Genomic DNA, 94,228 nt, shown 5'->3' with positions numbered 1-94,228 from the left:
GTTTCTTATGGTATGGAACCTGAACAAGAAGCCTTATCTATTGTTTCCTTCAAGGACTGAGAGGCCGCTTCCCCGTTAATAAATTAAATTCCCAATTCAATTCCTTGCAGTTCCTTCTGCATCTCCCGAAAGAATTCCGACGTATGCCACCCATCCATCGCCGCATGGGCAATCGTAAGCGTCAGCGGAAGTGTCAGTTTCCCGTTATCTTCTGTATATTTACCGAATGTAATGATCGGAAACAGCGGCACATGATCAGATGCTGTCGATGCCGCATATCCGATGTAATCCATCCATGGCACGCAGGAAATACAGTAAAAGTTCGCCGGCTGTCCGGCTTTTGCCTTGACGCCTCTGACCTTCTTTGCGGCTTCTATGTCCGCTTCTATTCTCTTATAGAAAGTCGCAAAGTCATCATCGTATTCGCTCCAGCAGTCAGAAAATGTGTGATCTTCTTTGTGGAAGATCGTATAATTCGGGTGTACAACATCCCACACTCCCGGATTGCCTTCTTCGTCCGTCATCATCTTCATAAATGGCAAGCGGTTCACAACATTTGACGTACACCAGATAAAGGCTGCATAGAAATGCACCCCCAAGCGGTCACATTCTGCTCTTAATCTTGTTACATCCAGGCGTGCTGTCATACTGTAGTTTACTTTTAATTTTTCGGTATAATACTTGTAGTGATCCTGGCGCGGCCAGGTTGACTGATCGATTTTTCTATATGGTGGAAGACTCATAATGTCACCTCTTATTTCTTATTTCACCCCAGAAAGATTCCCCATCTCCCCGGTAGGTACTTCCAAGAGCTTCCGCGATCGTCGCCGCCATATCTGCAAACCCTTTTCTGGTATGCAGGTTTATTCCCGCTTTGATCTCTTTTCCATATATGAGGCAAGGCACATATTCCCTCGTATGATCTGTTCCGATATATCCGGGATCACAGCCATGGTCTGCCGTGATCATCAGCATATCATCATCCCGCATATTCGCAAGGAACTCTCCCAGCTGTTCATCAAATTGCGTCAATGCTCCTGCATATCCTGCAATATCACGCCGGTGTCCATAGATCATATCCCCATCTACTAAGTTCACATAGCAAAGTCCATCGAACTCTTTCTTCTGTATCTCGATCGTCTTTTCCATATTCTTTTCATTTCCCTGATTCGGGTAGGTCTCCGTCACTCCCTGCCCTTCAAAGATATCATAGATCTTTCCGACACCGATCACATCTTTTCCTTCTGCTTTTAATGCATCCAACACCGTCTGTCTCGGCGGTGCAAGTGAAAAGTCATGCCGTCTGATTGTCCGTTCGTAATTTGGCCATGTTCCGATAAATGGTCTTGCGATCACCCTTCCGACTCCGAGATCTCCAGTCAGCATCTCTCTGGCAATCTTACAGTATTCATATAACTGCTCTACCGGAATTATCTCCTCGTGCGCTGCAATCTGGCATACACTGTCCGCAGATGTATACACAATCAATGCTCCTGTCTCTTCCTGCTCCCGGCCATAATCATGAATGACCTGTGTCCCCGAATACGGCAGATTACACAAAATCTTTCTTCCCGTCCTTTTTGAAAATTCCTCTATGAATACTTTCGGAAATCCGTCCGGGAATTTCGGAAGCGGATCCGGTGTTACGATACCCGCCATTTCCCAGTGTCCGGTCGTCGTATCCTTTCCACAGGATAATTCCTGCATTCTTGCAAAACTTCCGGTCGGCTTCTCTGTACTTTTTGCATATTCCATACCATCGATCTGGTAGATTCCGATCTTTTCCATATTCGGAATATGAAGTTTCCCGCTGTCATAGCAACTCTTCCATGTATTACTTCCGATATCACCAAATTTATCCGCATCCGGTGCTTCACCGATGCCTGCACTGTCCAATACGATCCAGAAAATACGTTTCATAGAATCAGTCCTTTCGGTCTTTTTCTTTTATTATAAGTCTATATAAGAAGACTGTGCAAGATACATGAATCCATAATTTGTTATTCTCACTAATAAAATCGCGCCTTTAAATTATCCATTAGTAAGTAAATATATATTGTATTTTTCGTTGTTAATTGTTATAATCATATCACGGGTGCTACCAAAACGGTAGGCGGTTAGTCCTTCTGCAGAGGGACTGTGCCCCTCTGATTACATAGAAACCTGAAAAGGAATTCACTGGAAAGGAGGGCTAAGCCAATGAGTATTATGGATTTTTTAGCTATCATCAGTTTCGGCTTATCATGCTTCAGCATCGGATACACTATTGGTAAGGATAATCATAAGACACAAAAATAGCCGCCCACAGTCTGGTAAACTAAGCGACTATTTTTACTAAATTATTATCGGGCTAACCGTCTATCGGTAGCACTCTTTTTCTATAACTATACTAACATCATCTTATGAATATGTCAAAAGATTTTTCAACAATAAATCTACTCTACTACTGATTTTCTTACATTCACCTTCGTACGCTCTTCCCGGTCGAAGAATTTCTTAGTTTCGCTGATAACCACTTTTCGAAGTCCAAGTAATGCGATCAGATTCGGAATGATCATCAGCGCATTGGTAATATCCGCCATCAGCCAGATTGGTTCCAGTGTCAGGAACGGCGCTGTTGCAATTGCCAGAATATAAACGATCTTAAAAATCTTGATACTTCCTGTCTTTCCGGTGAGATACAGCACACATCTTTCTCCATAATAGTTCCATCCGAGGATCGTAGTAAATGAGAAGAAGATAATTCCTACTGCTACCAGATACATACCAATATTAAACGGAAGTCCGGCATTATATGCCTTTGTAACCAGAACACTTCCGCTTAAATCAGTTTTATCAAGCAGGCCGCTTGAGATTACAACCAGTCCTGTCATAGAACATGTCAGAATTGTGGTGAAAAATACACTTGTCATTGAAATCAACCCCTGCTTTACACAGGAATCTGTCTTTGCTGCTGCCGCCACGATTGGTGAACTTCCAAGCCCAGCCTCATTCGTGTATACACCTCTTGCCACACCGGTTCTCATAGCTGTCATGAAAGAGACCACAGCCGTTCCTGCTGCTCCTCCAAGTGCAGATTCCTTAGAAAATGCGCAGGAAAATATCTCTGCAAATGCTCCCGGAATTGCGGAATGGTTCACGATCAGAATCACCATTGAACCACCAATGAAAGAAATTGCCATAAATGGAACAACAAACTGTGCAACTTTCGAGATTGCCTGAATTCCGCCAAGTGTTACAACTGCTGTTAATACAGTAACAATAATTCCAATAACAATGACCGGAATATGGAATGAATCATGCACCGACTCTGTAATCGCATTTACCTGTGGAAAGGTACCACATCCAAGAAGTGCTGTTACAACTCCGAAAAATGCAAAGATTTTTGCCAGCCATTTGAATTTATCTCCCATTCCATTCTCGATATAATACATCGGTCCTCCGGCGATTTCACCTTTTTCATCTTTTACACGGAATTTTACAGCCAGAAGTGCCTCAGCATATTTTGTTGTCATTCCAAGAAGCGCAGATACCCACATCCAGAACATCGCTCCAGGTCCACCGATACGAAGAGCTGTTGCCACACCTACGATACTTCCGGTTCCGATATCGGCAGCCAGTGTTGTGCAAAGTGTTGCAAACGGAGATACATCGCCTGCCCCTTCTTCTTTTTCAAAAATACTTTTCAGTGCCCTTGGAAATTTACATATCTGTATTCCTCGTAATTTATATGTAAAATACAGACCAGTTCCCATCAGAAGCACCAATGTCGGCGGTCCCCAGACAAATGTCTGAATTGTTTCCAGTAACTTCATAAATGTTTCCATTTTTTTCCTCCCAGTTGTTAAATTCCTGTCAATAAATAGTCATTTTTTTGGCAACGGATGAATACATCCGTTGCCGTTATGAAAAGTTTATCAGTTACATTTTTAGCTGTTATATTTTTCTTTATCCAGCTCTTTTTCTTTCGCATTTACGATTACGTTTACTGTGGCATCACCGATAACGTTCAGTGGCAGGAGTGCCATTTCTACCGGACGGTTGATTGCAACAACCAATGCGTAAGCGATCATACATGCATCAGATGTCCATCCAAGTCCTGAAAGGATCGTTACGATCAGTGTAGTACCTGCGATTGGAATAGCAGGACATCCCATAGCTGCACAGATTGATAAGAATGCGATCGTTGCGAGGTTGGCAGGTGTTACATCAATTCCTGCACTTGTTGCAATAAATGTTGCTGCGAACATATGCATAACAGTTGTTCCGTTCATGTTGATCGTCATTCCTGTCGGTAATACGAAACTTGTAATCTCTTCACTGCATCCAAGTTCATCAATACATGTCCTTGTATTGAGCGGCAGACATGCTGCTGATGAGTTTGTTGAAAATCCGAACACACCGACCTTCGCAATTTTCTTGATAAACTGAATTGGATTCATCTTTGTTGTTACCCAGATACCGATAGGATAAATTGTAACAACCAATACGAATAAGGTTACCATTGCAGCTACGATATAAGCAGCAGCCGGTGCAAGGTACTCTGTTCCGTAAATTGCAAATGTTCTTGAGATCAGGCAGAAAATTGCAACTGGACCAACTTTGTTGATTAAGAATGTAAGGTATAACTGAATGATTTCGTTGACACTTTCCAGCACTTTCTTCAGTGGGTCAGCTTTTTCTCCCAGTGCATTCATGCAAAGTCCAATGATAATTGCTACTACTACAACTGCCAGAATACTGTTGTTGCTGCTAAATGCGGCAGCAATATTGGACGGTACTGCATTTACAATTGTTGCCAGTGGGTTAAATGCATCCAGTGTTGCTGCATCTGTAACTGCCTCACTTGGAAGTGTTACGTTGAAAAATCCTGCTGATTTTACCGCATATGCAACGATACCGGCTAAAAATGCACCACATACATAGAACAGAAAGAATCCGATCAGTGTACGTCCTGCAATTCTTCCAAGCTTTGTGGAACTTGAAATACTGCACATCGCAAGGCTGAGGGATACTAATACAAGTGGTACGATCGCAAGCTGTAATCCTCTCATAAATAACTGGCCTATAATGTAGAAAAGACCAATTGCACTAACACCATCTTCTGCCGTAATGTCCTGGAACAGGATCTTGTTGAGTATCGTCCATGCACCCTCATTACCAGAAGAGATCAACTGCTCTCTTAATAAAAGAAAAGCAATTCCCACCACCAGGCCGCCGACAAGAGCGATCATCATTTTCTTTACAACCGACATTGGCTGTTTTTTCGTTGTGTTACTCATTGTTGTTCTACTCCTTTTCCTTTTTGTTTGTTTTCATTAGAATTTACTAATTTTTTCTATAAACCGCGCGTTTATTTATGAACTACATACAATGTAACATGGATGCGGTCGTAAGTAAAATTAATTATTTGTCTATAAAATATCAATATCTTTTATATTATCTATATTATCAAATATTAATATCGTTAATATTATACAGCAACATTATTCATTTCTCTTTTCACAACAACATTGATATAATAAAGACAACCAATAGATTCAAGCCAATAAGGAGGAAAAATTATGGCTACTAAATATGGGGAATTATTTTCAGATGAATATCAGAAAAGCTTAAAAGAACAGTTTTGTTATGCCGATACAGATCCGGATTATGGAGACCGGCTCTTCTTTGAGAACTCCGGCGGATCTCTCAGACTCAGAGCTGCTGTAGAAGCCAAAGCCGGACTGGAAGAATATCCAGACTGTCCGGAACGTGTACGTGGAAAAGGATATGATCTTTCTTATTATGTGAGTGAAGGAACAAAAGAAATCCTTGAAGTTGTGTTTGGTGCAAAGAGTGGTGCTCTTATCACTGAACTTTCTGCTTCCCAGACAATGTTCCATGCTGTCGGAACAATCATGGAAAATGTTAAATGGGGAAAAAATGCAGTTACATCTGCACTGGAACATCCGTCTGCTCATGATGCGGTAGAATACTACTGTAAGCAGACAGGAAGAGAATTCCGTGAAGTTCCTGCAAATCAGACAACCGGTGGTCTTGATCCTGATACGATTATGCAGTACGTAGACAAAGACACCGTTTTATTAAGCATCATGGCTGCTTCCAACATTTCCGGAAATATCATGGATATCAAGGAAATTGCAAGACGTGCCAAAGAGATCAATCCTGACATCTACATTGTAAGTGACGCAGTACAGCACGCACCACATGCCGTTATAGATGTTGAAGACTGGGGTGTAGATGTATCCAACTTCGCACCTTACAAATTCTTTGGTGTACGTGGATGTGGATACTGTTATGTATCTGACCGTGTTGCGAGCATGACGCACAGAAAACTCACATGTAAAGCTCCTGATGTATGGGCTCTCGGAACTCCTACACCTGGTAACTTCGCATCTATGATGGCAGTCATCGATTATGTATGCGATATTGCAAAACATTTCCTTGGAGACAAAGCTGAAGGAATGAGCAAACGTGAGCTCTATGTAGAAGGTATGAACAGAATCCATCTGCAGGAAAGAGGACTTCTCTACCGTATGCTGGAAGGAACAGAAGATGTTCCTGGTCTTCGTCATATTCCTGATGTTGAAGTATATGTAGACATGGAAGACCTTACATACAAAGATCTGATCATTGCTATGGGTATCAAGGGTATTGAATATGCAGACTGTGCTCAGAAATATATGGAACACGGCGTGACGATCTTCGAACGTGTGAAGAGCAGTCCTTATTCAAAACGTATCGTAGAAACACTCGGACTTGACGGAGCACTCCGTGTATCTCCTCTTCACTGCCATGGCAGAGATGACGTAGACAAGTTCTTAAAGATCACAAAGGACATTGCAGAAGGGAAATAAACTCCATTCCTCATCTTTTGAATAGCGAGAAGCTGTTATCTGACAGCTTCTCTTTTTTTGTATATAAATATCCGGGAAGTATACCAAAGAAAGCCTTTCACAGAGTTTTGATAACTTTGTGAAAGGCTTTCCTTTATCATATTTATTCTATTTGTTTACCTGGTTTACTGTATTTCCCTCAAGGAAGGCTTTAATATTATCTACTGTGATATCCATGATTCTCTGTCTTGATGCCTGAGCTGCCCATGAAATATGTGGAGTGATGATACAGTTCTTAGCTGTTAACAGTGGATTATCACCTTTGATCGGCTCTGTAGACACAACATCAAGTCCTGCTGCGTATACCTTACCGCTGTTCAGTGCATCTGCCAGATCCTGCTCTACAACAAGCTGTCCACGGCTGTTATTGATGAGGATTACACCGTCTTTCATCTTGGCGATGTTCTCTTTGTTGATTATTCCTTCTGTAGCCGGGAATAACGGGCAGTGAAGGAAGATCACATCAGAACGGGCAAATAACTCATCTAATGACACATATTCAGCCAGTTTCTTTCCTGCTTCGCTTTCATGTGCATCATATGCGATTACTTCCATGTCTAATGCATTCAGAAGTTTTGCTGTAGCCTGTCCGATTCTTCCAAGTCCGATGATTCCGGCTGTCTTTCCATAGAGCTCGATCATTGGATAATCCCAGAAACACCAGTCAGGATTGTTCTCCCATTTTCCTTCTTTTACACATTCGTCGTGATGTCCGTAATGTGAACAGATTTCAAGGAGAAGTCCGAGTGCATACTGTCCTACGATCTGTGTTCCGTATGTAGGTACATTTACCACCGGAATGCCTTTTTCTTTTGCGTACGCATAATCAACAACATTGTATCCTGTTGCAAGAACAGCAATCAGTTTGATATTTTCACATTTATCCATTGTTTCTTTGGAAATAGGAGTTTTGTTGATCACTACAATCTCTGCATCTCCGATACGCTCTGCGATTAATGGCGACTCTTCATAAGAAGTTCTGTCATAGACTTCTACTTCTCCTAATTCTTTTAATGCGTCCCAGCTTAAATCTCCAGGATTCTCTGTGTAACCGTCTAATACTACAATTTTCATAACATTTCTCACCTTTCTCTTTTATTAGCATTTTGTTTTATTTCATTTCCATGTGCAATCCTGCATGACCATCACTTGAATGGCACTTACGCATTCAGTTTTTCATCCAGTGCCTTCATCGACTCCAGTTCTCTGATATAAAGATCCTGGGCCAGATCCAGACTTACATTGACAAAACGTACTTTCTGTCCCGGCTGTGCCTGTGCAATCTTTGCAAGATCCACGGAAATTACTGTTCCTATCTTGGCATATCCTCCGGTGCTCTGTCTGTCCGATAACATAATGATCGGCTTTCCATTCGTTGGCACCTGGATGGATCCGACGGAAATACCATCTGTATTGATATTACCATCTCCGACATGTTCGATCGGCTCCCGTTCGATACGACAGCCCATACGGTCAAATTCATTGGTGATCACACCACTGTTCCAAAATAAGCTCTTTACTCCTGCTTCTGTAAATTCATCATCCTGTGGTCCCAGTACCACACGAAGAACGATCTCTTTCTTTGGATATACACTTGCCGGTACTTTTCTTGCTTCCATATTCGGAAGTATTGTCTTCGCTGAGACAAATCCAATCTCATCACTTTTTTCAAGTTTTCGTCCCTTTACTCCTCCAAGATGATTACGAAGCAGTGTTGATTTACTTCCCATCACGATCGGAATATCCAGACCGCCTGCAAATGCAATATATCCGCGGCATCCATTTCTTGCTCCTGCGAAGGAAAGCGTCTGTCCTTCTTTCACCAGAACCGCCCGATACATCGGAAATTCATTGCCGTCAAGCATCGGAGTCAGATCTCCGCCCGTCACTGCAATGATATTATCACTGGTAAACTTTAATGTCGGACCGATAAATGTCATCTCCAGTGCGCCTTCTCCCATATCGTTTCCTACCAGTATATTGGCGATGTGAAACGAATGATTATCCATGGCTCCTGATGTAGATACTCCGAATGCCTGATATCCGAATCTTCCTTCATCCTGTACAGTCGTCAGGATTCCACCATTTTCAACTATTATTCCCATATCATGACCTCCGATTCTATGCGTTACCTTCCGGTGTATATGTCTTCACCTTATATGTACCTTTTTCCACATCTCTGCGGATCTTGTCGTATTCCGACTTCGTTACCGGCACATGTTTTACCCAGTCACCGGCATGTACCAGGAATGGATCTTCGTTATCAAAGTTACAGATATCCAGCGGCGTGCTTCCGATAATATTCCATCCACATGGCTGTTCAAACGGAATAAAATCAGACAGATTCTGCTGTACAACAATGGATCTTGCCGGAATCTTTACTCTCGGTGATTCTCTTCTCTTGAACCCGAACGGCTCATCAAATCTTGCCATATATGGGTGTCCCGGTGCAAATCCCAACATATATACATAGTATTCATGTTCGGAATGCTTTCTTATGATTTCTTCTACGGTTGTATGCTCCAGCTCTGCACAATATTCCAGATCCGGTCCGGTCTCACCGCCATAGTATACCGGCACTTCTTTTACTACTTTTTTCTTACTACTGTTGTCGACTGCATGCATATTATCAAGTCTTTTCTCCAGTTCTTTCACCAGTTTCCCATACCGGATCACCTCCGGACGGTAGTGAATGATCAGTGCACAGTATGTAGGAACTGTCTCGATCATGCCTTCGATCGGATCTTCTTTCAACTTCTCATCCAGCATACGTACTTTTGCATTCGTCTCAAGGCAGATTGTTTTCCCAAACTCTACGGAAACCGCCCGGTCTCCCGCTGTAAGAAATCTTACCTCCATTTTCATACCTCCATTTTGTATGGAGAAAGGCCTGTCCCATGTTCTGACAGACCTTTCTGCATATCATTTCTTATCGTTCGTCACTTTAGATTCATTATAACATATACTAATATTTCTAATATACAGTTATCTGCTAGTCCACAAATTCGAATCCAACTTTTTCCAGGGAATCCTGTACCCATGGGCGAGGCCATTCACCACGATTTATAATTCCGTCCAGCTGATTTTCTTCCCCTTCATGATAAGCTTTTGCAATTTTAGCAAGCTCTTCCGCATTCTTTGGATCTATTGCGATCAGTCCATCGGAATCACCAACAAGGATATCTCCCGGATTGATAATAATTCCTCCAAAGGAAACTGGGAAATTCATCTCTCCAGGACCGTTCTTATACGGTCCGTTTGGTGTAATCCCCTTTGCATACACAGGAAAGTCCATCTGGCTGAGTGTATAGCTGTCACGCACACATCCGTCAATGATGATACCTGCAAGTCCGCGCTTCTTTGCGTAATTGCTCATAATCTCACCACATAGTGCACGGCTCATACTTCCTTTGTTTGCAAGTACAATAACGTCTCCAGGCTGTGCCATATCAAGTGCTGCATGGAACAGAAGGTTATCTCCTGCCGGTGCGTTTACTGTGAATGCCGTTCCAAGAAGACGTGCCTTAGGATTTAACGGGAAAATACTTGCATCTACCGCTGCGATTCTTCCGCAATTATCGTCAATATTAGCAACCGGAATTCCACGGAATGCCTCAACCAACTCCTTTGCCGGTCTTTCAAAATTCCTTCTGATTCTACATCCTGCTGACATATAAAAACCTCTTTTCTTTTATTCTGATTTCATCATAGCACACAAGTTACTGATTGAAAAACGAATAATTTCTCTGTATAATATAAACAACTTTTATATTCAGAATAACTGCAAACTATGAAATATAAATAACAAATGAACGAGGAGGAATAGCATGAATCTCGCTGAAATTGAAACATTTTTAACGATTGTCAACACCAAAAGTATTACAAAAACCGCAGATCTCTTATTTCTTTCCCAGCCTACGGTAAGCCACCGGTTAACTTCTTTGGAAAACGAGCTCGGATTTTCTCTGGTCATCCGCAACAAAGGTCACAAGCAGGTCGAGCTCACCCCAAAGGGAATGGATTTTATCATCCTCGCCGAACGCTGGATGTCTCTTTGGAAAGAAACACTTGAACTACAGCATAATCAGGAACAGTTGCTGCTGAATATCGGCTGCACCGATAGTCTGAACATTGCCGTATTTATCCCACTGTATGACAAGATCCTTATAGATTATCCACATCTGGATCTGAGCATTCAGTCACATCATTCTTCCGAATTATACGGTATGCTTAGTGAACATAATATAGATATTGGCTTTGTATATCACCAGCTTCATTACAAAAACATTATTTCAGAAAAATTATTTGAAGAAAAACTTTATCTGGTACAGTCCGAACATCCGACTGTTGAGAAACCGATCGTACATACAGATGAACTGGATCCAACAAAAGAATTGTTCTTAAGTTGGGATGACAATTTTCAAATCTGGCACGACCGCTGGCTTTCTTCCGTATCCAGACCACATATTTCTGCGGATACGATCACATTGCTCGACCGTCTCTGGAAAAATGCAGATACCTGGATGATTGCACCGGAATCTGTCATCCATGAACTTTCCCGGTACCGCAAAGTATATGTGAGTGAGCTGAAGAATCCGGCTCCAAACCGCATCTGCTATAAGATCAAACACAAATATCCAAAAACTACCAGCAAACGCGCTGTTGAGCTTTTTGAAGAGATTCTGGAACAGCTTCTTCATCTTGAACGCAAGGAGATCCCGATTGGTGAAATATGGGGCGGACAGTAACTGTATCCATATTTTCCTGTTTCATCGAAAAAGCAGTATCTGACAGACAGATACTGCTTCTTCCTTTTGGATACGTTATACAATATTAATTGGTAGTGTCAAATTAATTTTTCTATTTTTATCTGGCTTTCAGTTCTGCAACTGCTTCTCTGATTCTCTTAGCTGCTTCCTGAAGGTCTTCATAACTGCATGCATAAGAAATTCTCAGATATCCTTCCCCTTCAGATCCAAATGCCGATCCCGGAACCAGTGCTACTTTGGCATGTTCAAGTAGATATTCTGCAACTTCCATTGATGTCATTCCCAGACTCTTTACATTTACAAAAATGTAGAATGCTCCCTGTGGGTTATTGCAGCTGATACCATCAATATCATTCAATGCTTTTACCATGAAATCTTTTCTTCTCTGATACTCCTGCCTCATTGCTTCTACATCATCTGCACATTCATTCAGTGCGACAATTGCTGCATCCTGTACAAATGAAGAAGCACATGTGATCGTATACTGATGTACTCTGACACATGCAGAGATAATACCTTCTGGAGCACACATATATCCCAGGCGCCATCCGGTCATAGAATATGCTTTTGAAAATCCTCCAAGTGTGATTGTTCTCTCTTTCATCCCCGGGATGGAAGCAATGCTGACATGCTCTGCACCATCGTACACCAGCTGACTGTAAATCTCATCCGATACGACCAGAAGATCATTACGGATTGCGATCTCACTTAATTTTTCCAGTGTCTTTCTTGAGAAGATACCGCCGGTCGGGTTACTTGGATTAACCACTACGATCATCTTGGTTTTCTCAGTAATTTTAGATTCCAGTTCTTCAAAATCTATCTGATAATCATTTTCTTCTTTCAGGCTGTAAGTAACCGGAGTTGCTCCCAGTGAGGACGGTACATGAATGTAGTTCAGCCATACCGGATTCGGAACCAGCACTTCATCGCCTTCTTCCAGAAATGCTGCCATAGACGCATAAGTCGCCTCACCGACACCAACTGTTACAAGAACTTCCGATGTTTCATAATTCACATTGTGATGTTCGTTTTCCCATTTTGCGATTTCTTTCCGGAGTGCAGGAGTTCCATAATTGGATGTATAAAATACATGTCCCGCATTCAGGCTCTCATACGCTGCATCCTTGATCTTTTTCGGTGTATCAAAGTCCGGACGTCCAATCTCCAGATGAATGACTTTCTCTCCTGCCTGCTGCATCTTTGTTGCCTTTTCCATAACTGCCCTGATTCCGGAGAATGGAAGGTATTCCATTCTTTTTGCTGTCTTGTATTCCATGTCTGTTCCTCCTGCTGAAAATGATTATCTGTTTGTCCCTATACTATATTTTATAAGTGTCTGATCTCGATGCCTTCTTCCGTGAATTTCTCACGTATCTTCTGAACGAACGCCAGCGCTTTCGGTCCGTCACCGTGAACACAAAGAGTATCTCCTTTGATATCCAGTTCTTTTCCAGTGATAGAAGTAACCTTTCCTTCTTTGATCATCTTCACACATCTCTGGATTGCAATGTCTTCATCTGTGATCATAGACCCTTCCATCTTTCTCGGAACGAGTGAAAGATCATCCATATATGCTCTGTCTGCGAAGATCTCTGAAGCTGTACGAAGTCCCTTGCTCTCGGCGATATCTCCAAGAACTGCTCCCGCACAGTAGTAAACAATCAGGTCTTTGTCATATTCGCAGATTGCTTCTACGATTGCGCTTGCGATATCTTCATCATACTGGCATGCATTTCCCATTGCCCCGTGAGGTGCCACATGCTGTAATTTCATTCCATAACTCTTCGTAAATGCTGCAAGCGCTCCGATCTGATATCTTACATAATTTTTAATCTCATCATGAGACAGAACCATCTTTCTGCGTCCGAATCCCATCATATCCGGATATCCCGGATGTGCACCTACCATAACACCTCTCTCTTTAGCCATGCGGACAACCTTGTCCATAACCATCGGATCTCCTGCATGCCATCCACAGGCAACATTGGCAGTGGTCACATATTTGATGATTTCTTCGTCTCCTCCGATCTTATACGCTCCAAAGCTTTCTCCCATATCACTGTTCAAATCAATACTATACATGAGTCTTTCTCCTTTCGGTTATTTCCGTTTCTTTTTTCCTTGTTGCTTCAAGTATAACACCGCAAGAATAAATAATAAAATAAATAATTTCACTTTAATATATTAACTTTTTTTATTATCAAATATATTTTTTCATGTTTTAATATGAACGGATTCTCTGCTATAATCTCAGATATGAACTTTTTTGAATATGATCTTTTAGGCGAATCATACAAGCAGGAGGGATACCAATGATCACACAGATTGGAAAACAGCTCGCTACACAGATTGTAGATACCGTCCATGACGTTTGTGGACACGATATTAATTTCATCAATAAGAATGGTATTATCTACGCCAGTACCAATACTTCCCGCATCGGCTCTTTTCATGAAATCGGTAAAAAAGCTGCCGATACGAAAACTGTCATTGAAGTACAGGATAATGACCACTACGAAGGAACCAGCAGCGGAGTTAATATTCCTGTTACACACAACGGATATCTCATTGCTGTTATCGGAATAAGCGGTTCACCGGATGAGGTCCGCAAATTTGCTTATCTGGCAGAAAAAATCACCCGGCTTCTTATCCGCGAACAGGAATTGAATGCCGCTTCCCGCACTTTATCAGAAAAGCGCACTTATCTGGTTTCTTATCTGCTGTCCGGAACCGGAACTTCCAACGGAACCTGCGAATTTGAGTCTTTCCCAGATAAAATAGCAGATTTGAACTATATCCATGATCTTCTTGATGAATTTGAGATCAATATCGAGAAGAAAAAACGTGTACTGATCATCCGCATGTTATCAGACCATTCTACGATCACGATCTCGTCTGCGGAAGAAAAAATTTTACGGATGTTCACAGAACATTCCATACACTTATATAAGTTTCAGTATCCACATGAATATGCTGCAATCATCGACAGCTCCTTCCCTCTGGAAGAATTGGAATCATTCTGTCTGTCCCTGTCTGATTCCATCCAGATGGGTATCGGACGCCCAGCGGAACTTTTTAAGCTTTCCACCTCCTACGATACTGCCCGGATCGCATTAAATTCACTTACGGATTCTGCTGATCATTATGCACTCTTCGATGATCTGACACTTGAAATCCTCCTTGGATCCTTAAACGAAGTCACCACGGCTGAATTTATTGCAAAGACGCTTTCCTGTCTGGATGAAACAGACTGTTCTCTTTTACGCAGTTATTTTGACCATGAGCAATCGCTTTCCAGAACAAGTGAATATCTCTATCTTCATAAGAATACCTTGCAATACAAGTTAGACCGTATTCATAAGATCTGCGGTCTGAACCCGCGTAGTTTCAGAGACGGAGTTATTCTTTATCTTGCTCTTCGTCTGAAAGAAATGTAGATAGAACTGCAGCTTTTTACGCAATATATGTCACTTGAAACATATATTGCGTTTATTTTTCCCCTTTTTCATTCTTCGTACTATATATTTTTCTTTTTCTCCTATGTTATACTGCATATTAAGAAATCAATTCTGAATTTTTATTTCTATGTACCTAAAAAATGTATTTCAGGAGGTTTATTCACATGAAAGTTGTAATAGCAATCGATTCATTAAAAGGAAGCTTAAGTTCCATGGAAGCCGGAATGGCAATCAAAGACGGGATCCTTGCAGCAAAACCAGACGCGGAAGTTATCGTAAAACCGCTCGCAGATGGAGGAGAAGGAACAACCGACGCACTGATCGAAGGAATGAACGGGGAACGCATTGACCTTACCGTTACAGGTCCGATGCACACACCGGTAGATGCTTATTACGGATATCTGAAAGATACCAACACTGCTGTTATGGAGATGGCATCCGCAGCAGGTATTACTCTGGTTCCTGATTCAGAAAAGAACCCGCTTCTTGCAACCAGTTATGGTGTTGGTGAAATGATAAACGATGCTATCCAAAGAGGCTGTCGTAACTTTATCATCGGTATCGGCGGAAGTGTCACCAACGACGGAGGTATCGGAATGTTAAAAGCTCTCGGCGTACGTTTTCTGGATGAAAATGACGAAGATGCCGGAGAAGGCGGACAGGCCCTGGCTAAAGTTGCCCGTATCGATGTATCCGGTATGAATCCGCTTTTAAAAGAATGCCACATTCAGGTCGCATGCGATGTAAATAATCCACTCTGTGGTGAAAATGGTTCCACATACGTTTATGGACCGCAAAAAGGTGTGACCGAAGATATGAAAAAAACATTGGATGAAGCGATGGCACATTTTGCCAGAGTTACTTCTGAAACTCTTGAAAATGATTATCTGAATACACCAGGTGCCGGTGCTGCCGGTGGACTTGGCTATGCATTCCTTGCATATACCGGCGCAGCACTGACACCTGGTATTGAACTGATCTTAGATGCTGTCGGACTGGAAGAAGAGCTTTCCAGCGCAGATGTGGTCGTTACCGGTGAAGGCCGCCTTGATTTTCAGACCGCAATGGGAAAAGCTCCTGTCGGAGTTGCCAGACTTGCGAAAAAATATAACGCAAAGGTTATCGCATTTGCAGGAAGTGTCACAAAAGAAGCGACTGCCTGCAACAAAGAAGGGATCGATGCATTTTTCCCTATCTTACGCGGCGTCTGCACACTTGCAGAAGCTATGGATCCTGTCGCTGCGCGCAATAATATGACCGCAACTGTAGAACAGGTTTTCCGTTTACTTTAATGTGTATCAGTAATGATTAATTTCCCCTTAATTACTGGCTCTATCGTCTGTTCCATCAGGCGATGGAGCAGATCAATACCTCCGTTCTCCCTGATACGGGAATAGATCGGATGCTTAGTAACTTCTGTCGTGATGGATTCCATTCCTTCCATGATCAAAGCCTTACCGGGCGATTCGTACCATTTTATTTCTATATGTTCCGGCGGTATTAAGTCCCGGTTATTCCCTGTATTCCTGACAAATGTCACGTATAACTTCCGTCTCATCGCTTCTTCCAGATACGCAATTTCCACTTTCAAAACCGGGTTATCATCTACATCTGAAGAAAGTTCTCCCTTCACTGCAACCAGATATGTCTCTCCATGAACAGTCAGTTTATTTTCGATATATTTTGACCATCCCATTTCAAGTTCTATTAATTCTTCACCTTCCTGAAAGCATAGTATCATCCCTTTGCGGAAACCGATTTTCGATATCCCATCTGTCATATTATTGTGCATCACCTGCATAACCAGCGGAAACAGACCGACACTTGACTGGTCCAATTCATAGTGTACACCATCCAGCAGATCCTCCAGTAAATGGATCTGTTGTTTCCGTGCTTTTTGTGTTTCTATATACTTCCCGCGTGCCCTATATTTTTCTGAGTTCTTCTTCCATCCACCTTTACAGACCGTGAGTGGATGATTATAGCATTGCTGCTTCTTTAAACAGATTTCGGTCAGTTCCTGCAGCTTTGCATACGCAATTGGATTCTCCGGAAGTGTCTCTTTTGGCGCCCAGTCCACCGGAAAATATTTTCTTATAATATTCAGCATGACATTATCCTGGAATAATTCTTCATTTCCCGCATTCGTTACGATCACCATATCAACGTCCGGATAGATCAGCACATTCTGTCCAAGCATTCCGTTATATTCAAAGCTTCCCGGACGTTCTTCCATCCAGACCTGATACCCGTATCCATAAGTACCTTCTATACTATCTACTTTTTTCGTAACAGACGCCTCTGCCCAGCTTTCCGGAATGATCTGTTTTCCATTCCATTTCCCCTTATTCAGATATAGCTGTCCAAGCTTCGCCATATCCTCTGTATGCATGAAAAGTCCCCAGCCGCCTTTCGTAATTCCTCTCGGACATTTCTCCCACAGATAATCTGTAATCCCCAATGGCTCGAACAGTCTCGGCTTCAGATATTCATCCATCGGCATTCCGGTCCGTTCGGTTATGATTGCGGAAAGCACATAGGAATTCAGACTGTTGTACTGGAATTTTGTGCCTGGTTTTTCTGATACCGGTGCATTCAGATAACTTTCCAGCCAGTCATTTCCGGATACGATTCCTGATTCATTAAGTGTTACGCCGCTTGTCATCGTCATCAGGTTCTCTACCGTGACCTCCGGCCGGAATATTTTCGCCCAGGTACTTCCTTTATCGTGAAAAATTTTATAAATGTTTTCTGAAAGATCCAGTTTTCCCTCATCTATCAGAAGTCCTGCTGCCATTCCGGTGATGCTCTTACACATGGAATGTGTGATATGCCAGATGCCTTTTCTGTAAGGTGCAAAATCCGTCTCACAGATGACATTTCCATGACGCAATACCATAAAGTGGTGCATATCGGTGTCTGGTGAGTATGCCAGTTCCTCCACCAGATTTCTCAAATGCTCCGAATGAATCCCCTGGCTTTCCGGAGTGTTTCTTGGGAAGGTCTGCCCCGGATTCTCATACACAATACTCTGTGGTTCCGGGCACCGTATTTTCTGAGGTACAAAATCCACTTTACTGATTCCACCAGTCTTACCCAGGATCATATTCGTTACCATCTCTATTACCGCAAGCTGCTCTTTTGCCATAAGATCACCTCATTTTACCATTCTTACTTTTGTTCATCTCTATACAAATCAGAACAGATCATAGTTTCTATATATGATGTAGTATAACAGAAAAACCCGGACATCTATACTTCGATATCCGGGTTTTTCCATATTTTTATATACTTTATCTTTTGTTTAGATTATTCCCTTCTGTAATACAATTTTCTGTATTACACAAGAATTATTCTGCGGTCTCTGCGGCTGCCTCATCTTCATCATCATCCGGTACATTGTTGTGTACATACTGTAATGTAACAACTGTAGTCTCAGGATCAGTCATGACATCTACATCTTTGTCACTTGAAAGTGTAAGATCTTTTACCTTAATAGAATCTCCGACTTTCATGTTACTTACATCAACTTCTACCTTGTCAACCAATGCTGACGGATATGCCTTGAACTGTACTTCTTCCAGTAACTGCTCCAGTACACCGCCTGCATCTTTCTCATGTCCGACCAGAACGATCTCTGCTACAGAATGTACTTTTTCATTACTTACAAGTGCCTGGAAGTCTATCTCATCTACCTGACCTTTTAATGGATTGAACTCAACATCTTTGACCAGAACATTCATCTTCTCACCTTCGATGTCCAGCATGACCTGACTGCCTTTGTGACAGGTCTTCAGTAAACGGTCAACAATTGCTTTTTCTATCTTAACCGGAACAGATTCTTTCATCTCTCTTCCGAAGACATTACCAGTAACGTAACCTTCTCTTCTTAATTTCTTTGCTTTGACGTCCATGCTTCTTTTTTCAGCTTTTAAAGTATTCATTTATCTTTTCCTCCAAAAATCTGATACTTAGCAGCCTTCGCTTTGTGGTTTCAACGCTACAAAGAGGTTTTGTTAAGTAGGTTTCCTTTGTTACAGTCGTATTATAACACCTAAAGCAGATGAAGATTCACCAAAAAGTTGATTATTTTGTCTGGATTTTTATGCACAATTCTACCACTTCATATGTTCAATTGCACTCTTTTCAATTTCAAGTCCGGCTTTATAATGATCCATAAATGCATCAAATCCATCAATCTCTTCTTTTGCAGGTTCAATCGTCTCTCCTGATAATTCTTTAAAGATTCTGTTATCCAGGAAATCTTCCAACTTTTCTCCGTCTTTTTTATCTGCCAGATATGCAGCCAGAAGTGCAATTCCCCATGCACCACCTTCGCTTGCAGTATCCATAACCGTAACCGGTGCTCCTACTGCCGCTGCCAGATATCTCTGTCCGACACCTTTTGTCTTGAAGAAACCGCCATGTCCCATAATCTTTTCAACCTTTACTTTTTCATCATCCATCAAAATATCCAGTCCCATCTTAACCGCACCAAGTGATGTATACAGATTTACTTTCATAAAATTTGCAAGGTTGAATTTGCTCTCTGCTGTTCTAAGGAAAGCCAGGCGGCCTTCATTTAACATTGTGATATTTTCACCTGAATAGTATCCATATGCCAGAAGTCCTCCGCAATCCAGATCCCCTTCCAAAGATTTTGTATACAATTTTTGGAACAAATCACCTGAACTTGCTTCCATTCCCATCAGTTTTGCAAATTCGCCAAAGATTCCGATCCATGCATTTAAGTCAGATGTTCCGTTATTCGCATGAGACATTGCACATGGGAAACCTGTTGGTGTAGTAACCATATCGATCTCACGGTACACTTTGCTAAGCTGTTTTTCCAGAACGATCATTGCAAATGTACTGGTTCCTGCTGATACATTACCTGTTCTTGGAGCCACCGAATTTGTAGCTGTCATTCCGGTTCCTGCATCTCCTTCCGGTGGGCACATCATAATTCCGGATTCCAGATTACCGGTCTCATCTAAAAATGCTGCTCCTTCTTCTGTCAGATATCCTGCATTCTCACCTGCTGCAAGTACCTTCGGGAAAATGTCTTCCAGTTTCCAGCTATATCCATATGGCCTGATCAAATCATCAAATTTTTCTTTCATGCCGGCATCATAATCAATAGTATCCGAATCAATCGGGAACATACCGGCAGCATCACCGACACCAATAACTCTTTCCCCTGTCAGTTTCCAGTGAATATATCCACTCAGTGTTGATACATAATCCAGCTTCTCTACATGTTTTTCTCCGTCCAAAATTCTCTGATACAGATGTGCAACTGTCCAGCGGAGCGGAATATTAAAGTCAAATAACTCTGTCAGTTCATCTGCTGCCTGCTGTGTATTGGTATTTCTCCATGTCTGGAATGGAGCAATCTGTCTGCCTTCTTTGTCCAGTGCCATATATCCATGCATCATTGCACTGACTCCGATCGAACCAATCTTCTTGAGTGTAACCCCATATGTCTCTTCTACAATTTTTCTCAGAGAGTTATAGCAGTCACGCACTCCTGCATGAATTTCCGCAAGGCTATATGTCCAGATATTATCTATAAAAGAGTTCTCCCAGTCATGTATTCCGACAGCAAGTACATTGCCCTGATAATCAATCAGCACTCCTTTGATTCTTGTTGATCCAAGCTCGATTCCAAGTGCCGTTTTCCCTTCAATAATTAATTCTTTTGCACCCATAAATAAATTCCTTTCCAACGTAATCATCTGATTTTTTCGTTTATTATAAATATAAGGAAGCCTGCCAAAAGACAAACTTCCCTATGCATTTTCCATATATTCAGACAGACATTCTATAGCTTAGAAGCAGGTAAATGCTCCATCAACCACAATATCAGATCCTGTTGTAAATGAGCTTGCGTCTCCTGCAAGATATACACAGATAGCTTCCAGTTCTTCTGGTTTACCCATTCTTCCCATTGGTGCCATCTCATTCCATTTCTCAATAAGTGGAATCAGTGTTGGAGAATTCAGTGTTAATTCTGTTCCGATGTATCCAGGACTGATACTGTTAACACGTACGCCACGTTTTGCCCATTCGATAGCAAGTGATTTTGTAAGCTGGATCACTCCTGCTTTTGATGCATTGTATGCACACTGTGGCTGTGGTACGTTTACAATATGTGCTGACATAGAAGCGGTGTTAATGATGGATCCGCCGCCATTCTCTAACATATATTTTCCTGCTGCGATATCTGTTAAGAAGATTCCGTTCAGGTTGATATTCATAACTTTTAACCACTGCTCATATGTCATCTCTTCAGCCGGAGCATTGATACAAATTCCTGCATTATTGTGGCAGAAGTCCAGTCCGCCAAATTCTTCAACAACCTGTTTTACCATTGCATCAACCTGCTCTTTGTCTGTACAGTCTGTCTGGATTGCGATAACCTTTCTTCCTGTCTTCTCAGCAAGTTCTTTCGCTGTCTTCTTTGCTTCTTCGATGTCAAGGTCTACAATTGCCACATCAGCTCCTGCCTCTGCAAATGCTGTAGCTGTACATTTACCGATTCCTCTTGCTGCACCGGTTACGAAACCTTTTTTTCCATCCAGTCTCATTTTTTCAATGATTCCCATTTTTGTTTCCTCTCTTTCTTTTTGATTCTTTTTATATAATTATATGTTTCAATTTTATAAAATCGTTTTATTTAATGTGTTTATATAATATATCTTTTTCGAGATGAATGCAAGACATAAAACCAAACAAGATTATACTTTCTTTTTTGTGCAGTTTTCATAGGAGAAATATCCTTTTCAATGAATCGAATAAATTGTATAATAAATTTATAAAATGATTTATAATAATTAGGAGATCGATCATGGAACAATTTTCATTAACTGATATTAAGAAAAAAAATCTGTCAGACGTATATCATTATATATATATGAATCCATCCTGCTCCAAACAGGATATCGCAACTGCATTATCAGTCAGTCTGCCTACCGTTTCACAACATCTGACAACACTTGAATCAGAACAGTTAATTGAAAAATGCGGCCGTTTGTCCTCTTCCGTTGGACGCCGGGCTAATGCATATCAGATTATTTCAGATGCAAAAATCGCAATAGGACTGGAAATTCTGCCACATACTACACACATTCTTTCTATCAACTTATATGGTAAGATGATTGCAAAAGAAACGCTCCCGGTCTCATTCGAAGCTTCTGCTGCATATTTTTCCAAATTAAAAAAAGCAGTCAAAAACTTCTGCCAGATCAACCATCATAAAGCTGAAAGTATTCTTGGAATTGGCCTTGGTGTCCAGGGACTTATCTCTCCGGACGGTTCGGAATTAACTTATGGAAAAATCTTAGACTGCACTGGAATGTCTATAGACCTCTTCTCTGATGCCTTTCATGTTCCCTGCAAATTTGTACACGATGCCGAATGTGCATGTACCAGTGAATTATGGGAAAATCCGGATATTACCAATGCGACCTATATATCTCTCGGTTATCATCTTGGCGGTGCCATCATTGTCGACGGTCAGCTGCTTACCGGAGCAACCGGAAAAAGTGGTACTTTTGAACATATGACTCTTGTTCCGAATGGTCTGGACTGCTACTGCGGACGCAAAGGATGTGCCGAATGTTACTGTTCCGGTAATTCGCTACTTTCCGATTGTGATAATCTGGATGAATTTTTTTCCCGTAAAGCCACAGGCGATCCGTCCTGCCTTGCCAAATGGGATGAATATCTCCGGCATTTATCCATCCTCATCAATAACCTCCATATGGTATTGGAACACACGGTAATCCTTGGCGGACATGTAACACCATATTTCACAGAAGAAGATATGGAACATATCCGTTCCTGTGTAGCAGAACGTTCAACATTTGATGACGATACTTCTTATATCATTCCGGGAAAATGCCGCACAGACACTGTAGCCACAGGAGCCGCCCTGCCATTTATTAAAGACTTTATCGAAGGAATCTATCTTATATAATTTTATAGCATTATTTATTTAGGCACTCCGTATTTTCTGAATATTCTGTCTTTTTATTATTTTTTATATTTTTTTCAGATTACCTATTGACATTTTCTCTTTCGTGCGATATTATAATATCAACAAAAGAAAAGGAGGACGAACCACCAATCAGTTAAATCTTTATTTAAAATTTAAAGAAAGAGGTACAGTCCAATGCAGAGGACAATTTAAACTGAAAAGATTCTAATAAAGAATAAGGAGGATAAACCACCAGGAACGTAAATTTAACATCATTTAAAAATGATAAAAAACAAATCGAAGAAAGAAAGAGGTATAGTCCATTGGATGAGATATCATAAAAATCCATCGTATTTAAAATATTATTAAGTACGGTGGATTTTTCATGTTTCTTTTTTGTTTTTATTCTTACTCCTTGTATTCAAACTTACGGATCTCACAATTCCTGATACCGAATCTTGCAAATTCATCATTTGTCATATCACCAAAATAAGACTGTATCGCTCTTGAGATCCCGTTATGTGCAACCAGAAGATACGTTTTCTGATCTGATTCTTTTTTAATATCATCGAGCAGATCATAGATCCGGTGACAAAGCTTCAGCATCGATTCGCCGCCTTCATAAGAATTAATAAAATTAGCCTTGGCCTTCTGGAACTCTTCTCCATTTCTCGGCGTACCTTCGTACTTTCCAAAGTTCTGTTCTTTCAGGCGCATTTCTTCACGCATCGGAATACCGGTTACCTCTGATACGTGTCTTGCGGTCTCTTTTGCCCTGATCAATGGTGAATACAGTATCTCATCGATCTGAATTCCCTGCTCCAGAATTGCCTGTCCCAGTTCTTCTGCCTGCTGATGGCCGAGTTCTGTCAATTCAATATCCGTTGCTCCGCAGATCTTATTCTCTACATTCCAGACTGTCTGTCCGTGTCTTGCAAAATATAAATGTCCCATTTCTGTTTCCTTTCTGCTCTTACCGCCTATATAAGTTCTGCAAGAACCGGCAGTTTCTTTTTATAAATTCTTCCCGAAAATGCAATATGCGGCAACTCATAAAATGCCACATTCTCCGGGCAGACCGAGCGATACAATGGATCCGCCACAACGCCTTTTACATTCTTTAAACTCTGAAGTGCCTGCTCCAGTTCTTCTTCTCCACAAACTGCAATATCTCCATCCGCAAGTAATCCTTTCTTTTCCCTTAGCGGACAGATTACTCTTACAGATATCTGATATTCCGTCTCGATCACCGCTGCCAGAGATTCCATGATCACCGGTTCGCCGATTAATATGATCTGATTTTCTGAACTTTTTTCCAACTCGTTTCCTGTCAGGCCGATATGTCTTCCTTTTTCGAGATATGCTACCTGCTTTTTTTCTTCTATTGCATTCAACAGAGTTTCCATAAATCCCCGAATCGGTGTACCGGTCACATAAGGCGTCCCGAATCTTTCCTGCAATATTTCCGCCGCCCGGAGTCCCGTCGAAGAGACCACCAGATTCACCTCTGCCTCCGGTGCACGCCCAAGATCTTCTAGTGTATCTCCCATCGCCCAGGTCGACAACACCTTCCATCCCGCCTGTTCCACATTCTGTATCAATGCATCCACATGCTCCTGTGGTCCGAAATCGAGCGGTGTCACACCAAGAAGATTCACGCTCTTTGGCGTCACTTCTCTCTTTCCTTCGATACGTTTCGCAATCTCTGCAAGTGCTCTTCCAACACCATATACATAATCATGCATGCCGTTTGTAGGAACGGAAAATGCCGGAATCCCGAGATCTTGTTCCAGTATCTTGGCGATTGCTTCAAAATCTGTTCCATTCATATAGGGAATCGGGGAGCCCGCAAGTGCTATAAACTTCGGCTTTAATTCCTCTGCCGCAATCTCGATATCACGGATCAGTTTCTCATCATTTCCCATAACAGCATCGATCTCCGTAAGTCCCGAGATATAGATCATGCTGTCCTGGTCATACCAGCGAATCTCATCGTGCGTATTATATGTAGAATTACAGCCGGACGGATCATGCATCACTGTCATCCCGCCAAGTTCATAGAGTGCCGAGCAGACACCGGATACATCCGCTGTATAAATTGGTATGATCTTATAACTTCGTTTCATATGCAGCTTTCGCACCCCCAACCTTTCCGGATGATCAGATCTTCCGGATCTTTTTCTTTCTGCCAGGCTTCTATCATCAATCCTGCCACTTTCCGGATTCCGTCAAATCCATACAGACCGGCACCTTCCACCAGATTGACAAAATGCTTCGTTCCGGTAAACCACGCCGCTTTCTGTCCGATTGCCAGTATATTTTCTTCTTTCCTCGGACGTACCCGCATCTCTGGGTGGATCGTCGGCTCATATGAAAGGCCAGGATATTGTTGTTTCAGCCACTCAAATGTTGCTTTTTCTTCCGGATTTACCGCATCCAGATAGATTCTTGTCACAGAAAAGCCATGTGTCAGTAACAGCTTTGCAAGCTCCAGCGGTCTTGGATGAAATGTGTGATCGATCATGATCTGTGCATCTCCGATTATTTGTCTTGTTTTTTTCAAAACAGCTTCACACAATGCAATCTCTCTTTCTATGGTCTCATCTATCTCAGCATCTCTTACACTTTCCGTAACCGTCTGCTCCAGCATTCTCCATTGTCTGATGATTTCTTCATACTCAAAGCTTCCCGGAAGATATAACGCTTTCTTCCCAAGCCTCTCTGCCTGACTTTCCAGTCCATATTTTCCAGGCGGATAGCATGCTATGAATATTCTACTGTCTGCAAGGTTCTCATAAGCTTTCCATGAGTCACAGGTCGGAAGTTCTCTCACTTCTATATTCTCTGCCTTCAACAAACGTTTGATATCACTCGTCTCATCCAGCGCAAAATCACTGCCTAAAATTGTCACTGATCTTTCTGAATCAGACTTCCCTGCATTTCTTTCCGGAAGTGCGTCGTAGATCGACTTCCGAAGCTTCTGATCCGGCGTCAGTCCGTGCTTCTGCATGATCGGATCCATATAACAGCGGATGAAAAAGATCTCCGGAAATCTCGCTTCCAATTCTTCATATACCCGTTCCAGATCACATCCCAGAAAATGATGCAGGCATACTGCAAATAATAATACCGCCTTCGGATGATCGCCTCGTTTCTTTAATACATCTGTCACTCCCTCGATCGTCACATCTTCCAGATTACCATTCAGAAGGTCCTCCTCTTCTACGATCACAAAAGAGAATCTGTCTGCGGCATTCATCTCGGCTGCTGTCAGAACAACTCCCCGCATACAGTTATCCGCACAGACATAGATCTGGATTGCTTCCGGAAGAAGCATTCCCGTATGAACAATATTCCAGTTCCCATGCGCCGGGGAATTGAATTCCAGACCGCTTGATTCTCCGGCTTTCTTTAACATTTCCATCCCTCCCCGGATTCTTTTGACAACTCATAGATTACTTCCGCAAGCTTTCTATATTCTTCCGCCATCTCACTGCCTGGGAAACACTCCATAACCGTCTTTCCTTCTTCTTCCGCTTCTGCCACAAGTTCACTGTGAGATAATGTTCCTATCACCTGTGTCTTGAAATCATCTGCCAGCTCTTTTACCTTCTCTTCTTCTCTTGCCACATTTCTGCGATTTAAGATAATCCCTCCAAGAGACGCATATCCACGGGTCTTGAAATTCTCCACTGCCATCGCAATATTTGCCCCAGCATGGATTGCCATATTTTCTCCCGAAGTGATGATAAAGACTTTATCCGCATATCCTTTCCTCATCGGCATAGAAAATCCACCGCATACAACATCCCCGAGTACATCATAAAGTACAACATCCGGCTGATATACTTCATATGCTCCTGTCTCTTTTAACTTTTCCAGTGCCGTGATAATTCCTCTTCCTGCACATCCAAGTCCCGGTGTCGGACCACCTGCCTCTACACAGATCACACCCTGATAGCCGGTCCGCACCATATCTTCTAATCTCAGATCCTGCTTCTTTTCCCGGAAGAGGTCCAGTACAGTCGGCACCGCTTCCCCGTGTCTTAATGCAATCGTCGAATCCGCTTTCGGATCACATCCGATCTGCATCACTTTCAGTCCTTTTTCCGCCAGTGCCACAGCTACATTAGACACGGTTGTTGATTTTCCGATCCCGCCTTTTCCATATACTGCAATCTTAATCATACTATTTTTATTCTCCTGCTTTCGTAATAATATTCGAATACGCCGTCTTCGTGGATATCCCGCTCAGACGACCGATCTTGCCGGATAACGTACTGATCACATCCTGCGATGCATCAATAGCAATACTGATAATATTAATACCTTTTTCCCGATATGGAATTCCCATTCTTCCGATAATATACTGTCCTGCCTCATGAAGCAGATGATTCAATGTCTCGATCGCTTCCGGATTTTCCACAATGATAGAAATAACTGCCACTCTTGTATCCATTGATACCCTCCTAACAGATGCGCGGCAGTAATTCCCCGCCCGGCTGCGGAAGTAATGCCTGCGTTCCGATCTCCGTCAACATCACTACTTTTCCCGGCTGCTCTTCGGTCACTTCACCGATAATTGCCGCATCCTGTGAATATGGACATACTTTCAATGCATTCACGATCGTCTGTGCCTGTTCTTTCGGCGCCATGATCACAAGCCGTCCTTCACATGCAAGATAGAGCGGCTCCAGTCCAAGCATTCCACATACACCTCGTACCTCCGGTGCAACCGGAATCTTCGAAGCATCCAGACGAATGCCTACCTGGCTCTGTCCGGCAATCTCATACAGCACAGTTCCGACTCCTCCTCTGGTCGCATCACGGATCACATGCAGTTCATGCGTTGCATCCATCACTGCTTTTACATTCCCCCAGAGTGGTGCACAGTCACTCGTCACATCCGCATCGATTCCAAAATCTTCTCTCGCAAGAAGGATCGTGCATCCGTGTCTTCCTATATCTCCTGTCACAATGATCGCATCGCCCGGTTTTGCAAGATTTCCTGCAACTTCGACTCCATCCGTGATCTCACCGATACCTGTTGTCGTGATAAAGACTCCGTCCACCTGCCCTTTTCCGGCAACCTTGGTATCTCCCGATACGATCCGGACTCCGGCTTCTTTCGCCGTCTTCTCCATTGCTTCTGCAATCTCTTCCAGTTTTTCCATCGGAAATCCCTCTTCGATCACAAATGCACAGGTCAGGTATAATGGTTTTGCTCCCATACAGGAAAGATCATTGACCGTACCGCAGATGGAAAGCTTTCCGATATTTCCTCCCGGATAGAATGCCGGTGATACGATAAATCCATCGGTAGACACTGCCATCTTTCCAATCGGCGGCGTCAGGACTGCCGCATCATCCGCAGTCAGATCCGGATTATCAAAATGTGCTTTAAAGATCATATCGATCAACTCTGACGTCTGGCGTCCTCCTGCACCATGTGCCATCGTCACAGTTTTCCCCACTAATCTTGCTTTTCTTGCTTCATTATCCACATACTCATTCATCTTGTCCACTTCCTTGTTATTTTCCGTCTATTTTCTTATTCTCTTCCATACATATAATATGCTGAACAGGCTCCCTCTCCGGATACCATACATGCACCTACCGGATGCTGCGGTGTACAGACCTTTCCAAATACTTTGCAGTCGGATGGTTTACATTTTCCCTGTAATACATCCCCGCATCTGCAGGCCGGATTCGCCCTTCCTTCCATCTTCGGAACCTGATATTTCTTTCTGGCATCATACATGTCCCATTCATCACGTAACCTAAGTCCGGATCCCGGTATGATTCCGAGTCCTCTCCATTCACTGTCACATGCTTCCATCAGCGTATCCACCAGTCTCTGCGCTTCCTTACTGCCTTCTTCTGTCACTACACGCGGATAACAATTTACAAAGAAAGGTTTCCCTTTCTGAAAATGTGTCAGCGCAACTGCCAGTGCAGTCAGAAGTTCTTTTGCCGTAAAGCCTGCCACCACACCGCTTACACCTTCCTGCACCAGTTCTTCACAAAGCTTTGTTCCTGTGATCGCATTGACATGTCCCGGATATAAGAAAATGTCTGCGCTTCCTTTTAATGCTTCGTATGCCTGCGGCATCGTTTTATTTGCGATCAGCATGGAATAGTTCGTGATTCCTTCTTCTTTTGCTTTTTTGACAGACAGACATCCCGCCGGAGTCGTCGTCTCGAATCCTACAGATAAGAATACAACCTCTTCTTCCGGATGTTCTTTTGCATATTTTTCCGCATCGGCAGGTGAATAGACGATATGGATCTTCCCGCCTTCGCTTCTTGCATCTGCCAGACTCTTCTTACTTCCCGGCACACGCACCAGATCTCCGAATGTACAGATTGTCACACTCTTTTCCAGGGCCAGATAAACTGCCTCATCGATATAACTTACCGGTGTGACACAGACCGGACACCCGGGACCAGAGATCAATTCTACCTGCTTTGGAAGAAGTTTGCGGATACCCAGACGGAAGATTTCATGTGTATGTGTCCCGCATACTTCCATGATCCGGACTGCAGGGCCGTCATATCCTTCTATGATCTCTCTTGCCGTTTTCTTTCCTTCACTCATTACAGAAGTTCCTCCATCAACTGATCTGTCTCACTGTCATCTTCATCGGTAATTTTTGCAATGGCGATTCCTGCATGCACCATTACATAATCTCCCGGTTCCAGATCTTCCAATAATTCTGAAGAGACCGATCTTTTTGCACCCCCCGCGTCTACAACTGCCGTACCATCACTGATACGGACTACTTTTGCTGATAATCCTACACACATGTTATTTTCCCTCCTGAATATACTGCATGGCATATGCTGCCTGCCCCAGTGCGATCCCGCCGTCATTTGCCGGGATCAGGTGATGTCTGAGTACGGTAAAATGTTCTTTTTCCAGACCTTCTTCCACCATTCTCAACAACAGCCGATTTTGGAATACACCGCCGCTTAATGCCACACAATTACATTTTGTTTTCTTTCTGATCTTCCTGCAGCCGTCAGTTATGAGGCCTGCCAACTTTTGATGAAAGATATAAGCTAATTTTTCTGCCTGAATGCCTTCTGTTTTCTTCTCTGTCAGATATTTTATAAGGCTTCCTATCTTCATAATCAGCCTGTCTTCCGGCTCTTTCTTTTCTTCATCCGGATCGCTTTCGCCATCTGCCGGCTCATCAATTTCCCAGATCTCTTTCTCATAAGCTTCTGCGGCAAATTCAAGTGCCATCGAAGCCTCCCCTTCGAACGTAGACTTCGTCCGGATTCCGAGAATTGCACTGACTGCATCGAACAGACGTCCCGCACTGGTTGATAGCACAACATTCATTTTCCGGTCCGCCATGGCAAGAAGTACTTTACATTCCGATTCACTGCACAGGTTAAGCTTCTTTACAATCTCCATTGTCTGCTCTTTATCCTGTGTCTGCTGATAGATCAGTGAAACTGCAATTCGCCATCCTTCTTTAGCAGAAATATCGCCTCCGATCTGAAGAAATGGTTCGATACTTCCCATCCGTTCAAATCCGTGATAATCTGCAAGCAGAAGTTCGCCTCCCCAGATGGTTCCATCTGTACCATATCCGGTTCCGTCGAATGCAACGCCGATCACCTGCTCTTTCCGGTCATTTTCTGCCATACAGGATAAAATATGTGCATAATGATGCTGGATCTTTACGACGGGAAGTCCCAGTTCTTCTGCAACGACTGTCGAGTTATATTTTGGATGCAGATCACATGCTGCAACTTCCGGTTCTACCTCCAGAAGTGTCTCGAATCTGTGGATCGTCTCTTGCAACGCTTTTACAGTACGGAGATCTTCCAGATCCCCTACATACGGGGACAGATAGAAACGTCCATCCACTCCGATACAGAATGTATTCTTAAGTTCTCCGCCTGCTGCCAGCACCTGTCCTTTCCACGGCATTGTCACCATCGTCGGAAGCGGTGCATAGCCTCTGGAGCGCCGGATCATATAAGGCTCTCCCTTATAAAAATCCATCACCGAATCGTCCGCCCGGATCCGGATCTTCCGGTCATGCGAAAAGATCAGGTCACACAGATGCGACAGTTCCTCCACTGCCTCTTTGTCATCCCTGCAGATCGGTGCACCGGATACATTGCCACTCGTCATCACCAGATAATCCGGCATCTGGATCCCGTCGTCATATCGGAATAACAACATCTGTACCGGAGCGTATGGGAGCATGATACCGACTTTCGGATTCCCCGGAGCGACAGACTTGCAAAGACCTGTACTGTCTGCAGATTTTTTCCGTTTTTCAAGTAACAGGATCGGCTTCTGGTGTCCATCCAGAATCTCCTCCTGTACTTCATTTACCAGACATTCCTGCTTTACCGCTTCCACATCCCGCGCCATCACGGCAAACGGTTTCGCCGGACGGTTCTTTAATGTCCGCAGTCTCTGTACTGCTTCCTCGTTCGTCGCATCACAGCAGAGATGGAATCCGCCGATTCCCTTGATTGCCACGATCCCGCCATCATGGATCATTTTTCTTGTGGCAATGATCGCAGCTCTTCCCCGTTCTTCCCTGCCGGTCAGATACACTTCCGGACCACAATCGTTGCAGCATACCGGCTGTGCATCATAACGCCTGGTCGCCGGATCCTCATACTCCGAAGCACAGTCCGGACACATCGGGAATTCCTTCATGCTGGTCCGTTCCCGGTCATATGGAAGCGCATCCAGGATCGTAAGTCTGGGACCGCAGCAGGTGCAGTTGATAAATGGGTGCAGATAACGCCGGTCTTTCGGATCGTACATTTCTTTCTTGCATTCTTCGCAGATTGCAATATCCGGCGAGACGAAGATCTCCCCTTTTGTCTTCTCACTTTCTATGATCTGAAAATCATTGAATTTTCCGTATTCTCCCTCTTTTACATCTTCTGTATTGATCTTCAATATGGCAGCTCTCTTCGGCGGCTGCTTTTCCAGTCTCTCCAGAAAATCTTTTACACATTTTTCCTCTCCCTGTGCAAAGATTTCCACATAGGGACCTTTGTTACACACACTTCCGGTGATTCCGGCAGCCGCTGCATGACGGCTCACAGTCGGTCTGAAGCCGACACCCTGCACAATTCCGTAGACACGGATTTTCTTTGTTATCATCCGTTTCTTCCTCCTGTCTAAAACATATAGGTTTCCCATATATCCTGCTTACACGTTAAGCTTTCCTGACACTGCAAAATGCGTCAGCGGAATAAATACCCCTTCAAATCCCGGAATCATCCGCTCCATACACGGATCTGCAAAGATCACATCATATCCTTCTTTTTCCACCAGCGAAATGAAATCATCCTCTTCTTTCAGACTAATATCATCTGCGGCATCAACATTCAGATCCGTTAAAATCTCCTCTTTCCGCATGAACCATGTCGCTGTTGTGATTGCTTCTTTTTCCCCGGTTCGTTTTTTGATCTCCTTACGCACTGCATTTGCAATCACCTGCTGCTGTACGATCAGGATCTTCTTTCCTTGATAATTCACTTCCGGCACAAGTTCTGATGCCAGTGGATAGGCAATCTCATATGGTGTTCCGAACTTCTTTTGCAGATACTGCGCTACTTTTAATGCTGCCGGAGATACGACCACATTCTTCGCTGCCAGAGAAGCATTTCTCACTTCATCCAGTCCGTCTCCCATGCCATAGCAGATGGCACGCATTCCCTGGTCTGCATATACTTTCCGGATCTTATCTGCTGCCTTAAGGTCACTGACATCCTGCGGAGTCATGCCGATAATCCCGATACGTGGTCCGTCTTTATCATTCATATCCTCAGACTCTTCGTTCTTGTCACTGAATTTCTCGAACAATGCAAGATATGCCTTTTCTTCTCCCTTGTCATACAATTCCATTCCATCCGTATTCACCGTCAGGACCGGAAGTTCTGTCTTCTTCGCCAGCATCCGCTCCAGCGCCCGGTAATCCGTCCCGATCACTGCGGGAACCGGCGTCCCGATCACTGCTGCAAATGTCACATCCAGCTTTTCTGCCGCATCTGCAAGTTTTGCAACCAGTCTGTCATCTCTTCCAAGGATCGCATCCATATCACGAAGTCCCGCACTGAATACCGCACTTCTGGTTTCAAACCATCTTGGCTCATCGAAGCCGCACACATTTCCCGTACATCCACCTGCATCACAGATGACCAGCATTCCGCCAAGTTCATATAACACCGACACTGCTCCCGACTGATCCGGTGCAAATGGTGTCAGATATTTTCTTAATCCTTTCATCGCCTACACCTCCAACAGTCTTTCGCACAAATGTCTCACACCCGCATATCCGTACGGCTGCACTTCTTCGTTCCACATCACGTTTTTCACATCCGGATGATAGTAGCAGGCATCTTTGCCAATTGTAATTGTAACCCCGCTCTCTTCCGGATCATAATACAGCATGGTTGGTTCCATATTGGAAAATACTTTTGTCTGCGGACTCAATTCAGATAAATTTTTCAAGTATACAAAATTCTCGGCGGTCAGCGTTCCATAGATCTCAGCCACCCGGAAGCCATACTTTACAAGCGCCAGTGCCAGTTCGAACGGATCCCCGTTCATGCATTCCCCGATGGCGAAAACTGCATCCGGCTTCGCAGATTTCAAGCATTTTACGGAATCAAGTGCAGCAACCTCCGCTTCATGATCTTCGAATGGAATCCCCAGAACATTTCCCAGTGCCTGATACTGCTTCGTTATCTTATCAATCTGGTACAATCTCCGAAGTTCGATAAACGGAATCTGCAATTTCTCATGAAAATCTTCCGCTGCGAATCTCGTTTCCGGATGTAATACCAGATTGAAATTCGCCTCCGCCATCGTCTGGTACTCTTCGTAATCTTTGCATCTGGATATCTCGTGTATCGTCTTTACGCCTGCTTTTTCCAGCATTCCATATAACTCACAGTCATCCATAAGTGGTGAGAAAAATCCCAGCAGATTCACGACATTTCCTTTTTTCTTCTTTGGTTCCAATAAAGAATATAAGGACTGGCGCACATGCACCATCGGCGGCTTCCGTCCTTCTCTTGTCAGCGCATACATATAACACGGTCTGACCGGAAGTCCTGTCTTTTCTTCGGATTTTCTGCAGATCCGTTCCATATCTGTTCCAAGAAGCGCATCCACGCAGGTAATGCAGATCATCACAACCGACGGCTTCTTCTCCAGACTGTCACAGATCTCCTGTACAGCCTTTGGCACTTTTTTCAGATGTCTTCCCGTTACGATATCGGTCTCATCCATCGTAAGATAAAAGAACCGATCCTCATACTGCGGCATGGAACTGATCATGGACGTATTCCGTCCGCAGCATCCCGGTGCCACGATCAGCATAATCGAATCCGGGATCGCAAGCCCCGCTCTCTTTACGCCGAATCCTTCCGCTCCCGGCGAGTTAAATGCAAGCGTCGCCGGAGAACTGTAGATCAGATGTGTATTCGACCGGAACTGCTCCGGAATATCATCTCTTCCCCGCTCCTGTAATTCTTCTACCGTACAATAATAGGCAGTCCCTCTCATACCTGTTCCTCATCTTTCCATAATATTTCCGCCAGATCATAGAAGCATTTACTGATGTCCGACTCCGGATTTCCCTCGATCACCGTCTTCCCCTGGTCTTCACAACGGTTAATTTCATCACTTCTTGGAATCTCTCCCACGATGTCAAATCCATGCTCTTTTGCAAATGTCTCTACTTTTTCGGTCTCATTTTCCACATTTCTGTGATTCAGTACGATTCCGAACACTCTTGCATAACTTCTGTCTTCAAAGTTCTTTACTGCTTTGGAAATGTTATCTGCCGCATAGAGTGCCATCTTCTCTCCCGATGTCACGATCAGAACTTTTTCCGCATAGTCTTCCCGGATCGGTGCTGCGAATCCACCGCAGACCACGTCCCCGAGTACGTCATACAGAACAACATCAGGCTTATAGGTCTCGAATAATTTCAGATCTTCTAATAACTGGAATGTCGCAATGATTCCTCTTCCCGCACATCCAAGTCCCGGTGTCGGTCCGCCTGTCTCGATACATAAGACATTTCCGAATCCTTCTTTTGCAATATCTTCCAGTTTCTCCGGTTCTTCGTCTTCTTCTCTCATATAATTCATGACCGGCCTTAGCGGTTCCCCGCCGAGCAGATTCATCGTCGAATCTGCCTTCGGGTCACAGCCGATCTGGATGACTTTCTTCCCCATCGTGGCAAATGCTGCTGCCAGATTGGATGTGACGGTGGATTTCCCGATTCCACCTTTTCCGTAGATTGCTACTTTTAACATGTGTGTTCCTCCTGCATGTTCTGCTTACATATTTGTTCAAATGAAAAAGAACATTTTGTATACATAAGCCGGCTCTCTTTTCGTTATCTGAAGCCGCCTTATTCTGTATACAAAATGCTCTTTTTTGTTTTTTCCAATGCATAATGCGAATACATGGTATAGAAATACCATGTGTCAGAAATAAGGAAGTTCTTAACTATTCCTGCTCGGGATGCTGCCTTGCAGTCAGAGTCGTCCTTGTATATTCTATTCTATTTTCTTTTCTGCTTTCCTGTTTCTTACTATTTTATCATACAATATTATACTTGTGCATCAAAAAAACTTTTGCTTCGTGATTTTTTATCTCTGCTATCCCTTCACACCTTTCCGATACACCATATATGAGATCGCCGCCGTAACAGCCTCCGTGATCCAGAACGCATGCCATACTCCGACCGCTCCCATAAAACGGCTCACAATAAATGCTGCCGGAATGATCACAACCACATATCTGCATAACGAAATGATCAGTGAATGCACACCTTTTCCAAGACCTTCCAGTGCACCGCTGCAGATAACCGATACGGATGAAGCAATGAAGCCAAGACTGATGACTCTGAGTGCCACACTTCCCGCCTGCATCGTTACCGGATTCGCCGTAAATAGCCCCATCAGCTGTCCCGGAACTGCCAGGCAGATTACCGTTCCGACCGTCATCATCACGAGTACCAGGATCAGGCCGTCCCGAAAGATCTTATGTACACGCTTATGCTCTCCCGCTCCGTAATTATATCCGAGAAGCGGACGCATTCCCTGCACGATTCCATTTGCCGGAAGGTACAGGAAGGTCTGCAGCTTATAATAGACTCCGAGAACGAATACATAGACTTCCCCATAGCCTGTAAGTATTACATTCAATACAGAGATCAACAGTGACGGAAGTGCCAGGTTCAGACTTGCCGGAATTCCGATCACGTATAACTTCTTCCATAATCTAAGGTCCACCTTCAGATATTTCTTTCTGTATTTCACTGGAAGCGGATTCGCGATATAAAGGATCAGATACAGCAGTGCCGCTGCTGCCTGTCCGATTCCTGTTGCAAGTGCGGCTCCTTCGATTCCCATCTTCGGGAATGGTCCGAGTCCGAAGATCATGACCGGATCCAGGATAATGTTGATGACCGCACCTGACATCATACAGGTCATCGACTCTACCATACGGCCGACTGCCTGAAATGTCTTCTCAAATACCAGTTGCCAAGATAATGCTGTGGCAAATAAAAATGCAATTCTTGAATAACGCACACCATAGTCCACGATCTGTGCATTTCCCGTAAACATCTGTAAAAACGGTCTCATTACGGCAATTCCCAAAATCATAAAACCGATTCCGTGAATGGTTCCGAGCAGCATTCCCTGTGTTGCTGCCCTGTCTGCCATCTCTTTATCCTGAGCTCCCAGGTAAAATGAGATGACCGCATTGATTCCGATTCCAAATCCGATCATCACAGCATTGACTAGATTCTGCACTGGATACACCAGTGATAATGCCGTCATGGCATCTTCGCTGATCCTGGCGATGAAGAAGCTGTCCACAATATTGTAAAGTGAACTCACCATCATAGAAAGCACCATCGGCAGTGCCATTGACAATATCAGTTTTAACACCGGCTGTTCTTTCATATATGTCTGATCCATATAATTTCCCCTTTCTTTTTCCACATACATAACATATCAATTTTATTATGGATTTTATGATTTCTATGCACTAAAAAAGCCACATGACCGAACGCATCAGTCATGTGGCGAAAAATAGATTGCTCCAGAAAAATCCACACATGTTTTAGAGGGACATTATAGCATTATCTTTTGATGAATGTCAACCACTGATCCCGTGAGTTTTTAACAAATCTTATTCCTCTAAAATGAAATGCTTTCCAAAACGGACGGATGTGACTTTATCCTTCTCCCGTTCTTGGAAAGCATTTCCTGTTAGATTATGTATTTGGATTATATATTATTCTCCGAGGAAATATTTACCGTATGCATCTGCTGCTTTGATTGCTGCACATACAGTCTCCGGTGTTACCTCGAATGGCATATTGTGAAGCGTGTCGTTCTCTGCACAGGCTGCCGTTGCAACTGCCATCAGCTTCTCATCTGTTACTTCTGTGATTCCCAGTTCTTTTAATGTCACAGGCAGTCCCAGTTCGATACACCAATCGATGATATCTTCCAGTTCTTCTGCCGGAATGTTCTCCAGTACCAGCTGTGTAATCGTTCCAAATGCGACTTTCTCGCCATGATACATGTGATGGCACTCATCCAGTACGGTAAATCCATTATGAATTGCGTGCGCTCCTGCAAGTCCGCCACTCTCAAATCCGATACCACTCAGCAATGTATTGGCTTCGATGACTTTTTCTACAGCCGGTGTACATGCTCCTGCTTCCAAAGCAAGTTTTGCCTTTACTCCTTCTGCCATCAGCGTATCAAAACAGAGTTTTGCAAGTGCGATTGCTGCCTGTGTGACCTGTCCACCCGCACATGTCGTTGCTCCGCTTACCTGACAGGCTCTTGCTTCAAAATATGTTGCCAGCGCATCACCCATTCCGGAAACGGTAAGTCTTACCGGTGATTTTGCAATGATCTCAGTATCCATCAGAACCATGTCCGGGTTGGCCGGAAGGAATAAGTACTCTTCGAATACACCAGCATCTGTATAAATAACAGACAGTGCGCTGCAAGGTGCATCTGTTGAGGCGATCGTCGGACAGATCAGAACCGGTGCTTCTTTATAATAAGCAACTGCCTTGGCCGTGTCCAGGATCTTACCACCGCCGATACCGATCACGACATCACAGCCCTTCTCATTCATGATGTCTACCAGTCGGTTGATCTCATTCTTACTGCATTCTCTGTTGAAATACTCGTACACAGGTGTGATCTCGTATCCTTCAAATCCGGTATTTACAACGTCCCCGATACGTTTATATCCTGATTCTGTGATCAGTACAAGTGCTTTTTTGCCATACTTCTGAGCATATTCACCCAGCTTCTTCAGCTCACCTGCACCCTGTACATATTTACTTGGACTACATAAAATCTTTGCCATGCTATTACCCTCCTGTAATCTTCACGTTTTATATGTTATTTTATTAACAATCTGGTTTTATTGTATGCTATCGATACAGTTGTGTCAATAAAACAGGAGGAAAACATTTACTTTTCTTAGTGTCATATCACTATACCCTGACAGTGATCTATCTCATGCTGAATAATCTGTGCCGTCCATCCGGTATATTTCTGTCTCTGCTTTTTGAAATTCATGTCCTGATATTCTACTTCAATCTCCTGATATCGAGTGCATTTTCTCACACCGGTAAGGGAAAGGCAGCCTTCTTCCGTCTCATATTTTCCGAAACGTTTTACAATCTTCGGATTGAACATTGCCATATTCATGAATCCCATATTAACGGCTATGATACATTTCTTCACTCCGATCATATTCGCTGCCATGCCGACACAGCCTTCCTCGTGCGCTTTCAATGTATCTAACAAATCCACTGCAACCTGCTTGTCCGCCTCTGTTGCCGGCTCGGATCTCTGGTTCAGGAAAAATATGTCTTTCATAATCGGTCTTATCATGCTTTGTTACTCTCTTTCGTATGCGTTTTCATATAATTATAAAATTCTTGGTGCAGCCGCTGGAATTCTTCCGGTGCATGCATCGCATGTCGGTAAAGAAATCTGTTGCCAAATTCACTCTGATATACTCTGCTTAGAACCCCTGCCAGCATTCCTGTCGGCATATCTTTGATCATATAGAGCTTTGCAGGGCACAACATTCCCTTCTGGGCGATCCACTTCAGGTTCTTTTTCATCCGATAAGCTGTCAGCGTCATCAATTTTTCATTTGCACAGATTTTTTCCGGATGCCTGCTCTGGTAATAAGCATCTGCCAGCGGAATGATCACGCCAAGATGTGAGATCTGCCAGTGATGCATTTCCGGAACGATCTGATATGGAATGTGGCTTTTTCTAAATATGTATGCCAGTGCTTCTTCCCTGCTGCTCTTTCTTCCTCCGATCTCACCGAATGTTGTCGGCTGGATTGCTCTTGGCAGAAGCTGTGCATCCAGAATCCCACCTTCGATACAGCCGCCCGCTCCCGGAAATGCCGGAAGGATCCTGCCTTTTCCGCAGATTTTCTCCCATCTGCCATATGGTTTGATCGTATTAATCATCGTGACAATATTCGGACTTTTATTCTTACTGATATCTTCCAGTGCTTCTTCTACTTGATTCTCACGTACGGTCAGGAAAATAAACTGGTAGCGGTCATCCGGTTTTAACTCACTGATCGTCTTAACCTCAACTTTATGCGTTCTTGTCTTGCCTCTGTACCATAGACCGTGTCCCTGTAATTCTTTTAACCGCTGCCCTCTTGCTAAGACTGTTACATCCAGTCCCGCTTTGGCGAATCTGGATGCGTAGAAGCTTCCGATGACTCCAGCGCCGTAGATTAGGATCCGCATGGTGTATTCCTCCTTGGTGTATATTCGTATGTTCTGTATGGTTTCTTGTATTCTTTGATATATATATCTTCTGTTATAGCATCTGTTGTAATTCTAACACCCGGACTTTTGGATTTCAACATTGTTCCCGTTTATGGTACCACTGATTGTATTCTATTTTCTGTTTTTCATTTGTTAACAATTTCTTCCTAATTCCATCACACTTTCATCACATATTCCTTCTATACTAAGAATTGTTCGAAAGAACAAACACTTTAAATCTTTTTCATAACTTTTTCCTCAGGACTGCACTCCTCCCAAACAATGCAGTCCTATTTTTTTACAAAATTACCGGAGGGGACACAAAAAGCCACAAACTCCGTCCACACTGGCCCATTAGAAATTGTTGTCAGAACATTTCAAAAATTAATCCTTTAAATTCACTAAAATTCTAGTCATTTTAACCAATTCATGTTATTATCTTAAATAGGATTTTTAACAAAACGCACAGGAAGGAGCATTTTAACAATGGACGAAAGAATTAGCCGCGTATTGGAAAAAATGAAAGAGAAAGGAATTGATCAGTTACTGGTATCTGATCCACTGAGCATCCGCTTTTTAACAGGAATCATGGTAAATCCTGGGGAAAGATTATATGCCCTGTTACTTAGAACAAGTGGAAAACATACATTATTCCTGAACTATCTGTATTATGTATCAAATACAGGATTCGAAGAAGTATGGTTCAGTGACATGGATGACCAGATCGGTGTTCTGATGGAGCACATCGATACAAAGAGCACTCTTGGTATTGACAAGACATGGCCTGCACGTTTCCTCATTCCACTTCAGGAGCGCTGCCCTGAGATGAAGACTGTATGGGGATCTGACTGCGTAGACGGTGTTCGTGCTGTTAAAAACGCTGAGGAGATCGAGATCATGAAACATGCATCTGTAATCAATGATACGGTTATGGAAAGAGTTGCTAATTTCATCAAAGAAGGTATGACAGAGAAAGAAGTTGCGGACTTCATCGATGCTGAGTACCTGAAAGAAGGAGCAAGCGGAGTAAGCTTTGATACCATCGTATGTTTCGGAGCTAACGCTGCTGACCAGCACCATACACCAAGTGAGACAAGAACTCTGAAAGCCGGAGAATGTGTCCTGATCGATATGGGATGTATCTGGAATGGTTACTGCTCAGATATGACAAGAACATTCTACTGCAAGAGCGTAGACGATGAGCAGGCTGCTATCCATGATCTGGTTCGTACAGCCGTTGAGAAAGCTGAAGCCGTTATCAAACCTGGTGTACGTTTCTGTGATATCGACGCTCAGGCAAGAGATCTGATCGACGAAGCCGGATACAGCGAATATTGGAGAATCCGTCTTGGACACTTCATCGGACAGGAAGATCACGAGTATGGTGATGTAAGCCCGATCAACAAGAATGTAGCTGAGCCTGGTATGATCTTCTCTATCGAGCCTGGTATCTACCTCGAAGGAAAATACGGTGTTCGTGTTGAGGACCTTGTTCTCGTAACAGAAGACGGACATGAACTTCTGAATGCTGTAGATAAGAAATACCGCATTGTTGGTTAATTTTAAATCTTACATATTATTTTTTAAAGGCAGGACTTCATTTCCTGCCTTTTTATGTGCCAAAGTTTTCTGTATCTACAGAACCTGCCACCGGCAGCTTCTTCCGAACGCATGGCGATTAAAATAAGCCGGAAGACATTACATCTTCCGGCTTATTCCTAATTACCATTCAAGTTCACATTTTCTATTCTATATTTTCTGACTCGGCTTTCTCTTGCTCAGCTTTTTCTTACTCAGCCTTTTCTCTACGCTCATCCAGTTCTTTTCTGACTGTCGGATAGATCTTATCAATTCCCATGAATAAGTACCAGATGATAAGAACGATCACTGTAATCACCAGTGGCAGATACAGGAACAGTCCTTTGATTGCGAAGATTGCACTTGCTGACTGAACGGCTGCTGTTCCGTCATAATGTCCGGCTGCCAGGATCCATCCAAGTGCTGCTGTTCCAAGTCCGGTTCCGATCTTCTGTCCGAAGCTTGTCACACTATAAGTAATTCCTTCTTCACGGATTCCGTCTTTCCATTCACTGTAATCTACGACATCTCCGACAATTGCGAACAGGCATGAATACAATGCCGCATGTCCGATTCCCTGTAACACCAGACCTGTGTAAATCATTGGAAGATTAACAGGTCCTGCGATTTCAAGCACCAGTCCTGCTGCGTAGAATAAGAATCCTACAAACAGTGCTTTGATCTTTCCGAATCTTTTTGTAAATACCGGGATCAACATAATCGTAAGGATGGTCGGGATATAGTTGAACATGGTCATTGTACTGTTCAGCATCTCATCCCCTAATACGTATTTTGCATAGTAGATTCTGGATCCTCCGGTTAATCCAAGCGATGTATAGATCACTGCAAATGCAAGTGTGATCAGGATAAAGTATTTATTTCTGCAAAGGATCTTAATTGTTTTCAGCGGATGTGTCTTCTTCTTCGCTGTTGTTTCTTTTTTGATTGGTTTGTATCTTTCTTTTGTTCCGGCAAATGTTGTGATGAACATTCCAAGTGCTACGATTGCATACACGATACTCATGCATGTCCAGCCACGCTGTCCGTTTCCAAGGAAATGTACCAGTGGAATCGTGATCACGTTAATCACAAGCTGTGCAATCATGGTAAATTCAAAACGGATCGTGTTCATGACATTTCTGTCGTGCTGCTCTGTGGTTACCAGTGAAAGCATTGTATTATAAGAAAGGTTAGATGCTGTAAAGCATACCGCTGCAAGGAATATGTATACAAGTAACAGGTAAATTGCTTTTCCATTTGCACCAAGGTCCGGTACTGTAAAGATCATGATCAGGCTGATGACCAGCGGTGGCGCACTCCAGAGTACCCACGGACGGGCTTTTCCCCATCTGGTGTTCGTCTTATCTATAATGATTCCCATAAAAAGATCCGATACGCCATCGAATAATCTGGCGATCAGCATCAGTGTTCCTACTACTCCTGCAGCAATACCTGCCACATCAGTACAATATATCGTCAGGAAAGAGGCTACCGTTGTCCATACCAGATTTGCTCCGATATCACCTACTCCATAACAGATTTTCTCTCCCAGAGATACTTTCATTCCATCCGCATTCTCTGTGATGGCTTCCTGTGTATTCTGTCCGGCTTTTTCTTTACTCACTCCGACGGATATTTTATCAACCGCTTCCATCTTAATTCCTCCTCTTTTTTGTTCTGAACCCACTATATCAGAATCCAAATTTTAAAAAGGAGCAATTTTTTCGGAAAGGAGTAATTTTATAAACTGTTATGCATTAATCCGCCTGTATTCATTTGGAAGCATCCCTTCTTCCTGTTTAAATACTTTACTCATATACTTTGGATTGGAAAATCCAGTCATTGCAGCTATCTGATTTAATTTCAGATCTGTATCCAGAAGTAATTCTTTCACATGCATGATTTTAAATTTTCGTACCGTCTCCGTAAAGGAAGTCCCCGTTTCTTTCTTTAATTGTGTTCCCAGATATTGCTCTGTAACATGAAGTCTTCTGGCTGTTTCTTCCAAAGTAATCCCGTCACTATAACATTCTTTCATAATTATCAGTGCTTTTTGTACCAGATATTCAGAAGATGTCTGGTTGATCTGACTTATCTCGATGCTGGAGAATAATTCCATCATGACTGCTTCTATCTCCTCCCAAGAAACTGCACCTAAGATTGTCTTTAACACTCTCTGAACCATCAATTCCTCATCCCGCAATGTGCCACACTCCTTGGCTGTATTGATTATCGCATATGCGAAACGGATACACACTTCTCTGAGTTCCTGTGGACTGTGTACTTCTATGCGTCCATATTTCATGAATTTCTGAAAACAACCGGTAAATTCTTCTGCATTCATATGTATTACTGCACTTCTGGCCCTGTTTTCAAGCTCTGCCGGATAAATGAACTGATACGTTCTCATCTGTAGAATTTTCTCGCATTCAATCAATACCCTGTCTCCGAGTATCAGATGCCAGCCACATGCCTTTTCTAATTCCAGCTCTGTCTCAGTCAGTCTGTTAAGTCCCTTACATTCCTTCCATGTAAATACGCCACGGTCATGCAGTCTTACGGAACATGCCGGTACTACCGAATGTTTTACGTATTTCAATAATTTACTGACATCTTCCTCACCATAAAAGCAGACCAATGCGGCCTGTTGTTTTTCACGAGGCAGCCAGCACAGTTTCCATTCCGGATTGTGTTCTTTCAATTCCTCCAGAAATAATCCGACTTCTTTCTTCTCACTTTCATAACATTTTCCAAGGAAAATGTACATACAATACAGGCTGTGTCCCTGAATGATTCCATAATTATCTGCCAGCACAGCGTCCAGCCTTTCATTCTTCTCATATTCACCATCCAGGATATCCTTCAGAATCTTTTCCAATGAAAGAGAATTCTTTCCCCTCTGTTCTACAAATAACTCTTCTTTAATTTTTTCCAGCGTTTTCTTTAGTTCTGTCAGATTCACCGGTTTTAGCAGATAATTTTCAATTCCCAGTTCGATTGCTTTTTTCGCATAGCTGAAATCCGAGTAGGCTGTAAGAATAATCACTTTTGTATAGATTCCTCTTGCCCGTGCTTCTTTCAGCATCTGCAGTCCATCCATATCCGGCATCTGGATATCCAGCATGATCAGATCCGGCATTTCCTCTTCCAGAAGTATCAGTCCTTCTGCTCCATTCTCCGCACTGCCTACGACCTGATATTCCGGACTTATCTTATTTAAAATATGTACAAGTCCTTCTCTGATCGGTTTTTCATCTTCAATAACTGCTATCTTCATCTTTTTGTTCCTCCTGCAATGGCACAAACAAATGTACTTTCACTCCACTTGGAGATACATTTTCAAAATAAATCACTGCATCTTCTCCGTAATAAAGTTTCAGACGTTTTCTTACATTCGAGATTCCAAAATGATTCTTGATCTCTTTTCCCATATTCAGGTCTTTCAACTGATCTTCTTCTATATGCCGGCCGTTGTTTGCGATAATAATATGCATCTGTTCTTCCGCTTTGGATACCTCGATCGTCAGACGATGTGCTCCTTCATAACCACGGAAACTATATTTGATCGCATTTTCCACAAATGGCTGCAGCAGCATCTTGTGAATCTTGCATTTCCCGTACGAATCTTGAATTTTAAATTCCAGTTCAATCTCTTCTCCCAGTTTTTCCTGCTGGAGAAGGATGTATTTTTCCAGCCATCCTTTTTCCGCATCAATTGTGGTAAATTCACCGGCATCATTGATCGCATAGCGCAGGATGTCCGCAAGTGCCACCAACATCTCGCTGATCTCATATTGTTCATTCTCAATTGCTTTCCAGTTGATCGTATCCAGAATATTATAAAGGAAATGTGGATCGATCTGAGCCTCTAATGCAGAGATTTCTGCATTCTTCTGCTCCATTGCCGATTCTTTTACCTGTCCGATCAAATTGTGGATACGTTCCGACATTTCATTAAATCCTTCAGATATTTCCTGAATCTCTGTACTGTCTTTTTCTTTGACTTCAAGCTTTTCCCGGAAATTATCTTTTTCGAGATTTTTCATTGCATCCACAATGTCATTTACCGATATCATGACCGGTTTGGTAACACGATAGATCAGAAGGACAAAGATCAGCAGAACAGCAAGCGCTACCATGATCCAGAATATCACCTGTTCTTCAATTGCTTTCTGATATTCACGAATCGACTGACATAAGAGGATTGACCAGCCGCTTCTGGCATTTTTGATTGCCTTCTGATTAACCTTTGCACTATCCAAAGCCTTCTCTTGCCGGCCAAGCATCTTTGTATCTTCTGCCCCTACGATCACTCCGTCTTTCACAAGATATACTCTGGACCCTTTTCCTGCGCTTAATACCGATTCCAGTTCATCCAAATTGACAGACAGGATTACATATCCTAGATCCTCACTGATATCCCAGTAATTAACCACCTTTCTCCCGATATGAAACATACGCTCAGGATTGTCCGTATCTTTATCAACATCATAGGACAGCAGCTTTGTCTCATCCGGAATTTTTACCTTTTCCATCCATGTACTATTCACCGAAGATGACGACAGTCGGTCGTAAAATATCCGCCTCTTGTCTGAAAGCACAAGCTGGATTCCGTCAACTCCTTCATTTCTATTACAGATATGGGCAAAATCTCTTCTCATATTATATGCATCCGCTTCCGGAATTTCTTCCGAATCATTTGCATTTACTACAAGGCTCAGAAATTCTTCATCTGTTGTAATAGCATAAAGTAACGTTTCGTATTTATCCAGCGTCATATTCAGGCTCTGATTTGCTTTCTGCAAGTCAGCCTCTGCCTGATTGTTCATATTCTCTAATGTACTTGTCTTTAATCTCTCCTGCGATATCAGTGCAAAAATAGCAAGCGGAATACATGCCGTAATGATAAATGCCGGTATTAATATCTGCCGGAGATTTTTCTTTCTCTTTTTCATCTGTTTTCTGCTCCAATACTCTCTATCTTTTCTGCACTTTTGTCCAGTATAGTCTGTGAATCGTTTTCATTTACCAGGATTTCTCTTAAGGTATCCGAAAGTGTCAGTGAGATCTGCGGCCAGTTTCTGCTGATCTCCCTTGTCCTGGCATTCTGATACAGATCTATAAATGTCCCTTTTTCCTTATCATTTTCAAACTGTTGCTGCATAATCTCCTGCCTTGGTGCAAGAAATCCGAACTCATCTATGTACTCTTTCATCCGCTTTTTGTCCGCAAGAAATTTCAAAAACTGAATCGCATATTCCTTATTTTCATTATCTGCCACCGCCAGAATCTCTCCTCCGGCCACCGTAACCTGTGGATTTCCGCATGGAATCGCCGCAACACCAAATTCAAGATCCGGATTGCCTTCACGGATACTGTCGATTGCCATAGAGGAATTGAACATCATTGCGATCTTTCCCTTTATAAACTGATTCGTCAGATCTCCCATCGTAAGGGAAATACTCTGCAGACTTAAGCTTCCTTCCTGCTCCATCTCTTTTAAGAATAAAAATGCCTGCTGCCCGGTTGCTGTATTGATGCTATGGATATCTCCACCCATAGACCACAGAATCGGAAGAAACTCATACATACTTTCCTCTGTCTGCAGTGCCGTGATCGCGAAGCCTTTTATCGTTTTATCACTGACCTTCTCCGCAACCTCTTTGAATTCTTCCCAATTCTCCGGAATCTTGCATCCTGCTTTCTCCAGAATCTTCTTATTATAAAACATCGCCGTACAGTTCACTCCAAACGGCTGTCCATAGATTCTTCCATCCGCAGAACATGGTGCCAGCGCTTTTTCTGAATACTCCTGTAATTCCGGGATCTCATCTGTCAGATCTGCAAATGGTTTCATCTGATGGAGAAATTGAAAATCCGAAGAATCCACCAACGCAATATCCGGCATTTTTTCTTCCGACATGGACAATGCCAGCTGTTTCTTGAAATCTTCATCCGGTATGTAGGATACCTTAACTTCTATTTTATCTTGTGACTGGTTAAACTGATCTACCAGTTCTTCCAGATGCTGCTGGTTTCCCGGGATGTCCCAGTAATGCCACAGTTCGATTTGTTTTTTCTTTGTTATTTTTGTTTTCTCTTGTTTCTGGCAGCCTCCGCACATGAACATGGAAGCGATCATTACTGCACACAGGCAGACAGAAATGTATTTTCCTGTTCTCTTCATCTTCTTTCTCCAGTTTTTAAGTTCTTTTCCAGTCCTTACTACTTTTGGCACTTAGTACTTCCAGCGCTTACTACTGTACCTTTATCTGTCCCAGTATCTCCCCGATCGGTGCCGCAATCGTCAACTCCGCACCAACTTCTCTGGCTGTTGCACCCTTATTGATCACCACCAGATGTTTTCCTCTGAAATAATCAATAAATCCTGCTGCCGGATAAACGATCAGTGATGTGCCACCTATGATCAGCGTATCTGCTTCACTTATTGCCTTCACACTCTTATTGATCACATTAGAATCAAGACCTTCCTCATAGAGTACAACATCCGGTTTGAGCATTCCACCGCAGCTGCATCTCGGGATTCCGTCTGCATGTTTTACATAAGCCGCATCGTAGAATTTATGGCATTTCATGCAGTAATTGCGATGAATACTTCCGTGCAGTTCCAGTACATTTTTGCTTCCTGCCTCCTGATGAAGTCCGTCAATATTCTGCGTGATCACGGCAGTTAATTTGCCGGCCGCTTCTAGTTCTGCAAGCTTGCGATGTGCAGCATTCGGTTTCGCATCCAGGAACATCATCTTCTCCTTATAGAATTCATAGAATCCTTCCGGGTTCTGTACGAAGAAACTGTGGCTTACGATCTGTTCCGGTGAATACTTATACTTCTGCCGGTATAATCCATCCGCACTTCGGAAATCCGGAATATCACTCTCTGTAGAGACACCTGCACCTCCGAAAAATACAATTCTTTCACTGTCATCAATAATTGTCTGTAATTGTTCTGCTTCTTTTTCGTACATTGCTATTCCTCCTGAATTCTGTGAATTTAATTTTGTATTTCTGACATATGCAGAAAAAACTGCCCACAACCTGTTAAGGCTGCATGACAGTCACTTTCTATCTTCTTATTTGTTATTCTCTTTCTCGATCCATGCAGCTACTTCATGCAGATTTGGAAGATAACTCCATCATTCCTTATTCTCACTATACCCGGTAAAGAATTCAGATAATGCATCCAGTGTCTTCACAAGTACCGGAAGTTCGGTATCATCCAGTTTGTCCAGGATAGCCTGTGTCATCTGTCTGTGGTAATCTTCGTGATGATGGTAAGCCTTTACACCTTTTTCTGTCAGCTTGACAAGAACGACTCTTCTGTCTTCTTCACTGCGGTGACGCTCCACATATCTTTTATTCACCAGACTGTTCATGGCAGTCGTAAGGGATCCTACCGTAATATTCAGCTTTCTGGCGATGGAAGACATATTATTTCCTTCTCCGAGTCCGATTGCTTCTATTACATGCATATCATTATTTGTAAGATCCTTGAACTCGTCCGTAATAATCGCCTTTTCTTCCAGCTCCCATATTTCATTGATCAGACTGACCAGTGTCTGATTGATCATCTTATATGCGTCATCCATTCCCATCTTCTGTAATTTCCTTCACTTTAACTCTTCATTCTTTACTCTTGTCTTTTATTATACCCTTTCTGGCATCAGAGAATCAATAACTTCTTTCACAGTTTCCAGATGATCTGCTCTATATGCATATGCCCCGCAGAAAAGTAATGCATCATCGACATTTCCCTTTGCAGCATTGATCAGTGCCTGCGTAATACAATATGGTGTCGTTCCCGGATTACAGTGTTTCAGACAGCGGTAACAATGTGCGGGAGCGATCCTGCCCTGTTCTTTTACTTTTTTCATAAAGGGATTCAGAATCGCACGTCCCGGCATTCCCACAGGACTTTTTACGATCACAATATCTTCTTTTCCGGCATTCAGATATGCTTCTTTATAGCGGATGTCTGCGTCACATTCTTCCGTTGTAACGAATCTGGTTGCCACTTGTATCGCATCTGCCCCAAGGGAAAATGCATGTGCGGCGCTTTCGCTGTCATGAATTCCTCCACCGATTGCTATCGGAATCTTCTTTTCGTATTTATCCGAATAGTTCTGTATGATTTCTTTGATTTTCTGAATCTCCTGATCGTATATTGCCTGTCCTTCATATTCATCCAGCTGATCTTCACGGAATCCCAAATGTCCCCCGGCAAGCGGTCCTTCGATCACTACCAGATCCGGTATTCTTTGATATTTTTTATCCCAGTACTTTAATATGACATTCGCCGACTTTGCAGTAGATACGATCGGCGCAAGCAGAATGTCCGAATCCCCCACATATTTCGGAAGTTCCGTCGGAAGTCCCGCTCCCGATACGATCAGATCTGCGCCTGCTTCTACCACCGCATGCACATATTCTTCATAATGCTCCATGGCAACCATCAGATTAAATCCTATGATTCCATTCGGTGCCAGTTTTCTTGCTTTTTCATATTCCGATTTCACCGCTCTTAAGTTTGCTTCTAATGGATTCTTTTCAAAATCTTTTTCTTTAAAGCCGGGTTGAGCGGCAGAGATAATCCCTATGCCGCCCTCTTTTGCAACTGCTCCGGCAAGATTTCCAAGGCTGATCCCTACTCCCATACCGCCCTGGATAACCGGAACTTTTGCCATCTTTGTTCCTATTTTCAATGGTTGTATTTCCATATCTTTTTTCCTCGTCATATTTATTATAGAATCTATGTGTTCATACCTATTACATATTTCTGAAGCGCTCGTATCTATGTCTTATCAATTCCTGTTCTGACATGCTTCCATATCTCATCAGAAACTCTTCTATTGCTTCATTTATCTGCATGATCACAGAATCCATATTCTGAACCGTATATGTTTCCGGTTCTGCGAAAACACGCTCTACGATTCCCTGTGCTTTCAAATTCTCTGCTGTCAGCTTCATCACTTCTGCGGCTTCTTTTGCTTTAGAACTGTCTTTCCATAGAATGCTTGCGAATCCTTCCGGCGAAAGAATCGAATAGATAGAATTCTCCAGCATCCACACTTCATCCGCAGTTGCCATCGCAAGTGCTCCGCCGCTTCCGCCTTCACCGATAATGATAGATGCGACCGGAACCTTTAATCCGGACATCTCATAGATATTTCTGGCAATCGCTTCTCCCTGTCCGCGCTCTTCTGCTTCCAGTCCGCAGAACGCTCCCGGTGTATCGACCAGACAAATGACAGGTCTGGCAAATTTTTCTGCCTGTTTCATCAGTCTTAATGCTTTTCGATAACCTTCCGGTTCCGGCATGCCGAAGTTTCTTTCGATATTTTCTTTCGTATTTCTTCCCTTTGCCTGTGCGATCACCGTTACCGGCATACCATGGAACCTTGCCACACCGCCAATGATTGCTTTGTCATCCGCAAAATATCTGTCACCGTGGAATTCTACAAAGTCTGTAAAGAGCGCATCAATGTAATCACTTCCTACCGGACGGTCTTTTCGTCTGGAAAGTTCTACTCTCTGCCATGCCGTTAATTTTTCTTCTTTCCTTCCGTCTGCCACCAGATCCTGAGCACATTCTTTTCTATTAAAATCTGTTCCTTTTCCATTCTCATGAAGTGCAAGGATTTTAGAAAGTACTGCTTTCATCTGCGGACGTTCTACAATGGCATCCAGGAACCCATGTTCCAGTAAGAACTCTGCTCTTTGGAATCCCTCCGGAAGCTTCTGGCCGATGGTCTGCTCGATCACTCTTGGGCCTGCGAACCCGATCAGAGCTTTTGGCTCTGCCAGGATCACATCCCCGAGCATCGCAAAGCTTGCGGTTACTCCGCCAGTCGTGGGATCAGTCAGTATGCTGATATAAAGAAGTCCGGCATCACTGTGGTGCTTCAGTGCTGCGGATGTCTTTGCCATCTGCATCAGAGAGACGATTCCCTCCTGCATGCGGGCCCCTCCGGAGCAGGCAAATAAGATGACCGGAAGTCTTTCTTCTGTTGCCCGCTCTACTGCCCTTGCTATCTTCTCTCCAACTGCTTCTCCCATGCTGGCCATCAAAAATCTCCCATCACAGACTCCGATAGCCGTCTCACGGCCGTCAATCTTTGCTTTTCCTGTTATGACTGCTTCTGAAAGCCCTGTCTTTTCCTGCAGTTTTTCCAGTTTTTCTTCGTATCCTTTGTATTCCAGAGGATTCCCTCCCTGAAGATCAGAATCCCACTCTTCAAAAGAACCTTCATCTGTAACCATCTCGATCCTTCGTCTCGCATGCACGCGGAAATATCCCCCGCACTTCGGACAGATGTAATGATCTTTCTTTACATCCTCTGCAATAATTGCTCCTCCACACTTGTTACATTTGCGGAGTAATCCCTCCGGTACTTCCGGTCGTCTGGTAAATGTAATATAATTCTTTCTTCCGACAGCAATTCTGGTTTTCTTAAATACGTTGTCCAGCTTCATCAGCAGTCACCTCTACAGTCTTTCAATAAATTCAATATCTATATTTCCCTCAATGTAATCCGGATGATTCACAATTCCATACTGATAATCCACATTCGTGTCAATTCCTTCTATAATGACCTCACCCAGCGCACTCTGCATCTTGTGGATTGCTTCCTGACGGTTCTTCGCCCATACGATCAGTTTTGCCACCATGGAATCATAATATGGCGGAATCGTATAACCACTGTATATTGCAGAATCGATGCGGATTCCCTTTCCTCCCGGAAGATACATATCCGTGATCGTTCCCGGAGACGGGCGGAATCCTTTCTCCGGATTCTCTGCATTGATCCTGCACTCGATCGCATGTCCGGTCAGTTTAATGTCTTCCTGTGTATAGGACAGCTTCTGTCCGGATGCGATACGGATCTGTTCCTTTACAAGATCTACACCGGTTACCCATTCCGTTACCGGATGCTCCACCTGGATCCTGGTATTCATTTCCATGAAATAAAAGTTCCCGGATTTTTCTAATAAGAACTCGATCGTTCCGGCATTCTCATACCCTGCTGCTTTGGCGGCTTTCACCGCCGCATCTCCCATCTTTTTTCTCAGTTCATCTGACAATGCAACAGATGGGGATTCTTCAATCAATTTCTGGTGATTACGCTGGATGGAACAGTCTCTTTCTCCCAGATGGATCACATTGCCATATTTATCTGCCAGAATCTGGAACTCAATATGTCTTGGATTTTCTACAAAGTGTTCAATGTACATCGTCGAATCGGCAAATGCCATCTCGGTCTCTTTCTGCGCCGTCTGAAATGCAGATTCAAACTCTTCCGGTGTCCAGGCAGTACGCATGCCTTTTCCTCCGCCGCCAAGGGCAGCTTTTATAATAACCGGATAGCCGATCTCCTGTGCCAACGCAACACCTGTCTTTGCATCGTAGACCGGTTCCTTACTTCCAGGTATGACCGGAACGCCTGCTGCCATCATCGTATTTCTCGCAACCTGTTTATTACCAAGGCTCGCAATGACTTTGGAATCCGGTCCGATGAATGTAATATTGCATTGCTCACATAATTCTGCAAATTTACTGTTCTCAGACAGGAATCCGAATCCGGGATGAATTGCATCTGCACCACTGATGATCGTTGCACTGATGATATTTTCCATACTGAGATAGCTGTCTTTTGACGGAGCAGGACCTATGCAGATTGCTTCATCTGCAAGCTTCGTGTGCAGTGCTTCTTTATCTGCCTCGGAATAGACCGCCACAGTCTCTATTCCCATCTCACGGCAGGCACGGATGATACGCACTGCAATCTCTCCCCTGTTTGCGATCAATACTTTTTTAATCATCTTTCCTTACACTCCTATGCTGCTTTTTGTTTATCCAACCATAAATGTCAGTTCTGCACTGACTACTACCTTTCCATCCACACTTGCGACTGCCTCGCCGACACCGACAGGTCCTTTTCGCCGGATGATCTTCGTCTCCAGACGTACCTTGTCTCCCGGAACGATCTTACCTTTGAATTTACATTTATTGATTCCGCCGAAATATGCAATCTTTCCTTTGTTTTCTTCCAGACTTAAGATTGCAACCGCACCGGCCTGCGCCAGCGCTTCCACAGTCAGTACTCCCGGCATCACCGGTTCTTCCGGAAAATGTCCGGCGAAGAATTCTTCTCTGTAAGACACACATTTATATCCCACTGCGTATTCTCCCGGTACATAATCCTCAATGTAATCCAACAGAAGAAATGGGTGGCGGTGCGGGATGATTTCTTTTATCTGATTGATATCCAAATGATTCATACTGTCCTCCTACACGATGCGGAACAATGGCTGTCCATATTCCACACCTTCCTGATTATTTACCAGAATCTCTGCAACTGTTCCGCTGTAATCGCTTTCGATCTCATTCATCAGCTTCATTGCTTCTACAATTCCGAGTGTCTGTCCTTTTTCTACTCTGTCACCGACTTTTACGAAACTTTCCGCATCTTCCGCAGGTGCTGCATAGAATGTTCCTACCAGCGGGGATTCCACCACATTCCCGACAGGTGTTTCTTCGGCAGATGTTCCCGATATCTGATCTCCTTCTGCTGCTTTTTTTATCTCAGCAGCAGAAGTTGTTACCGCATTCACCGGTGCAGACAGATTTTCCGTCACATAGCATGTATTTTCTTTCTTGCTCAAATGCAATTTGATTCCTTCTTCCTCATATTTAAATCCTGTCAGATCTGACTTTGACACGGCATCTATGAGTTCGATCATTTTCTCCATTTCCATATGCTTTTTGTCCCTCCTGTGATTCTCCGCTAGCCTTCATACCGCTTCAACAATAACACTGCATTATGCCCTCCGAATCCAAGCGAGTTGGTCAGTACATAATCCACTTTCTTCTCAATCGGCGCACCAATTGCATAATTCAGGTCACATTCTTCATCTGCAGTTTCTGTTCCGACAGTCTGATGAATGAAGTTATCCTGAATTGTCTTCACACAAGTAATAAACTCTACACCTCCTGCTGCGCCAAGCAGATGTCCGATCATAGATTTTGTAGAATTGATCACAACATCCTTTGCCGCTTCGCCGAGTGCCAGCTTAATTGCACGTGTCTCGAACAGGTCATTATGATGTGTACTGGTTCCATGTGCATTGATATAATCTACCTGAGAAGGTTCGATCCCGCCTTCTTCCATTGCAAGTTCCATTGCTTTGGCTGCTCCGCTTCCGTCTTCTGCCGGAGAAGTAATATGATATGCATCTCCCGTAGAACCGTATCCGACAAGTTCGGCATAGATGACTGCACCACGTTGTTTTGCATGTTCCAGTTCTTCCAGAACAACTACACCTGCACCTTCTCCGAGAACGAATCCATCCCTGTCTTTATCAAATGGTCTGGATGCCTTCATCGGATCTGTAGAAGTCGAAAGTGCTGTCAGACTTGTGAATCCTGCGACTCCGGTCTCACAGATACATCCTTCTGCTCCACCCGCCAGCATCACTTCTGCGTCACCATACTGGATCGCACGGAATGCATCACCGATGCAGTTTGTTCCACTGGCACATGCTGTGACAACATTCGTGCATTTTCCTTTCAGCCCAAGCTGGATGGAAATATTACCTGCTGCCATGTTCGAGATCATCATCGGAACCAGCAATGGATTGACTCTTCCCGGTCCTTTGGTCCGGATCTTTTCATATTCTTTTTCTACTGCCTGAAGGCTTCCGATACCGGAACCTACGATCACACCGACACGGAACGGATCTTCTTTTGACATATCAAGTCCGGAATCCTCGAATGCTTCTTTCGCCGCCGCTACCGCATACTGGGAAAATGGCTCCATTCTTCTTGCTGCCTTAAAATCCATTCTGTCTTTTGCCTGAAAATCTTTTACCTCGGCCGCAATTTTCACCTTATATTCCGTAGTGTCGAATTTTGTGATCTCTCCGATTCCTACTTTACCTTCTTTGATACCGTCCCAGAACTCCTCTACGGTATTTCCGATCGGAGTCACTGCTCCAAGTCCTGTCACTACAACCCTTCTCTTCATATATCTTAATCTCCTTTACATCACCATACCGCCGTCTACATGCAATACCTGTCCGGTAATATATCCCGCATCCTCTGACGCAAGAAATGCAACCGCATTCGCCACATCTTCTGCTTTTCCGAATTTTCCAAGCGGAATCTGTGCGGCAGACGCTTCTTTTATCTTTTCCGGAAGTACTTCTGTCATGTCGGTCTCGATAAATCCCGGTGCAACTGCATTGACCGTGATTCCTCTGGATGCCACTTCTCTGGCTGCTGTTTTGGTCAGTCCGATCACACCTGCTTTGGACGCCGCATAATTTGCCTGTCCTGCATTACCGCTGACACCTACAACAGATGCCATATTTATAATGCGTCCGCTTCTCTGGCGGATCATCTGGCGGAGCGCAGCTCTTATTGTATGAAATGTTCCCTTCAAGTTTGTGTCCAATACCTTATCAAAATCTTCTTCTGACATCTTCATAAGGAGTCCATCCTTTGTGATTCCTGCATTATTAACCAGAATATCAATTCTTCCCTGCTCCTTGATCACCGTCTCGATGAATTCTTTACAAGCATCAAAATCGGCCACATTACATTGTATGATCACCGCTTTACCGCCTGCAGACTCAACTTCATTCTTTACTTCTTCGGCTCTTTCTCTGGAACCGTTATAGTTGATCACAACTGTTGCTCCTTTTGATGCAAGCTTTACAGCGATTGCTTTTCCAATTCCTCTGGATGCTCCGGTTACAACCGCAACTTTTCCTTCCATTGTCTGATCCATCTTTACGATTCCTCCATACTGTTTCCACCATCTGCGAGTTCCTCACAGACTTTATCCACATCCTCCCACTGGGAAATGTGGAATACTTTCACATTTCGATTGATTTTTCTTAAGAATCCTTCCAGTGTCCTGCCCGGTCCGATTTCGACGAATGTATCCACACCATCTGCGATCATGCGCTCCATGCTCTGCATCCAGCGCACCGGTGAACTGATCTGTGTCGTAAGAAGCCCCGGAGTTTCTCTGATATCCGTTACTTCTTCTGCCGATACGTTTGTCACATACGGAATCTTCAATTCATGAAATCTAGTATTCTCCAGCTCTTCTGCCAGCTTCTCTCCCGCCGGAACCAGCATCTTCGAATGGAACGGTCCGCTGACATTTAACATAATTGTCCGTCTTGCACCTGCTTCTTTTAATTTTCCGGCTGCTTCTTCCACAGCCTTCGTCTTGCCGGTGATAACAATCTGTCCCGGACAATTATAATTTGCAACTGATACATCTGCGATCGGTTCGATCACTTCTTCGATTTTCTCTGCATCCATGGAGATGACCGCACACATAGCACCTTCTCCTGCCGGCACCGTATTCTGCATCAGAATTCCTCTTTTTCTCACCAGACGGATCGCATCCATATCATTCATCCCGCCGGCAATTGCGATCGCCGGATATTCACCAAGACTTAATCCTGCCGTAACATCTGCTTTCAACCCTTTATTCTCTGCAACTCTTGTCATCGCAAGACAAGTGGTAACCATCGCTGCCTGCGTATATTCCGTCAGATCCAGTTTGTCATTTTCTTCAAAGCAGAGTGCTTTCATATCCAGACCAAGCTCCTCACCTGCCTGATCGAATATGTATCTTGCGATCTCACTGTTCTCATAAAAGTCGGCTCCCATGCCGGCTTTCTGAGCTCCCTGTCCGGGATAAATAAATGCAGTCTTACTCATAGAATCCTTTTCCTCCGATCAATGCATCTGTCTCATTCACCAGTTTCTGAACCAGCTCTTTACATGACATTCTTTCTTTTACCATACCTGCAATCTGTCCTGCCATTACACTTCCGTTCTTCACATCGCCTTCTACAACTGCTTTTCTAAGTCCGCCAAGTGTAAGCTTTTCTAATTCTTCAAATCCGGCTCCGGCGTTCTCCAGTTCCAGATATTTTCTCGTCATATCATTGCGAAGGGCTCTGACCGGATGTCCTGTGGTTCTTCCTGTTACTTTGGAATCAATATCCTTCGCTTTGATGATTCTTTCTTTGTAATTCTCATGTACCTGGGATTCATCTGTAACGACAAAATGTGTTCCCATCTGAACACCTTTTGCTCCCAGCATAAATGCGGCAGCGATTCCTCTTCCGTCTGCAATTCCTCCGGCAGCAATAACCGGAATATTGACTGCATCCACGATTTGCGGAACAAGCACCATCGTTGTACTCTCGCCGATATGTCCGCCGGCTTCACATCCTTCTGCTACCAGGGCGTCTGCCCCGCAGCGTTCCATTCTCTTCGCCAGGGCTACAGAAGCAACAACAGGAATAACCTTTACTCCGGCTTCTTTCCACATCTTCATGTATTTCTCCGGATTACCTGCACCGGTGGTCACAACTTTTACACCTTCTTCAACGATTACCTTTGCAACCTCATCTGCATAAGGACTCATCAGCATGATGTTGACACCGAACGGTTTATCTGTCAGTTCTTTTGCCTTGCGTACCTGATCTCTTACCCAGTCTGCCGGAGCACTTGCTGCACCGATGAGTCCCAGTCCGCCGGCTTCAGATACACCTGCTGCCAGATGATATTCTGCTACCCAGGCCATACCGCCCTGGATGATCGGGTATTCAATTCCTAATAATCTGGTTACTTCTGTCTGCATAATCTCTATACTCCCTGTCTTTTTATAATCTCATTTTTATGTTACTGTCCTGTATTTCTTACTCTTTGTGAGCATTTACGTACTCTACAACATCACCTACTGTTACGATCTTTTCCAGATCTTCGGATGGAATCTCGATTCCGTATTCATCTTCCAGTGCCATTGTCAGTTCAAAAAGATCCAGGGAATCTGCTCCGAGGTCATCTTTGAATGATGCATTTTCTGTGATCTTGCTTTCCTCTACTCCTAAGTTATCTGCTACCATTTTTTTAATCTGTTCTAACATGTTTTTGTTCTCCTTCTCATATTTGTTTTTACTGTTTTTTACCATTCCAGAATACTTGCGCCCCAGGTAAGTCCTGCGCCAAATCCCGCGAGGATAATCTTCTGACCTTTTTGCAGCTTTCCGACTCTGTTCAGTTCATCAAGAAGAATCGGAATGCTTGCGGAAGATGTATTTCCGTATTCTTCCAGATTCATCGGAAATTTTTCCAATGGCTCGCCCAGCCGCTTTGCGATTGCTTCTACGATCCTTTTGTTCGCCTGATGTAAGATATAAAAGCTGATTTCTTCCTGAGCCACATTATTTTTTTCCAGCACTTCTTTTACTGCCTGCGGCACGCTCTTTACTGCAAACATAAATACTTCTCTTCCATCCATCTGCATCAGATATTCTTTTTCATCCGTCTTCGGCAGATCTTCCGGCGATAACTCGCTTCTGTCATATCTGCTCCGGCAGCACAGTGCTTCTCCTTTGGAACCATCGGAGTGTGTCACTGGAAGATAATATCTCATATCTTCACTTTTCAGTACCGCTGCTCCGGCACCGTCTCCGAACAGGATACATGTTCCGCGGTCCTTCCAGTTCGTCAGGTTCGACAAACTTTCACTGCCAATGATCAGAGCCGTCTGATACACACCCGCATTCAGATACGCCGCCGCTGTATTATAAGCAACTACGAATCCGGTACATGCCGCACTCAGATCAAAACAGGTTGCACGCTTTGCTCCGAGTTCTCTTTGCACTTCACAGGCTGTACATGGAAGTATTACATTTGAAGAAATCGTAGAAACGATGATCAGATCCACGTCGTCTGCAGTAATACCTGCATTTTCAAGTGCCTGTCGTCCGGCTTGGACGGCCATGGATACCGTCGTCTCTTCTCTGATGATATGACGTCTCACGACTCCGGTTCTCTCCCGGATCCACTCATCACTGGTATCAACCAGTTTTGCAATGTCATTGTTATCCATTACAAATGATGGTACGCAAGATCCTGTCCCACATATTCTTCCAGTCATTCTAAATACCTCTGATTTATTTTGATTCTAAATTATTTTGACTGTCAAAGTATATATCAAGAAATTTTGTTTGTCAAGTATTTTGAATATCAAAATATATTTTTATTTTCCAGGCATCTGGTGTTTACCGGAAATTCATATAATTATGATAATGTATCTTAACTTATAGCAACTTTTCTTCCCACTCTTTTTCTTTGAATCCGGTCAGGACGAAGTTGTCTCCAATTACGAGTGGGCGTTTTACGAGCATTCCGTCGGTTGCCAGGAGTTTTAACTGGTCGTCCTCCGTCATTTCTTTTAGCTTATCTTTCAGGTTCATCTGCTTGTACAACATGCCACTGGTATTGAAGAATTTTTTGAGTTGGAGTCCGCTCATTGTGTACCATTCTTTTAATTCTTCGTATGTTGGATTTTCTTCTTTGATTGCTCGTTCTTCAAATTCTACGTTGTGTGCTTCCAGCCACTTTAATGCTTTCATGCAGGTGCTGCATTTTCTGTATACAAATACTTTCATAATAGATTCTCCTTTTCCATTTTTGCTTATTTTTCACAATATATTATTAGTGTTTCATATCATTCTTCCAACGTTTTATTTCTTCTACACTATGCCCTACTGCTTCTGCAATCATGTCTTCCCTTGCTCCTAATTCAAGCAACTTCATTGCTGTTTCATATTTTCCTTTTTCTTTTCCACGCTCTTCTCCTATTAACTCTCCCGCTTTGTAAATCTTATCCATCTCTTTACACATAATCTCCACTCCTTCCTGTGTCTCTTTCAATACTCTTACCCGCTCTGCCAATACTTTGCTATACATGTCTTCTGCCTTTGTACAATGAAAATCATGCATCAATCTGCCCAGATCTGTATTTTCTTTCATCCGGGCGTTAATATATATAATTTCGCTTTTATCATTATAATCTCTGCCGGTTTCTCTTACAGTCCGTTTGATATGTAAGATGGGTGCAACTTCATTTTCTACTTCCATTTCTTTTCTGCCAGTCACAGCCACACAGTCAAGTACAGCCGATCTTCCCTGTAAATTCTTGTAATCTTTCTGAACAACGACTTCTGTTAATTCCAGATCATCATTTTCAGTAATAACTCTTAATATATATTCCGCACATTCCAGAATATTTAACACGTTCCGCATGAACATATCACTCATCATTGTCAGCTCTGCGACTAACTTCTCATAATATCGGAACCGTTCATTAACAAAACCTGTCTTTAACAAATTCGTATTATTCATAGGCTTCTCCTCTCAGTATAAACTTATCTTTACAGTATTTCAATGCGATAATAATTATATTATCAAGTATATTTGTAAATGATTTTAATCTTCCGTTTCCATCCTTCATAATGGAATCCCACATTTCGAATATCTGATAATTCAACATTTATTTGCTTATTCTTTCGTTATATATTTTGAAAAATTTTGATATATTTATCGATGTATTTCATGATTGGAACGAAATGTTCCTTAACTCAACGAATTATAATATAGAATGATATGTTATAATCATGAATGCACCAGTTTTATCTGATGCATTCACCTAATATGACTTTTTATTTTATCCAATCCTTTTTGCTTTAGAAACCATGCTGGATCTGATATACGTCATTCCTGTGACCAGATAAATGACAGCTACAACAAGAACCGCCAATATACCAGTATTCAAGAACATATTTGCTATTAATGTAAGCAACAATAATATCGGTATTACTTTGTTCAATACAATATACGTCTTATATGCACTTTTGTATATAATTTCTTTTTCTGCTTCATCACAGCTTTCCACCCACTGTTCCGTAAATTTGCTTGAAGTTGGATCACCTTTTTTCTCCGGATGTGCCGCCTGTATCGCTTTTACATAACGTACAGAAAGATAAATATCGTAGAAATAGCACAGTATAAATATAATGCAAGCGAATAAAAAATATCTGGATTTTCCTGATTCTATATACTTCAAAGAATATCCAAAGGATAAAATTATGATGCAGGCCACCTGTGACACCAAATTAACCCCACTGGTCCATGCTCCCCATTTTTCTTCTTCGTAATCCAGTTCATAGAATCTGTCCTCATCTGCATCCTTCATTTCTTTGTATACATTCTTTAACCGGTATAAACTGTATTCACCAACAACTACCGTAACAACCGCGATTATAATCAGAGCTGAAAATATATATTGCTGAATCGTTCCGTTAATCGTTCTGATTCCTGCATCTATTCCTTTTTTCATCAGTTCATAGATGACTACCGACACGCCTCCGGCGATTCCCCCGATTATCACTGCCGCGAGCATCTTCCACGTTGCGGTAAAATAACTACTTTTCTTTTCCTTCATCATTTATCTCCTCTTCATATATAAAAATATCTTCTACACTGACTTCACAAATCTTCGCAATCTTTAATGCGAGTGTTACTGACGGCGAATAGTCTCCTCTCTCTATCTGGCTGATCGTCTGTCTGGATACGCCTGCGAGCTTTCCCATCTCGGTCTGATTGACGCCAAGTCTTGATCTGTATTCCTTCAATCGGTTTAGTAAAGGCAAATGCTCATCTCCTTTATCAATCATATTTTGACAACTTTTCTTGTCATTTAAATTCTAACAGATGACAACTATAGTTGTCAAGTTTCTATTTAATTCACTAAGCCAGATCCCTGAACCGTAATAAAAGGTTAGTTCTCCATTTAATTATTATGGCATGCGAAATCACAGGAATAAACTTACAAGGTCCTATCCTGTGCATACGGACTCATGGTTGGTAATTCTTAAGTAAAAAAGTTGACCATTTGCTCACAAAAAATCCACTGTCTGAGACGAATGTCGAGTTTGGATTTTTTGTGAGTTCGTTTTTAGGTCAACTTTTTTGCTTTAGAATTTCCCCATGTTGGAGTCAGCACAGGATAGGACCTTGTAAGTTTATTCCGATCGGTGACAGCCGCTATAATGCATTAAATAGAAAACATTCCTCCAAACTGCGAAAATCCCAATATACAAGCCGCACATACCAGCATAAATACAATGATTACTTTTACGCCTATAGATATCTTCGCATAACTTTCACAGATCGGAATCTGTTTATACTCCCACTCCGTCTGCATTTTTCTTCTCTTCCATTTCTGAACCAGTGTGATGCAGTCACATATGAAGAATGTGATAATAAATCCAAAGCTGAATACTATGGCTGCTATATAATATCCCGCATCGGCACCTTCGATATCTATCTGCCGTTTGCACAATACTACAGCCGTTACGATCAATAAGAAATTTAGTAATGTATCCACAATAATCATCTTATCTACGATACTTTTCCTGCCGATTTCCTTCATACGCTCCGCTCCTTCCTGTAACAACCGCTTTTCATCCAGGTCTTCTTCTTTTTTCTGTTTCACCGCTTCCAGTTCCGTCTCTAATTCTTTCATATATTTCCTGCATTCACTACATTCTGCTAAATGCTCTTCCACCAGTTTTCTGCTATCTTCGCTGCATACCTTATCCAGATATAACGGTATCAGATCTCTGATAATCTCACATTTCATCATTGCCTGCGCCTCCCATCTTTTCTACGATCATTTTCTTGGCTCTGTAATAGGTCACTCTCGCCCAGCTTTCACTTTTTGAAAATAACTGTCCGATATCTCTGTATGATACCTCTCCCATCACCCGCAGCATGAATACTTCTTTGTACGGTTCCTGTAAGTCATGTAGAATCTTTCGGATGATCTGTCCATTTTCCTGATTGATTATGCCATTTAATAAATCCTCCCCTTGATCTGCATGATTTTCATCTAATTTATTTGCATATCTTTTCTGCTTTTTTGTCCACGCATAATATTCATGCTTCGCAATCTGACATAACCACACCGATAATTTACATTCACCTCTGAAATTTTCCAATTTTTCAAATACAATGGCAAATGTCTGCTGGGTAAGTTCTTCTGCTATTTCCCTGTCTCCGGATAATCTCAGCAGAAAACAATATACCTCTTTTAAATATTTCTGATATACTTCCTCAAAAGATTCCATGAACTCACCTCTCTTCTCTCATTTATATCTTCTTTTACTATTAAGAGTCATTTTTTCTCAATTCGTTACAAACTTTTTTATTTTTATAGACCAAAGGTACTTCCATAAATCCCCTTGACATTTCCTTCTATATCTATTATAGTACTTATCGCAATTGTTTACAAAGTAAACTATTATAAAGGAGCAACTATGAAAGACAAAAACTGGACCGATATCGTATCAAAACAAGGCGACCTCCGGCATTTCGCAAGTATGGCGATCCGGAAATCTGGAAAATCAGAGCACACTTCTGCTCAGGAGATTGATTTTCTGTTCCGGATCGCGCTTTCGGAAGAACCACTGACACCAAGACAGATTACCAGCGCTATGGGCATCAGTAAGACTATCGTAAGCCGCCTGACCGACCATCTGGAATCCAAAGGGTTTATCTGTAAAGAGGCCTCTGCGTCCGACCGCCGCAGTTACTGCATCCGCATTACCGGTGCCGGAAAAGATGAGATTGACCGTATGTACTATTACTATCTGGATCCACTCTATACATTACAGAAAAATATGAAGAAAGAGAAATTCGAGACTTTATTCCAACTAATCCGTGAAGCGAACGAGATTCTTTCTTCACAAAAAAAGTAAAGGAGATTTTATTATGACATTTTACCAGGAACTACAACTAAGCTCGACCGGCTCCAAACAGCTGATAAAAAACACAACTGATAAAAAAGAAAAACGCCGCCACATACTCATTTACAACTTTAAAGTATATCTTGTAATGATATTCTGTGTCGCCGTTGTATCTTTATATAGTAAATTCATCGGAAATGACAACAGTGTTGTCGGAGTTACCGTGCTTCTGGCCGTGCTGGTTCTCAGGCAGGCCGATTTCGGGATCCGTACCACGCACGGGCTTGCCTCTATCGCAGGCATCTACGCAATCCTTATGGCAGGTCCCCGTCTTGCCAACATGGTATCCCCGGTTCCGGCATTCTTTGTCAATGTGGTCTGTATCATGCTGCTGATGATCCTCGGATGCCACAATGTGATCATGTACAATCACTCTACTTTTGTCCTTGGCTATCTATTATTATTTGGATATGATGTAAGCGGACATGCCTACATTTTAAGACTGGAAGGACTCCTTGTCGGAATGATCCTCTGCATGATCATTTTCTATAAGAATCAGAAGAACCGTCCTTACCGGCGTAAATTTTCTCATCTGTTCCAGGAATTCAACATTCATTCCGCACGCAGCAGATGGTATATCAAGCTGACATTCATCGTATCATCGGCGATGCTCATCATGTCCCTGCTCGGACTTCCAAGAGCTATGTGGGCAGGTATCGCATGTATGTCCGTGTGTCTTCCGTTTACAAATGACTGTGTCGCACGTTCCGGAAAGCGTTGGATGTTCAACATCGTAGGAGGTCTGTTATTCGTTGTTCTGTATACGGTTCTTCCGGAGTCTATGTATGCCTATATCGGAATCATCGGCGGAATCGGTGTCGGATATTCGGCAGGATATTCCTGGCAGACAGTGTTCAATACATTTGGAGCGCTTTCCATTGCGTCCGGTCTGTTTGGAATGCCATATGCAGTAGCACTCCGAATTGGTGCCAACCTGTTTGGTTCTGTTTATACGGTCCTGTGCAACAAATTATTCGATAAAGCACACGCTTATTTTCATAGCACCGATTTAAAAACAACGCTCTCTTAAAAAGGGGATGTAGCTTACGCTACATCCCTAATTTTTCTACTATTTCCTGTGCTGCAGGTGTTCCGGCAACGCCACCGACACCGGTTTCTCTCAATGATACGTCCATCTTGTCTCCGACTTCTTTCATCGCATCTATCACCTGGTCAACAGGTATCTTACTTGTAATCCCTGCCAGTGCCATGTCCGCTGCCGCCAGCGCATTCACTGCACCGCCTACATTACGTTTCACACACGGTACCTCTACCAGACCTCCTACCGGATCACATACAAGTCCCATCAGGTTCTTCAATGCCATCGCACAGGCATGTCCGATCTGATCCGTATCTCCGCCTTTGATATAGCAGATTGCCCCGGCTGCCATTCCCGAACCGGAACCGATCTCTGCCTGACATCCTCCCGATGCTCCCGCAAGATATGCCCGGTTGGCAATGATCTGACCAAGTCCGGCTGCCACATACATGGCTTCTATCATCTTTTCTTCCGGAACATTGTATTCTTTATAATAAGTAACAAGTACTGCCGGAAGTACACCGCAGGCTCCTGCTGTGGGTGCCGCAACAATTCGTTTCATACAGGCATTATTACACCCCATCTTCAGTGCATTAGACATCACCTTTGAGACAAAATTCCCACACAACGGTTCTTCATTCTCACGGTAATTGTCCATAAGCCCGCCTTCTGTTCCGACCAGACCACTTCTTGATACCTTGTCTGGTTCATAAGCATCCAGCGCATCCAGCATGGACTGCCACATATACTTCATCTTTTCCCAGGAATCTTCTATCTTCACATCCCTCTCCTGTGCATCCTCTAACTGGATTGCTTTCCAGAATGGAATGTTCTCTTTTTCCCCTCTCAGTTTCGCCTCTTCCATTGACTGATATGACATATCTTCTTTTCCTCCATTATCTATACCGATCCGTTCGGATCAAGAAATTTCACACGGATAATTCCCGGCTTGCTCTCCAGTTCATCGATCGCACTCTGCGGAATCACCTGATCTGTCTCTACAACCATAACAGCCGTTCCGCCACGCTTGTCACGGAATACCTGCATGGTCGCCACATTGATCTCAGCTTTACTGAGTGCAGCGGCCACCTCCATGATCCGTCCCGGCTCATCCACATTCCGGATGATCAGTGTACAGCTCTCTCCACTGAAATTTACATCAATCCCATCCAATTTACAGACACAGATGCGTCCGCCTCCGATGGAATGTGCCTGGATCTTCATCTGCGGCACACCTTCTGCTTCCATAATAATCTGAGCAGTATTCGGATGTGCACCCTTAATGTTCTTGTTCTTCATTACAAAATCCATCCCCATGTCTTTTGCAACTTCGTAACTGTCCGGTATGCGCATATCATCCGGCATCATCCCCAATAAACCGGCAATCAATGCCCTGTCCGTTCCATGTCCCTTTCCTGTTGCGGCAAACGAGCCATGCAAGATAACCTCCGCCTTCTCCGGCTGACGGCCGAATAACTGTCTTGCCACCATACCGATCCTGACTGCCCCTGCTGTATGCGAGCTGGATGGACCTACCATTACCGGTCCTAAAATGTCGAATATATTTCCCATATTCTTTTCCCTTTCTTTTTTACTATAACTATCCCCTTCCCCATCTTTTTCAAGTGTCGGATAGTTACGTATTTTGGTATATTCTATTTACTATTATACGTTCCCATCTCATCTTTTACAATGGTCAAAGATTGTTTTTTCCTCTCTGATATGCTAACATTTTATAACGCAGGACCGGATATCTGATATAGAAGCTTTAAGGTATCCTCCCAGCCTATGATAAGGAAGTGTATAGCATGAATAAAAAAGAAGTTCTGGAGATCCGCAGACAGTTTTCTCCTGAAAACTGTGCCATCACACGCATCTGCGGATGTTATGTGGATCACGAAAAAGAGAAAAAAATGGAAATGAAAAAAGCCTTCTTATCTTTACCCGAAGAAGAGGCTTTCAAATATTTTGACATCTTCAAACACACCCTTTCCGGAACAATCGGAAAGAACCTCATCAATATGGAATTCCCGCTCGACCAGGAATTGAATGGCGGCACACAGGAATTTCTTATGAGATTAAAGAACAGTAAACTTCAGGATGACCTTCTTCTGGAGGAATTCTATGATAAGGTCGTGGAAAGTTATGAATACGGCGAAAACTACTACATCATCCTGATCCATGCCGTATACGATGTTCCCGGTAAGACCAAAGATGGTCTGGAGATGGAGGACGCCTCCGATACCGTATATGAGCACATCCTCTGCAGCATCTGTCCGGTCAATCTTACGAAAGCCGGACTTACTTACAATGCACAGACAAATAACATTGAAGACCGTATCCGCGACTGGTTCGTAGAAGCTCCGGTCAAAGGATTTTTATTCCCTGCATTCCAGGATCGTGCAACAGACGTACATAATGTCCTTTATTACACAAAGAAACCAGAAGAATTACAGCCATATTTCGTAGAACACGTCCTTGGAAGCACTACTCCACTGACTGCCGGTGATCAGAAAACAACCTTCCAGGTAATCGTAAGTGATACCCTAGGCGAAGACAGTGACTACGAAGTGGTCCGTAACATCCATGATAATTTAAATGAGATGATCGAACAGACCAAAGAAGAACCGGAACCGCTGGAATTATCCAAAACTGATGTCAGAAAGCTCCTGACACGCAGCGGAGTTGCCGAAGAGAAGCTGGAATCATTCGATGATGAATTCGATGAGACCGTCGGCATACACGGAACCCTGCTCGCATCCAACATCGCCAGTGCTAAGACTTTCCAGATTGAGACACCGGATGTGGTAGTTAAGGTTAATCCGGAACGAGCCGACCTGGTAGAGACGCGTGATATCGATGGACGCCGCTGTCTGGTAATTGCGATCGATGATCATCTGGAAGTAAACGGGATCGAAATCCATTAGATTTGAAGAAAAAATTAAAAAAATTTCAATTTTTCACAAAAAATGTTTGCATTTTCCGTCAGACTATGATAAGATACTTTTTGTCAAGCGGAAATGGCGGAATGGCAGACGCGCTAGATTCAGGTTCTAGTGGGAGCAATCCTGTGAGGGTTCAAGTCCCTTTTTCCGCATGAAAAAACCTTGAAGATTTGTTCTTCAAGGTTTTTTATTTTTTCTGAATTATGATTTTATTTACTTCTTTTTATGCGCTCCCGCAGTTCCTCAAATATCTCCTTATGCTGCCCGACCTGCATCTTCGGGAATGCCTTCACAAGACGCTCACCAACTTTTGTACGGTTCTCTGCCATCTCTTCGTATTTCGCTTTTAATTCCTCTATACGAGCTTTCTTCTCCTCCCTGAATTCCATACCTTCCATTACATTCTCATAGATATTCTCGCCGACCTTATCAGACAGTTCCTTCAGCTCGGCTGCAATCTTCTCCATTGCTTCCAGTCTGCGGTTCATCTTAAGGATACCGGAAGCTGTTACATACAGATCCGCAAGAAGTCCGACCGCCAGACATGCCATAACTACAATTCCCAGAACGAGCGGAATCATCGTCAGCACTTTGTAGATCAGCGGATGGATAATCTTCACGATCAGGACGCAGAACACTCCCCAGATCAGCGAAAACAACACACATACATATCCACCAATATTCAATGGCTGTTCCGAATAATCCCACCATTTATTATGAAAGATCTTCTCCAGCAAAAATCCGGTAATCCCTTCGATCACAGTCACAAGTATGGTAGAACTGATATACAGCAACACCAGGTTATTCTCAACCGGCGTCAGAAACTGTACTACAACACCAACCCCTATTCCATATACCGGACAGATCGGTCCATTCAAAAATCCACGGTTTACAAACTTGCCCTGTTTTGCTGCTGCATATGCGACCTCCGTGCACCATCCCAGGAATCCATATACAAAAAATGATAATGCGAAATAATATAACTCTGTCAAATATCCTCTCTCCTTCTTTGTCATTATATTAATAAATTTTATTATACGTGATTCCACTTTATTTCTCAACAAACTTCTTTTTCAGATCTGTTAAGCTTTTATTTCATATAATACAAATCTAAATTTTTTCTTACAACTTCGTGAATATTCTGTGACCACTCTTGAGAGTTTTTTTCAAACATTATAAAATAGAAGATGGGTATAAATAGGAGGGATTAACAATGAGTTTAAATAACAAGAAAAAAACACCAACTGCTTCTGATGTTTTTGACGATGATTTCGAAGTGATCTACGAAGGTGATCTTCCGGACATCTCTATCGATGATGACGATGATGATGATTACCGTGATGTATTATCCGGATTATCCGATATTGATCATACCGATTATATCAGAAAAAATGATTATGACAGATTAACAAAAAAATTAAAGGATAAAAACAGGAAAATTTCCAGAAAAAGCAGGAATCAAAAAGGAAAAGCTAATTTCTTTGATACCAGCTATTATGATGAGGATTTCCTTGATGAGTTAGATGATGAGCTTTATGATGATGACATTGCCATGGATGATGATTATGATGATTCCCGCAATGGTCGTAAAAAAGAGAAAAACCGCCGAAAAAAACGTGGGGTTAAAATTCCAAATGTCGCAAAACCGGTTGCAAAAACCGCAAAAACGGGAGGAAAAATCTTATTCAAATTTATCAATTTTCTGTTAAGAATGGGAACGCTGCTATTGATCGCATGGATCATTTATCTTTTGGGACTGCATTTCCTGACAAATGTAGGTCCTTTTGGTAACATTATTTCCCGTCTGACAGCTGCAGATCAGGAACTGATCGCCTATCTTGCGGTTGCCGGAGTATTATTGCTTTATGAGATTATTATCTTTTTCTGTGTTCTCGGCGGAAGCAGGAAGCAGGGCCGTGATGGAAATACCATCGATAACGGCCGGGGGCTTACATCCTTTATCATTATCGCAGCCGGCTCTTATCTGTCTGCTGTGTTTGCAAGTCTCATTCCGCAGATTCCTGCCGCACTCCAGGGAATCCAGAGTGCATTGACTGTTTACGGAAGTTTAAAGAATACATTACTTCCAATCTGTGCCGCAGGAGTTGTAAGCTGTATAATCCGGAAATTTATTATAAAATAGTCAAAAAACACCGAGGCAGAATTGAATGCCCGGTGTTTTTTCATTTCTTTTATTTTTTCTTTTTAACACGGATTTTTCTGATCAACTTTCGTATCAGCCAGATAATCACTATAATCAGAAAAAGAAGTCCCGCACAGATTCCCACGATCATTCCGGCAAATTTATTCGGATGTTTTAACAGATCTGCAATATTCCTGCTGTCTTCCACTACTTTCCGCCCGTGTGTCGTACTATAGTAATCAGAAACATTTGCTATTCCGTCTCCGTCTGTGTCTTCAAACGACTGCATATATCTTGCAATTGCCACCCATGCCTTTAATTCTGTCTTGCCGTCTGTAATTGCCTCATCTTCCAGATTCTTTATCAGTTTACCATTCTTATCCTTCGGTTCAATCTTTAATAATCCATATGATACATCCGTGACAGAGCCCAACATCTGTCCTGTATACAGATCTGTCACAACCTTGTATAATTTATCATCCTGTATCTCTTCTCTCTTCCCGTCTTTGGTCAGATAGCAGTCTGTTACTTTATTCAGAATCATGCGATGCGGATTATAAGTAAAGTTCATTCCACTGCAATATAATCTTGCAGTCGTCATATAATCAGAAACAGACGCATCTACTTCTGCTACCAGCTTTAATTCTTTTCCGGTTAAATATGCAGTGATCAGTGGATAACCGGCAAGACCGTCTTTACCGATCCCCAGTGAGAAAGAATTATAAACCTTTTCTACCGTAATATCACCTTTTGTGTATGTGTCACGCACCGTTCCACTTGGCACAACCGCCACATCTACCGGCCTGCCGTCATATCCTTCGGAATTTTCCACCGCATACACATAGGCGTCAGATATAATGTCTCCCAGATTCAGTTCTTCATGCTTTGTTTCCATTTCCCCAAGGCTGTTGAACTTAATATCATTTTCTGCAAGTACCTGATCTTTTGTATAACCGAAATTTACCAGATAATTGGTATCAACAGTATCCATAAATTTATCAATCTGCTTTTGGGCTGCCTGATCAGATTTTACATTCTTTGTTACCGGAATCAATTTATAAGTATTCATTTTCCAGCGTTTATCTTTCTTCTGGGTCATGGAAATGCTTCCAAGATTTCTACCGTATTCCCCACAGGATACGATATAAGTATTCCCATGTCTGATTGGCTGGTCTAATTGCGTATGTGTATGCCCGCTGATGATCAGATCAATATCTGGTACTTCTTTCGCCAGAGTCTCGTCTTCTGATACTTTCTCATCTTCCCATGTCCCACTGTGGGAAACGCATGCGATCATATCGACATCTTCTTTTTTCTTAATCTCTTCTACTGTATTTTTTGCTGATTCCACAGGATCCTTAAACTCAAGTTCACAGGTAGGTGCACATTCTAATGCATCTTTCCCGAATACCCCAAGAACCGCTATCTTTACACCGCCTTTTTGAATAACCACATAATCCTTTACTCCATATGTCTCAAATGCGGATTCTATCTGTTTCTGCCCTTTGCTTAATCCTTCTTTTTCCATGGCATCCCAGTCTACATTACACACTACAAGCTTCGGAACTGTCTCCCCAGAATTCTTTGCAGTCTTCAGCATATCTGCAAGTCCGCCGGAACGGTAATCAAATTCATGATTGCCAAATGTCGTAACATCACAGCCCAGATATCCAAGCATCCTAAGTTCTGCCGCTTCTGTTGTGTACACTGTCTGGATCAGGGTTCCCATGGAAAAATCTCCTCCGTCCAGGATAAGTGTATCCGGATTTTCTTTCTTCTTTTCATCGATCAATGTTTTGATCCTTGCAAAGCCTCCGACCTCTTTTTGTTTCCCATTTACGATCGTAGAATAGCTGTTCAGATGCGAATGTGTGTCATGCGTAAATAATACATCCAGATGTTTTTCCCCATCTGCAGCCTCGGTCTGCACTCCCGTCAGCAGCGGCATGCATAACATTACGATCAAAATCAGCACAATAACTCTTTTTACTCTTCTCATATATTTTTCCTTTCTTTTTTATATAAAGAGAACTACCGGCAGCAGATTCTCCTGTTTACCTTCGTATGCAAAAAATCCCGAAGAACTGCATCATATCATACTGTTCTCGGGATTATCTTTTCATGCGGATGACAGGACTTGAACCTGCACGTCGTGGACACTAGATCCTAAGTCTAGCGCGTCTGCCAATTCCGCCACATCCGCTTAATAAAAACGCAAATCCTTCTTATTCTGAAAGATCTGCGTTTTTAAATACTGAGCGTGCGGGGATTCGAACCCCGGACAACTTGATTAAAAGTCAAGTGCTCTACCACCTGAGCTACACGCCCATAATAAACTGGGCTAGTTGGATTCGAACCAACGAATGCAGGAGTCAAAGTCCTGTGCCTTACCGCTTGGCGATAGCCCAATAATAAAGAAAAAGGGTGGGTAATGGGACTCGAACCCATGATATCCAGAACCACAATCTGGCGCGCTAACCAACTGCACCATACCCACCATATTACTTATCGAACTGTCTTTTGTCCAACTAAGTATCACCGTATTAAATTTTGTGGTTCAAACGAGCCTGGGGGGATTCGAACCCTCGACCTACGGCTTAGAAGGCCGTTGCTCTATCCAGCTGAGCTACAGACTCATATCTCTGACCACACCCAAAACAAATTGTTTCGGGAAAGCGGGTGATGGGAATCGAACCCACGTATCCAGCTTGGAAGGCTGGTGTTCTACCATTGAACTACACCCGCATGACGTATCGGGGTGACAGGATTCGAACCTGCGACCTCCTGGTCCCAAACCAGGCGCTCTAGCCAAGCTGAGCCACACCCCGATGGTGTTGTTTTGTATCACTTTTTGTTACCGCTCCGTGACACAAGACATATTATATATGAGTACCAACTAAATGTCAACAACTTTTTTTATTTTTTTATTTTTTCTTCAAGTAGTCCGGAAACCCTTGAAAATACAAGGATTTTCCGGACTCTCCCTTTACGGATTCAGATATTCCTGTGTAATCTCCATTTTTCCGTTGTCATCAATCTGCATGAGCATATAACTCGGCTTTCTCCCCTGTTGTCTTGGATAACAGAGGCTTCCCGGGTTCAACGTAATCAGATCTTTTTCTTTTTCATAAAACGGCCGGTGTGTATGCCCATACATTGCAATGTCGGCACCACGCCCTCTTGCCTCCTGTTTCAGTCGTTCTTCTCCCATAGATACATAATATCCATGTCCGTGTGTAATAAATATATGATAGCCCCCGATCATGAACTCTTCCTCTCCCGGAAGACCGGAAAAAAAGTCATTATTTCCACGCACCATATGTACCGGGCAGTCCGCAACTGCCGGAATATAATCCTCATCGCCTTCTACGTCGCCGAGATGTATCAACATATCCAGCGGCTGTTCTTTTTCTATCACACGGTCAAAATTCCTGTGTGCCCCATGCGTATCACTTATGATCAGTATCTTCATATTCTCTTATCCTAACTATTCTTCTGTCTGCTTCTTTTGTCTGTTTCTTTTGAATTCTATCTCTGTTCCAGGATTTTACGGATTTTTTTCAATCCTTCCCCTCTGTGACTCAGTTCGTTCTTCTTTTCCGGCGATAGTTCCGCACTGGTACATCCGCATTCCGGAAGAAAGAAGATCGGATCATAGCCGAATCCATTCTCTCCTGCAATCTTATGTCCAATAATTCCTTCCATCGTTCCTCTGACTACTTCACAGCAACCATCCGGCATAGCTGCTGCAATCGCACAGACGAATCTTGCTGTACGCTTTTCATCCGGCACACCGTCCAGACGGTCCAGAAGGGCCTGATTCTTAATATCATACGAAGTATCTTCTCCCATATATCTCGCAGAATAGATTCCCGGTTCTTTATTCAGATAATCAATCTCCAGGCCGGAATCATCTGCCAGAACGACTGCATGTGCATACTCCGGCATCTCATGTGCGATCTTTGCAATCTCTGTTGCTTTGATCATCGCATTTTCTTCAAATGTCATTCCATCCTCTATCACGTCTGCTTTGATTCCTGCTTCTTTCTGAGAAAGGATCTCCACTCCCAGATCACTTAAGATCGCACGAATCTCTATCATCTTATGTTCATTGCCTGTTGCAAATATAATTTTATCCATCTTATTTCTTCTCCTGTCTGTCCGACGGACGTCCGGCCTTTGGCGGCTTTGGTCCTAAGAACTGGTAAAAATATGTCTTTAACATTCCGTTATAAATCTTACGGTTACGATCGGCTTTCCGTCCGAAATAGCGTTCTGCATCTTCATAAGATGTAATCATATACGCAGACCAGGAATCCAGATTCTTAAAGCTCTCTCCGAATGCCTTATATAATGCCGGCAGATCCTTCTTATCTTCCAGCCTTTCTCCATACGGCGGATTCGTAATGATGAATCCATATTTCTTTGGATGACTTAAATCTTTCACATCTCTTTCCTGGAAATGAATCAGATGATCGACACCCGCCTCTCTCGCATTACGTCTCGCGATCTTGATCACAGATCCGTCTACATCGTATCCCTGGATATCAACTTCGATATCATCGTTAATCAGTTCATTCGCTTCATTTACCGTCTCATACCAGAGCTTCTTCGGGATCAAGTTCGTCCATTCTTCTGCCGTAAAGGAACGATTCATCCCCGGTGCGATATTCGCTGCGATCATTGCTGCTTCTATCGGAAATGTACCACTTCCGCAGAACGGATCTACCAGAATTCTGTCCTTATGCCATGGAGTCAGCATGATCAGTGCTGCTGCCAGTGTCTCTGTGATCGGTGCTTTTCCTGATACTTCACGGTATCCTCTTTTATGCAGAGATACACCGGATGTATCGATTCCAACCGTCACAACATCCTTTTTCAGGAAGACACGGACCGGATATGCTGCTCCGTCTTCCGCAAACCATTCTACCTGGTACTTTTGCTGCATTCTTCTTACCATCGCTTTTTTCATCACTGACTGGATATCCGACGGGCTGAATAATTTACTCTTTACAGATGCCGCTTTTGCAACCCAGAATTTTCCATTTTCCGGGATATAATTTTCCCAGTCCAACACTCTGGTATTCTCAAATAACTCTTCATAGCTTGTTGCTTTAAAACTGCCTACTTTCAGAAGAACTCTCTCCGCTGTTCTGAGAAATATATTTGCACGGCAGATTGCCTCTGCGTCTCCCCAGAAACCGACCCTTCCGTCTTCTACTTCCGAGATATCATATCCCAGATCCAGTATCTCTCGTTTTAATACCGCTTCCAGCCCAAAATGACAGGGAGCGATCAATTCCATTTTTTTCATTTAATTCTCCATTATCTGCTCTATTCATGCAGTACAACTGCATTCCATCTATTATTTTCTACTTACTTATCTTACTGATAACCGCCTCTCTTTGTCAACCCATTTCACATATAGAACCTCCCGGTTCTCCACCCGGTCTCCTGCTTTTGGAAGTTCGTTACACATACATGGCGGCAAAAAAGCAGGACGCACTTTTGTACGTCCTGCACGGAAACTCTTTGTTACTAGTAGCTGCTGTTCTCATTTCCATAATTGTAAGAATTCTTGTCTTTCGCATCTTTGTCATATGCATTTTTGTTGTTTGCATTCTTGTCTGTTACATTTCTGTCCGATGCATTCTTTCCATATACGTTCTTGTTCGATGTGTTTCTGGATGCATTTCTGTTCGATGTGTGCTTGTCCGCCTCGTTATGACAGTTTTCTGATGAATTGTAATTTTTAGCCATTTTGAATTCCTCCTAATCACTTTTTGTTACGTGATTAGTATGTCCTGACATTTTCCAATTATGCATCCCGGCACATATTAAGATTTTTTTAATATTTTTCTTGATTTTTATTTTTTACTATATTATACTGTTGGTGTAGAAAGGACACTTTCTACAACCCCTTATTAATTATTTATACTCCCCTCAAAAGACCGATGGCTCCCCCATCGGTCTTTTACTTATTATCTATTCACCTTCTCCTGCCGTTAATCAGCTTAATGATCAGACACACGATCAGAAGCGGCACGAATATCGGTGCAAGCAGACTGATAATTCCTCCGACCACCGCCACAACCAATACAACAATTCCTATAATTCCAAGGATCAGAACCAGTTTCTTCCACCAGGTATCAAGCCCAAAGACGTGTGTGCCCCTGTACCCGGATTCGCTGCCATAGTCCTGTTCATAAGAATTCTCTCTTCGTCTTCCCGGCTCATAGCTGTCATATGATTCCTGTGTGTTTCCTTTCATTTCTTCCGAAGTAATAATATTCTTTGCAATTGCCCATGGATCCCCCAGTTCTTCGATCACATCAGACTCTCTGCGTCCTTTCCGCACTTCTTCCGTGATATAATCGTTGTAATAATTCACATTCTCCTGTATTACACTTCCCGAAAGGTCATTGACAAGTGCTTTTTTTAATTTATCTAAAAATTCTCTTTTCGTCATGATTGCCCTCCTTGCAGGATTTTAACATACTTTGGTATTCAAAAACCCTGAACTTAGAATATCACAATCATGTGTCCATTCCAAGTCCAGGGTTCTTAAATTTTTCTAATGTATTTCTAAAATATTTTCTTCGTCTAACAGATAATCTTCCATCTCTGATTATACTTCAAAGATAAGATCTCCATAAGAAGGCATTGGCCATGCTTCTTTGTCAACGATCATCTCCAGTGTGTCAACCGGAGTACGGAGTGCTTCCATTGCAGGTACAACATCGAAGTAGTAGAATCTTGCCTGATCTTCTCCCTCTTCCATAGTTGCTGCCTGATCTGTGACAACTTTCAGTGCTTCCAGCGCTTTCTTAGACTCTGCTAATAATCCGGATACTTCTGTCAGAAGTTCTGCCTGAACAGATGCATCTGCGCCGGCTTCTTTTACTGCAACTACTGTATCTGCAAGTTCTTTCGTATATTTAATAATTGCAGGAATAATCTGTTTGCTTGCCATATCGATCATCGTACGTGCTTCAATATTGATTGCCTTTGCATAGCTTTCAAATTTGATCTCTGCACGGGATTCCAGCTCAGCTTTTGTAAATACTTTGAATTTTTCAAACATATTGATAGCCTTGTCTGTAGTCAGGGCAGGTATTGCTTCTACCATAGATCTGATATTTGGAAGTCCACGTCTTTCAGCTTCCTCTACCCATGCATCTGAGTATCCATTACCGTCGAATACCACTCTCTGATGCTCTGTTGCATATTTCTTGATCAGGTCATGAACTGCTTCATCAAAGTTATCTGCTTTTTCAAGGACATCACAAGCCTCTGAGAATGCTTCTGCAACGATTGTATTCAGTACTACGTTTGGTCCTGAAATAGAATCACGGGAACCTACCATACGGAATTCGAATTTGTTGCCTGTGAATGCAAATGGTGATGTTCTGTTACGGTCTGTTGCATCTTTTGCAAGATCCGGAAGTGTATCAACTCCTGTCTGAAGCTTTCCGCCTTTCAGACTATGTGTAGCTTCGCCTGTGCTGATCAGCTGTTCCAGTACATCTTCTAACTGTTCTCCGAGGAATACAGAGATGATTGCCGGTGGTGCCTCGTTAGCTCCGAGTCTATGATCATTACCAGGATCTGCTGCAGATTCACGAAGAAGATCTGCGTGTCTGTCAACTGCTTTCAGGATACAGGTAAGTACCAGTAAGAACTGAATATTTTCATGTGGTGTTTTGCCTGGCTCTAACAGGTTCTTTCCATCGTCTGTTGTAAGAGACCAGTTATCATGTTTACCGGAACCATTAACTCCTGCGAACGGTTTCTCATGGAGTAAACACTTCATACCATGCTGGCATGCAACTCTCTTCAGTGTCTGCATGATAATATGGTTGTGATCCAGCGCTACATTACACTCTGCATAGATTGGTGCAAGTTCATGCTGTGCAGGTGCAACTTCATTATGCTGTGTCTTAGATGTAACACCGACTTTCCAGAGTTCTTCATTGACATCTTTCATGAATCCTGCGATTCTCTGACGGATGGTTCCGAAATAATGATCGTCTAATTCCTGACCTTTTGGAGGCATTGCTCCGAACAGTGTACGTCCTGTATAGATCAGGTCTTTTCTCTGTAAGAATTTTTCAGCATCTACAAGGAAATATTCCTGCTCCGGTCCTACGGAAGGTGTTACTTTCTTAGATGTTGTATTTCCGAACAATCTTAACAGTCTCAGTGACTGCTCATTGATTGCCTGCATAGAACGAAGAAGCGGGGTCTTCTGGTCAAGTGCCTCTCCTTTGTATGAACAAAATGCCGTAGGGATGCAAAGTGTTGCTCCTGCCGCATCATGTCTTACAAATGCCGGTGATGTACAATCCCATGCTGTATATCCTCTTGCTTCGAATGTTGCACGAAGTCCGCCCGATGGGAATGATGATGCATCCGGTTCTCCTTTGATCAGTTCTTTCCCCGAAAAACTCATCAGTACTTTTCCATTCGGAAGAGGTGCTGAAATAAATGAATCATGTTTTTCAGCGGTTACACCTGTCAGAGGCTGGAACCAATGAGTATAGTGTGTAGCCCCCTTCTCAATTGCCCATTCTTTCATCTCATGTGCAATTACATCTGCTGTAGCAAGGTCTAATTCCTTACCTTCTTCAATTGTTTTCTTCAGATCCTTATAGACTTTTTTTGGAAGACGTTCCTGCATTACAGTATCATTGAACACGTCTTCGCCAAATATCTTGGCTACATTAATTGGTTCACTCATGTCTCTTCGTTTCCTTTCTCATTGTTATTTATAGTATAAGTTTCACACTATGGTATGCATATAATCTTCTTATACACTTTCTGTGCATACCATAGTATGAAAAAAGGCACTCCAACTTTCGTTGGAACGCCTTTGTTCTTCCTATGCCAGTTAGTATAACTCAACCAGTCAAAAAAGGCAAGTGAAAATTTACTGATTATTCAGCTTTTCCTACTGAACCGAACAATTCCATCTTCTCTTTAACTGTTGCCTGGATAGCTTCAGCACCTGGTTTCAGGAGTTTACGAGGATCGTATCCTTTTCCTTCCAGATCTTTTCCTGCTTCAATATATTTACGTGTAGCATCAGCAAATGACAGCTGGCACTCTGTGTTTACGTTGATCTTTGCAACACCGAGACTGATTGCTTTCTTGATCATATCTTCCGGAATTCCTGTACCTCCGTGAAGAACTAATGGCATATCGCCAGTCAGTTTCTGGATAGCATCCAGAGTCTCAAAACTTAATCCTTCCCAGTTTGCAGGATATTTTCCGTGGATATTACCGATACCTGCTGCGAGCATATCAACACCAAGGTCAGCGATCATCTTACATTCATTAGGATCAGCACATTCACCTTTACCGATAACTCCGTCTTCTTCTCCACCGATAGATCCTACTTCAGCTTCGATAGACATTCCTTTTTCTCTACAAATAGCAATCAGTTCTTTTGTCTTTGCCACATTCTCTTCGATTGGATATTTAGATCCATCGAACATGATTGAAGAGAATCCTGCATCGATACATTTTTTACATCCTTCGTATGTTCCGTGGTCAAGGTGTAATGCAACCGGAACTGTGATGTTAAGTTCTTCCATCATAGCTTTAACCATAGCTGTTACAGTCTTGAATCCGGTCATGTATTTTCCGGCACCTTCAGATACACCTAAGATAACTGGTGACTTTAACTCTTCTGCTGTAAGAAGAATAGATTTTGTCCACTCTAAGTTATTGATGTTAAACTGTCCTACTGCGTAGTGACCTGCTACTGCCTTATCGAGCATTTCTTTTGCTGATACTAACATATGTTATTCCTCCAATTCTTACTGCCATAAGCATCTCTGTTTCTTTATGACAAATTTGTTTCACTTGCATTATATATCATAACTTCTAAAAAGACAAGGAACTTATCCTTGCAATTATGAAAACACTAATATATATCAAAATCGCAAGGTATCCCGCCCGGTCTTCTTTTTTATATACCAATGGATACATTCTTGAAGTTTTTCCGCTTCCTGTATACCCCCGGGCTTCCATTGCCATTGCCAGATCCGATGACCTTCGTACCGTCAGCAGAAACAATGGAAGCAATAACGTCATGACACCTTTACATTTTTCCAGTATATTGCCATCTTCAAATTTTGCGCCTCTGGCTGCCTGTGCATCCATCAAAACATTTAATTCTTCTAACATGATGGGAATGAATCTGAACGCTATCATCACAATGACCGCCATTTCATGCACAGGAATCCCTGTTTTTTCCAATCCGGAAAACGCTTTTTCCAAACCATCCGCAAGTTCTTTCGGAGTTGAAGTATAAGAAAGGAGAGATGCACCCGAGATCATCAGGGCAATCCTTGCTGTCATCTGTACTGCTTTTAATATTCCTTGTTTTGTTATCGTAAATATCCAGACCTGTACGACCGGATCCCCCGGCGTGTACAACATACGGAACAGGAATGTAAAAAAGAGCAAAAGCAGGATTCCCCGAAGCCCTTTCAGCAAATATCCAAACGGAACTCCCGCAGCCTTATAAAGAACAAACATTACTATCAGACATCCGATATACCAGCAGACATTTTTCACAAGGAACAGTGAAATAATGTATACCAGAACTCCCATCAATTTTGTCCTCGGATCCATCCGGTGAATCACAGATTCCGAATCATAATATCTTCCAATCGTAATATCCCGAATCATAATGGTTTCTCCTCTTTCAAAATCTCTGCCAGCATCTTTTCTGCTTCTTCCACACTGATTGCCGGCCGTGGCAAAGGTACACCCTCTTTTATCAGTGAATAGGTCAAATGTGTGATCTGTGGAATTCCAATGTTCATTTCTTCCAGCTCTTCTACTCTGGAATACACTTCTTCCGGAGTGCCGTCCATCGCGATCTTTCCTTTATGCATTACCCATACACGGTTAGCAAATTGCGCTACATCTTCCATATGATGTGATACCAGTACAATTGCGTTATTTCGTTTCTCTCTTATCCTGCATAACAGCTCAAATATTTCATGTTTCGTCTCAGGATCAAGACCTGCTGCCGGTTCGTCTAACACCAGTATTTCCGGCTGCATCGCTAGTACACCTGCAATCGCAGCACATCTTTTCTGTCCTCCCGAAAGCTCCATCGGACTCATCTGATAATACTCTTCCGGAATCCCCACCAGTTCCAGGCTTTCCTTTGCTGACTTTCCGGCCTCTTCTTCACTCATTCCCAGATTCAGCGGACCATACATCACATCTTTCAAAATTGTCCTGCCAAACAACTGTTGTTCGGGATATTGAAATACAAGCCCGACTTTTTTTCTCAATTCTGAAAGCGGATATTTTTTACTGTATATATTTTTACCTTTAAAAAAGATTTCTCCCGATTCTGCCTTCAGCAGACCGTTCAGATGCTTGATCAACGTTGTCTTTCCTGATCCCGATGCACCGATCAGTCCTATAAAATCGTGCTCTCTGATTTCAAACGAAACATCTGCCAGGACATCTGTCTTCCCTTTTGCCGGATCCTGATAAGAAAATGTGATATGTTTACCTTGCAGCATCTTTCCAGCCTCCGCATTTACTTCTATATAGTTCTGTAATTTTTCTGATCATTTCCTGTTCATGTAAAACCGGTTCATCCAATCCGATCTTCTGCTTTTTCAGCCGCATACCCAATTCTACAACCGGCGGAATATCCATTTTCGCTCTTTTTAACAGGCTGCGGTCTGCAAATATTTTTTTTGGAATATCATCTCCGATTATTTTTCCATCCTTCATCAATATAATACGATCCGCATCTACGACTTCATCCGTATGATGTGTGATCAGGATAATCGTCATTCCCTCTTTTTGATTCAATTCTTTCACAATATTTATTACTTCTTTTCTTGAAGAGGGATCCAGCATAGCTGTCGGTTCATCCAACACCAGACATTCCGGGAGTCCTGCCAGCGCATCCGCCGTTGCCAGTCTCTGTTTCTGCCCGCCCGATAATTTGGAAGGCGGAGTTTTTCTCTTCTCCCATAATCTTACTTTCCGCAAAACATCTTCTACAATTCTTCTTATTTTTTCCGGCTCTACATTTTTGTTCTCCGGGCCAAATGCAACATCTTCTTCTACACTGGTGCCGATAATCTGATTGTCCGGATTCTGAAACACCATACCAACCTGTCTTCTGATTTCATAAAGCCTTTCTTTTGCCTGTGTATTCTTTCCGTCAATCCATACTGTTCCTTCATCCGGAAGCAGTAATACATTCAAATGCCTTGCTAATGTAGACTTACCGGAACCATTCGGCCCTAAAATTGCCACAAACTGACCAGACGGAATATCTAATGATATTCCGTCCAACACTGTCTTCTCACTTTTTGTATTTTCATCTTTCCATATTGTATAGTTATGTACCAGATTTTCAATCTTTATCATATGAGATTTATGCCTCTTTCTTAAAATTATCCAAAAATCTCATCGGCATTGCCTTAATGAGCAGATATCCGATAATACATGTTCCGATCTTATCGATCAAGTTTGATGCAACATTTCTGAGGAAGGAAGCCTGAAAAATTGTTTTTCCACCCTGCACCAGTGACATCACCAGCATATCCGAAACTGATCCATTCAGTCCTCCATATACATAGATTCCGATTGGTGTTCCGATCGCCGGGCAGATAAAACTAAGTGCAACACCTGTAATTATTGCCGGAATGATTCCGAATTTCCATTTTTTTGCCACAAGACCTACGATCAGACCGACTGCCATATTTACCAGACAGAATGGGATATCCGACACGCTATAGATCAGTCCTGTAATAATATTGCTCAATGCTCCTACGATGATACCCGGTACCGGACCAAGAATCGCCGCAGAAAGTACGGTTCCAAGTGTATCCAGATATAACGGGATACCCAGTGCCGATGTGATAATTCCAAGTACAATGTTCATTGCTACTGCAACACCACAAAAAGTTGTTACATAGACTTTTCTGTTTTTCATTTTGTTCTCCTCTCTTCTCTCCAACCATTAGTTTTTCAGCAGCTGTACTGCTTCCTGCATCGTCACAATAGGAATCTTCATATTTTTTTTACGAAGCTCTTCTTCCAGTACTTCCATATATACACCCGGTTTTTCTGTCATTTTCAAAGAATTCTGAATGTCCTGTATTCTTTTTTCATCCGTGCCAATCTCACCCTTCCATTCTCCTTCGCAGGTAAGATGATATCCACAGTTCGGACTGCCTTCTACCGAAACAATCCCCAAAATGCGGAATTTTTCCACATGCTGCGCATATTCTTGCAACTGAAATAAAACCGGTTCAAGAATATGCCGGCATTGTTCAATATAAAATGGATGTTGAAACTGATTCTTTACATGCCCCCATCTCTGAGACCCATACATGATAAACTCTGGACAGGGCATTTGAAATAACTGTACATCTTTTTTTAAAACAAGCTGCAGCAACTCTTCCCGGATCTTATATTCTCCGGCCAGTTCCGCTTCATCCTGTTCCACCTTTGCCGCATGATTCAAAATGCAATGAGATACTATCAAAAGATCTTTCATAATTCCTATTCCTTTCCGACTTCTTCCATAGTATCATTTATTATCTGCTTATTGAAATTGTTTTTCTTTATATAAAAGATTGCTTATAGATTATATCTATGAAATTAATAATGGACTTTTAACAGACTTGTTTTGAACACTTTGATAAAAATAGTGTGTAAACACACTCTCAACTCCCCTGCCCCTCATTCATGAGGGGTGGGTTTTTCTTTGTTCATTTTTATTGTAAAATTATTGCATGAGCAATATATTACAAAACATTTTTATTGATTATTATGAGCATATCCTTTACGAACTTCATCCTCGTCAAACTGAGACCGAAAATATCTCCAAGATGATTCATTGTGGTGATCCTTCTTATGGCGGTGCTTTCTTTGCATGCCCTGATTGTGGTAAATTGAAATTCGTTCCTTTCCGCTGTAAGTCTCGTTTTTGTCCTTCCTGCGGAAACATGTATAATCAAAAACGTTCTTTTCACATGTCTTGTAAACTGGTCAATTGTGTTCATCGACATTGTGTCTTTACTATTCCTGAAGAACTGCGTATTTATTTCCTTAATGACAGATCTCTTTTAAATTGTCTCTTTCATTCTGTCAGAGATGTTGTTCTTCGTATGTTTCACAAACAAAACAAAGCTGAACTTTTCACCCCTGGATTTATTCTGGTTCTTCATACTTTCGGGCGTGACTTGAAATGGAATCCTCACATTCATGCTCTTATCTCTGAAGGTGGTGCTGGTAATCATACTGTTTGGCGTCCTTGCACACACTTTGATTTCCGTTTCCTTCGCAATTCCTTCCGAAAAGTTCTTCTCGACCAGTTAACTAATAAGATTGGTAAATCTTTTTGTAAAGTTAAAAACGAAATGTATAGCAAACATGCCGAAGGATTCTATGTTCGTGCCAAGCCTAATCATTGTAAACCTGATGTTACTATTAAATACATCAGCAGATATCTTGGCAGACCTGTAATTGCAACTTCTCGTATTGATGCGTATGACGGGGATAATGTTACTTTTCATTACACCAGACACGAAGATAATCAGACTATCACCGAATGTATCCCTGCACTTGATTTCATAAAAAGACTAATTGTACATATCCCAGAAAAACACTTCAAAATGCTTCGTTATTATGGTATCTATGCTAAACACCATAAACAGGAATCAAAACTTCACAAATGTATTTCATCTAAAAAGCACAGATACCTTTGTAAGTTTTATAACTGGCAGAACATGATTCTTCTGACTTTTGGATATGACCCTCTCAAATGTCCTAAATGTGGCAAATCCATGTTTGCGTTTGAAGTTTATTACAAAAAAACTGCACTATTTGAACAATACCGAAAGGTCATGGGATATGGATGAAGCCATACTCATAATATTTTCTCAATCGTCAAATAGTGCAGACCACACAAAACAAAAAATTTCATAATCAAAGTCATCGCGAAGTTAGAACCCAACCCTCGCTCTTTTGTTATGCCATTTTTTATTCATCATTCATTATACCCTATATTTTCAGATTTGAGAACTTTCCTATAAAGTAAAAAAATCTGCAGAAGAATCTGCAGATCTCAGTGACTCCGAGGGGAATCGAACCCCTGATTCCAGCGTGAGAGGCTAGCGTCTTGACCGCTTGACCACGGAGCCATTCGTTTGGTACTTGCCTAGTATAGCAAGGATTTTGCAAAAAGGCAAGTACTTTTTTTAATTTTTTTAAATTTCTTGGTTTTTTCTACAATTCAGGGATTTTTAATCTTCTTCATGCGTTCCCGGAACCATGATCTGAAGCTCTTTATTCAGGTTCTCGACCACAACTTCATCATGTTCGCCGCCGAATTCCCCATCCAGCGTCCATGGTATCTCCTCTATAGATTCGAACATGATCCGTCCACTCTTGAACGTATACATATACTTGGAATCCATCTGCTCGATCATCAATGCAGCGATGATTTCCTGCAATTCGATCGGATTCTTAGGTGTCTTGATCAATGTCACTTCAAAAACCCCGTCATCGAATCCGACCTGTTTTCCGATCAGATTACGGAACCCACCGACGGATCTGGAATTTGTAACCATTCCATATACGAATTCATCTTCGATCACTTCATCATCATGTGTCACCTTCACCTTATATGAAGGAATATTGAACAGACGTTTCGCACCTTCCAGCACATATGCCAGATGTCCCAGAACATTCTTCATAGACTGTTTTGTCTGGTAAGATACATCTGTAAACAGTCCGAATGCCGCAATATAGACAAAAATATCATCATTAAATCTTCCGGCATCACAGGCAAATACTTCCCCATTTACTGCATTGTCTGCTGCCTCCAGTAATCCTCTCGGAATATGAAGGCTGCTTGCGAAGTCATTTGTTGTACCGGTCGGAATATATCCGATCGGCTCCCGCTTATCCCTGTCGCGTTTCATCATACCGGTTACGACCTCGTCAAGCGTTCCGTCTCCTCCGCTGCACACGATCAGATCGTATTCACTGGAATCATATTTCTTAATTTTCTTATACGCATCACGATACGCCTGCGTCGGATATGCCACAACCTCATAGCCGGCTTTCACAAAGATATCAATCACATCTGCAAGCTTCGGTTTTAAAAGTTCTTTTCCCGCATGTGGATTGTAGATAAAAAGCAAACGCTTCATAAAATATGCATCCTCCCTTATCTTTCATATAATTCTTAATTTAATAATGAAGAGGCTATTGTAACTCTCATCACAACGGCCCCTTTATCTCACATCATCCGGATATTCCCTGTATTATTGTTATGCACCTAAAAATGTTGCCACGCCACTTACGGCTGCATCTTCATCCTGACCGTCTGCTACAATTGTAACATCTTCGCCTTTCTGAAGTTTCAGACTCATCATTCCCATAATACTCTTTGCGTTAATCTTTTTACTTCCCATCACAATATATACCTGGCTCGCATACTGGCTTGCTTCCTGTACGAGATGAGCCACCGGACGGTCTTCCATGTCCATATTATTCTGAATGGTAACAGGCTTTCTAATCATAACGACTTGCTCCTCCTTGCTGTTCCCTTAACTGTTGTGCGATTTCACTTAACTTCCTGAGCCTGTGATTCACCCCTGATTTTCCCAGAGGATTCGCCATTAGCTGACCAAGCTCTTTCAAAGCCGCTTCCGGGTATGCCAGACGCGTAAGGGCAACGTCTCTTAATCCCTCCGGCAGCTTCTCAAAACCGATCTGATCTCTGATATATGTAATATCCTCCATCTGCCTTACTGCAGCAGATACGGTTTTATTAATATTAGCTGTCTCACAGTTTACTTTCCGGTTCACAGAATTACGCATCTCTTTCATGATACGGACATTCTCCAGTTCCATCAAAGCCACGTGGGCTTCCATCACATTCAGTATATCTACAATCTGTGAGCCTTCCTTAAGATAAACTACATATGTTCTTTTACGCTGTACAATCTTCGCATCTACATCGAAACTGTTCATCATGTCCCGCAGATGCTCTGCCTGACGCATATCGTTACAGACAATTTCAAAATGATAAGACTTGCTTGGATCACTCATAGACCCCGATGCTATAAATGCTCCCCTGATATATGCTCTCTTACAACAGACTGCCTGTACGATCGTGTCACGGATCGCCATTAGTTCTTCACCTTTTGCATAAATGTAATAACTGTAATTATCTTTTCCTGCATTTCTGCGGACTACGATATCATTCTTTATATTAAACGTTTTTTCCAACAATGTAAAGCATTTTCTTGCGACCCCTAGATTTTCTGTATGTACTTTAAGACAGCACACTCCTTTGTATCCCGATCCAAATGCTCCGCACATATGAACAATTGCAGACAATTCCGCAATATCACAGTGTCTTGCTCTGGCATAATGTTCCAATAATTCTTCTTTTACTTTTCCCGAGAATGACATCTGACTTTCTACCTCGCTTTGGTGACAGCATCCTTTCCAATATCACGGTGTTCGATACGGATACCATAATTATCATTCTTACTCAATGCTTCATATAATTCATTCGCCAACGTCACCGACCGGTGCTTTCCGCCTGTACATCCGATCCCGATCACCAGCTGTGTCTTACCTTCCTGTACATAATTCGGAATCAGGAATTCCACCATATCCGTCAGTTTTGCAAGGAACATTCTTGCCTTGTCATTATCCATGACATACTCCCGGACTTCTTTGTCATTCCCGCTTTTCGGACGCAGTTCATCAATATAATACGGATTAGGAAGAAAACGTACATCAAATACAAGGTCAGCATCTGCCGGTATTCCGTATTTGAATCCAAATGACAATACGGATATATACAGATTCTTATATTCTTTATTTTCCACAAAAATCTTTGACAGTTCTGCACGCAGTTCTCTTGTCAGCATATGACTGCTGTCAATCAGATAATCTGCACGCTCTCTTAAAAATTTCAGCCGTTTTCTTTCTTCTTTAATTCCTTCTTCCACTCTCCCGTCTTTTCCGGATAAGGGATGAAATCTTCTTGTCTCTTTATATCTTTTGATCAGTACATCATCACTGGATTCCAGATACAGGATCTCAAATCTTGTTCCCGACCGGTCCAGCTCTTTTAATATCTTCTTCAGTTCATAAAAATTCTGTCCACTCCGGATATCTACTCCAAGAGCAGCCTTGTTGATCTCCGTCCCCGGCACGCTTAACAGTTCTGCCATCTTCGGAATCAGCGGTACCGGCAGATTATCTACACAAAAATATCCCATATCTTCCAGCATCTTAAGTGCTGTACTTTTTCCAGCCCCGGACATTCCGGTAACGATCACACATCTCATCTTAGAACACTCCCAGTCTCTTTACTTCCGGCTCAAGCCGTACTCCTGACATTTCATACACCTTATCAGACACCTGGTTCATCAGGTTCATCACATCTGCTGCTGTTGCCTGATCCTTATTCACTACAAATCCACAATGTTTTTCAGACACCTGCGCTCCTCCGACCTGAAATCCACGAAGTCCTGCATCCTGTATCAGCTTTCCCGCGAAATATCCCTCCGGGCGTTTGAATGTACTTCCCGCACTCGGATATTCCAATGGCTGCTTTGTAATTCTTTTTTCCTTCAGGTCATCCATAACGGCTTTGATCTCTTCTTTTTTTCCATTCTCAAGTCTGATCACCGCACTTAATGCAATATAGTCTTTTTTTGCGATCACACTGGTACGGTATCCGAGTTCCAGTTCATCTTTTGTCAACGTTTTTACATCCCCATCACGGGTAAGAACGGTTACCGTTTCCAGTACATCCTTCATCTCCCCGCCATATGCTCCAGCATTCATCACACACGCTCCTCCGAGTGTTCCCGGAATTCCTGCCGCAAATTCAAAACCTGTAAGTTCTGCTTCCATTGCACGGTTAGCAATCACGGAAAGCAATGCGCCCGCCTGTGCGTGAATCTCATTTTCTGTAATTTCCACCCGATTCATCTGTTTATATATCTGGATGATCACTCCTTCATATCCCTGATCGGATACCAGAAGATTACTTCCATTTCCTACTATATAATAAGGAACATTTTCCTGTGTGCACACCTCGATCACTTTTGCAACTTCTTCTTCCGTCTCTGGTGTCACAAAATAGCTTGCCGGACCTCCCACACGGAATGTTGTGTGAATCTTCATCGGTTCATCCTTTTTTACCTGTTCCACTTTTAAAATACTCAATAATTTCTTTCCTATTTCCTGATTCATTCTTGTCTCCACCTTTTTTGTCAGGTTGTTCTTCTTCCAACCGCTACTATATCATACAGAATTTTCAGTTCATAAAATTCCTGCCCTCAGACAGTACCTACATCTTACACTAAACGCCCGGTAAATTCAACGTACACTTGCAAATTTACCTCAAATGCGGTATATTAGTGCCAAGTATTTATTTTTTAAAGGAGTGAATTATACAATTGGACACGAGTGTCGCGATACAACTCATTATTCTATTGATTTTATTGATTCTTTCAGGATTTTTTTCATCTGCGGAGACAGCTTTAACAACGGTAAACCGAATGCGTATCCGCGGTCTTGCCGACGAAGGCAGCAAGCGGGCAAAAACCGTTATGCGTATTACCGATGATACCAGCAAGATGCTGAGTGCGATCCTGATCGGTAATAATGTGGTGAATCTTTCCGCCGCTTCCCTTACTACCACCCTGGCTTACAATCTTGGCGGGTCTATGGTGGCAGTGGCAAGTGCAGTTCTGTCTGTACTGATCATTCTCTTCGGAGAGATCACGCCAAAGACCATGGCTACACTGCATGCGGAAAAGATGTCTCTTCGTTATGCTCCGGCCATAAATCTGTACATCAAAGTCATGACACCATTTGTATTTATCATCAATACGCTGTCGGATATCATTCTCCGCATTCTTCACATCGATCCGAATGCCGGAAATAAACAGATGACAGAATCCGAACTCCGTACGATCGTAGATGTCAGCCACGAAAGCGGTGTCATCGAATCTGACGAAAAAGAGATGATCTATAACGTATTCGATCTTGGCGATGCGAAAGCGAAAGATGTTATGGTACCAAGAGTTCATGTTACGTTCGCCGATGTAAATGCCACCTACGAAGAATTGATCGACATTTTCCGCGAGGACAAATTCACACGTCTTCCGATTTTTGAAGATACAACGGACAATGTTGTCGGTACGATCAATATGAAAGATCTTCTCTTATATGACAAAGAAAAAGAGTTTCATATCCGCGACTTTATGCGCGAGGCCTATTTCACTTACGAATATAAGAATATTTCCGAATTACTTGTGGAGATGCGCCAGGCTTCTTTTAACATTGCCATCGTTCTGGATGAATACGGCGAAACTTCCGGACTGATCACATTAGAGGATATCCTGGAAGAAATCGTCGGAGAAATTCATGATGAATATGACGAAAACGAAGAAGACTTTATCAAACAGGTTGGTGAACGCGATTATATCGTAGAAGGTTCCACGAATCTGGATGACTTAAATGACAGGCTCGATCTTGATCTGACCTCAGAAGAGTATGATTCCGTCGGTGGATTCATTATCGAGCATCTGGACCGGCTTCCTGAGATTGGCGACGGCGTCACCACCGAAGACGGCATCCATCTGGTTGTAGAAAAATTAGATAAAAACAGAATTGAAAGTGTACATTTATATCTGCCGGAACCAAAACCGGAAGATGAAGAAGGAGACGAGGATTAATCCCCGTCTCCTTTTTATTCTTCATCTTTCACTTCTTCTCCGGCAAGTTTCAGAATATCTTCGATCTCATCCTCGCTGATTCCAAGTCTGTCTGCAACTTCATCCACGCTGACTTTACGTCCGTATTCTTCTTTCATACTCTTGATCGTCTCATCAAGTTCTGTAACTTTCTCAACCATCTTATGATCTCTTCTCTTTACTTCTGTCTGCGACTCCAACGATGCCAGCATTCCGGCACGTATCTGTTCCAGAATCTCTTCTTCATCTTTTTCCTTCCGGATCTCTTTTAATGCCAGCATCAGTACAATGTTTCCTTCCTGGATCATATCACCGATAAACACTTCCGGATGATGCAGTCTCACCGCTTCTTCTACCACTTTCGGAAGATAATATGCCATGCGCACCTCTTCCGGTGTCTCTTCATTCATATCGCCAAGACTTCGCAGATATTCTTCTACGTATTTCTGTTCGTCCGGGCTTAATGGCTGTTGTTCTTCATTTTCCGCTTCTTTTACCGTACCTCCGGCCTGTTTATAACCGATCACCGCCATCTTCATCGATAACAGGTAATCACAGACCAGATTCATCTGTTCCTGCGAAAGTCCGTCCTCTTCAAAATACTTTTCCACTTCATCTACGGTAATCTTTCCATTCTGATCTTCTGCAAGCGCAAGTACTCCCGCAAGCTTTTCTTTAAACTGTAATCTATCTGCCATTTTATTCCTCCATCTTTTTATTACTTTTATTCATACATACACATTTTATTGTTGTCTTAACACTCCCAAAGCAATTCCATAATATTATGAAATGATCCTCGTGTCAATTGCTATACCATCCGCCATCATGTCCTCCTTTATATTCCGAAACTAAAAAAAGGACTTGTTCTACACTGTTTTGTAAAACAAGTCCCTTTTTAATTTATCTTCTATTCCATGGAGTGGTGTTTGTATAACCCGTACAGATATAAGCTGCCCCCGACCAATCCTACGATCAATCCTCCGTAGATTCCTGCACACATGAGATTTTCCAAATTACCCGTGATAGAAAATCCCAAAAATTTGCAGATCAGCATTCCTGCTCCCATCGTTGCTGCCATCCATCCAATCATATTGATTACCAGAAAGGCACTGACAGCCCCTTCTATTGTAAATTCTTCATTCAACATATTCCACAGATATCTCATCTCTAAACGCCTCCCGTTTTTTGAATCTTTACTCTTATTTCTTTTTCTGATTCAAGTATAGAAGGGCTATGTTAAATAAAACACCCCGGCAATGAAAAATCTATGTTAAATCTTCCCCTGCACGACCAAAGTCTGATATCCTGCCCGCTTCAGACGGCGCTCCATCTGTACCGCATCATTTAAATTATCAAATTCTCCTACATAGACTCTGTAATACGGACCGGACCGGTCAATGTACACCGGATACTCCTGCTCCAGAAGTTCATTCTGCAGACGGTTCGCATAGCGTTGATTCCGGAACAAACCTACCTGCACCCGGTACACCGGAACTTTTTCTTCTTTGATCAGCCCATTACTTTCCAATGTGTCCAGAATCCCATCTGCAATTGCCTGTGCGATATCTTCAAAGTTATCATCAAACAGACGGTTATCTGTGTCCGAATTCAGGAATCCGGCTTCTACCAGTATCGCCGGCATTTTTGTACGTTTCAGAACCACCAGATCCGGTCTTGCTTTCACGCCCAGATTCACGAATCCTACACCTTCGAGCTGCTCATTAATATCCTGTGCCATCTTGTATTTGAGTCCCGACAGATCATAGATCAGACTTTCAACTCCTTCCACCTCATTATCGGCAGGAAATGAATTTCGGTGAATAGAAATAAAGAGATCTACTCCTGCATTATTTGCCTTCATTGCTTTCTCATAAGGGGTTTCATAGACATCCGTTGTCCGCGTATATCTCACATCCAGTCCTCTGTCAGACAGGATCTCTCCGATTGCCAGCACCAGTCTCAGATTGTCATCCTTTTCCTGTCTTCCTTTATAGACTGCTCCCGGATCTTTTGTACCGCCGTGTCCGGCATCCAACATGATCGAATATGCCATAGCTATGTTCCTTTCCTATCATCTTTTATAAAATCAGGGACTCCTTCATTTCTGCCTCTTTACAGGCAAAAAATATAGCAGACAGGAACCAATCCCATCTGCTATAAAATATGAAACATTATGCCAAATGTTCTTCTGTTTTTCTATCTTTCCCGTTCTTCCAAAATCTCATTGATCAACGTAAAATGATGTTCCAAAGCCTCCAGGCCTTTTGCTTTATTTTTCTCTTTCAACCCTTCTATCAGCTTTTTATGACATTCATTCAACAAATTCTTTCTCTCTTCCGTACGCAAAATCTCCGCACGCATATCGTGAATAAATGAATCGATCACACCGGAACATGCCTCCAAAAAATCCTGCACCAGTATATTGCCCGACGCCTGTGAGAGCGTATAATGCAGTTTCTTATCCAGTGCTGCATTCTTTACATCATCCTGACTCCGATCCAGTTCCTTTACTGCTTTCTCCATTTCTTCTATCTGACCATCTGTTGCATTTTCTATTGCAAGCGAAAAGGCCAGACATTCCAACGCCTGGCGTATCTGACTGATCTGCCTGTAGTCTATCTGATCCATAGCAAACATCATCGTCATCGTCTCCGCAAGACTTTTCTGGAATTCGCAGGTAATATAATTTCCCGATCCCTGCTGCGAAGAAATTACTCCTGTCATATCCATGATACGGATTGCCTCCCGCACCGAATTACGGCTTACATTCAACCGTTCTGCGATATCCCGTTCTGGCGGCAGTTTCTCCCCCGGACGAAGTTCTCCATCCAAAATCTTCTTTTTAAAGTAATCAATTACGCCTTTATAAGCCTTCTGCTGTCTCTCCATCACATTCCTCTTTCATTATATAATGACACTATCTCCTAATAAGTAAGTTTACACTATCTGTTTATATTGTCAAGCACACAGCCATTTCCTTTGTGAACTACCCATTGTCTAAAGCCAATGGGCTTCCTGCTTCGCAGACCTCGTAACCTACTATCTCCACAGGCGTTAA

Annotated in this window: 90 protein-coding genes and 9 tRNA genes; 13 read left to right on the top strand and 86 right to left on the bottom strand. The window is 42.7% G+C overall.

What is annotated here, in order from left to right; genetic code table 11:
- Positions 1-83: 83 nt before the first annotated feature.
- The 4 genes from GT508_RS04435 to GT508_RS04420 form a co-directional block, all read right to left on the bottom strand.
- Positions 84-743 carry a chloramphenicol acetyltransferase gene (locus GT508_RS04435; protein WP_161143650.1) on the bottom strand — a complete coding sequence of 220 codons (660 nt, stop codon included), beginning with the start codon at positions 741-743 and terminating at the stop codon, positions 84-86.
- A gap of 4 nt (positions 744-747) precedes the next feature.
- The gene (locus GT508_RS04430) at positions 748-1,920 is read right to left on the bottom strand and encodes a phosphopentomutase (RefSeq protein ID WP_161143649.1); all 1,173 of its coding nucleotides are present in this window, start codon (positions 1,918-1,920) and stop codon (positions 748-750) included.
- 515 nt (positions 1,921-2,435) lie between these two features.
- Positions 2,436-3,827: an alanine/glycine:cation symporter family protein gene (locus GT508_RS04425; protein WP_055281771.1), complete on the bottom strand. Its 1,392-nt coding sequence runs from the start codon at positions 3,825-3,827 to the stop codon at positions 2,436-2,438.
- A gap of 102 nt (positions 3,828-3,929) precedes the next feature.
- Complete coding sequence (locus GT508_RS04420) at positions 3,930-5,282, bottom strand: dicarboxylate/amino acid:cation symporter (protein ID WP_161143648.1); 1,353 nt, start codon at positions 5,280-5,282, stop codon at positions 3,930-3,932.
- Between the two features lie 282 nt (positions 5,283-5,564).
- On the opposite strand from GT508_RS04420, the gene GT508_RS04415 reads away from it, so the two are divergent.
- On the top strand, positions 5,565-6,860 hold the full coding sequence (locus GT508_RS04415) for an aminotransferase class V-fold PLP-dependent enzyme (RefSeq protein WP_118225645.1): 1,296 nt from the start codon (positions 5,565-5,567) through the stop codon (positions 6,858-6,860).
- Between the two features lie 147 nt (positions 6,861-7,007).
- On the opposite strand, the gene GT508_RS04410 is transcribed toward GT508_RS04415, so the two are convergent.
- The 4 genes from GT508_RS04410 to GT508_RS04395 all read right to left on the bottom strand — a co-directional run bounded on the left by GT508_RS04410 (position 7,008) and on the right by GT508_RS04395 (position 10,572).
- Complete coding sequence (locus tag GT508_RS04410; RefSeq protein ID WP_055281777.1) at positions 7,008-7,973, bottom strand: D-2-hydroxyacid dehydrogenase; 966 nt, start codon at positions 7,971-7,973, stop codon at positions 7,008-7,010.
- An 86-nt stretch (positions 7,974-8,059) separates the two neighbouring features.
- Positions 8,060-9,004, bottom strand: a complete 945-nt coding sequence (locus GT508_RS04405) for a biotin-dependent carboxyltransferase family protein (protein WP_161143647.1) — start codon at positions 9,002-9,004, stop codon at positions 8,060-8,062.
- A 16-nt stretch (positions 9,005-9,020) separates the two neighbouring features.
- Positions 9,021-9,758, bottom strand: a complete 738-nt coding sequence (locus tag GT508_RS04400; RefSeq protein ID WP_161143646.1) for a 5-oxoprolinase subunit B family protein — start codon at positions 9,756-9,758, stop codon at positions 9,021-9,023.
- Positions 9,759-9,891: 133 nt separating this feature from the next.
- Complete coding sequence (locus GT508_RS04395) at positions 9,892-10,572, bottom strand: RraA family protein (RefSeq protein ID WP_055214805.1); 681 nt, start codon at positions 10,570-10,572, stop codon at positions 9,892-9,894.
- Between the two features lie 154 nt (positions 10,573-10,726).
- On the opposite strand from GT508_RS04395, the gene GT508_RS04390 reads away from it, so the two are divergent.
- Positions 10,727-11,647, top strand: coding sequence for a LysR family transcriptional regulator (locus GT508_RS04390; protein WP_161143645.1), 921 nt, complete (start codon positions 10,727-10,729; stop codon positions 11,645-11,647).
- A gap of 118 nt (positions 11,648-11,765) precedes the next feature.
- Here the strand turns inward: GT508_RS04390 and GT508_RS04385 are convergent, their stop codons facing one another.
- Together GT508_RS04385 and GT508_RS04380 are read right to left on the bottom strand one after the other, a co-directional pair.
- A complete protein-coding gene (locus GT508_RS04385) occupies positions 11,766-12,947 on the bottom strand; it encodes a pyridoxal phosphate-dependent aminotransferase (RefSeq protein ID WP_055214809.1) in 1,182 nt (393 codons plus the stop codon).
- 50 nt (positions 12,948-12,997) lie between these two features.
- Positions 12,998-13,753: a LamB/YcsF family protein gene (locus GT508_RS04380; protein ID WP_028088509.1), complete on the bottom strand. Its 756-nt coding sequence runs from the start codon at positions 13,751-13,753 to the stop codon at positions 12,998-13,000.
- 230 nt (positions 13,754-13,983) lie between these two features.
- Between GT508_RS04380 and GT508_RS04375 the strand changes: the two genes are divergently transcribed.
- Both GT508_RS04375 and GT508_RS04370 read left to right on the top strand, forming a co-directional pair.
- Positions 13,984-15,108, top strand: a complete 1,125-nt coding sequence (locus tag GT508_RS04375) for a CdaR family transcriptional regulator (protein WP_055281790.1) — start codon at positions 13,984-13,986, stop codon at positions 15,106-15,108.
- A gap of 185 nt (positions 15,109-15,293) precedes the next feature.
- Positions 15,294-16,421, top strand: coding sequence for a glycerate kinase family protein (locus GT508_RS04370; protein WP_161143644.1), 1,128 nt, complete (start codon positions 15,294-15,296; stop codon positions 16,419-16,421).
- Here the strand turns inward: GT508_RS04370 and GT508_RS04365 are convergent.
- From GT508_RS04365 to GT508_RS04350, 4 genes are all read right to left on the bottom strand, one after another.
- Positions 16,418-18,277, bottom strand: coding sequence for a serine hydrolase domain-containing protein (locus GT508_RS04365; protein ID WP_161143643.1), 1,860 nt, complete (start codon positions 18,275-18,277; stop codon positions 16,418-16,420). The two genes, GT508_RS04370 and GT508_RS04365, sit on opposite strands and share 4 nt — an antisense overlap.
- 202 nt (positions 18,278-18,479) lie before the next feature.
- Positions 18,480-19,073, bottom strand: coding sequence for a 50S ribosomal protein L25 (locus GT508_RS04360; RefSeq protein ID WP_055281796.1), 594 nt, complete (start codon positions 19,071-19,073; stop codon positions 18,480-18,482).
- A gap of 171 nt (positions 19,074-19,244) precedes the next feature.
- On the bottom strand, positions 19,245-20,840 hold the full coding sequence (locus tag GT508_RS04355) for a xylulokinase (RefSeq protein ID WP_055281798.1): 1,596 nt from the start codon (positions 20,838-20,840) through the stop codon (positions 19,245-19,247).
- Between the two features lie 120 nt (positions 20,841-20,960).
- Positions 20,961-21,737 (bottom strand): SDR family oxidoreductase, encoded by a 777-nt coding sequence (locus GT508_RS04350; RefSeq protein WP_028088515.1) that lies wholly within the window; start codon positions 21,735-21,737, stop codon positions 20,961-20,963.
- A gap of 242 nt (positions 21,738-21,979) precedes the next feature.
- Between GT508_RS04350 and GT508_RS04345 the strand changes: the two genes are divergently transcribed.
- Positions 21,980-23,110, top strand: a complete 1,131-nt coding sequence (locus GT508_RS04345; protein WP_161143642.1) for an ROK family transcriptional regulator — start codon at positions 21,980-21,982, stop codon at positions 23,108-23,110.
- A 408-nt stretch (positions 23,111-23,518) separates the two neighbouring features.
- Here the strand turns inward: GT508_RS04345 and GT508_RS04340 are convergent, their stop codons facing one another.
- From GT508_RS04340 to GT508_RS04265, 16 genes are all read right to left on the bottom strand, one after another.
- Positions 23,519-24,064, bottom strand: a complete 546-nt coding sequence (locus GT508_RS04340; RefSeq protein WP_055281802.1) for a histidine phosphatase family protein — start codon at positions 24,062-24,064, stop codon at positions 23,519-23,521.
- Positions 24,065-24,090: 26 nt separating this feature from the next.
- Positions 24,091-25,236 carry a nitrogenase component 1 gene (locus tag GT508_RS04335; protein WP_161143641.1) on the bottom strand — a complete coding sequence of 382 codons (1,146 nt, stop codon included), beginning with the start codon at positions 25,234-25,236 and terminating at the stop codon, positions 24,091-24,093.
- On the bottom strand, positions 25,233-26,528 hold the full coding sequence (locus GT508_RS04330; RefSeq protein ID WP_161143640.1) for a nitrogenase component 1: 1,296 nt from the start codon (positions 26,526-26,528) through the stop codon (positions 25,233-25,235). Before GT508_RS04330 ends, GT508_RS04335 begins: the two co-directional genes overlap by 4 nt.
- Complete coding sequence (locus tag GT508_RS04325) at positions 26,522-27,298, bottom strand: nitrogenase iron protein NifH (RefSeq protein WP_028088520.1); 777 nt, start codon at positions 27,296-27,298, stop codon at positions 26,522-26,524. The genes GT508_RS04330 and GT508_RS04325 overlap by 7 nt, the downstream gene beginning before the upstream one ends.
- 7 nt (positions 27,299-27,305) lie before the next feature.
- On the bottom strand, positions 27,306-27,569 hold the full coding sequence (locus GT508_RS04320; protein WP_161143639.1) for a TM1266 family iron-only hydrogenase system putative regulator: 264 nt from the start codon (positions 27,567-27,569) through the stop codon (positions 27,306-27,308).
- 10 nt (positions 27,570-27,579) lie between these two features.
- On the bottom strand, positions 27,580-28,626 hold the full coding sequence (hypE, locus tag GT508_RS04315) for a hydrogenase expression/formation protein HypE (protein WP_161143638.1): 1,047 nt from the start codon (positions 28,624-28,626) through the stop codon (positions 27,580-27,582).
- 35 nt (positions 28,627-28,661) lie between these two features.
- A complete protein-coding gene (hypD, locus tag GT508_RS04310; RefSeq protein ID WP_006426096.1) occupies positions 28,662-29,708 on the bottom strand; it encodes a hydrogenase formation protein HypD in 1,047 nt (348 codons plus the stop codon).
- Complete coding sequence (locus GT508_RS04305; protein WP_028088524.1) at positions 29,708-29,917, bottom strand: HypC/HybG/HupF family hydrogenase formation chaperone; 210 nt, start codon at positions 29,915-29,917, stop codon at positions 29,708-29,710. Before GT508_RS04305 ends, hypD begins: the two co-directional genes overlap by 1 nt.
- Position 29,918: 1 nt before the next feature.
- A complete protein-coding gene (gene hypF / locus GT508_RS04300) occupies positions 29,919-32,258 on the bottom strand; it encodes a carbamoyltransferase HypF (RefSeq protein ID WP_243144070.1) in 2,340 nt (779 codons plus the stop codon).
- 48 nt (positions 32,259-32,306) lie between these two features.
- Positions 32,307-33,386, bottom strand: coding sequence for a nitrogenase component 1 (locus tag GT508_RS04295; RefSeq protein WP_161143636.1), 1,080 nt, complete (start codon positions 33,384-33,386; stop codon positions 32,307-32,309).
- Positions 33,387-33,389: 3 nt separating this feature from the next.
- Complete coding sequence (locus GT508_RS04290; RefSeq protein ID WP_161143635.1) at positions 33,390-34,670, bottom strand: nitrogenase component 1; 1,281 nt, start codon at positions 34,668-34,670, stop codon at positions 33,390-33,392.
- Positions 34,667-35,428 carry a nucleotide-binding protein gene (locus GT508_RS04285; protein ID WP_055214833.1) on the bottom strand — a complete coding sequence of 254 codons (762 nt, stop codon included), beginning with the start codon at positions 35,426-35,428 and terminating at the stop codon, positions 34,667-34,669. The genes GT508_RS04290 and GT508_RS04285 overlap by 4 nt, the downstream gene beginning before the upstream one ends.
- Positions 35,429-35,776: 348 nt before the next feature.
- Complete coding sequence (locus GT508_RS04280) at positions 35,777-37,105, bottom strand: MATE family efflux transporter (RefSeq protein ID WP_118225662.1); 1,329 nt, start codon at positions 37,103-37,105, stop codon at positions 35,777-35,779.
- A 319-nt stretch (positions 37,106-37,424) separates the two neighbouring features.
- The gene (locus GT508_RS04275; protein ID WP_055281820.1) at positions 37,425-38,522 is read right to left on the bottom strand and encodes a glycerol dehydrogenase; all 1,098 of its coding nucleotides are present in this window, start codon (positions 38,520-38,522) and stop codon (positions 37,425-37,427) included.
- A 122-nt stretch (positions 38,523-38,644) separates the two neighbouring features.
- Positions 38,645-39,055 (bottom strand): peptide deformylase, encoded by a 411-nt coding sequence (locus GT508_RS04270; RefSeq protein WP_118378296.1) that lies wholly within the window; start codon positions 39,053-39,055, stop codon positions 38,645-38,647.
- Positions 39,052-39,975: a ketopantoate reductase family protein gene (locus GT508_RS04265; protein WP_330576882.1), complete on the bottom strand. Its 924-nt coding sequence runs from the start codon at positions 39,973-39,975 to the stop codon at positions 39,052-39,054. The genes GT508_RS04270 and GT508_RS04265 overlap by 4 nt, the downstream gene beginning before the upstream one ends.
- A gap of 477 nt (positions 39,976-40,452) precedes the next feature.
- Between GT508_RS04265 and GT508_RS04260 the strand changes: the two genes are divergently transcribed.
- Complete coding sequence (locus tag GT508_RS04260) at positions 40,453-41,526, top strand: M24 family metallopeptidase (protein WP_161143633.1); 1,074 nt, start codon at positions 40,453-40,455, stop codon at positions 41,524-41,526.
- A gap of 229 nt (positions 41,527-41,755) precedes the next feature.
- Here the strand turns inward: GT508_RS04260 and GT508_RS04255 are convergent, their stop codons facing one another.
- The 23 genes from GT508_RS04255 to GT508_RS04145 all read right to left on the bottom strand — a co-directional run bounded on the left by GT508_RS04255 (position 41,756) and on the right by GT508_RS04145 (position 63,570).
- Entirely contained in the window at positions 41,756-43,198 is a 1,443-nt protein-coding gene (locus GT508_RS04255; RefSeq protein ID WP_006426121.1) for an MFS transporter, read from the bottom strand.
- A 96-nt stretch (positions 43,199-43,294) separates the two neighbouring features.
- Entirely contained in the window at positions 43,295-44,821 is a 1,527-nt protein-coding gene (locus GT508_RS04250) for a response regulator transcription factor (protein WP_161143632.1), read from the bottom strand.
- Complete coding sequence (locus tag GT508_RS04245) at positions 44,802-46,499, bottom strand: sensor histidine kinase (RefSeq protein WP_161143631.1); 1,698 nt, start codon at positions 46,497-46,499, stop codon at positions 44,802-44,804. The genes GT508_RS04250 and GT508_RS04245 overlap by 20 nt, the downstream gene beginning before the upstream one ends.
- Positions 46,496-47,731, bottom strand: coding sequence for an ABC transporter substrate-binding protein (locus tag GT508_RS04240; protein ID WP_243144069.1), 1,236 nt, complete (start codon positions 47,729-47,731; stop codon positions 46,496-46,498). Before GT508_RS04240 ends, GT508_RS04245 begins: the two co-directional genes overlap by 4 nt.
- Positions 47,732-47,801: 70 nt before the next feature.
- A complete protein-coding gene (locus GT508_RS04235; RefSeq protein WP_161143630.1) occupies positions 47,802-48,530 on the bottom strand; it encodes an NAD-dependent protein deacylase in 729 nt (242 codons plus the stop codon).
- A 168-nt stretch (positions 48,531-48,698) separates the two neighbouring features.
- The gene (locus GT508_RS04230; protein ID WP_028088536.1) at positions 48,699-49,151 is read right to left on the bottom strand and encodes a MarR family winged helix-turn-helix transcriptional regulator; all 453 of its coding nucleotides are present in this window, start codon (positions 49,149-49,151) and stop codon (positions 48,699-48,701) included.
- Between the two features lie 57 nt (positions 49,152-49,208).
- Positions 49,209-50,279, bottom strand: a complete 1,071-nt coding sequence (locus GT508_RS04225; RefSeq protein ID WP_138376183.1) for an NAD(P)H-dependent flavin oxidoreductase — start codon at positions 50,277-50,279, stop codon at positions 49,209-49,211.
- Between the two features lie 49 nt (positions 50,280-50,328).
- Positions 50,329-52,035 carry an acetyl-CoA carboxylase carboxyltransferase subunit alpha gene (locus GT508_RS04220; protein WP_161143629.1) on the bottom strand — a complete coding sequence of 569 codons (1,707 nt, stop codon included), beginning with the start codon at positions 52,033-52,035 and terminating at the stop codon, positions 50,329-50,331.
- A gap of 12 nt (positions 52,036-52,047) precedes the next feature.
- On the bottom strand, positions 52,048-53,382 hold the full coding sequence (locus GT508_RS04215; protein WP_161143628.1) for an acetyl-CoA carboxylase biotin carboxylase subunit: 1,335 nt from the start codon (positions 53,380-53,382) through the stop codon (positions 52,048-52,050).
- A 30-nt stretch (positions 53,383-53,412) separates the two neighbouring features.
- A complete protein-coding gene (fabZ, locus tag GT508_RS04210; RefSeq protein ID WP_055281842.1) occupies positions 53,413-53,841 on the bottom strand; it encodes a 3-hydroxyacyl-ACP dehydratase FabZ in 429 nt (142 codons plus the stop codon).
- Between the two features lie 9 nt (positions 53,842-53,850).
- On the bottom strand, positions 53,851-54,318 hold the full coding sequence (gene accB / locus GT508_RS04205; protein ID WP_118225467.1) for an acetyl-CoA carboxylase biotin carboxyl carrier protein: 468 nt from the start codon (positions 54,316-54,318) through the stop codon (positions 53,851-53,853).
- Between the two features lie 29 nt (positions 54,319-54,347).
- Entirely contained in the window at positions 54,348-55,586 is a 1,239-nt protein-coding gene (gene fabF / locus GT508_RS04200; RefSeq protein ID WP_055281846.1) for a beta-ketoacyl-ACP synthase II, read from the bottom strand.
- Between the two features lie 15 nt (positions 55,587-55,601).
- Entirely contained in the window at positions 55,602-56,351 is a 750-nt protein-coding gene (gene fabG / locus GT508_RS04195) for a 3-oxoacyl-[acyl-carrier-protein] reductase (RefSeq protein WP_055180671.1), read from the bottom strand.
- Positions 56,352-56,353: 2 nt separating this feature from the next.
- Positions 56,354-57,301 (bottom strand): ACP S-malonyltransferase, encoded by a 948-nt coding sequence (fabD, locus tag GT508_RS04190; RefSeq protein WP_161143627.1) that lies wholly within the window; start codon positions 57,299-57,301, stop codon positions 56,354-56,356.
- On the bottom strand, positions 57,294-58,232 hold the full coding sequence (gene fabK, locus GT508_RS04185) for an enoyl-[acyl-carrier-protein] reductase FabK (RefSeq protein ID WP_028088545.1): 939 nt from the start codon (positions 58,230-58,232) through the stop codon (positions 57,294-57,296). The genes fabD and fabK overlap by 8 nt, the downstream gene beginning before the upstream one ends.
- Positions 58,233-58,290: 58 nt before the next feature.
- Positions 58,291-58,518, bottom strand: coding sequence for an acyl carrier protein (locus GT508_RS04180; protein ID WP_006428212.1), 228 nt, complete (start codon positions 58,516-58,518; stop codon positions 58,291-58,293).
- A gap of 38 nt (positions 58,519-58,556) precedes the next feature.
- Positions 58,557-59,534, bottom strand: coding sequence for a beta-ketoacyl-ACP synthase III (locus GT508_RS04175; RefSeq protein WP_161143626.1), 978 nt, complete (start codon positions 59,532-59,534; stop codon positions 58,557-58,559).
- Positions 59,535-59,697: 163 nt separating this feature from the next.
- Positions 59,698-60,048 (bottom strand): arsenate reductase family protein, encoded by a 351-nt coding sequence (locus GT508_RS04170; protein ID WP_028088547.1) that lies wholly within the window; start codon positions 60,046-60,048, stop codon positions 59,698-59,700.
- 46 nt (positions 60,049-60,094) lie between these two features.
- Positions 60,095-60,784, bottom strand: a complete 690-nt coding sequence (locus GT508_RS04165) for a hypothetical protein (protein WP_161143625.1) — start codon at positions 60,782-60,784, stop codon at positions 60,095-60,097.
- Positions 60,785-61,106: 322 nt separating this feature from the next.
- Entirely contained in the window at positions 61,107-61,883 is a 777-nt protein-coding gene (locus GT508_RS04160) for a DUF3169 family protein (protein ID WP_161143624.1), read from the bottom strand.
- Entirely contained in the window at positions 61,864-62,091 is a 228-nt protein-coding gene (locus GT508_RS04155; protein ID WP_028088072.1) for a helix-turn-helix transcriptional regulator, read from the bottom strand. The genes GT508_RS04160 and GT508_RS04155 overlap by 20 nt, the downstream gene beginning before the upstream one ends.
- Before the next feature lie 404 nt (positions 62,092-62,495).
- A complete protein-coding gene (locus GT508_RS04150) occupies positions 62,496-63,086 on the bottom strand; it encodes a zf-HC2 domain-containing protein (protein WP_161143623.1) in 591 nt (196 codons plus the stop codon).
- On the bottom strand, positions 63,073-63,570 hold the full coding sequence (locus GT508_RS04145) for an RNA polymerase sigma factor (RefSeq protein ID WP_161143622.1): 498 nt from the start codon (positions 63,568-63,570) through the stop codon (positions 63,073-63,075). The genes GT508_RS04150 and GT508_RS04145 overlap by 14 nt, the downstream gene beginning before the upstream one ends.
- A 189-nt stretch (positions 63,571-63,759) precedes the next feature.
- On the opposite strand from GT508_RS04145, the gene GT508_RS04140 reads away from it, so the two are divergent.
- Positions 63,760-64,200 carry a MarR family winged helix-turn-helix transcriptional regulator gene (locus GT508_RS04140; RefSeq protein WP_028088074.1) on the top strand — a complete coding sequence of 147 codons (441 nt, stop codon included), beginning with the start codon at positions 63,760-63,762 and terminating at the stop codon, positions 64,198-64,200.
- A gap of 13 nt (positions 64,201-64,213) precedes the next feature.
- Positions 64,214-65,278: an FUSC family protein gene (locus GT508_RS04135; RefSeq protein WP_161143621.1), complete on the top strand. Its 1,065-nt coding sequence runs from the start codon at positions 64,214-64,216 to the stop codon at positions 65,276-65,278.
- A gap of 19 nt (positions 65,279-65,297) precedes the next feature.
- Here the strand turns inward: GT508_RS04135 and sdaAA are convergent, their stop codons facing one another.
- Together sdaAA and sdaAB are read right to left on the bottom strand one after the other, a co-directional pair.
- A complete protein-coding gene (gene sdaAA / locus GT508_RS04130) occupies positions 65,298-66,167 on the bottom strand; it encodes an L-serine ammonia-lyase, iron-sulfur-dependent, subunit alpha (RefSeq protein WP_161143620.1) in 870 nt (289 codons plus the stop codon).
- A 20-nt stretch (positions 66,168-66,187) separates the two neighbouring features.
- Positions 66,188-66,859, bottom strand: a complete 672-nt coding sequence (gene sdaAB / locus GT508_RS04125; protein WP_028088076.1) for an L-serine ammonia-lyase, iron-sulfur-dependent subunit beta — start codon at positions 66,857-66,859, stop codon at positions 66,188-66,190.
- Between the two features lie 236 nt (positions 66,860-67,095).
- Here sdaAB and GT508_RS04120 point away from each other — a divergent pair, with 236 nt between their 5' ends.
- Complete coding sequence (locus GT508_RS04120) at positions 67,096-68,214, top strand: DUF4317 domain-containing protein (protein WP_161143619.1); 1,119 nt, start codon at positions 67,096-67,098, stop codon at positions 68,212-68,214.
- A gap of 87 nt (positions 68,215-68,301) precedes the next feature.
- Positions 68,302-68,384 (top strand) — tRNA-Leu (locus tag GT508_RS04115).
- A gap of 57 nt (positions 68,385-68,441) precedes the next feature.
- On the opposite strand, the gene GT508_RS04110 is transcribed toward GT508_RS04115, so the two are convergent.
- Entirely contained in the window at positions 68,442-69,248 is an 807-nt protein-coding gene (locus tag GT508_RS04110; RefSeq protein ID WP_118225458.1) for a putative ABC transporter permease, read from the bottom strand.
- A gap of 197 nt (positions 69,249-69,445) precedes the next feature.
- On the opposite strand from GT508_RS04110, the gene GT508_RS04105 reads away from it, so the two are divergent.
- Positions 69,446-70,375, top strand: a complete 930-nt coding sequence (locus GT508_RS04105) for a hypothetical protein (RefSeq protein ID WP_161143618.1) — start codon at positions 69,446-69,448, stop codon at positions 70,373-70,375.
- 49 nt (positions 70,376-70,424) lie between these two features.
- Here the strand turns inward: GT508_RS04105 and GT508_RS04100 are convergent, their stop codons facing one another.
- The 20 genes from GT508_RS04100 to GT508_RS04005 all read right to left on the bottom strand — a co-directional run bounded on the left by GT508_RS04100 (position 70,425) and on the right by GT508_RS04005 (position 83,927).
- A complete protein-coding gene (locus tag GT508_RS04100; protein WP_161143617.1) occupies positions 70,425-72,374 on the bottom strand; it encodes a bifunctional metallophosphatase/5'-nucleotidase in 1,950 nt (649 codons plus the stop codon).
- 123 nt (positions 72,375-72,497) lie between these two features.
- Positions 72,498-72,578 (bottom strand) — tRNA-Leu (locus tag GT508_RS04095).
- Positions 72,579-72,630: 52 nt separating this feature from the next.
- Positions 72,631-72,703 (bottom strand) — tRNA-Lys (locus GT508_RS04090).
- 8 nt (positions 72,704-72,711) lie between these two features.
- Positions 72,712-72,783: transfer RNA gene (locus GT508_RS04085), tRNA-Gln, on the bottom strand.
- Between the two features lie 15 nt (positions 72,784-72,798).
- A tRNA-His gene (locus GT508_RS04080) sits at positions 72,799-72,872 on the bottom strand.
- A 65-nt stretch (positions 72,873-72,937) separates the two neighbouring features.
- A tRNA-Arg gene (locus GT508_RS04075) sits at positions 72,938-73,011 on the bottom strand.
- 38 nt (positions 73,012-73,049) lie between these two features.
- Positions 73,050-73,120 (bottom strand) — tRNA-Gly (locus tag GT508_RS04070).
- 8 nt (positions 73,121-73,128) lie between these two features.
- Positions 73,129-73,203 (bottom strand) — tRNA-Pro (locus tag GT508_RS04065).
- 158 nt (positions 73,204-73,361) lie between these two features.
- The gene (locus GT508_RS04060; RefSeq protein ID WP_028086436.1) at positions 73,362-73,847 is read right to left on the bottom strand and encodes a metallophosphoesterase family protein; all 486 of its coding nucleotides are present in this window, start codon (positions 73,845-73,847) and stop codon (positions 73,362-73,364) included.
- 56 nt (positions 73,848-73,903) lie between these two features.
- Entirely contained in the window at positions 73,904-74,515 is a 612-nt protein-coding gene (rdgB, locus tag GT508_RS04055; RefSeq protein WP_028086435.1) for an RdgB/HAM1 family non-canonical purine NTP pyrophosphatase, read from the bottom strand.
- 1 nt (position 74,516) lies between these two features.
- Complete coding sequence (locus GT508_RS04050; RefSeq protein ID WP_161143616.1) at positions 74,517-75,689, bottom strand: THUMP domain-containing class I SAM-dependent RNA methyltransferase; 1,173 nt, start codon at positions 75,687-75,689, stop codon at positions 74,517-74,519.
- Positions 75,690-75,913: 224 nt separating this feature from the next.
- Positions 75,914-76,135 carry a hypothetical protein gene (locus GT508_RS04045; RefSeq protein ID WP_138377247.1) on the bottom strand — a complete coding sequence of 74 codons (222 nt, stop codon included), beginning with the start codon at positions 76,133-76,135 and terminating at the stop codon, positions 75,914-75,916.
- A gap of 229 nt (positions 76,136-76,364) precedes the next feature.
- A complete protein-coding gene (locus GT508_RS04040; protein WP_138377246.1) occupies positions 76,365-76,844 on the bottom strand; it encodes a DUF1700 domain-containing protein in 480 nt (159 codons plus the stop codon).
- Positions 76,845-77,003: 159 nt separating this feature from the next.
- On the bottom strand, positions 77,004-79,115 hold the full coding sequence (locus tag GT508_RS04035) for a glutamine synthetase III family protein (protein ID WP_161143615.1): 2,112 nt from the start codon (positions 79,113-79,115) through the stop codon (positions 77,004-77,006).
- A 196-nt stretch (positions 79,116-79,311) separates the two neighbouring features.
- Positions 79,312-80,178, bottom strand: a complete 867-nt coding sequence (gene fba, locus GT508_RS04030) for a class II fructose-1,6-bisphosphate aldolase (RefSeq protein WP_161143614.1) — start codon at positions 80,176-80,178, stop codon at positions 79,312-79,314.
- An 85-nt stretch (positions 80,179-80,263) separates the two neighbouring features.
- Entirely contained in the window at positions 80,264-81,073 is an 810-nt protein-coding gene (locus GT508_RS04025; RefSeq protein WP_161143613.1) for an energy-coupling factor transporter transmembrane component T family protein, read from the bottom strand.
- Positions 81,070-81,927 (bottom strand): energy-coupling factor transporter ATPase, encoded by an 858-nt coding sequence (locus tag GT508_RS04020; RefSeq protein ID WP_138377217.1) that lies wholly within the window; start codon positions 81,925-81,927, stop codon positions 81,070-81,072. Before GT508_RS04020 ends, GT508_RS04025 begins: the two co-directional genes overlap by 4 nt.
- The gene (locus GT508_RS04015; protein ID WP_138377216.1) at positions 81,914-82,792 is read right to left on the bottom strand and encodes an energy-coupling factor transporter ATPase; all 879 of its coding nucleotides are present in this window, start codon (positions 82,790-82,792) and stop codon (positions 81,914-81,916) included. The genes GT508_RS04020 and GT508_RS04015 overlap by 14 nt, the downstream gene beginning before the upstream one ends.
- 7 nt (positions 82,793-82,799) lie before the next feature.
- A complete protein-coding gene (locus GT508_RS04010; protein WP_138377215.1) occupies positions 82,800-83,360 on the bottom strand; it encodes a CD3073 family putative ECF transporter S component in 561 nt (186 codons plus the stop codon).
- A gap of 27 nt (positions 83,361-83,387) precedes the next feature.
- Entirely contained in the window at positions 83,388-83,927 is a 540-nt protein-coding gene (locus tag GT508_RS04005; RefSeq protein ID WP_138377214.1) for a CD3072 family TudS-related putative desulfidase, read from the bottom strand.
- A 238-nt stretch (positions 83,928-84,165) separates the two neighbouring features.
- On the opposite strand from GT508_RS04005, the gene GT508_RS04000 reads away from it, so the two are divergent.
- A complete protein-coding gene (locus GT508_RS04000) occupies positions 84,166-85,293 on the top strand; it encodes an IS91 family transposase (RefSeq protein ID WP_161143612.1) in 1,128 nt (375 codons plus the stop codon).
- 210 nt (positions 85,294-85,503) lie between these two features.
- On the opposite strand, the gene GT508_RS03995 is transcribed toward GT508_RS04000, so the two are convergent.
- From GT508_RS03995 to murB, 6 genes are all read right to left on the bottom strand, one after another.
- Positions 85,504-85,575 (bottom strand) — tRNA-Glu (locus GT508_RS03995).
- A gap of 102 nt (positions 85,576-85,677) precedes the next feature.
- The gene (locus tag GT508_RS03990) at positions 85,678-86,589 is read right to left on the bottom strand and encodes a diacylglycerol/lipid kinase family protein (RefSeq protein ID WP_055281900.1); all 912 of its coding nucleotides are present in this window, start codon (positions 86,587-86,589) and stop codon (positions 85,678-85,680) included.
- Between the two features lie 120 nt (positions 86,590-86,709).
- A complete protein-coding gene (locus GT508_RS03985; protein WP_028086428.1) occupies positions 86,710-86,961 on the bottom strand; it encodes an HPr family phosphocarrier protein in 252 nt (83 codons plus the stop codon).
- Positions 86,954-87,859 (bottom strand): DNA-binding protein WhiA, encoded by a 906-nt coding sequence (gene whiA / locus GT508_RS03980; protein WP_055281903.1) that lies wholly within the window; start codon positions 87,857-87,859, stop codon positions 86,954-86,956. Before whiA ends, GT508_RS03985 begins: the two co-directional genes overlap by 8 nt.
- An 8-nt stretch (positions 87,860-87,867) precedes the next feature.
- Positions 87,868-88,749, bottom strand: coding sequence for an RNase adapter RapZ (rapZ, locus tag GT508_RS03975; RefSeq protein ID WP_055281905.1), 882 nt, complete (start codon positions 88,747-88,749; stop codon positions 87,868-87,870).
- Position 88,750: 1 nt separating this feature from the next.
- Positions 88,751-89,662 (bottom strand): UDP-N-acetylmuramate dehydrogenase, encoded by a 912-nt coding sequence (gene murB, locus GT508_RS03970; protein ID WP_161143611.1) that lies wholly within the window; start codon positions 89,660-89,662, stop codon positions 88,751-88,753.
- Positions 89,663-89,868: 206 nt separating this feature from the next.
- Between murB and GT508_RS03965 the strand changes: the two genes are divergently transcribed.
- Complete coding sequence (locus GT508_RS03965; RefSeq protein ID WP_138376133.1) at positions 89,869-91,152, top strand: HlyC/CorC family transporter; 1,284 nt, start codon at positions 89,869-89,871, stop codon at positions 91,150-91,152.
- A 14-nt stretch (positions 91,153-91,166) separates the two neighbouring features.
- On the opposite strand, the gene GT508_RS03960 is transcribed toward GT508_RS03965, so the two are convergent.
- The 4 genes from GT508_RS03960 to GT508_RS03945 all read right to left on the bottom strand — a co-directional run bounded on the left by GT508_RS03960 (position 91,167) and on the right by GT508_RS03945 (position 94,059).
- Positions 91,167-91,868 carry a sigma-70 domain-containing protein gene (locus GT508_RS03960; protein WP_138376132.1) on the bottom strand — a complete coding sequence of 234 codons (702 nt, stop codon included), beginning with the start codon at positions 91,866-91,868 and terminating at the stop codon, positions 91,167-91,169.
- Between the two features lie 209 nt (positions 91,869-92,077).
- Complete coding sequence (locus GT508_RS03955) at positions 92,078-92,335, bottom strand: hypothetical protein (RefSeq protein ID WP_138376131.1); 258 nt, start codon at positions 92,333-92,335, stop codon at positions 92,078-92,080.
- Positions 92,336-92,440: 105 nt separating this feature from the next.
- A complete protein-coding gene (locus GT508_RS03950) occupies positions 92,441-93,223 on the bottom strand; it encodes an N-acetylmuramoyl-L-alanine amidase (protein ID WP_138376130.1) in 783 nt (260 codons plus the stop codon).
- A 143-nt stretch (positions 93,224-93,366) separates the two neighbouring features.
- Positions 93,367-94,059, bottom strand: coding sequence for a FadR/GntR family transcriptional regulator (locus GT508_RS03945; RefSeq protein ID WP_138376129.1), 693 nt, complete (start codon positions 94,057-94,059; stop codon positions 93,367-93,369).
- Positions 94,060-94,228: the final 169 nt, after the last annotated feature.

The organism is Dorea sp. BIOML-A1 (assembly GCF_009875615.1).
GTDB classification, from domain to species: Bacteria; Bacillota; Clostridia; order Lachnospirales; family Lachnospiraceae; genus Dorea_A; species Dorea_A amylophila.
This window is presented reverse-complemented; position numbering and strand designations above follow the sequence as displayed.

What these genes read in the sequence shown, in the direction of transcription:
- sdaAA (WP_161143620.1), bottom strand. Translation starts at nt 66,167, where the DNA reads ATGTCATATCAGTCAATGGAAGAGGCGAAACTGAGAGGGGAAAAAGAG.
- GT508_RS04105 (WP_161143618.1), top strand. Translation starts at nt 69,446, where the DNA reads ATGAGTTTAAATAACAAGAAAAAAACACCAACTGCTTCTGATGTTTTT.
- whiA (WP_055281903.1), bottom strand. Translation starts at nt 87,859, where the DNA reads ATGTCATTCTCGGGAAAAGTAAAAGAAGAATTATTGGAACATTATGCC.
- GT508_RS04385 (WP_055214809.1), bottom strand. Translation starts at nt 12,947, where the DNA reads ATGGAATACAAGACAGCAAAAAGAATGGAATACCTTCCATTCTCCGGA.
- GT508_RS04295 (WP_161143636.1), bottom strand. Translation starts at nt 33,386, where the DNA reads ATGAAAGGATTAAGAAAATATCTGACACCATTTGCACCGGATCAGTCG.
- hypD (WP_006426096.1), bottom strand. Translation starts at nt 29,708, where the DNA reads ATGAGTGAAGGAAAGAAAACGGCAAGAGAGATCATAGAAGGATATGAC.
- GT508_RS03960 (WP_138376132.1), bottom strand. Translation starts at nt 91,868, where the DNA reads ATGGCAGATAGATTACAGTTTAAAGAAAAGCTTGCGGGAGTACTTGCG.
- GT508_RS04415 (WP_118225645.1), top strand. Translation starts at nt 5,565, where the DNA reads ATGGCTACTAAATATGGGGAATTATTTTCAGATGAATATCAGAAAAGC.
- sdaAB (WP_028088076.1), bottom strand. Translation starts at nt 66,859, where the DNA reads ATGGGAAATATATTCGACATTTTAGGACCGGTAATGGTAGGTCCATCC.
- GT508_RS04135 (WP_161143621.1), top strand. Translation starts at nt 64,214, where the DNA reads ATGACATTTTACCAGGAACTACAACTAAGCTCGACCGGCTCCAAACAG.
- hypF (WP_243144070.1), bottom strand. Translation starts at nt 32,258, where the DNA reads ATGATAACAAAGAAAATCCGTGTCTACGGAATTGTGCAGGGTGTCGGC.
- GT508_RS04335 (WP_161143641.1), bottom strand. Translation starts at nt 25,236, where the DNA reads ATGAAACGAAGTTATAAGATCATACCAATTTATACAGCGGATGTATCC.
- GT508_RS04330 (WP_161143640.1), bottom strand. Translation starts at nt 26,528, where the DNA reads ATGTTAAAGAAAGCCGGAGAATCAAGCGGTCTGGAATTCAATTCCCCG.
- GT508_RS04020 (WP_138377217.1), bottom strand. Translation starts at nt 81,927, where the DNA reads ATGCTGCAAGGTAAACATATCACATTTTCTTATCAGGATCCGGCAAAA.
- GT508_RS04025 (WP_161143613.1), bottom strand. Translation starts at nt 81,073, where the DNA reads ATGATTCGGGATATTACGATTGGAAGATATTATGATTCGGAATCTGTG.
- GT508_RS04260 (WP_161143633.1), top strand. Translation starts at nt 40,453, where the DNA reads ATGGACGAAAGAATTAGCCGCGTATTGGAAAAAATGAAAGAGAAAGGA.
- GT508_RS04040 (WP_138377246.1), bottom strand. Translation starts at nt 76,844, where the DNA reads ATGACGAAAAGAGAATTTTTAGATAAATTAAAAAAAGCACTTGTCAAT.
- GT508_RS04150 (WP_161143623.1), bottom strand. Translation starts at nt 63,086, where the DNA reads ATGATGAAATGTGAGATTATCAGAGATCTGATACCGTTATATCTGGAT.
- GT508_RS04035 (WP_161143615.1), bottom strand. Translation starts at nt 79,115, where the DNA reads ATGAGTGAACCAATTAATGTAGCCAAGATATTTGGCGAAGACGTGTTC.
- GT508_RS04305 (WP_028088524.1), bottom strand. Translation starts at nt 29,917, where the DNA reads ATGTGTGTAGGATTATCAGCAAAAGTAGTCCGTATCAGTGATGGTACG.
- GT508_RS03950 (WP_138376130.1), bottom strand. Translation starts at nt 93,223, where the DNA reads ATGGCATATTCGATCATGTTGGATGCCGGACACGGCGGTACAAAAGAT.
- GT508_RS04320 (WP_161143639.1), bottom strand. Translation starts at nt 27,569, where the DNA reads ATGGATACAAGAGTGGCAGTTATTTCTATCATTGTGGAAAATCCGGAA.
- GT508_RS04375 (WP_055281790.1), top strand. Translation starts at nt 13,984, where the DNA reads ATGATCACACAGATTGGAAAACAGCTCGCTACACAGATTGTAGATACC.
- GT508_RS04215 (WP_161143628.1), bottom strand. Translation starts at nt 53,382, where the DNA reads ATGATTAAAAAAGTATTGATCGCAAACAGGGGAGAGATTGCAGTGCGT.
- GT508_RS04165 (WP_161143625.1), bottom strand. Translation starts at nt 60,784, where the DNA reads ATGAATAATACGAATTTGTTAAAGACAGGTTTTGTTAATGAACGGTTC.
- GT508_RS04120 (WP_161143619.1), top strand. Translation starts at nt 67,096, where the DNA reads ATGAATAAAAAAGAAGTTCTGGAGATCCGCAGACAGTTTTCTCCTGAA.
- GT508_RS04225 (WP_138376183.1), bottom strand. Translation starts at nt 50,279, where the DNA reads ATGGAAATACAACCATTGAAAATAGGAACAAAGATGGCAAAAGTTCCG.
- GT508_RS04250 (WP_161143632.1), bottom strand. Translation starts at nt 44,821, where the DNA reads ATGAAGATAGCAGTTATTGAAGATGAAAAACCGATCAGAGAAGGACTT.
- GT508_RS04400 (WP_161143646.1), bottom strand. Translation starts at nt 9,758, where the DNA reads ATGGAGGTAAGATTTCTTACAGCGGGAGACCGGGCGGTTTCCGTAGAG.
- GT508_RS04160 (WP_161143624.1), bottom strand. Translation starts at nt 61,883, where the DNA reads ATGAAGGAAAAGAAAAGTAGTTATTTTACCGCAACGTGGAAGATGCTC.
- fba (WP_161143614.1), bottom strand. Translation starts at nt 80,178, where the DNA reads ATGTTAGTATCAGCAAAAGAAATGCTCGATAAGGCAGTAGCAGGTCAC.
- hypE (WP_161143638.1), bottom strand. Translation starts at nt 28,626, where the DNA reads ATGAATGAGTATGTGGATAATGAAGCAAGAAAAGCAAGATTAGTGGGG.
- GT508_RS04395 (WP_055214805.1), bottom strand. Translation starts at nt 10,572, where the DNA reads ATGTCAGCAGGATGTAGAATCAGAAGGAATTTTGAAAGACCGGCAAAG.
- GT508_RS04220 (WP_161143629.1), bottom strand. Translation starts at nt 52,035, where the DNA reads ATGAAGCTGGACAACGTATTTAAGAAAACCAGAATTGCTGTCGGAAGA.
- GT508_RS04100 (WP_161143617.1), bottom strand. Translation starts at nt 72,374, where the DNA reads ATGAGAAGAGTAAAAAGAGTTATTGTGCTGATTTTGATCGTAATGTTA.
- GT508_RS04290 (WP_161143635.1), bottom strand. Translation starts at nt 34,670, where the DNA reads ATGAGAGGGACTGCCTATTATTGTACGGTAGAAGAATTACAGGAGCGG.
- GT508_RS03955 (WP_138376131.1), bottom strand. Translation starts at nt 92,335, where the DNA reads ATGAGATATCTGTGGAATATGTTGAATGAAGAATTTACAATAGAAGGG.
- GT508_RS04110 (WP_118225458.1), bottom strand. Translation starts at nt 69,248, where the DNA reads ATGACAAAGAAGGAGAGAGGATATTTGACAGAGTTATATTATTTCGCA.
- GT508_RS04410 (WP_055281777.1), bottom strand. Translation starts at nt 7,973, where the DNA reads ATGAAAATTGTAGTATTAGACGGTTACACAGAGAATCCTGGAGATTTA.
- GT508_RS04245 (WP_161143631.1), bottom strand. Translation starts at nt 46,499, where the DNA reads ATGAAAAAGAGAAAGAAAAATCTCCGGCAGATATTAATACCGGCATTT.
- GT508_RS04430 (WP_161143649.1), bottom strand. Translation starts at nt 1,920, where the DNA reads ATGAAACGTATTTTCTGGATCGTATTGGACAGTGCAGGCATCGGTGAA.
- GT508_RS04010 (WP_138377215.1), bottom strand. Translation starts at nt 83,360, where the DNA reads ATGAAAAACAGAAAAGTCTATGTAACAACTTTTTGTGGTGTTGCAGTA.
- GT508_RS04140 (WP_028088074.1), top strand. Translation starts at nt 63,760, where the DNA reads ATGAAAGACAAAAACTGGACCGATATCGTATCAAAACAAGGCGACCTC.
- GT508_RS04355 (WP_055281798.1), bottom strand. Translation starts at nt 20,840, where the DNA reads ATGGGTGCAAAAGAATTAATTATTGAAGGGAAAACGGCACTTGGAATC.
- GT508_RS04285 (WP_055214833.1), bottom strand. Translation starts at nt 35,428, where the DNA reads ATGTTAAAAGTAGCAATCTACGGAAAAGGTGGAATCGGGAAATCCACC.
- GT508_RS04325 (WP_028088520.1), bottom strand. Translation starts at nt 27,298, where the DNA reads ATGATTAAGATTGCAGTATATGGAAAAGGCGGGATCGGAAAATCAACA.
- GT508_RS04435 (WP_161143650.1), bottom strand. Translation starts at nt 743, where the DNA reads ATGAGTCTTCCACCATATAGAAAAATCGATCAGTCAACCTGGCCGCGC.
- GT508_RS04175 (WP_161143626.1), bottom strand. Translation starts at nt 59,534, where the DNA reads ATGACTGGAAGAATATGTGGGACAGGATCTTGCGTACCATCATTTGTA.
- GT508_RS04420 (WP_161143648.1), bottom strand. Translation starts at nt 5,282, where the DNA reads ATGAGTAACACAACGAAAAAACAGCCAATGTCGGTTGTAAAGAAAATG.
- GT508_RS04235 (WP_161143630.1), bottom strand. Translation starts at nt 48,530, where the DNA reads ATGTACGAAAAAGAAGCAGAACAATTACAGACAATTATTGATGACAGT.
- GT508_RS04015 (WP_138377216.1), bottom strand. Translation starts at nt 82,792, where the DNA reads ATGATAAAGATTGAAAATCTGGTACATAACTATACAATATGGAAAGAT.
- GT508_RS04000 (WP_161143612.1), top strand. Translation starts at nt 84,166, where the DNA reads ATGAGCAATATATTACAAAACATTTTTATTGATTATTATGAGCATATC.
- GT508_RS03945 (WP_138376129.1), bottom strand. Translation starts at nt 94,059, where the DNA reads ATGGAGAGACAGCAGAAGGCTTATAAAGGCGTAATTGATTACTTTAAA.
- GT508_RS04425 (WP_055281771.1), bottom strand. Translation starts at nt 3,827, where the DNA reads ATGGAAACATTTATGAAGTTACTGGAAACAATTCAGACATTTGTCTGG.
- rapZ (WP_055281905.1), bottom strand. Translation starts at nt 88,749, where the DNA reads ATGAGATGTGTGATCGTTACCGGAATGTCCGGGGCTGGAAAAAGTACA.
- GT508_RS04060 (WP_028086436.1), bottom strand. Translation starts at nt 73,847, where the DNA reads ATGAAGATACTGATCATAAGTGATACGCATGGGGCACACAGGAATTTT.
- GT508_RS04170 (WP_028088547.1), bottom strand. Translation starts at nt 60,048, where the DNA reads ATGAAAGTATTTGTATACAGAAAATGCAGCACCTGCATGAAAGCATTA.
- fabF (WP_055281846.1), bottom strand. Translation starts at nt 55,586, where the DNA reads ATGAAGAGAAGGGTTGTAGTGACAGGACTTGGAGCAGTGACTCCGATC.
- murB (WP_161143611.1), bottom strand. Translation starts at nt 89,662, where the DNA reads ATGAATCAGGAAATAGGAAAGAAATTATTGAGTATTTTAAAAGTGGAA.
- GT508_RS04275 (WP_055281820.1), bottom strand. Translation starts at nt 38,522, where the DNA reads ATGGCAAAGATTTTATGTAGTCCAAGTAAATATGTACAGGGTGCAGGT.
- GT508_RS04045 (WP_138377247.1), bottom strand. Translation starts at nt 76,135, where the DNA reads ATGGCTAAAAATTACAATTCATCAGAAAACTGTCATAACGAGGCGGAC.
- GT508_RS04050 (WP_161143616.1), bottom strand. Translation starts at nt 75,689, where the DNA reads ATGAAAAAAATGGAATTGATCGCTCCCTGTCATTTTGGGCTGGAAGCG.
- GT508_RS04180 (WP_006428212.1), bottom strand. Translation starts at nt 58,518, where the DNA reads ATGTTAGAACAGATTAAAAAAATGGTAGCAGATAACTTAGGAGTAGAG.
- GT508_RS04350 (WP_028088515.1), bottom strand. Translation starts at nt 21,737, where the DNA reads ATGGGAATCATTGAAAAAATGAGACTGGATGGAAAAAAAGGTTTCGTA.
- GT508_RS03990 (WP_055281900.1), bottom strand. Translation starts at nt 86,589, where the DNA reads ATGAAGCGTTTGCTTTTTATCTACAATCCACATGCGGGAAAAGAACTT.
- GT508_RS04230 (WP_028088536.1), bottom strand. Translation starts at nt 49,151, where the DNA reads ATGGATGACGCATATAAGATGATCAATCAGACACTGGTCAGTCTGATC.
- fabZ (WP_055281842.1), bottom strand. Translation starts at nt 53,841, where the DNA reads ATGAATCATTTGGATATCAATCAGATAAAAGAAATCATCCCGCACCGC.
- fabD (WP_161143627.1), bottom strand. Translation starts at nt 57,301, where the DNA reads ATGAGTAAGACTGCATTTATTTATCCCGGACAGGGAGCTCAGAAAGCC.
- GT508_RS03985 (WP_028086428.1), bottom strand. Translation starts at nt 86,961, where the DNA reads ATGATTAGAAAGCCTGTTACCATTCAGAATAATATGGACATGGAAGAC.
- GT508_RS04380 (WP_028088509.1), bottom strand. Translation starts at nt 13,753, where the DNA reads ATGTATAGTATTGATTTGAACAGTGATATGGGAGAAAGCTTTGGAGCG.
- GT508_RS04370 (WP_161143644.1), top strand. Translation starts at nt 15,294, where the DNA reads ATGAAAGTTGTAATAGCAATCGATTCATTAAAAGGAAGCTTAAGTTCC.
- rdgB (WP_028086435.1), bottom strand. Translation starts at nt 74,515, where the DNA reads ATGGATAAAATTATATTTGCAACAGGCAATGAACATAAGATGATAGAG.
- GT508_RS04270 (WP_118378296.1), bottom strand. Translation starts at nt 39,055, where the DNA reads ATGATAAGACCGATTATGAAAGACATATTTTTCCTGAACCAGAGATCC.
- GT508_RS04360 (WP_055281796.1), bottom strand. Translation starts at nt 19,073, where the DNA reads ATGAATACTTTAAAAGCTGAAAAAAGAAGCATGGACGTCAAAGCAAAG.
- fabK (WP_028088545.1), bottom strand. Translation starts at nt 58,232, where the DNA reads ATGCAGACAGAAGTAACCAGATTATTAGGAATTGAATACCCGATCATC.
- GT508_RS04365 (WP_161143643.1), bottom strand. Translation starts at nt 18,277, where the DNA reads ATGGCAAAAGAGCAGCTTGCGGTAATAGAGATGGTAACGAATATGATC.
- GT508_RS04255 (WP_006426121.1), bottom strand. Translation starts at nt 43,198, where the DNA reads ATGGAAGCGGTTGATAAAATATCCGTCGGAGTGAGTAAAGAAAAAGCC.
- GT508_RS04345 (WP_161143642.1), top strand. Translation starts at nt 21,980, where the DNA reads ATGGAACAATTTTCATTAACTGATATTAAGAAAAAAAATCTGTCAGAC.
- fabG (WP_055180671.1), bottom strand. Translation starts at nt 56,351, where the DNA reads ATGGATCAGACAATGGAAGGAAAAGTTGCGGTTGTAACCGGAGCATCC.
- GT508_RS04005 (WP_138377214.1), bottom strand. Translation starts at nt 83,927, where the DNA reads ATGAAAGATCTTTTGATAGTATCTCATTGCATTTTGAATCATGCGGCA.
- GT508_RS04390 (WP_161143645.1), top strand. Translation starts at nt 10,727, where the DNA reads ATGAATCTCGCTGAAATTGAAACATTTTTAACGATTGTCAACACCAAA.
- accB (WP_118225467.1), bottom strand. Translation starts at nt 54,318, where the DNA reads ATGGAAATGGAGAAAATGATCGAACTCATAGATGCCGTGTCAAAGTCA.
- GT508_RS04405 (WP_161143647.1), bottom strand. Translation starts at nt 9,004, where the DNA reads ATGGGAATAATAGTTGAAAATGGTGGAATCCTGACGACTGTACAGGAT.
- GT508_RS04240 (WP_243144069.1), bottom strand. Translation starts at nt 47,731, where the DNA reads ATGAAGAGAACAGGAAAATACATTTCTGTCTGCCTGTGTGCAGTAATG.
- GT508_RS04340 (WP_055281802.1), bottom strand. Translation starts at nt 24,064, where the DNA reads ATGGGACATTTATATTTTGCAAGACACGGACAGACAGTCTGGAATGTA.
- GT508_RS04145 (WP_161143622.1), bottom strand. Translation starts at nt 63,570, where the DNA reads ATGGAATCTTTTGAGGAAGTATATCAGAAATATTTAAAAGAGGTATAT.
- GT508_RS04280 (WP_118225662.1), bottom strand. Translation starts at nt 37,105, where the DNA reads ATGGATCAGACATATATGAAAGAACAGCCGGTGTTAAAACTGATATTG.